The sequence below is a fragment of the Micromonospora sp. SH-82 genome, assembly GCF_051132485.1.
Taxonomy (GTDB): domain Bacteria; phylum Actinomycetota; class Actinomycetes; order Mycobacteriales; family Micromonosporaceae; genus Micromonospora.
This window is the reverse complement of sequence record NZ_CP148049.1, coordinates 4,415,005-4,530,347: the sequence shown is the minus strand read 5'-3', so window position 1 is coordinate 4,530,347 and position 115,343 is coordinate 4,415,005. Positions and strand designations below refer to the sequence as shown.

General features: G+C 72.4%; 104 protein-coding genes and 2 pseudogenes (2 of these 106 only partly in view). 56 read left to right on the top strand and 50 right to left on the bottom strand.

From position 1 onward, the window contains the following. From WHN02_RS20180 to WHN02_RS20155, 6 genes are all read left to right on the top strand, one after another. On the top strand, window positions 1-531 hold the end of the coding sequence (locus WHN02_RS20180) for a GmrSD restriction endonuclease domain-containing protein (RefSeq protein ID WP_434740263.1). The gene continues 2,004 nt to the left of window position 1, outside the view; the window shows 531 of its 2,535 coding nt (coding positions 2,005-2,535); its start codon lies beyond the left edge, outside the window; the stop codon is at window positions 529-531. Window positions 532-573: 42 nt separating this feature from the next. Further along, window positions 574-2,721, top strand: coding sequence for a UvrD-helicase domain-containing protein (locus WHN02_RS20175; protein WP_434740262.1), 2,148 nt, complete (start codon window positions 574-576; stop codon window positions 2,719-2,721). Window positions 2,722-2,742: 21 nt separating this feature from the next. Beyond that, window positions 2,743-3,411, top strand: a complete 669-nt coding sequence (locus WHN02_RS20170; protein ID WP_434740261.1) for a DUF6308 family protein — start codon at window positions 2,743-2,745, stop codon at window positions 3,409-3,411. Window position 3,412: 1 nt separating this feature from the next. Next, on the top strand, window positions 3,413-3,664 hold the full coding sequence (locus WHN02_RS20165) for a hypothetical protein (protein WP_434740260.1): 252 nt from the start codon (window positions 3,413-3,415) through the stop codon (window positions 3,662-3,664). A 271-nt stretch (window positions 3,665-3,935) separates the two neighbouring features. Further along, the gene (locus tag WHN02_RS20160) at window positions 3,936-4,517 is read left to right on the top strand and encodes a hypothetical protein (RefSeq protein WP_434740259.1); all 582 of its coding nucleotides are present in this window, start codon (window positions 3,936-3,938) and stop codon (window positions 4,515-4,517) included. Window positions 4,518-5,042: 525 nt separating this feature from the next. After that, window positions 5,043-5,882 carry a hypothetical protein gene (locus WHN02_RS20155; protein WP_434740258.1) on the top strand — a complete coding sequence of 280 codons (840 nt, stop codon included), beginning with the start codon at window positions 5,043-5,045 and terminating at the stop codon, window positions 5,880-5,882. Window positions 5,883-6,092: 210 nt separating this feature from the next. Here the strand turns inward: WHN02_RS20155 and WHN02_RS20150 are convergent, their stop codons facing one another. From WHN02_RS20150 to WHN02_RS20135, 4 genes are read right to left on the bottom strand one after another with little or no spacing between them, the layout of a single operon-like run. Next, complete coding sequence (locus WHN02_RS20150) at window positions 6,093-6,377, bottom strand: hypothetical protein (protein ID WP_434740257.1); 285 nt, start codon at window positions 6,375-6,377, stop codon at window positions 6,093-6,095. Next, a complete protein-coding gene (locus WHN02_RS20145) occupies window positions 6,377-7,519 on the bottom strand; it encodes a WXG100 family type VII secretion target (RefSeq protein WP_434740256.1) in 1,143 nt (380 codons plus the stop codon). Before WHN02_RS20145 ends, WHN02_RS20150 begins: the two co-directional genes overlap by 1 nt. Continuing rightward, window positions 7,516-7,857, bottom strand: a complete 342-nt coding sequence (locus WHN02_RS20140) for a type VII secretion target (RefSeq protein ID WP_434740255.1) — start codon at window positions 7,855-7,857, stop codon at window positions 7,516-7,518. Before WHN02_RS20140 ends, WHN02_RS20145 begins: the two co-directional genes overlap by 4 nt. Beyond that, window positions 7,844-8,257 (bottom strand): YbaB/EbfC family nucleoid-associated protein, encoded by a 414-nt coding sequence (locus WHN02_RS20135; protein ID WP_434740254.1) that lies wholly within the window; start codon window positions 8,255-8,257, stop codon window positions 7,844-7,846. Before WHN02_RS20135 ends, WHN02_RS20140 begins: the two co-directional genes overlap by 14 nt. Before the next feature lie 151 nt (window positions 8,258-8,408). Here WHN02_RS20135 and WHN02_RS20130 point away from each other — a divergent pair, with 151 nt between their 5' ends. After that, a complete protein-coding gene (locus tag WHN02_RS20130; RefSeq protein ID WP_434740253.1) occupies window positions 8,409-9,812 on the top strand; it encodes a serine/threonine-protein kinase in 1,404 nt (467 codons plus the stop codon). 105 nt (window positions 9,813-9,917) lie between these two features. Here WHN02_RS20130 and WHN02_RS20125 read toward each other — a convergent pair whose 3' ends face one another. The 6 genes from WHN02_RS20125 to WHN02_RS20100 all read right to left on the bottom strand — a co-directional run bounded on the left by WHN02_RS20125 (window position 9,918) and on the right by WHN02_RS20100 (window position 16,203). Beyond that, the gene (locus WHN02_RS20125) at window positions 9,918-10,982 is read right to left on the bottom strand and encodes an NYN domain-containing protein (RefSeq protein WP_434740252.1); all 1,065 of its coding nucleotides are present in this window, start codon (window positions 10,980-10,982) and stop codon (window positions 9,918-9,920) included. 52 nt (window positions 10,983-11,034) lie between these two features. Continuing rightward, a complete protein-coding gene (locus WHN02_RS20120; protein ID WP_434740251.1) occupies window positions 11,035-11,730 on the bottom strand; it encodes a DUF1028 domain-containing protein in 696 nt (231 codons plus the stop codon). Between the two features lie 67 nt (window positions 11,731-11,797). Beyond that, on the bottom strand, window positions 11,798-12,823 hold the full coding sequence (locus WHN02_RS20115; protein WP_434740250.1) for a methyltransferase: 1,026 nt from the start codon (window positions 12,821-12,823) through the stop codon (window positions 11,798-11,800). After that, window positions 12,820-14,058: an aminotransferase class V-fold PLP-dependent enzyme gene (locus WHN02_RS20110; protein ID WP_434740249.1), complete on the bottom strand. Its 1,239-nt coding sequence runs from the start codon at window positions 14,056-14,058 to the stop codon at window positions 12,820-12,822. The genes WHN02_RS20115 and WHN02_RS20110 overlap by 4 nt, the downstream gene beginning before the upstream one ends. Continuing rightward, the gene (locus WHN02_RS20105; protein WP_434740248.1) at window positions 14,055-15,431 is read right to left on the bottom strand and encodes a tryptophan 2,3-dioxygenase family protein; all 1,377 of its coding nucleotides are present in this window, start codon (window positions 15,429-15,431) and stop codon (window positions 14,055-14,057) included. Before WHN02_RS20105 ends, WHN02_RS20110 begins: the two co-directional genes overlap by 4 nt. 58 nt (window positions 15,432-15,489) lie before the next feature. Next, window positions 15,490-16,203 (bottom strand): tryptophan 2,3-dioxygenase family protein, encoded by a 714-nt coding sequence (locus WHN02_RS20100; protein WP_434740247.1) that lies wholly within the window; start codon window positions 16,201-16,203, stop codon window positions 15,490-15,492. A gap of 435 nt (window positions 16,204-16,638) precedes the next feature. Here WHN02_RS20100 and WHN02_RS20095 point away from each other — a divergent pair, with 435 nt between their 5' ends. Together WHN02_RS20095 and WHN02_RS20090 are read left to right on the top strand one after the other, a co-directional pair. After that, complete coding sequence (locus WHN02_RS20095; protein WP_434740246.1) at window positions 16,639-16,896, top strand: hypothetical protein; 258 nt, start codon at window positions 16,639-16,641, stop codon at window positions 16,894-16,896. A 117-nt stretch (window positions 16,897-17,013) separates the two neighbouring features. Beyond that, complete coding sequence (locus WHN02_RS20090; protein WP_434740245.1) at window positions 17,014-17,400, top strand: hypothetical protein; 387 nt, start codon at window positions 17,014-17,016, stop codon at window positions 17,398-17,400. Window positions 17,401-17,515: 115 nt separating this feature from the next. On the opposite strand, the gene WHN02_RS20085 is transcribed toward WHN02_RS20090, so the two are convergent. From WHN02_RS20085 to WHN02_RS20055, 7 genes are all read right to left on the bottom strand, one after another. Next, window positions 17,516-18,283 (bottom strand): GntR family transcriptional regulator, encoded by a 768-nt coding sequence (locus WHN02_RS20085; protein WP_434740244.1) that lies wholly within the window; start codon window positions 18,281-18,283, stop codon window positions 17,516-17,518. Between the two features lie 96 nt (window positions 18,284-18,379). Further along, entirely contained in the window at window positions 18,380-19,087 is a 708-nt protein-coding gene (gene deoC, locus WHN02_RS20080) for a deoxyribose-phosphate aldolase (RefSeq protein ID WP_434740243.1), read from the bottom strand. A gap of 40 nt (window positions 19,088-19,127) precedes the next feature. Continuing rightward, window positions 19,128-19,583, bottom strand: coding sequence for a D-ribose pyranase (gene rbsD, locus WHN02_RS20075; RefSeq protein ID WP_434740242.1), 456 nt, complete (start codon window positions 19,581-19,583; stop codon window positions 19,128-19,130). Then, entirely contained in the window at window positions 19,580-21,127 is a 1,548-nt protein-coding gene (locus WHN02_RS20070) for a sugar ABC transporter ATP-binding protein (RefSeq protein WP_434740241.1), read from the bottom strand. The genes rbsD and WHN02_RS20070 overlap by 4 nt, the downstream gene beginning before the upstream one ends. Before the next feature lie 4 nt (window positions 21,128-21,131). Next, complete coding sequence (locus WHN02_RS20065) at window positions 21,132-22,151, bottom strand: substrate-binding domain-containing protein (RefSeq protein WP_434740240.1); 1,020 nt, start codon at window positions 22,149-22,151, stop codon at window positions 21,132-21,134. Window positions 22,152-22,243: 92 nt separating this feature from the next. Then, window positions 22,244-23,278 (bottom strand): ABC transporter permease, encoded by a 1,035-nt coding sequence (locus WHN02_RS20060; RefSeq protein WP_434740239.1) that lies wholly within the window; start codon window positions 23,276-23,278, stop codon window positions 22,244-22,246. 5 nt (window positions 23,279-23,283) lie between these two features. After that, window positions 23,284-24,195 (bottom strand): ribokinase, encoded by a 912-nt coding sequence (locus tag WHN02_RS20055; protein WP_434740238.1) that lies wholly within the window; start codon window positions 24,193-24,195, stop codon window positions 23,284-23,286. A gap of 287 nt (window positions 24,196-24,482) precedes the next feature. On the opposite strand from WHN02_RS20055, the pseudogene WHN02_RS20050 reads away from it, so the two are divergent. The 4 genes and pseudogenes from WHN02_RS20050 to WHN02_RS20035 all read left to right on the top strand — a co-directional run. Beyond that, window positions 24,483-25,193 (top strand): annotated as a pseudogene (locus WHN02_RS20050) (mechanosensitive ion channel family protein); the annotation flags it as partial. 917 nt (window positions 25,194-26,110) lie between these two features. Further along, window positions 26,111-26,722 (top strand): response regulator transcription factor, encoded by a 612-nt coding sequence (locus WHN02_RS20045; protein ID WP_434740237.1) that lies wholly within the window; start codon window positions 26,111-26,113, stop codon window positions 26,720-26,722. Window positions 26,723-26,852: 130 nt separating this feature from the next. After that, window positions 26,853-27,434: a response regulator transcription factor gene (locus WHN02_RS20040; protein WP_434740236.1), complete on the top strand. Its 582-nt coding sequence runs from the start codon at window positions 26,853-26,855 to the stop codon at window positions 27,432-27,434. Between the two features lie 80 nt (window positions 27,435-27,514). Beyond that, the gene (locus WHN02_RS20035) at window positions 27,515-29,902 is read left to right on the top strand and encodes a glycoside hydrolase family 95 protein (RefSeq protein ID WP_434740235.1); all 2,388 of its coding nucleotides are present in this window, start codon (window positions 27,515-27,517) and stop codon (window positions 29,900-29,902) included. A 231-nt stretch (window positions 29,903-30,133) separates the two neighbouring features. Here WHN02_RS20035 and WHN02_RS20030 read toward each other — a convergent pair. The 8 genes and pseudogenes from WHN02_RS20030 to WHN02_RS19995 form a co-directional block, all read right to left on the bottom strand. Beyond that, a pseudogene (locus WHN02_RS20030) lies at window positions 30,134-30,949 on the bottom strand (ATP-binding cassette domain-containing protein); the annotation flags it as partial. Window positions 30,950-31,665: 716 nt separating this feature from the next. After that, window positions 31,666-33,393: an ABC transporter ATP-binding protein gene (locus WHN02_RS20025; protein WP_434740234.1), complete on the bottom strand. Its 1,728-nt coding sequence runs from the start codon at window positions 33,391-33,393 to the stop codon at window positions 31,666-31,668. 87 nt (window positions 33,394-33,480) lie between these two features. Beyond that, entirely contained in the window at window positions 33,481-33,675 is a 195-nt protein-coding gene (locus WHN02_RS20020) for a SapB/AmfS family lanthipeptide (protein WP_434740233.1), read from the bottom strand. Between the two features lie 16 nt (window positions 33,676-33,691). Then, entirely contained in the window at window positions 33,692-33,811 is a 120-nt protein-coding gene (locus tag WHN02_RS20015; protein WP_396890562.1) for a SapB/AmfS family lanthipeptide, read from the bottom strand. Window positions 33,812-33,817: 6 nt separating this feature from the next. Continuing rightward, window positions 33,818-36,490 carry a class III lanthionine synthetase LanKC gene (gene lanKC / locus WHN02_RS20010; protein ID WP_434740232.1) on the bottom strand — a complete coding sequence of 891 codons (2,673 nt, stop codon included), beginning with the start codon at window positions 36,488-36,490 and terminating at the stop codon, window positions 33,818-33,820. A 237-nt stretch (window positions 36,491-36,727) separates the two neighbouring features. Then, window positions 36,728-37,147 (bottom strand): YchJ family protein, encoded by a 420-nt coding sequence (locus WHN02_RS20005; protein ID WP_434740231.1) that lies wholly within the window; start codon window positions 37,145-37,147, stop codon window positions 36,728-36,730. An 86-nt stretch (window positions 37,148-37,233) separates the two neighbouring features. Further along, window positions 37,234-37,668: a class F sortase gene (locus WHN02_RS20000; RefSeq protein ID WP_434740230.1), complete on the bottom strand. Its 435-nt coding sequence runs from the start codon at window positions 37,666-37,668 to the stop codon at window positions 37,234-37,236. Window positions 37,669-37,788: 120 nt separating this feature from the next. Next, window positions 37,789-38,271 carry a hypothetical protein gene (locus WHN02_RS19995; protein WP_350899964.1) on the bottom strand — a complete coding sequence of 161 codons (483 nt, stop codon included), beginning with the start codon at window positions 38,269-38,271 and terminating at the stop codon, window positions 37,789-37,791. A gap of 272 nt (window positions 38,272-38,543) precedes the next feature. On the opposite strand from WHN02_RS19995, the gene WHN02_RS19990 reads away from it, so the two are divergent. From WHN02_RS19990 to WHN02_RS19980, 3 genes are read left to right on the top strand one after another with little or no spacing between them, the layout of a single operon-like run. Next, the gene (locus WHN02_RS19990; protein WP_434740229.1) at window positions 38,544-39,806 is read left to right on the top strand and encodes a lycopene cyclase family protein; all 1,263 of its coding nucleotides are present in this window, start codon (window positions 38,544-38,546) and stop codon (window positions 39,804-39,806) included. 46 nt (window positions 39,807-39,852) lie between these two features. Further along, window positions 39,853-41,091 carry a cytochrome P450 gene (locus tag WHN02_RS19985; protein WP_350899968.1) on the top strand — a complete coding sequence of 413 codons (1,239 nt, stop codon included), beginning with the start codon at window positions 39,853-39,855 and terminating at the stop codon, window positions 41,089-41,091. Beyond that, a complete protein-coding gene (locus WHN02_RS19980) occupies window positions 41,088-41,315 on the top strand; it encodes a ferredoxin (protein ID WP_350899970.1) in 228 nt (75 codons plus the stop codon). Before WHN02_RS19985 ends, WHN02_RS19980 begins: the two co-directional genes overlap by 4 nt. A gap of 126 nt (window positions 41,316-41,441) precedes the next feature. Here the strand turns inward: WHN02_RS19980 and WHN02_RS19975 are convergent, their stop codons facing one another. The 6 genes from WHN02_RS19975 to WHN02_RS19950 all read right to left on the bottom strand — a co-directional run bounded on the left by WHN02_RS19975 (window position 41,442) and on the right by WHN02_RS19950 (window position 48,751). Then, window positions 41,442-41,678, bottom strand: coding sequence for a hypothetical protein (locus tag WHN02_RS19975; protein ID WP_350899972.1), 237 nt, complete (start codon window positions 41,676-41,678; stop codon window positions 41,442-41,444). A gap of 51 nt (window positions 41,679-41,729) precedes the next feature. Further along, window positions 41,730-42,608, bottom strand: a complete 879-nt coding sequence (locus tag WHN02_RS19970; RefSeq protein WP_434740228.1) for a pentapeptide repeat-containing protein — start codon at window positions 42,606-42,608, stop codon at window positions 41,730-41,732. Window positions 42,609-42,703: 95 nt separating this feature from the next. Next, window positions 42,704-45,085, bottom strand: a complete 2,382-nt coding sequence (locus WHN02_RS19965; RefSeq protein ID WP_434740227.1) for a hypothetical protein — start codon at window positions 45,083-45,085, stop codon at window positions 42,704-42,706. Continuing rightward, on the bottom strand, window positions 45,082-46,848 hold the full coding sequence (locus tag WHN02_RS19960; protein WP_434740226.1) for a hypothetical protein: 1,767 nt from the start codon (window positions 46,846-46,848) through the stop codon (window positions 45,082-45,084). Before WHN02_RS19960 ends, WHN02_RS19965 begins: the two co-directional genes overlap by 4 nt. Next, complete coding sequence (locus WHN02_RS19955) at window positions 46,845-48,125, bottom strand: hypothetical protein (RefSeq protein ID WP_434740225.1); 1,281 nt, start codon at window positions 48,123-48,125, stop codon at window positions 46,845-46,847. The genes WHN02_RS19960 and WHN02_RS19955 overlap by 4 nt, the downstream gene beginning before the upstream one ends. A gap of 5 nt (window positions 48,126-48,130) precedes the next feature. Further along, on the bottom strand, window positions 48,131-48,751 hold the full coding sequence (locus WHN02_RS19950; protein ID WP_434740224.1) for an ATP-binding cassette domain-containing protein: 621 nt from the start codon (window positions 48,749-48,751) through the stop codon (window positions 48,131-48,133). A gap of 169 nt (window positions 48,752-48,920) precedes the next feature. Between WHN02_RS19950 and WHN02_RS19945 the strand changes: the two genes are divergently transcribed. Both WHN02_RS19945 and WHN02_RS19940 read left to right on the top strand, forming a co-directional pair. Beyond that, the gene (locus WHN02_RS19945) at window positions 48,921-50,435 is read left to right on the top strand and encodes a flavin-containing monooxygenase (protein ID WP_434740223.1); all 1,515 of its coding nucleotides are present in this window, start codon (window positions 48,921-48,923) and stop codon (window positions 50,433-50,435) included. A 1-nt stretch (window position 50,436) separates the two neighbouring features. Continuing rightward, window positions 50,437-51,321, top strand: a complete 885-nt coding sequence (locus WHN02_RS19940; protein ID WP_434740222.1) for an SDR family NAD(P)-dependent oxidoreductase — start codon at window positions 50,437-50,439, stop codon at window positions 51,319-51,321. A gap of 10 nt (window positions 51,322-51,331) precedes the next feature. On the opposite strand, the gene WHN02_RS19935 is transcribed toward WHN02_RS19940, so the two are convergent. Beyond that, window positions 51,332-52,777: a cryptochrome/photolyase family protein gene (locus WHN02_RS19935; protein WP_434740221.1), complete on the bottom strand. Its 1,446-nt coding sequence runs from the start codon at window positions 52,775-52,777 to the stop codon at window positions 51,332-51,334. Window positions 52,778-52,933: 156 nt separating this feature from the next. Between WHN02_RS19935 and WHN02_RS19930 the strand changes: the two genes are divergently transcribed. The 12 genes from WHN02_RS19930 (at window position 52,934) to WHN02_RS19875 (ending at window position 65,419) form a co-directional block, all read left to right on the top strand. Further along, the gene (locus WHN02_RS19930) at window positions 52,934-54,238 is read left to right on the top strand and encodes an MFS transporter (protein ID WP_434740220.1); all 1,305 of its coding nucleotides are present in this window, start codon (window positions 52,934-52,936) and stop codon (window positions 54,236-54,238) included. A gap of 75 nt (window positions 54,239-54,313) precedes the next feature. Then, a complete protein-coding gene (locus WHN02_RS19925; protein ID WP_434740219.1) occupies window positions 54,314-55,399 on the top strand; it encodes an S-(hydroxymethyl)mycothiol dehydrogenase in 1,086 nt (361 codons plus the stop codon). Further along, window positions 55,399-56,028 carry an MBL fold metallo-hydrolase gene (locus tag WHN02_RS19920; protein WP_434740218.1) on the top strand — a complete coding sequence of 210 codons (630 nt, stop codon included), beginning with the start codon at window positions 55,399-55,401 and terminating at the stop codon, window positions 56,026-56,028. Before WHN02_RS19925 ends, WHN02_RS19920 begins: the two co-directional genes overlap by 1 nt. A gap of 306 nt (window positions 56,029-56,334) precedes the next feature. Further along, a complete protein-coding gene (locus WHN02_RS19915; RefSeq protein WP_434740217.1) occupies window positions 56,335-57,042 on the top strand; it encodes a hypothetical protein in 708 nt (235 codons plus the stop codon). 426 nt (window positions 57,043-57,468) lie between these two features. Further along, window positions 57,469-58,059 (top strand): hypothetical protein, encoded by a 591-nt coding sequence (locus WHN02_RS19910; protein WP_434744014.1) that lies wholly within the window; start codon window positions 57,469-57,471, stop codon window positions 58,057-58,059. Window positions 58,060-58,141: 82 nt separating this feature from the next. Next, window positions 58,142-59,032, top strand: coding sequence for a hypothetical protein (locus WHN02_RS19905; protein WP_434740216.1), 891 nt, complete (start codon window positions 58,142-58,144; stop codon window positions 59,030-59,032). 16 nt (window positions 59,033-59,048) lie between these two features. Then, window positions 59,049-60,029, top strand: a complete 981-nt coding sequence (locus WHN02_RS19900; RefSeq protein ID WP_434740215.1) for a pirin family protein — start codon at window positions 59,049-59,051, stop codon at window positions 60,027-60,029. Between the two features lie 422 nt (window positions 60,030-60,451). Continuing rightward, window positions 60,452-60,862, top strand: a complete 411-nt coding sequence (locus tag WHN02_RS19895) for a DUF2267 domain-containing protein (RefSeq protein ID WP_434740214.1) — start codon at window positions 60,452-60,454, stop codon at window positions 60,860-60,862. Between the two features lie 113 nt (window positions 60,863-60,975). Further along, window positions 60,976-62,172 carry a DUF418 domain-containing protein gene (locus tag WHN02_RS19890; protein WP_434740213.1) on the top strand — a complete coding sequence of 399 codons (1,197 nt, stop codon included), beginning with the start codon at window positions 60,976-60,978 and terminating at the stop codon, window positions 62,170-62,172. A gap of 251 nt (window positions 62,173-62,423) precedes the next feature. Continuing rightward, complete coding sequence (locus tag WHN02_RS19885) at window positions 62,424-63,452, top strand: TerC family protein (protein WP_434740212.1); 1,029 nt, start codon at window positions 62,424-62,426, stop codon at window positions 63,450-63,452. Window positions 63,453-63,639: 187 nt separating this feature from the next. Further along, the gene (locus WHN02_RS19880) at window positions 63,640-64,941 is read left to right on the top strand and encodes an NAD(P)/FAD-dependent oxidoreductase (RefSeq protein WP_434740211.1); all 1,302 of its coding nucleotides are present in this window, start codon (window positions 63,640-63,642) and stop codon (window positions 64,939-64,941) included. A gap of 178 nt (window positions 64,942-65,119) precedes the next feature. After that, window positions 65,120-65,419, top strand: coding sequence for a hypothetical protein (locus tag WHN02_RS19875; protein WP_434740210.1), 300 nt, complete (start codon window positions 65,120-65,122; stop codon window positions 65,417-65,419). Between the two features lie 4 nt (window positions 65,420-65,423). Here the strand turns inward: WHN02_RS19875 and WHN02_RS19870 are convergent, their stop codons facing one another. Together WHN02_RS19870 and WHN02_RS19865 are read right to left on the bottom strand one after the other, a co-directional pair. After that, window positions 65,424-65,774, bottom strand: a complete 351-nt coding sequence (locus tag WHN02_RS19870) for an STAS domain-containing protein (protein ID WP_434740209.1) — start codon at window positions 65,772-65,774, stop codon at window positions 65,424-65,426. A gap of 49 nt (window positions 65,775-65,823) precedes the next feature. Further along, window positions 65,824-66,186 carry an STAS domain-containing protein gene (locus tag WHN02_RS19865; protein ID WP_434740208.1) on the bottom strand — a complete coding sequence of 121 codons (363 nt, stop codon included), beginning with the start codon at window positions 66,184-66,186 and terminating at the stop codon, window positions 65,824-65,826. Window positions 66,187-66,420: 234 nt separating this feature from the next. Here WHN02_RS19865 and WHN02_RS19860 point away from each other — a divergent pair, with 234 nt between their 5' ends. The 5 genes from WHN02_RS19860 to WHN02_RS19840 all read left to right on the top strand — a co-directional run bounded on the left by WHN02_RS19860 (window position 66,421) and on the right by WHN02_RS19840 (window position 70,884). Further along, window positions 66,421-68,187, top strand: a complete 1,767-nt coding sequence (locus WHN02_RS19860; RefSeq protein WP_434740207.1) for a PP2C family protein-serine/threonine phosphatase — start codon at window positions 66,421-66,423, stop codon at window positions 68,185-68,187. Next, window positions 68,184-69,233: a cobalamin B12-binding domain-containing protein gene (locus WHN02_RS19855; protein ID WP_434740206.1), complete on the top strand. Its 1,050-nt coding sequence runs from the start codon at window positions 68,184-68,186 to the stop codon at window positions 69,231-69,233. Before WHN02_RS19860 ends, WHN02_RS19855 begins: the two co-directional genes overlap by 4 nt. Window positions 69,234-69,308: 75 nt before the next feature. After that, window positions 69,309-69,710 carry an STAS domain-containing protein gene (locus WHN02_RS19850; protein WP_434740205.1) on the top strand — a complete coding sequence of 134 codons (402 nt, stop codon included), beginning with the start codon at window positions 69,309-69,311 and terminating at the stop codon, window positions 69,708-69,710. Window positions 69,711-69,777: 67 nt separating this feature from the next. Further along, the gene (locus WHN02_RS19845; protein WP_434740204.1) at window positions 69,778-70,224 is read left to right on the top strand and encodes a response regulator; all 447 of its coding nucleotides are present in this window, start codon (window positions 69,778-69,780) and stop codon (window positions 70,222-70,224) included. A gap of 159 nt (window positions 70,225-70,383) precedes the next feature. Next, a complete protein-coding gene (locus tag WHN02_RS19840) occupies window positions 70,384-70,884 on the top strand; it encodes an ATPase (protein ID WP_434740203.1) in 501 nt (166 codons plus the stop codon). Window positions 70,885-70,945: 61 nt separating this feature from the next. On the opposite strand, the gene WHN02_RS19835 is transcribed toward WHN02_RS19840, so the two are convergent. The 3 genes from WHN02_RS19835 to WHN02_RS19825 all read right to left on the bottom strand — a co-directional run bounded on the left by WHN02_RS19835 (window position 70,946) and on the right by WHN02_RS19825 (window position 73,595). Further along, complete coding sequence (locus WHN02_RS19835) at window positions 70,946-71,815, bottom strand: hypothetical protein (RefSeq protein WP_434740202.1); 870 nt, start codon at window positions 71,813-71,815, stop codon at window positions 70,946-70,948. A gap of 326 nt (window positions 71,816-72,141) precedes the next feature. Beyond that, window positions 72,142-72,567: an OsmC family protein gene (locus WHN02_RS19830; protein ID WP_434740201.1), complete on the bottom strand. Its 426-nt coding sequence runs from the start codon at window positions 72,565-72,567 to the stop codon at window positions 72,142-72,144. Between the two features lie 92 nt (window positions 72,568-72,659). Then, a complete protein-coding gene (locus tag WHN02_RS19825; RefSeq protein WP_434740200.1) occupies window positions 72,660-73,595 on the bottom strand; it encodes a serine/threonine-protein kinase in 936 nt (311 codons plus the stop codon). Window positions 73,596-73,821: 226 nt separating this feature from the next. Between WHN02_RS19825 and WHN02_RS19820 the strand changes: the two genes are divergently transcribed. The 5 genes from WHN02_RS19820 to WHN02_RS19800 all read left to right on the top strand — a co-directional run bounded on the left by WHN02_RS19820 (window position 73,822) and on the right by WHN02_RS19800 (window position 80,299). After that, on the top strand, window positions 73,822-74,568 hold the full coding sequence (locus WHN02_RS19820; protein ID WP_434740199.1) for a response regulator transcription factor: 747 nt from the start codon (window positions 73,822-73,824) through the stop codon (window positions 74,566-74,568). Continuing rightward, window positions 74,546-76,048 carry a HAMP domain-containing sensor histidine kinase gene (locus tag WHN02_RS19815; RefSeq protein WP_434740198.1) on the top strand — a complete coding sequence of 501 codons (1,503 nt, stop codon included), beginning with the start codon at window positions 74,546-74,548 and terminating at the stop codon, window positions 76,046-76,048. Before WHN02_RS19820 ends, WHN02_RS19815 begins: the two co-directional genes overlap by 23 nt. A gap of 44 nt (window positions 76,049-76,092) precedes the next feature. Next, window positions 76,093-78,183 carry an ArnT family glycosyltransferase gene (locus tag WHN02_RS19810; RefSeq protein ID WP_434740197.1) on the top strand — a complete coding sequence of 697 codons (2,091 nt, stop codon included), beginning with the start codon at window positions 76,093-76,095 and terminating at the stop codon, window positions 78,181-78,183. A gap of 1 nt (window position 78,184) precedes the next feature. Next, window positions 78,185-79,414, top strand: a complete 1,230-nt coding sequence (locus WHN02_RS19805; protein ID WP_434740196.1) for a glycosyltransferase — start codon at window positions 78,185-78,187, stop codon at window positions 79,412-79,414. A gap of 162 nt (window positions 79,415-79,576) precedes the next feature. Further along, window positions 79,577-80,299, top strand: coding sequence for a helix-turn-helix domain-containing protein (locus tag WHN02_RS19800; protein WP_434740195.1), 723 nt, complete (start codon window positions 79,577-79,579; stop codon window positions 80,297-80,299). Between the two features lie 46 nt (window positions 80,300-80,345). Here WHN02_RS19800 and WHN02_RS19795 read toward each other — a convergent pair whose 3' ends face one another. After that, complete coding sequence (locus WHN02_RS19795; protein WP_434740194.1) at window positions 80,346-80,744, bottom strand: VOC family protein; 399 nt, start codon at window positions 80,742-80,744, stop codon at window positions 80,346-80,348. Between the two features lie 127 nt (window positions 80,745-80,871). On the opposite strand from WHN02_RS19795, the gene WHN02_RS19790 reads away from it, so the two are divergent. The 4 genes from WHN02_RS19790 (at window position 80,872) to WHN02_RS19775 (ending at window position 86,216) form a co-directional block, all read left to right on the top strand. Next, a complete protein-coding gene (locus WHN02_RS19790) occupies window positions 80,872-81,093 on the top strand; it encodes a hypothetical protein (RefSeq protein WP_434744127.1) in 222 nt (73 codons plus the stop codon). Between the two features lie 15 nt (window positions 81,094-81,108). Further along, on the top strand, window positions 81,109-82,527 hold the full coding sequence (locus WHN02_RS19785; RefSeq protein WP_434740193.1) for a class I SAM-dependent methyltransferase: 1,419 nt from the start codon (window positions 81,109-81,111) through the stop codon (window positions 82,525-82,527). Beyond that, complete coding sequence (locus WHN02_RS19780; RefSeq protein WP_434740192.1) at window positions 82,524-84,602, top strand: sulfatase-like hydrolase/transferase; 2,079 nt, start codon at window positions 82,524-82,526, stop codon at window positions 84,600-84,602. Before WHN02_RS19785 ends, WHN02_RS19780 begins: the two co-directional genes overlap by 4 nt. A 330-nt stretch (window positions 84,603-84,932) precedes the next feature. Further along, entirely contained in the window at window positions 84,933-86,216 is a 1,284-nt protein-coding gene (locus WHN02_RS19775) for a citrate synthase (protein WP_434740191.1), read from the top strand. Between the two features lie 103 nt (window positions 86,217-86,319). Here WHN02_RS19775 and WHN02_RS19770 read toward each other — a convergent pair whose 3' ends face one another. The 4 genes from WHN02_RS19770 to WHN02_RS19755 all read right to left on the bottom strand — a co-directional run bounded on the left by WHN02_RS19770 (window position 86,320) and on the right by WHN02_RS19755 (window position 91,676). Beyond that, window positions 86,320-86,994 (bottom strand): fasciclin domain-containing protein, encoded by a 675-nt coding sequence (locus WHN02_RS19770; protein ID WP_434744013.1) that lies wholly within the window; start codon window positions 86,992-86,994, stop codon window positions 86,320-86,322. Window positions 86,995-87,094: 100 nt separating this feature from the next. Further along, the gene (locus tag WHN02_RS19765) at window positions 87,095-89,188 is read right to left on the bottom strand and encodes a M14 family zinc carboxypeptidase (RefSeq protein WP_434740190.1); all 2,094 of its coding nucleotides are present in this window, start codon (window positions 89,186-89,188) and stop codon (window positions 87,095-87,097) included. A 141-nt stretch (window positions 89,189-89,329) separates the two neighbouring features. Next, window positions 89,330-89,989, bottom strand: a complete 660-nt coding sequence (locus WHN02_RS19760; RefSeq protein ID WP_434740189.1) for a response regulator transcription factor — start codon at window positions 89,987-89,989, stop codon at window positions 89,330-89,332. Window positions 89,990-90,269: 280 nt separating this feature from the next. Further along, complete coding sequence (locus tag WHN02_RS19755; RefSeq protein ID WP_434740188.1) at window positions 90,270-91,676, bottom strand: glycosyltransferase family 4 protein; 1,407 nt, start codon at window positions 91,674-91,676, stop codon at window positions 90,270-90,272. A 320-nt stretch (window positions 91,677-91,996) separates the two neighbouring features. Here WHN02_RS19755 and glgX point away from each other — a divergent pair, with 320 nt between their 5' ends. The 4 genes from glgX to WHN02_RS19735 all read left to right on the top strand — a co-directional run bounded on the left by glgX (window position 91,997) and on the right by WHN02_RS19735 (window position 99,013). Then, window positions 91,997-94,117 (top strand): glycogen debranching protein GlgX, encoded by a 2,121-nt coding sequence (gene glgX / locus WHN02_RS19750; RefSeq protein WP_434740187.1) that lies wholly within the window; start codon window positions 91,997-91,999, stop codon window positions 94,115-94,117. After that, entirely contained in the window at window positions 94,114-96,432 is a 2,319-nt protein-coding gene (gene treY / locus WHN02_RS19745; protein WP_434740186.1) for a malto-oligosyltrehalose synthase, read from the top strand. Before glgX ends, treY begins: the two co-directional genes overlap by 4 nt. Then, window positions 96,429-98,162, top strand: coding sequence for a malto-oligosyltrehalose trehalohydrolase (gene treZ, locus WHN02_RS19740; protein WP_434740185.1), 1,734 nt, complete (start codon window positions 96,429-96,431; stop codon window positions 98,160-98,162). The genes treY and treZ overlap by 4 nt, the downstream gene beginning before the upstream one ends. 107 nt (window positions 98,163-98,269) lie before the next feature. Continuing rightward, a complete protein-coding gene (locus WHN02_RS19735) occupies window positions 98,270-99,013 on the top strand; it encodes a class I SAM-dependent methyltransferase (RefSeq protein WP_434740184.1) in 744 nt (247 codons plus the stop codon). Window positions 99,014-99,099: 86 nt separating this feature from the next. On the opposite strand, the gene WHN02_RS19730 is transcribed toward WHN02_RS19735, so the two are convergent. From WHN02_RS19730 to WHN02_RS19715, 4 genes are all read right to left on the bottom strand, one after another. Further along, window positions 99,100-99,291: a DUF397 domain-containing protein gene (locus tag WHN02_RS19730; protein WP_434740183.1), complete on the bottom strand. Its 192-nt coding sequence runs from the start codon at window positions 99,289-99,291 to the stop codon at window positions 99,100-99,102. Next, on the bottom strand, window positions 99,282-99,509 hold the full coding sequence (locus WHN02_RS19725; RefSeq protein WP_434740182.1) for a hypothetical protein: 228 nt from the start codon (window positions 99,507-99,509) through the stop codon (window positions 99,282-99,284). The genes WHN02_RS19730 and WHN02_RS19725 overlap by 10 nt, the downstream gene beginning before the upstream one ends. 529 nt (window positions 99,510-100,038) lie before the next feature. Continuing rightward, a complete protein-coding gene (locus WHN02_RS19720; RefSeq protein WP_434740181.1) occupies window positions 100,039-100,461 on the bottom strand; it encodes an SUKH-4 family immunity protein in 423 nt (140 codons plus the stop codon). A gap of 66 nt (window positions 100,462-100,527) precedes the next feature. Continuing rightward, on the bottom strand, window positions 100,528-102,006 hold the full coding sequence (locus tag WHN02_RS19715; RefSeq protein WP_434740180.1) for a glutamate--cysteine ligase: 1,479 nt from the start codon (window positions 102,004-102,006) through the stop codon (window positions 100,528-100,530). 188 nt (window positions 102,007-102,194) lie between these two features. On the opposite strand from WHN02_RS19715, the gene WHN02_RS19710 reads away from it, so the two are divergent. Next, the gene (locus tag WHN02_RS19710) at window positions 102,195-102,530 is read left to right on the top strand and encodes a DUF3817 domain-containing protein (protein WP_434744012.1); all 336 of its coding nucleotides are present in this window, start codon (window positions 102,195-102,197) and stop codon (window positions 102,528-102,530) included. Window positions 102,531-102,554: 24 nt separating this feature from the next. On the opposite strand, the gene WHN02_RS19705 is transcribed toward WHN02_RS19710, so the two are convergent. After that, window positions 102,555-103,103 carry a hypothetical protein gene (locus WHN02_RS19705; protein ID WP_434740179.1) on the bottom strand — a complete coding sequence of 183 codons (549 nt, stop codon included), beginning with the start codon at window positions 103,101-103,103 and terminating at the stop codon, window positions 102,555-102,557. 159 nt (window positions 103,104-103,262) lie between these two features. Between WHN02_RS19705 and WHN02_RS19700 the strand changes: the two genes are divergently transcribed. The 3 genes from WHN02_RS19700 to WHN02_RS19690 all read left to right on the top strand — a co-directional run bounded on the left by WHN02_RS19700 (window position 103,263) and on the right by WHN02_RS19690 (window position 107,155). After that, window positions 103,263-104,375, top strand: coding sequence for a Vms1/Ankzf1 family peptidyl-tRNA hydrolase (locus tag WHN02_RS19700; RefSeq protein ID WP_434740178.1), 1,113 nt, complete (start codon window positions 103,263-103,265; stop codon window positions 104,373-104,375). Window positions 104,376-104,591: 216 nt separating this feature from the next. After that, the gene (locus WHN02_RS19695; protein ID WP_434744011.1) at window positions 104,592-105,977 is read left to right on the top strand and encodes a hypothetical protein; all 1,386 of its coding nucleotides are present in this window, start codon (window positions 104,592-104,594) and stop codon (window positions 105,975-105,977) included. Window positions 105,978-106,276: 299 nt separating this feature from the next. Then, complete coding sequence (locus tag WHN02_RS19690) at window positions 106,277-107,155, top strand: SigB/SigF/SigG family RNA polymerase sigma factor (protein ID WP_350897920.1); 879 nt, start codon at window positions 106,277-106,279, stop codon at window positions 107,153-107,155. A 111-nt stretch (window positions 107,156-107,266) separates the two neighbouring features. Here WHN02_RS19690 and ctaD read toward each other — a convergent pair whose 3' ends face one another. From ctaD to WHN02_RS19675, 3 genes are all read right to left on the bottom strand, one after another. Continuing rightward, a complete protein-coding gene (gene ctaD, locus WHN02_RS19685; RefSeq protein WP_434740177.1) occupies window positions 107,267-109,270 on the bottom strand; it encodes an aa3-type cytochrome oxidase subunit I in 2,004 nt (667 codons plus the stop codon). A gap of 95 nt (window positions 109,271-109,365) precedes the next feature. Next, a complete protein-coding gene (locus WHN02_RS19680) occupies window positions 109,366-110,094 on the bottom strand; it encodes an ATP-binding protein (protein ID WP_434740176.1) in 729 nt (242 codons plus the stop codon). 129 nt (window positions 110,095-110,223) lie between these two features. Next, window positions 110,224-110,697 carry a DUF4383 domain-containing protein gene (locus WHN02_RS19675; RefSeq protein WP_434740175.1) on the bottom strand — a complete coding sequence of 158 codons (474 nt, stop codon included), beginning with the start codon at window positions 110,695-110,697 and terminating at the stop codon, window positions 110,224-110,226. Window positions 110,698-110,924: 227 nt separating this feature from the next. Here WHN02_RS19675 and secA2 point away from each other — a divergent pair, with 227 nt between their 5' ends. From secA2 to WHN02_RS19655, 4 genes are all read left to right on the top strand, one after another. After that, window positions 110,925-113,216: an accessory Sec system translocase SecA2 gene (gene secA2, locus WHN02_RS19670; RefSeq protein WP_434740174.1), complete on the top strand. Its 2,292-nt coding sequence runs from the start codon at window positions 110,925-110,927 to the stop codon at window positions 113,214-113,216. A 313-nt stretch (window positions 113,217-113,529) separates the two neighbouring features. Continuing rightward, on the top strand, window positions 113,530-114,270 hold the full coding sequence (locus WHN02_RS19665) for an ANTAR domain-containing protein (RefSeq protein WP_434740173.1): 741 nt from the start codon (window positions 113,530-113,532) through the stop codon (window positions 114,268-114,270). Between the two features lie 83 nt (window positions 114,271-114,353). Then, a complete protein-coding gene (locus WHN02_RS19660) occupies window positions 114,354-114,851 on the top strand; it encodes a DUF2231 domain-containing protein (protein WP_350897914.1) in 498 nt (165 codons plus the stop codon). 157 nt (window positions 114,852-115,008) lie between these two features. Beyond that, on the top strand, window positions 115,009-115,343 hold the 5' portion of the coding sequence (locus tag WHN02_RS19655; RefSeq protein WP_434740172.1) for a cysteine dioxygenase. It continues 127 nt past the right edge of the window; only the first 335 of its 462 coding nucleotides appear in the window; its start codon is at window positions 115,009-115,011; its stop codon lies off the right edge, out of view.

The window sequence follows — 115,343 nt, the reverse complement described above, 5'->3', positions numbered from 1 at the left end:
GAGCTGGCGCAGCTCGCCGGGGTGACCCCGGCCGAGGTTCCCGAGCCGCGATCGCGCGCCCGAGGCGACGTCGACCACGCCGCGCGGTTCATGGAACAGCTCACCGCGTCCCAGGGATCGGCGGTCGCCACCGCCACCGCCGTCGTGCTCGACGCCTGGACCTCGATGGGCGGGCGACTCGGCCACGGCGACGGCGCGGAGACCTCCTGCTTCCTGTTCGCCCGTGGCAGGGAACACGAACTCGGCAACATCTGGCCGTTGGCGATCTACCCACGGGGCAGGGTCGAGGTGGTCTTCCAACACCTCAGCATCCGTACGCCCTTCGACGACGTGGCCCTGCGGGAGGAGCTGCGGCAACGGCTGAACCAGCTGCCCGGGGTGCAGATCGACGCCGTCAAGCTCACCCTCCGGCCGAGTTTCCCGTTGACGGTCCTCGCCGACACCGACGCCCGGGAAGCCCTGCTCGACCACCTGAAGTGGTTCTACGACCGGGCGCAGCTCGACGGACCCGACGACGCCGACCCGGCCTGACAGCTCCGCCCGCCCCGACGAACAGCCCCGGAGGTCCCGCTCGTGCCGCAGCTCGCCTTCGCCAACAGCTTCTGGCAGAGCTACGACGTCCTGGAAAAACCCGTCCGGGCGGGCGTACGCAAGGCGATGGCGAGGTTCCAGCAGCTCACCATCGCCGAGCTGCACGCCGACAAGGGGCTGCACCTGGAGTCGGTGCACAACGCGCGGGACCCCCGGATGCGGACCATCCGGATCAACGACTTCTGGCGTGGTGTCGTGCTCGCCCCCGACGACGGCAGCGACACGTTCCTGCTGATCAACGTGGTGCCGCACGACGACGCGTACACGTGGGCGGCGAAGCGGCTCTACACGGTGAACACCGCCACCCGGGCCTTGGAGGTCCGCAACGTCGTCGCCATCGAGCAGCTCACCCCGACGTTGGAGAAGGCCGCCACGACGGCCCCGACGCTGCTGTTCGCCAGGCACTCCGACACGGTGCTGCGCCACCTCGGCATCGACGACCAGGTCCTGCGGGCCGTCCGGACCGTCATCGACAAGCCGCAGCTGGAAGCCTTCGGCACGCTCCTGCCCGAAGACCAGTTCGAGGTGTTGCAGTACCTCGCCGAGGGCCTCTCACCGGACGAGGTCTACCGCGACGTGGTGGCCGAACGGCGGCCCGCCGACGCCCCGGAACAGCCGAGCGAGAGCCTCGCCGTGGCGATCGGCAACACCGCGAGCCGGATCACCCTGGTCACCCGGCCCGACGAGCTGGCCGACATCCTGGACAAACCCTTCGCCGCCTGGCGGGTGTTCCTGCACCCCACCCAACGGCGGGTCGCCTACCGGGTGTCGTACCGGGGACCGGCGCAGGTCACCGGTGGCCCGGGCACCGGCAAGACGGTGGTGGCGCTGCACCGGGTCAAGCACCTCCTGACCCGCTCCGCCGACGCCCGGGTGCTGCTCACCACGTACACGAACGCTCTGGCCGGGACGCTGCGGGAGCACCTCGGACTGCTGCTCGGCGACGAGGCGAAACTCGCCCGGGTCGAGGTGACGACGGTCAACGCCTACGCCAACCGGGTGCTCCGGGCCTCGGCCGGGCGGGTCCCCACCCCGATCGGCGACGCCGACGAGCGGCAGGTCTGGCGACGGGTGTGCCGACGGCTGACCCTGCCCTGGCCCGAGCAGTTCCTCGCCCAGGAGTTCCGGCACGTCATCCTCGCCCAGGACGTCCGCACCCGGGAGGCGTACCGGACGGCGGTCCGTCGGGGTCGCGGCACCGCCCTCGGGATCCGGCAGCGGGACCGGGTCTGGGACGCGGTGGAGATGTTCACCGCCGACCTCACCGCCGCCGGCACCCTGACCCACCTGCAACTCTGTACGCGGGCCGCGGACCTGCTCGCCGAGGGCGGCTCCGCCGACCACCGGTTCGACCACGTCGTGGTGGACGAGGCGCAGGACCTGCACCCGGCCCAGTGGCGGGTCCTGCGGGCCGCAGTCGTCCCCGGGCCGGACGACCTGTTCATCACCGGCGACCCCCACCAGCGCATCTACGACTCCCGGGTGTCACTCACCTCGCTCGGCATCTCCGTCGCCGGACGCAGCAGCCGGTTGCGCATCAACTACCGCAGCACCGAGGAGATCCTCACCTGGTCCACGAAGGTCCTCGTCGACTCGACAGTCGAGGACCTCGCCGGTGACGGGGAGGACTCCCTCACCGGATACCGGTCGCTGCTGCGGGGCAGACGCCCCCGGACCCAGGGGTACGCCACCGGCCAGGCAGAGATCGCGGCCCTCGTCGAGCGGGTACGCCAGTGGCGCGGGCAGGGTGTCGCGGCCAGCGAGATCGCCGTCTGCGCCCGGTTCAACACCGTCCTGTCCGACGTGTACGGCGGTCTCACCGCCGCAGGGATCCCCGCCGTACGGGTCCGTGACCAGCCCGGTGCCGACGTCGACGGCGTACGGCTGGCCACCATGCACGCGATGAAGGGCCTGGAGTTCCGGTGTGTGGCAGTGGTCGGGGCCACCGCACGGGCGGTCCCGTTCGCAAAGGAGATCACCCCACCCGAGGTCGACCAGGCCCAACACGACAGCGACCTGCTCCGGGAACGGTGCCTGCTCTTCGTCGCCAGCACCCGGGCCCGCGAGGTGCTCGACGTGTCGTGGAGCGGGCAACCCAGCCCGTTCCTGCCCGCCGTCCCATCCCGTTGACGACTGAGGAGACCCGTGCACATGCCCCTGTCGCTGGCTCAGATCCTGGCCGTACTGGACGACCCTCGGTCGACACGTGACCTGAAGCGCTACTTCCTGGCCACCGGCGCGGACGCCTTCACCGGCGGTCAGTTCGAGATGCTCGGCGGAGGGGGCGACCGCCCGGAGACCGCAAACGTCGTCACGGCGGAGGACCTGGTCGCGGTAGGGCTGCTCAGCGTCCGGATCCACCCCCGGACGGTTCTCGACCTCCTCCAGGGTCGGCTCGGCGAGCAGGTCTCGGCGGAGCTGTCCGGCATCCCGGTCGACGTCGACCTCGGTACGGAGGCAGCGACTCGCCTGATCACCGACGGCGGTCACGCGGTCGAGGCGTGGAGGTTGTTGCGCCACACCGACGACACCGGGTGGGTGACGGCGGGGAAGCTGCTGGCCCGTAAGCGTCCGAGGCTGGTGCCGGTGTACGACCGGGTGGTCCGCTGCGCGTACGGGACGGGTGCCGGATTCTGGGAGTGGCTGCACGGCAAGCTGCAGGAGGACGGCGGCACTCTCGCCGAACGGCTCGACGCGTTGCACGCCGAGGTTGGTCTGCCTCCGGCCGTGCAGCGACTCCGGGTGCTCGACGTGGTGTTCTGGATGCGCCACCGTCGGGTGCACCTCGCCGCACGCTGCCCCGGCCTGGAACTGCCCTGACATGGCCGTCGACAACGGAGGCGAGCGGACGATCGTCGTCACCCTGCGCGGTGTCGGTCCCGATCAGTACGCGGACATCGCCAATGCGATCTGGATGCAGTTGACGGCCGTCGGCTGCGACTTCGGCGTGGCGCCTGACGCCGAGCAGGCTGCCGTCGAGATCGACGAGCGGTGGGACGAATACAGCAACGTGTCGTGGCGGTCGGGTGGGCGGCGAGGCACCCCACAGTACGAGACAGCGCGGAAGCCCTGACCGGGCGACCCGGATCGAACCGCCGACAAAGTCGAGGGACTGTAGGCCAGGGCGGGTAGGACTCCGGCTGTTGCCGGATCGGGCCGGCCATGCTGGAATGGCACACATCGCCGCAGTGTGGGGGCAACCACGCTGAGAAACGGCAACCTCGGGAGCATCGCAGTGCCGGCAGCGCGCCGCTTGGACAGGCGCGCACGTGCCGCCTCGTCGGGTCACCTTCACGACGACGGGTGCCAACGCACCAGGACCGGCGACGAGGTGAATAGCGATCATGTTTTCTCGGGAACGTTTCGCGGGGTGGTACCGGCACCGCTTCGCGGGGGTGGCGGCCATCCTGCTGGCATCGGCCGGTGTGGTCGTACTGGTCAATGTGGCAGGGCCGGAGACGGAGCAGGTTGATCTGCGAGGGCAGATCATCACCCGGATGCGTACGACGCTGGAACAGGCGGACCCGGAACAGCACCACCACGCCGGCCACGATCCCCGGCAGGTGGCCACGGGGGAGGAGACGAAGCCGGCGGTGGTCTGCGGGGTCCACGTCTACGGCTACGAGCCGGCCGAGGTCACCGCGCTCGCCGACGTGGAGACGGTCTACGCCTTCCACCTCTGCGGTATCGCGGAGCAGAAGCGTCCCTGGGACGTGGCGGTCAAGTTGGTCGGTCCGCTGATCATTGACATGTCGACCGAGCCGTCGGGTATTCAGGTGGTCGAGGCGACCGAGGACGTCCGGTTCGTCGACCGTCTGTGGGAGATGTTCCCGGCCAGGTACGCGGAGCTGGCGCAAGCGGAGGCGTTGGGTGAGTCGGAGATGGCCGACCTGCGCCGCCGGTACGACGCCGCAGCCGGGCTCTGATGACCCGGGGCTGACGTGCAACCTGCCGACTGTTCGCCGGGGACGAGGTACGGCGCTCGGGTGCGGCAGCGCGACCGGGTCTGGCACGCCGTGGAGATGTTCACCGCCGAACTCACCGCCTCCGGAACCCTTACCCACCTGCACCTCGCCGCCCGTTGCCCCGGCCTGACACTGCCCTGAACCGGCCACCGCAGATCGATCACTCTTCTCGTGCTTGCCCAGGACCAGTCCCGAGTCACCGGGAGGATCCCGGAGGTAGAGCTCGCCCCGCGACCACAGCTGATCGCGGTGGGGCTCGACCCGCTGGCGACGTCATTGGTGATCAAGACTCCTGGTCGTCAGGATCAGCCCTGAGTGTGGACCGCAGGTCGTGGCCGGTGGCGGCCGGGCCTGCTCGTCCCCCGGTAGAGCCGGGAGTGCTGCTCGGAGGCCTCCGATAGTTGCAGACTTCGATTTAAGCTGAACCGGTTCGGTCCGACAGGCGTAGGGAGGTGTTAACAAGACCGTCAAACAGAGGACTCGATCATGAAATATTCCACTCTCGAAGCCTGGGATCTACTGAGGAAGCACCTGCACCCACAGGACGTCGAGCGCCTGTCGCAGCGTGAGCAGCACGTACGTGGTGCGGTCGCCGACAACCGGGACGTGCAGCGTGCGCTCGAAGCGATCGAGGACAACCTGCAGTACCGCGGATCCCTGGGGATGCAGTTCGCGAACCTGCCAGAGTCGAACCCCCGTCAGCAGGCGGACCGTCAGCCACCGTCTTCCCCGCGCACCCTGGACCCCTACGGAATGGAGGCTGCCGTCCGAGCTCAGGCCAGGGTCTCCGATCGTGTTCTCGAGGATCTCTACCGAGAGGTGAACAAGGCTGTAGCCAAGGCCGAGAGTGCCTCCGCGCCGCCTGGCCACGCCGCTCCGGCCCCGCACCAGGCGGCCAACCTGCCCGCATTCGTCCCCCTGGGTGGTCCCCCGGGGTCCGGTCAGTACCCCCTGCCTCAGCAGCCGATGCCCTATCAGCCGCAGAACCCCCAAGCCCTGATGGCGCAGCTGGCGGGATTCCGGATCGGCCAGGACCCGAACACGGCCGGCCCCCAGCAGCCCGGCTACGCGCCGACGCCTCAGTGGCAGGGGCACGGCTATGCCAGCAGCAGCACCACCCCGGTGCCTCAGCAGCCCGGCTACGCGACGACGCCTGAGTGGCTGGGTCAGGGCTACAGCAGCGGTAACACCACCCCGACGCCTGAATGGCGGGGTCAAGAGGGCGGTAGCGGTAGCACCACACCGACACCTCAGCGGCCCGGCCAGCCGACGCGGCCTCAGTGGCAGGGTCCGGGCCACGGCGGCGGCAACACCCCTACGCGCTGAGCCCTCCTCGCCGACCGATCGCGAATCCGTCCCAGGTTCCACGGATAGAAGCGACCGGGTGACGAGGGGCCGGACGACCGTCCTCAGGCAGGGCTGGACCTCGTGCTGGTGATCCGAACGCCCGGGTCACCAGCACGGTCCAGACCGCGAACAGCGCTTCCCGCCGTACGAGCTGCTGCGCGCGAGGGGGTGCCGGAACACCAAGGAACGTTAAAGGGCCAGACGATAGTCGGGAATCACCGGCTCGCGGTCTTCGGCTGGCACCGCGAGAGATCGAGTGGTGGCACCGGGTGGAAGCAGGGTTCGGGAAATGTGAATTCCTTCCAGGCAGGTGTCGCACCAGAAGGAAGCAAAGCCGAATCGCTCCCCTGGTGGCGCGGTGAAGACCAGTCGCAGCGTCGGGTTGCCGCAGTTCGGGCAGGGTGGCTCCGAGGAAGCTGGCAGGGAACGATAGACCTTCTCGTAGGCTTCCACCCAATCATCAAAGCTCGCCATCAACGGTTCCTCTCCGGTCTTACGGTCTGGTTCTGCCACCACTGTTCCTCGTGCGCGTAGGCGCGGTCTTCGAAGGCCTCGGCCTCCCTTGCAGTCCTCGGATACGGTTGACCGCTTCGGAGTTCCGCTGCATGGAACCGTTCATGCTCCAACGTACGGGCGAGGTCTTCCTCGCTGCGAAAGGCATCGCGGCACAGGATGACGGATTGGTCAGGTTTTGTCATGCCGCACACCCCCGACAATTTGTTGTTAATGGCGATCCGGATGGCGGACATGTCAATGCCGTACTTGGTGGCCACGACGTTCACCGAACCAAGGTTCATCGGCATTCGCGGTCCAGACCCTCTTCCACGTACCCGATTCAGCCCTTCCGCATCCGCCGAGGGCGCCTTGAGTCGGTTCAGGGCTTCCTTGAGTTTGTTGATGAGGTCGGTGAGGCGGCGGGTGGTGGGGATGAGTTGGCGGAGGCTGTTGATGAGGGCGCGCAGGAGTCTGGTGATGCGGGCCGCCCAGGTGGCGACGGTGGTGGTGACCTGTTGGACGACGAGGGGGGTGGCGAGTCCGGCGGTGGCGACGAGTTCGGCGGCGTAGACGACGAGGCGGGAGACGCAGGTGGCGATGGCGTCGCGGACGAGGAGGCGGACGGCGGCGACGAGGCCGGCGGTGGTTTCGGTGAGGGTCGCCATGGTGTCGGCGGCTGCGGCGAGGGTGGTGATGGTCTGGTGCTGGTGTGAGGTTCGGGTGCGGTAGGTGGTGGCGGCGTGGCCGGTCCAGTCGGTGAGGTCGGCGCGGACGTCGCGGGTGAGGTCGGCTGCGGTGTCGCGCAGGTGGGTGGCGGTGTTGCGCCAGGTCTGGGCGTGGGCGGTGATCTGGGCGGGGTCGCCGGCGAGCCAGTCGAGGGCTTCGCTGAGGGGTTTGACGTGTTCGATGAGCCAGGCGATGCCGTATTGGAGGAGCGCGCCGGCGGGGTCGGTGACGAAGGCGAGGGCGTCGAGGCCGGCGCTGACGACGCCGAGGGTGCCGTCGATCCAGTTTCCGTTGCGGATGCCGGTGTGGATGAGTTCGATGTCCTCGGCGATCCAGAGTCCGGCCCAGGGGGTCGGTCCGGTGGCGGTGGCGGGAGCGACGAGCGGGTTGGTCACCGCCGGTGTCGGATCCGGTCGAGCTGGGCGGCGGCGCGGGCGTCGGCGGCGCGGTAGTGGTCCGCGCCGGTCCGCACCCGCCCGGCGGTGTCGCGCAGCGCTGCGGCCGCGCTGTCGATGCCTTCGACGAGGGTACGTTGCAGCCCGTCGAGCAGCACCGGCACCATCGCGCAGAGCTGCCCGTACGCGTCGGCGCCGAGGCGGACGTGCTGGCCTGCGGCGCGGGCGGTGTCGAGGCGGGCGGCGGTGCGGTCGAGGTGCCCGGCGTGGACGGTCAGGTCCTCGGGGCGGACGTGGATGCCCGCCGAGGACGCCCCACCGCCGTCAGAGTGGGCCACCGGTGCCGGTCCGGTCAGGGCCGCCCTGGTCGGAGGCGAGCCGCCGGCGGTAGGACTCGACGACGGCCTGCCCGGCCGGGTCGTCGCCGAGGGTGTCCCGGGCCGCCTCGGTGACCCGGCCGACCAGGTCGGCGTAGGCGGCGCGGGTGGCCTGCAGGATCTGCCGTGCGGTGTGGGTGGCGGGGTGCCGCCGGACGGTGTCGTCGAGCCGCAGGTCGATCAGGTGCCCGGACGCGTCGACGGTGGCGGTGACCAGTCGGTCGGGGCTGTGAGCGGTGCCGGTGAGCTGCTGCACCCTCGTGGCCAGGGCCGCTGCCCGCTGTGCCTGTCCGGCGAAGGTGGTCTCCCAGTCGTCGAGTCGACGTGCCGCCGCGTCCAGGGCGTCTTCGTCCGCCCACATCCGGCCACCTCCACCATGGACCGAGCCCCGGGCGTCACCGTAGCGTACGGATCGATCGCAGTGTGTACCGGAACACGGCATGGCACCCACTACAGTGGACCACGATTTGGTTAACCTTCGTAACCGATCGGCGCAGGTGACTGGAGCGGTAGTGGCGCGAAGAACACTGGTCAACGGCCGCTATGAACTCCTGGAACGGCCCACCGAGCAGGGGGCCATGGGGGAGGTCTGGTTCGGGGTCGACACCCGACTGGAGCGGCAGGTGGTGGTGAAGTTCATCAGGTTCTTCGCCGGTGACCCGAAGGCCGAGGACGACTACACCCGCAGGTTCGTCAGGGAGTCGCGGATCACCGCCCGGCTGGAACACCCCGGGGTCCCGGCGGTGTACGACGTGGGGACCCACAAGGGGCGGCCGTTCCTGGTGATGCAGCGGATCCAGGGGGTCAGCCTGCGTACCCTCCTGCTCGAACAGGGACGTCTCCCGGTCGGGTGGGTGGCGGTGGTGGCCGCGCAGGTCTGTGCGGTCCTGTCCGAGGCGCACCGGGTGTCACTGGTGCACCGGGACCTGAAGCCGGGCAACCTGATGTTGGAGCCGGAGGGCACCGTGAAGGTGCTCGACTTCGGGCTCGCCGTCGCTCCTGCGTCGTCGGACTTCTCCCGGGTCACGATGACCGGGCACCTGCTCGGCACTCCCGAGTACATGGCGCCGGAGCGGATCGAGGCCAACGTCAGCGGCCCGGAGAGCGACATCTACGCGCTGGGGTGCACCGTCTACGAGCTGCTTACCGGGAAGCGGCCGTTCGCCGGGGCGACGCCGTTCGACGTGATGAACAAGCAGGTACGCGACGAGCCGCCGCTGCTGCGTACGGTCCGGCCGGAGGTCCCGGTGGGGCTGGAGGCGCTGGTCCTGGAGATGCTGCGCAAACGGCCGGAGGAACGGTTGTCCGACGCCGACGTGGTCCACCAGCTGCTGTTGCCGTTCGTGGACGATCTCCAGCCGATCCCCGGCGTGGTCGAGTTGTCCACCACGACGAGTGCGGTGCGCCTCTACGCCCGGGTGGTGAGCCGGATCCTCGCCGCCGCGCCGCGCGCCGTCACGGCCGGCAACCTCCGGGACGGGCACGTGTTGACGTTGCGGTCGGAGCAGGCCGACGCGTTCTTCGCCGACGGTGACTACCGGCAGGCGGCAGCGGTCTACCGGTTGTTGGCCGACGACGTCGCGGCCCGGCACGGTCCGCTCTCGGAGCGGGCGCTGAATTACCGGTCGAGGGTGGTGACCTGTCACGCGCTGCTGGGCCTCACCGACCAGATGAGCGAGGAGCTGGCGGCGCTGATCGACGACCACACCAAGGTCTTCGGGGCGGCCGACCACCGGACGGTGCAGCTACGCCGTCAGCTCGGGTTGCGGCGGATGGGTCGGGTCGGTCCGGACGGGGTCACTGTGGGCCGGACGGACTTCCCGGTCGACCTGCCCCGTCGGCAGGCCACCGAGGCGACCGACCTCACCGCCTTCGCCAACCTGCGCAAGCCGTTCCGCCTCAACCGGCCGTCGTGACCGCTGCCCCGAGTCCGGCGGTCGTAGCGGCGGCCCGGAGACCGGCGGTCGTAGCCGCCGCCTGGAGACCGGCGGTCGTAGCCGCCGCCCGGAGCCCGACCGGCGTCACCGGGCCGGGTGCAGCAGGTAGTCGTCGGCATCGGGGCTCCACGCCAGGTCGACCACCCCGGCCGTGGCGGCGGCCTTGCAGAACTGGAGGAACCCCCGGTATCCGAGTCGCTGTTCGCTGAAGTCGGGGCGGGCCCGACGGAGGTGGTTCTTCAGGCCCGACAGTGCGACCGGGTTGCCCCCGGCGGCCAGTTCGGCGACGACGGTACGGAGCAGCCCGAAGGCCGCCTCCCGGTCGTCGTGCTCGGGCAGGGAGACCTCGGGGTCGCCCTTGGCCGGGCCTTCGCCCAGGTCGACGATGTTGTTGGCGGCGAGGTGGCGCAGGAGTTCACCGAAGGTGCGGAAGCCGTAGTCGGACTCGCTGAAGGTGGGGTCCTTGCGCAGCAGGGTGACCTTGAGTCGGGAGGCGGTGACCACCCCGCCGCCCTGCAGACCCGCCACCGTCTGTGCGACGACACCGGCGAGGGCGTCGACGTCGCGTACCGACTCGGTGTCGGTGGGGGTGGCGACCAGGTCCTGTTCGGGCTGGGCGGTGGTCTCCGGCTGCCGGGTCGGGCGGCTGCGCCGGGTCCGGGGCGACGGGATGTCGACGCCTTCGAGTCGGTCGTAGTAGAGGAACTCGTCGCAGGCCGGGGGCAGCAGGGCCGAGGTGGACTTCTCCACCCCGACCCCGATCACCCGCTTGTTGAGTTCGCGGAGCTTGTGCACCAGCGGGGTGAAGTCGCTGTCGCCGGTGCAGATGACGAAGGTGGAGATGTAGTCGCGTTCGAAGGCCAACTCCACCGCGTCGACGGCCATCTTGATGTCGGCGGCGTTCTTGCGGGAGGCCCCCATCCGCTGGGGGATCTCCAACAACTCGACGTGGGACCGGGTGAGCATCCGGCGGTCCTCGTCGAAGTACGACCAGTCGGCGTAGGCGCGTCGGACCACCACCCGTCCCCGTTCGGCGAGGGCGTCGGCGATCGGGCGGAAGTCGAAGGGCCTGCCGCCGTGGTGGTCGCGTGCGCCGAGGGCGAGGTTCTCGTAGTCCAGGAACAGGGCGATCCGGTCTTCTTGATCCACGAGGTCAGGGTACGCCCGTCACCGTCGTCCGCCGGGCGTGTCGCCGTCGGGGTCAGGCACCGGCGGTGCCGCCGTCGAGGACCTGCCGGGCCGAGGGGCCCATCGGGTCGTCGCGGGTGGGCAGCCCTCGGACGATCGGCAGCATCTGCTCCTGGAACACCCCGTAGAGGCGGCGCAGTTCGGCGGCCGGGTCGGCGTGGTCGTCGACCCGCAGGTCCCACAGCGGGTACGGCTCCTCCCCGGTGACGGTGATCGTCGCCGACCCGGCCCCGTCGCGGTCGCCGCCGTTGTGCTCACCGGCCTCGATCGCCGACAGCAGCCGTTCGACGAGGTCGAGATCCGGATTGTCCTGGTACGCCGTGACGATGGCGTCGAGGGTCTCCGGCCCGGCCAACCGGTTGCCCTGGGCGGCGAAGCCCTCTCCGACGTGCTGTCCCGACCAGGGGAGGGTCTGTGCGCCGGTGAAGGCGTACGCGTGTCCGTGCGCGTCGACGATGCCCGCCTGGCGTACCTCCCGACCGGGGTCGCGGGCCAGGAGGGTGTCGAGGACCTCCCGGGGGGAGTGACCGTCGGCGAGCATCGGCAGGCCGTCGTAGGCGAGGTACGGGTTGTGGGTGGCCTGGGTGGCCACCGCCCCGGCCCCGGTGCGGACGTGGGACAGCAGCTTCCCCACCCCGGCGGTGGCGGTGAGGGCGGCCACCCCGAGGTGGCCGGTGCGGGGGCACCGGGCGACGATCGAGAAGGTCATGCCCGGTGCATACCCACCCCAAGCGAATCCCATTCCGTGCGAATCCCCAGGTCACCCCCGCTCCCGGTCACCCCGTCGGCTTGTACGCGCAGATCAGCTCCCACCCGGCGGGCAGCACCTCCACCCGCTCGAAGCCGACCCGGGTGAGCAGGTCGGTGTAGAACCCGACCTCGCGGAGACGGCTGACGCAGCTGTCCACCCCGATCAGGAAGTAGCTCCAGAAGAACTGTGCGGCCAGCCGGTCCGGGGTGCGGAACTCCTCGCAGATCAGCAGCAGCCCACCCGGTTCGAGGGCCGCGTACGCCTGCTCGACCAGCCGACGGGCCACGTCGTCGGGCCAGTCGTGCAGGACCCGGACGAAGGACATCGCGTCGTAGCCGCCCGGGAGGGGCTCGGCGAAGAAGTCACCGCCGACGAACCCGAGTCGTCGCTGATGTCCCCGGCGCTGACCGGTCGCGGCGACCAGGGGAGCCACCGACGGCAGGTTGTAGACGTCGGCGTGCAGGTCGGGGGCGTCGTCCAGGACGTGGGCGGCGAGGGTGCCGTCCCCGCCGCCGACGTCGAGGAGTCGTCGGCGGTCGGCCCAGAGCCGCCCGGCGTGCCGGTGCACCGCCTCGACCACCGGTCCGACCCCGACGGCCATGCTCCGTTCGAACTCGGCGGTCTGCTCGTCGGTCCTCGGCGGCCAGGCGAAGTCGTCGTCGCTCATCCCGACCTCGCCGCGCAGGCTCTCGGCCAGCCGACCGTGCAGCACCCGCCACGGGTAGCGGTCCCGGTCCCGTTCGATGGAGTCCGGCCCGAACACGGCCAGGACGGCGTCGCGCAGACCCGGGACCGCCTGGTAGGTGGTGTCGCCGAGGTCGTCACCGGACCCGTCGCGTTCGACGCAGCCCAGGCTCTCCAGGCAGTCGAGGAACTTGTACAGCCGCAACGGCCGGACCCGCAGCCGTACGGCGAGGTCGTCGAGGCGGGCCGGTCCCGGCTCCAGCGCGTCGAGCAGCCCCGTGTCCAGGGCGGTCTGCACCACGTCGACGGCCTTGGGACCGTTGACCAGCAGGTGCATCAGACCTCGGGGGGACAGGTCGAGGGTCATCGACGTACCTCCGCGACCAGGGCGTCCATGAACGTGTCGATCTCGTCGAGGGTGTTGTAGACGTGCGGGCCGATCCGTAGCCAGCCGCGCCAGCTGCACACCAGGTTCCGTTCGGCCAACCGCTTCTTGACCGCCTCCCCGTCCGGTACGTCGAGGCAGACCACCCCGCCGCGACGGTGTGCCGGGGTGGGGCTGACCACTGTGAGGCCCGCCTCCCCGGCCCGGGTGAGGATCCGGTCGGTGCAGGCCAGCGAGTGCCGCCGGATCGCCTCGGCCCCCACCCCGGCGAGCAGGTCCAGGCCCACCTGGGAGATCAGTGACGTCAGCGGGTACGGGGTGCCCCCGGCGAAGCGTTGCGCGCCGGCCGCCCACCCGGTGGACTCCCGGAAGGTCAATGCCACGTCACCGGCCTGCCAGCCGGTGGCCGTCGGTGTCAGCCGGGGGGTCAGGTCGGGGCGGACGTAGAGGAAGGCGGTGGCCGCGCCGCACAGCCACTTGTGCGCCCCGCCGAGGACGACGTCGACGCCGAGGGCCGTCACGTCCAGCGGCACCACCCCGACGGTCTGGAAGGCGTCCACCACCACCAGAGCGCCCATCTCGTGGGCGCGTCGGACCAGCCGGGCCAGGTCGATGGTGGCCCCGGAGGAGAAGCTGGCGTGCGGGACACAGACCAGCAGCGTGCGTTCGTCGATGCGGGAGGCGAGGAGGTCCTCGTCGACGTGGGGACCACCGGAGGACACCACGTCGAGCCGGGCCCCGTGTCGACCCATCGCCTTCCAGAGGAACGGAACGGTGGGGAACTCCAGGTCGGTGGTGACGACCCGGTCGCGCGGGGGGCGGTAGTCGAAACAGGACGCCACCCGGGCCAGCAGGGTGCTCAGGTTCGCGTCGGTGACCACGCTGCCCGGCGAGGCGCCGATGAAGGCGGCGACGGTGTCCGCGTACCGGTCCAGCCCGACGTGCCAGTCCTGCCACACGTCGTCGCGCCAGGTGCTCAGGGTCTCCCAGTAGTCGGCCAGGACGCCCTGGACCGCTCTGGGCGCCGCGCCGGTGGAGTTGTTGTTGAGATAGACGCCGGTGTCGAGCACCGGGAACTCGGCCCGCAGGGCGGTGAGGGCGACCGGGTCGAGGCAGGCCGGCTCGTCACGGCGGCTCGTCGGCACTGTGGTGGTCGGTGCGGTGGTGGTCGGGTCGGTGGTGGTCCGTGCGGTGGTCGTCGGGTCGGGTGGTCTCATACCGGGCATCCTCCGTTCGCCTCGATGGTCGGGGCCGGGCAGCCGGACCCCACGGCGGTGAAGACCGCGATGGAGCGGACACCCGCCAGGTACGGCGTCCCCTCGGTGTAGCCGGTGCCCCGGCGCTCACCGAGCATCCGGGTGGCCAGCCGGTGGTGGGTACGCCGCCACTGGAGCACCGCCGCGGCGAACGTCCGCATCCGTGACTCGACGAGTTCCCGGGCCGCCCCGGACAGCAGCCCCTCACGGACAGCGGCCCGGTACGCCCCGTCGATGGAGGACTGGCCGCCGAGCACCCGGTCGCGGACCTGTGGCACCGACCGGTAGGCGGCCGAGTCCAACCGGGACCGCTCCGGGGTGCGACACAACGACTCCATGAGCTTGTACGAGTGGGACTGGATGGCGCTGGCCCCCTCGGTGTACTCCCGGAACGTCCGGAACGCCTCCGGCTGCATCGTCGCCAGCAGGGAGAACAGCGGTCCGGCGTCGGTGAGCACGTCGCGGGCGTACGCCAGGCGCTCGGCGGCGTCGCGGGCCAGCCCGGTACAGAGGGCAGCCATCACGGCGCGCAGTTCGGTGGCGAGCCCGGCGAAGATGCACTCGTACGCTTGGAGCACCCGGATGAACAGGTACTCGTCGTGCGACACGTACACCGGGAGCAGGCTCAGCCGCAGGGCCAACCCGGCGGTGGGACCACCCCCGGCGACCAGGGCGGGCAGGGTCCTGGCGGCGGTCGTCGGGTCCTGTCCGGCGACGGCGGCGGCCAGCCCGAGGCGGGCCAGGGCCGGGGCGGCGGCCCGGATCCCGAGCCGGCACCGTTTGGTGACCACCGCCGGTCCGGGGCGCTGTTCGGGCAGCAGGTCGGTGCCGTCCCGGGCGGCCAGTTCGAAGGCGAGGACGTCGGCGACGAGGCGGACCAGGAGCAGGTCACGGTCCCGGCGGGCGCTGCCCGGGTCGCCGCCCGGTGCGGCGTCGTCGGAGTGACCGTCGGTGTCGCCGGGCCTGCCGTCGGTGTGCCCGGGTTGACCGACGGTGTCTCCGGTCAGCCGGCCGACGGTGTCCCCGGGGTGGTCGTGGGTGTCGCCGCCGGTCAGCCGGAGCACCGGCAATGCCAGGTAGCTGCGGTAGTCGTACCGGCCGTCCCACTTGTCCAGTGCCACGTCGAGGAAATCGCGGAGCAGCCGGGCCGACGCCGGTTCGACAGTCGTCCTCGCCGGTAGGTGTCGACGGATCCGGTCCAGGTCGACGAGCAGGTCGTCGGGGACGAAGTGTTTACCGACCGAATGGAACCGGTGCAACACGGGGGAGTAGGGGAAATCTGCGGCGGTGGCCGATTCGGAGAGCCACCGGGTCAGTTCGCGCACGAAGCGCACCTCGGCATTTCGTCTCGTCGAACACGACGGAGGGGAGATCGGGTGACTGAGGGAAGAGTCAGTTGCCGGTGACCGAGGCGAGGGGGTCGGCCGGTGCGGCGGTCGCCTCTGCGGCCCGCCCCAGTTCGGGGAAGAACCGGTGCGCGACGAGCTTGGCCAGCATGGTCGCGGGGCTGCCCGGGGTGCCGGCGGGAGCGTGCCCGCCGACCCGCAGCGCGACCCGGAAGTGCTCCACCCGCCAGTGGGCCACGCGCTCGTCGAACTCCCGCATCGCCTCGGCGAGCCGGTGCAACCCGTCGACCGGATCCAGTCGCGACAGTCGGGTCGGGTCGAGGTCGCGCTCGGCGAGCAGGTCGGCGAAGGCCACGCCGAGCTGTCGGCCGGTCGTCTGGACCTGGCGCCAGCCGGGTGACTCGGCACCCGAGCCGTTGCCCAGCGCCGGTTGCATCGCCTGGAAGTCCACCGGGGAGAGGTGGCCGAACATCTCCAGCTGGTCGGTGACCAGCCGGATCCCCAGGGTGGCTCGGGTCAGGAGCGACTCGGCCTCCTCCGGTCGCCCGGCCCGGACCCGGGCGACGGCCTCGGTCAGTTCGGACGCGGCGAGCTTGAGCCACAACTCGGTGGACTGGTGCACCACCTGGAAGAGAAGTTCGTCGCGGTGGATCATCTCCGCCGGCCGTCGTTGCAGGCCGAGGAGTTCGTCGGTTCGCATGTAGCGCGCGTAGTCGGTGGCACCCTCACCCGGCAGCACGGCCGCGTGGTCCCGTTTCACGTGACATTCCTTTCCGTCAGCGCCGGGACGTGGGGATCCGACGTCCGGACATGGCGCGTGGCGGCGGACAGTATCCAACGAGAATCGGCAATGTGTCACGCCCTCCTCACCGTCGGTCTCCGAGTGGAGGAAAGGTGTTTTCCGGCATTACCGCCCGCCGGAAAGGGGTGCGATTAACACGCTGGTCGGTGACCGTCAATCGCCGTTCGTGACTGATTGATCACAGGATAGATCTTGGAGAGTGATCAGAGGGTAACCGAATGTGATCACACCGGTTCGCGATGCGGTTGTAATCGCTCGACCTGAATCGGCGGTCGGAGTTCGGCCGACTGCGCGGCGGGCTTTTCGGTGACTGTGATCCGGGTCTCTGAACGGAAGTGGTCCGGCGGGCGTTGTCAAGGGGCGTGGAAGTGCCGACAGGGTGCCCTGTCGGCCATGGGCCCCCTGGAGGATGTAGTGGACCTTTTGACCCAACCCGTGGATGACGTCGCGGCGCTCCGCGCCTATCTGTCACCTGAGGTCGTCCAGGCTTACGTCGATCCCCTGACGCCGGAGAGCCGGCAGGCGTTGATGCAGGATCCGGACGTGCGGAGGGAGCTCAATGATGTGGAGGAAAGCTCATCCACCTATAGGTCGCACTACAATCTTCAGCAGGCGGCGCTCACCAGCGGCGATGGCGGTTATGCATATTAACAGCCGGCGCAGGTAGACCGTAGGAATCGCCTGTTGGCGCCGGCGTACGTCAACCCGGGACACACCGTCTTCTCGTACAGCATTACGCACGCCGGGCCGCGCGGGGAGGGCTCTACGGTGATCGGTACGGCCCACTACCTGACACTTGAGGGGGAGCAGGCGATGAGGCGGCGCGAACGGGTGCTCAACAAGGCGGGCATTCCTCGCGGGGACCGTGAAGAAGTTGAATTCAGAAACGCGAGGCGCATTCAGTGGGGCACCACCGCCGCGCGGGTTGCAGCCAAAGGCGAGGAGTATTCGCAAGCGGTCGGGCGGCTGACCGGCGCGGTGACGGTGAAGGGTGCGGAGCTGGGGGCGCAGGACGATGCCCGGGCGCTCGCGGCAGGATCCGCCTCCTACCCGAGTCCGGAGCAGAGCCGTGGTCCTGGCCCTGGATCGGGGCCGTCGATGCCGTACCAGGGATGGGGCAACACCAGCGCGACGGGACACGCCCTGGGGCGGTGACCGGAGAACCCGACCTGTCGGCACCGGGCTCGGAGCGTGTTCGTCGGACGGCTCCGGGCCGGGGTGCCGGCGGCGGTGGTCGCCGCGGCCGGGCACCGGCCCGGGGCGACGGGGGTCAGCGCCGGGACAGCAGGGAGGTGACCCGCATCCGCTCGCTGTGGATCCACACGTCTGAGTACTCGATCGCCCGGCCGTCGTCGAGATAGGTGATCTGCTCCAGGTAGAGCAACGGGAAGTTCTCCGGCACACCCAACGCCTGCGCCACGCGCCCGGTGGCGGCGGTGGCGGTGAACGTACGCCGACCTGAGCTGATCTTGAGCCCGTGTTCGTTCTCCAGGAGTCCGAACAGGGACCGGTCGGCCAGGTCGGCCTGCTCCAGACCGGGGGCCAGGTCGGTCCGTACGTAGTTGACCAGCCAGACCACCGGACCGGAGCTGGTGGACCGGAGCCGCTCCAACCGGAGCACCGACTGCCCGGGGCGCAGGTCCAACAGGGTGGCCAGCGCGGGGGGCGCCGGCACCACCTCCTTCGACACCACCTCGGTGCTGACCGACACCCCCTGTCGGGCGAAGTCCTCCGACAGGGTGGTGAGCTTCTGCGCGATGGACGGCTCCAACGCGGTGGACGTGACGAAGGTGCCGCGCCCTCGGACCTGCACGAGCAGGCCCTCCTGGATCAGGGTGGACAGCGCCCGCCGTAGGGTGCCCCGGGAGATGCCCAGGTCGAGGGCGAGTTCGGGCTCGCTGCGCAGCCGGTAGTGCGGGGGCCACTCACCCGACAGGATCCGCGCCCGGATCTGCTCCGAGACCTGGGCGTGCAGCGGGGCGGGCGCGTCGCGGTCCAGGCGCTCGTTCGCCCCGGCCGGGCTCAACTGGTCGGACATGTCACCTTCTCCGCAGACGCCCGTCGCCCCTCGACGACCGTAGCCGATCACCGCCTGGTCGGTCGGCCCGGGTCGTCGAGGGGGCGGCGGAGGGGGTCAGTAGCTCGTGGTGTCCGCGTCGGCGGCGTCGGTCACCAGGGCGATACCCGCGCTGGTGCCGAGCAGGACCGCTCCGGCCCGCAGCAGCGACACCGCCTGGTCGAAGGACTTGATCCCACCGGACGCCTTGACCTGCACACCCTCGGGTGCCCGGGCCACCAGGTAGGCGATGCTCTCCGGGTTGGCCACCTCCACCGACCCGCTGCTGGCGTTCTTCAGGATCGCCGCACCCGCCTCGATGGACAGCCGCACCGCCGTCTCCCGCTCGGCGGGGGTGAGCAGCGGCAGCTCCAACATCACCTTGATCGGGACGCCGGAGGCCTCGACCACACCGGCGATGTCGTCCCGGAAGGCGTCGTACCGGCCGCTCTTGAGCCAGCCGATCTGCACGCCGATGTCGATCTGGGTGGCGCCGGCCCGGACCAGGCTCTCCGCCTCGGCGGCCTTGCCGGCGCTGGTGGTCACCCCGACGGTGGGGAAGTCCAGCGCCGAGGCGACCTCGACACCGGTGCCGCGCAGCACCGCGGCCACCTCGGGAACCCAGGAGCCGGGGACCATGGCGGCGTTGAAGCCGTACTTCACGGCCTCCTCGGCGTGCGCGACGATCTGGTCCCGGGTCACCCCCACGTCGATGAGGGTGTGTTGGATGTGGGGAGCCAACGTCGCGGGGGTGACCTCGACGTCGGTCAGGATGGCAGGACTCACGATTCTCTCCGAACTCTGGTACGTCGTGCGTGGGTGGCGACTACATCCGGTCCCGGTAGTAGTCCGGGACCACGACCCCGGGCTCGTCGAACCAGCGCGGCACGTCCACGCCGCAGATCAGGCCGACGTTGCCCCACGGGTTGAAGGCCCCGGTCCGTACGATCACCTTCGCCTCGTGGGCGAGGTCGCCGAGCATCTCGGCGTGCTTGCGGGTGGTCAGCGGTACGCCATCGAAGCGCTGCCCCAACCAGTCCGCCAGCGGCTTGTTGTGGGTGGTGACGTCCTCGGCCACCACGACGCCCTCGACGATGATCTCGCCGGCGACGAGGTCGAGCACGGTGGTCAGCTTCGGCAGGTCCTCGGCGATCGCCAGGTCGATCCGGTGCGCGGCGCGCGGGATCGGGAATCCGGCGTCCACCACCAACAGCAGGTCGGTGTGGCCGAGGGTGGCCAGCGCACCGGACAGTTCGGCGTTGAGCACGCCTGCGCGTTTCATGCCTTCTCCTTCATGGTGTGTGCCCCGGTGGCCAGGGCCATGACCTTCTCCTCGGTGGCCTCGGCCGCCGGGATGACACCGACCAGACGGCCGGCCGCCATGACGGCGATCCGGTCGCTGACGGTCAGCAGTTCGGGCAGGTCCGACGAGGAGACGAGGATCGCCACCTGGTCGTCGGCGAGGGAGCGGAACAGGCGGTAGATCTCCGCCTTGGCGCCGACGTCGACGCCCCGGGTGGGTTCGTCCAACAGCATCAGCCGGGGCTCGATCGACAACCACCGGGCCAGCAACGCCTTCTGCTGGTTGCCGCCGGAGAGCTGGGTGATGCCCTGCGCCGTGGTCGAGGTCTTCACCCGCAACTGCCGGGCCCGGGCGTCGGCGTCGTGGCGCAGTGCCCGCCGCCGCAGCAGCCCGAAGCGCTGCCGGCGACCCAGGGTCAGGATGTTGACGTTGTCGGCGACGCTCATCGTCGGCAGGATCCCCTGCTGTCGGCGTTCGCCGGGCAGGTACGCGACCCGGGCGGCGATGGCGTCGCGCGGTTCCCGGGCGGTGAACGCGGCACCGTCGAGTTCGACGGTGCCGGCACTGATCGGGTCGGCCCCGAACAGGCCGCGCAGCAGCTCGACACGGCCGCTGTCGGGCAGCCCGGCGACCCCGACCACCTCACCGGGCGCGACGGTCAGGTCGACGTCGGTGAAACCGGTGCCGCTGACCCCGGTCAGCCGGACCCGGGGGACGGCGGTCGCGACCGGCGGCGGGGTGTCGTGCCGGGCGTGCTCGGCGGCGAGTTCCCGACCCACCATCGCCCCGACCACCTCGTCCGGGGTGACCTGCCCGGTGGGCCAGTACCCGACGTGTCGGCCGTCGCGGAGCACGTGGATGTGCTGGGAGAGGGCGAACACCTCGGGCATCCGGTGCGAGACGTAGAGCATCGTCACGCCGTCGGCCTGCAACGACCGGATCACCCCGAACAGCTGCTCGGACTCGGCGGGGGACAGGATCGAGGTCGGTTCGTCGAGGATGACGAGGCTTGCCTCGCGGGCCAACGACCTGGCGATCACGACGAGCTGCTGGGTGGCGGCGTCCAGGTGTCGGACGGCGCGCCGGGGGTCGACCCGTACGCCGAGGCGGTCCAGCAGCTGCTCGGCCCGTTCGTTGATCCGGCCCCGGTGCGGGAACGGCCGGGATCCGGGCTCGACGCCGAGCATGATGTTCTCGGCGACCGTACGGTCCTGGGCCAGGGCCAGCTCCTGGGGGACAAGGGCGACCCGGTGCCGGCTGAGCAGGGTGGCCGGGTCGAACCGGCGTACCTGCTCCCCGTCGACCTGCACGGTGCCGGTGGTGGGTGAGTCCAGCCCGGCCAGGATCTTCATGAGGGTCGACTTGCCGGCGCCGTTCTCGCCCATCACGGCGGTGAGGGCGCCGGCGGGGACGCTCAGGGTCACGTCCTGCAGGGCGCGGACGGCTCCGAAGTGCTTCGACAGACCCGTCACCTCGACGGCGGCGGCCGTCGTCGGGGTGGCGATCGTGGCCGGGCTGCTCATCGGCTCAGCCCTCCACCGGCACGTCGGCGACGTTGTCCCGGGTGACCACCAGCGCGCCGGTGTCCACGTCGGAGATCTCCGTGCCGTCCTTGAGGAACTGGGACAGCAGCTTGACGGCCTGGTAGCCCTGCTCGGCCGGTCCCTGGCTGATGCTCAGGTCGACCACCCCGTCCTTGAGGTACTCGACGGTCTGCGGCTGGACGTCGAAGCCGACCGCGTGGATCTTGCCCTTGTTGCCGGACTGCTGGAGCCAGCGGGCCCCGGCGGTGAAGCTGCAGCAGTCGAGGGAGACCAGGGCGATGGCGTCCCGCTGGGCGGCCATCGTCGACTCGACGGTGTTGTAGGCGGCGCTGGGCTCGTTGCCGGTGTTCACCGGACCGACGACCTGCAGCCCGGCGTCCTTGACGCCCTCCTGGAACCCGGAGAACCTGTCGTTGGACCACCCGGCACCGGAGTCGACCGAGACCACCACGACCTTGCCGGTCTTGCCGTCCAGGACCTTGATCAGCTCCTCGGCCAGCGAGGTCCCGGAGGCGACCAGGTCCTGCCCGACGAAGCCCATCTGCCTGGACTCGGGGTTGTTGGTGTTGAACGAGATGATCGGGATGCCGGCGTCGTAGGCCTGGGCGATCACCGGCTTGAGGGCGTCGTTGCTGGCCGACGAGACGGCCAGGCCGTGGATCTGCTTCTGGTTGATCAGGGTCTGCAGCTCGGCGACCTGGTCGGCGGCGTTGCCGCCGGTCGGCCCGATCATCTGGGCCTGCACCCCGAACTCCTGGGCGCCGCGCTCCATGCCCTGCCGGATCGGCAGGGCGAAGGCCAGTGACGGGTCGTGGTAGCTGAGCCGGATCTTGAGCGGCTCGCCCTTGTCGATGGCCTCGGAGATGTAGTCGGCGAGCTGGAATCCGCCGTCGCCGCCGGTGGACTCGTTGGCCGGGCTGATCGCGCCGCAGGCCGAGGTGGCCAGCAGCGCCGCGCTGAGGGTGGCGGCGACCGCGATGCGGCGCCGGAGGGAGAGCTTCATGCGAGGGGCTCCTTGCGGGTACGGGGGAACGGGGTGGTGTGGGTGCCGGGGGCCGGGCGGGCACCGGGGTCGCCGGTGTGTGCCTCGGGTGGTCAGCGGCGGCCGGATCGTTTGCGCAGCCAGGTGTCGGCGGCCACGGCGAGGATGATCACCGCTCCGGTCGCCACCGTCTGCCAGAAGGAGGAGATGCCGCGCAGGTTGAGGATGTTCTGCAGGACACCGATGAAGGCGACGCCGATGACGGTGCCGAGCATGGTCCCGGAGCCGCCGAACAGGGCCGCGCCGCCGATGATCACGGCCGAGATGGCGGTGAGCTCCATGCCGGTGCCGGTGACCCCCTGGACGTAGGAGAGGAAGGACAGACCGAGGACACCGGCCAGCCCGGCCAGGGTGCCGGAGAGGACGAACGCGGTGACCTTGACCCGGCCGGTCTTGATGCCGCACAGCCGGGCCGCCTCGGCGCTGCCGCCGACGGCGTAGGTGTTGAAGCCGTACCGGGACCGCGACAGCACGATCGTGCCGAGGACGGCGACCAGGGCGAAGATGACCAGCTGCATGGGGAGCAGGCCGAACAGCCGGCCCTGACCGAGCAGGTTGAACTCGGCCACGTTCGGGTCGGTGGAGGACAGCGAGATCGGGGCGCCGCCGCTGAGGAGCAGGGTGATGCCCCGGAAGACGCTGAGCGTACCGAGGGTGACGATGAACGACGGGATGCCGAAGCCGACCGTCATCAGGCCGTTGACCAGACCGGCGGCGGCACCGGCGGCGACCCCGCCCGCCGCCGCCAGGGGCCAGGCCACGTCGGAGGTCATCAGCAGTCCGGCGACCACCGCGCCGAGGCCGTAGATGGAGCCCACCGACAGGTCGATCTCGGCGTTGATGATCACGAAGGTGACCCCGACGGCCATGATGCCGATCTGGGCGATCTGCTGGCCGACGGTGAGGAAGTTGTCGGTGCCCAGGAAGCCGGGGGCGACGGCGGTGCCCAACAGGAAGAGGACGACCAGCGCCAGGAAGGTGCTCGCCTCCCGGGCGTGCAGGAACCTCTGCAGGGGGTTGGGGGAACGGGGGGTGGTGGTGGCCGCCTTCCCCGCCGGGGGTGCGGCCTGAGCGGTTATCTGAGCCATCTCTCTCACTTCCTCAACAGGGCCGCGACGTCGTCCGGGCCGGGCAGGGCGGGGATCACCTCGGCGACGCCGACGGCGTGGGCGCCCGCTGCGGCGGCGTACCGGACGGCTGCGGTGAGTTCGTCGCCCCGGGCCAGGGCGACGGCGAGGGCGCCGGTGAAGGCGTCACCCGCGCCGGTGGTGTCGACCACCCGGGGTACGGCGATCGGCGCGACCCGCTCCCGTGCCCCGTCGACGTCGACGAGTGCGCCGTCGGAGCCGAGGGTCAGCACGACGGTCCCGCCGTAGCGGGCCCGCAGCAGGTCCACCAGCTGTGCCCCGGTGGCGGTGTCGCCGGGCCCGAGTCCGGTGAGCACCCGGGCCTCGCTGGCGTTGGGGGTCAGCACGTCGATCCACTGCCACGCCTCGTCCGGCAGCGGCACCGCCGGTGCCGGGTTGAGCAGGGTCCGTACGCCGCGCTCGTGGGCCACCCGCAGGGCGGCCAGGGCGACCGGCAGCGGGATCTCCAGGCACACCACACAGAGGTCGGCCTCGGCGATCCGGTCGGCGAACCCCTCGACGTCGGCCGGGGTCAGCTCGTCCAGGGCGCCGGGGGCGATGACGATCCGGTTCTCCCCGTCGCTCTCGACCAGGATCACCCCGACCATGGTGGCCGCGTCGGTGGTCCGTACCCCGGTGGCGTCGACCCCCTCGGCGGCCCAGAGCTCGCGGGCGGCGGTGCCGAACTGGTCCGCGCCCACCGCGGTCAGGAAGCTGACCTGCGCACCGAGCCGGGCTGCGGCCACCGCCTGGTTCGAGCCCTTGCCGCCGTGTCCGGAGGCGAACTGACCGCCGGAGAGCGTCTCTCCGGCGACGGGCACCCGGGGCACCCGCATGGTGAGCCCGGCGCCGTAGCTGCCGACCACTGCAATCTTCATCCTGGGGCCTCTTGTTCATGGACAACCATGTACAACTCCGCTGACCATAGGGACGCCCCGACCGGAGTGTCAAGAACCTCGGAGGAGGTTTCCGGAAACGTTGCCGTAACGAGAGGGACGCCTGTGAGCTGCCTGAACATCGGTTCGGCGGCTCGGTGGCGGGGCGGGCGACGACCGATGCACAGTGGATCGTCACGGGCTGCGGTGACCCTCATGGTTTGTCCGGTTCGCCGTCGGGGAAGATTGCCCCCTACTGTCTGCTCGACCTGTTCGGAGGGGCCTGCTTTATGTCCGTCGGAGACGCCGTGGGGGATGCGTTCCACGCCGTACTGCTGTTCCTGCCGAAGGCACTGGCCTTCGTGGCGATCCTGGTCGTCGGCTGGTTGCTCGCCAAGGCCGTGCTCAAGCTGGTCGGGAAGGGGCTCGCCCGGGTCGGCTTCGACCGTGCCGTCGAGCGCGGTGGCATCCGCAGCCTGCTCGCCCGGTCCCGGTTCGACGCCAGCGACATCGTCGCCAAACTCGCCTACTACGGGGTGCTGCTGCTCACCCTCTATCTCGCCTTCGGGGTCTGGGGTCCGAACCCGATCTCCGACCTGATCGCCTCCGTCGTCGCCTGGCTGCCCCGGGCGTTCGTCGCCATCGTGATCATCGTGGTCGCGGCGGCCATCGCCAACGCGGTCAAGGACCTCGTCGCCAGCGCGCTGGACGGCCTCTCCTACGGTCGGATGCTCGCCCGGGTCGCCTCCTGGTTCATCCTCGGGCTGGGCGTCATCGCCGCCCTGAACCAGGTCGGCATCGCCACCTCGGTCACCACGCCGGTGCTCGTCGCCGTCCTCGCCACCGTCGGTGGGATCCTCGTCGTCGGCGTCGGCGGCGGGCTGATCAAGCCGATGCAGTACCGGTGGGAGGGCTGGCTCAACCAGGTCGAGCAGGAGTCGCGGGCCATCGTGTCGCACGCCCGCGCCTACCAGGCCCAGCGGGAGGCCGACCAGGAGCAGCGCAAGCAGGCGTCGGAGCCCACCCCGGCCCCGGCCGATGCCACCGGCGACCCGCTCTGGGGCGCCTCGACCTCGGCCTTCCCGGTCGCCGCCGACCAGGACCCCGAGGCGACCACGGTGATCCACCGGGAGGACCCCGAGGCCACCGGTGTGATCCGTACCGCCGACCCCGGGTCGACCACCGTCATGCCGGCGGTGGACCCGGAGGCCACCACCGTCATCCGACGCGACGACGACCCGGAGGCCACCGGCGTGATCACCGCCTCCGGCTCCGCGGCGACCGACGACCCGGAGGCCACCGGCGTCATCCACCGGGACGACCCGGAGGCCACCGGCGTGATCCGCCGCGACGACCCGGAGGCCACCGGGGTGTTGCCCCGGTCCGACGTGGACGCCACCCGGTTCATCCCGAGGCAGGGCGGCGGCGGCGACCCCGCCTCCACCCGACGTGCCGACGACGCGGGGGACCCGCCCGGCGGCTCCTGATCCCCTGCGGGCGGCACGGGAGACCTGACCGACCCGGCGGCGACGGTGTGCGATCCGCGCACCGTCGCCGCCGTTCGTCGTGTGGGGCACCGGTGGTCGACGCCGGAGGCGGCGGGCGCCTTCGGCACGGGCTGCACAGGACGCACGGGGCGCTGCGGGGACGCACGGGAGACACGGGACGCTGCGGGCCGGGATGGTACCGGCTCTCCGGCCGACCCGCCCCTCCCCGGGTCCTCGCCGGTCGGTGGACGAGGGCCGCCGGTGCTGGTGACGGCCGGGCCGAGGTCGCCCTGTCGGGATGTTTACTCTGTGCTACCAGGATGTTACGCGGATACGATGTGCGGGCTTTTTGCCCTGGGTCGATCATCAGCGGCCCGCCGTGTTGCGCCCGGGCCGTGGCCTCCGCCTCGACCGCCCGGATGGGAGGGTCAGTGGCCATCCGCGTCGTCGTCGTGGAGGGGATGGGGCTGCTGCGGGGAGCGCTCAGCGCCGCGTTGTCCCGCCAGCCGGACATCGAGGTGGTCGCCGAGGCGTCCGATGTGGCCGGGCTGGCCGAGGTGGTGGGGCGGGCCTGCCCCGACGTGGTGGTGCTCGGCCTGCCCCCGGAGACCTCGCCGCAGGGGGTGGCGGAGATCGCCGACCTGGGGCGGGCGGCGTCCGGCGCGGCGGTCCTGGCACTGTCCACCCGATGGAATCCCGCCCTGCTCAGGGCCGCCGTCGCCGCCGGGGTGCGAGGCTTCCTGGGCAAGGACGGCCCGATCGACGAGCTGGTCCAGATGGTGCGTTCGTCGGCGGCGGGGGAACGGGTCATCGACCCGCGCGCCGTCGTGGCCGCCCTGCGCCCCGCCGCCTGCCCGCTGACCCGGCGGGAACTCGAGGTGTTGCGGATGGTCGCGGAAGGGATGCCGCTAAAGGAGACAGCCGAACGCCTCTTTCTGGCGCACGGCACCGTCCGCAACCACCTCTCCGCGATCCTGCACAAGACCGGAACCCGCAACCGCGTGGAGGCGATCCGTCGAGCCCAACGGGACGGCTGGCTGTGACCTGCCCGTTCACCGGTACTTCCGCTCACCGAGCGGTCGGCCCCGGGCCGTGCTGCAATGGTGACGACCCTGGTGCGACCCCTCGGACGTCGGTGACGACACCACCGGCGCGTACCCGTGAAAGGCCACCGTGATACGCACCCTTCTCGCGCTGGACGGCACCCTCGTCCGTGGCGCGCTGGCCCTCGTCCTCGACGCGCAGCACGACATCCGGGTGGTGGCCGCACTGGACTCCGGCGACCCCGTCCAACCCGGGCTGCGTGAGCATCGCCCGGACGTGGCCGTCGTCGACGTCGCCCTGCTCGACGCGGACGCCACCCCGGTCGGCGGATGTCCGGTCCTCCTGCTGGTCGAGCCCCGTCGAGCCCGGCAGGCCTGCGACCTGCTGGCCCGGGGGCGCACCGTCGGGATCCTCGGCACCGCGGTGGCCCCACAGGCCATCGTCGACGGGGTACGGCGACTGGCCCGGGGCGAGCCGGTGGTCGACGCCGACCTGGTCGTCGCCGCGCTGGCCGAGCCCGGGCCGCTGAGCCCCCGGGAAGCCGAGATCCTGGCGATGACCGCCGCCGGACACCCGGTCCCCGAGATCGCCGGGTCACTGTTCCTGTCCCCGGGGACTGTCCGCAACCATCTCAGCCGTGCGGTCGGCAAGTGTGGCGCGCGGACCCGGGTGGAGGCGGTGCGGGTGGCCCGCGAGGCGGGGTGGATCTGAACGGGACGTCACGAACCGGACGCGGGGGGCGTACGCTCCACAGCGGACGAAGCGATCCCGCCCCGGCCCCAGGAAGACCCATGAGCGAGCACCGCGTTCCCCGATCCGCTACGGCCGACACGGAGCCGGTCGTCCCTCCGATCCTCTGGTACACCACACCGGCGGCCGACTGGGAGACGGGTTCGCTGCCGATCGGCAACGGTGCGATGGGCGCGTGCGTGTTCGGCGGGCTCGGCACCGAGCGCCTCCAGTTCAACGAGAAGACCCTGTGGACCGGCGGCCCCGGCTCCGCCGACCTCCCCGACGGCCGCTACGACAGCGGCAACTGGCACCGGGACCGCCCGCGGGCGCTCACCCGGGTACGCGAGCGCATCGACAGCGACGGGCAGGCCGATCCGGAGTGGGTGGCCGGTGAACTCGGCAGCCCCCGCACCGGCTTCGGGGCGTACCAGAGCTTCGGTGACCTGCTCGTCGAGGGCCTGGCGGTGGTCGGGGTGGAGGACTACCGCCGGTGGCTCGACCTCGCCGACGCGATCGCCGGGGTCGGCTACACCAGCGCCGGGGTGCGGCACACCCGGGAGTACTTCGCCAGCCACCCCGACCAGGTCGTCGTGGCCCGGTTCGCCGCCGACGTCCCCGGCCGGGTCGACTGCGTCGTCAGGCTCACCACCCCCGACAACCGCACCGGGCGGACGTCGGCCCGCGACGGGCGGATCACCTGCTCGGGACGGCTCACCGACAACGGGCTCCGCTACGAGGCGCAGGTCCAGGTGCTCGCCGACGGCGGGACCCGGACCGACGGCCCCGACGGGACGGTGACGGTCCGGGGTGCCGACACGGTGCTGCTGATCCTGGCCGCCGGCACCGACTACGCGCCGACCTTCCCGGACTACCGGGGCGTCGACCCGCACCCCGGGGTCGGTGCCCGGGTCGACGCGGCGGTCGCCCGAGGCGACGCCGAGCTGCGCGCCCGGCACCTCGCCGACCACGGTGGACTCTTCGACCGGGTACGCCTGCACATCGGACAGGCCGCACCCGAGGTGCCCACCGACGAGCTGCTGCACCGCTACCGCGCCGGGGTCGCCGGCCCGGCCCAGCGGCGCGCCCTGGAGGCCCTGCACTTCCAGTACGGCAGGTACCTGCTGATCGCCTCCTCCCGGGCCGGCTCCCTGCCGGCGAACCTGCAGGGGGTGTGGAACGACTCGACGGCTCCACCGTGGGCGGGGGACTACCACGTCAACGTCAACCTCCAGATGAACTACTGGCCGGCCGAGACCACGAACCTGACCGAGACCGCCACCCCCCTGTTCGACTACGTCGAGGGGCTGGTCGCCCCGGGGGAGCGGACCGCCCGCCGGCTGTACGACGCCCCGGGCTGGGTGGTGCACAACGAGACCACCCCGTACGGCTACACCGGCGTACACGACTGGGCCACCGCGTTCTGGTTCCCCGAGGCCGGGGCCTGGCTGGCCCGGCACCACTGGGAGCACTGGCTGTTCACCGGTGACGAGGACTTCCTGCGGGAGCGGGCCTGGCCGTTGCTGCGGTCGCTGGCCCGGTTCTGGCTCGACGTCCTGGTCACCGATCCCCGCGACGGCACGCTGGTGGTCAACCCCAGCTACTCGCCGGAGCACGGCCCGTTCACCGCCGGTGCGGCGATGTCCCAGCAGATCGTGCGGGACCTGTTCGGCAACGCCCGGCGGGCCGCCCGGCTGGTCGGGGCCGACGACGAGCTCACGGCGGCCCTCGACACGGCCCTGGACCGACTCGACCCCGGCCTGCGGGTGGGGTCCTGGGGGCAGTTGCAGGAGTGGAAGCACGACGCCGACGACCCCGACGACACCCACCGACACGTGTCACACCTGTACGCGCTGCACCCGGCCGACCACCTCGACCCGGACCGGGACCCGGAGCTGGTCGCGGCGGCCCGCAAGGCGCTACGGGCCCGGGGCGACGGGGGAACCGGGTGGAGTCGGGCCTGGAAGATCAATTTCTGGGCCCGGCTTCGTGACGGCGACCACGCCCACCTGATGCTCGCCGAGCTGCTCGCCGGGAGCACCCTGGACAACCTCTGGGACACCCACCCGCCCTTCCAGATCGACGGCAACCTGGGCGCGACCGCCGGGGTGGCGGAGATGCTGGTGCAGAGCCACCACCGGGCGGTCCACGTCCTGCCCGCCCTGCCCGCCTGCTGGCCGCACGGGTCGGTCAGCGGGCTGCGCGCCCGTGGTGACGTGACGGTCGACCTGGTCTGGGCCGACCACCGGCCGACCACCGTCACCCTGCACGCCGGGCGGACCGGCCCGATCGTGGTGCGGGGCGTGCCCACGGCCATGGTGACCGGCCCGGACGGCCCGGTCCGACCCGCCGCCGACGGGGCACTGCTGCGGATCGACGCCGTCGCCGGTGGGCGCTACCTGCTCACTCCGACCGGTCCAGTGGCCGACCAGGTCACCGTAGGTCGGTGACACCGACAGCAGGTCGGTGTGCGCGCCGAGCACCGGTCGGTCGCCGTCGAGCAGCAGCACCCGGCGGGCCCGCAGCGCGGAACTGATCCGGTGGGCCACCACCACCAGGGTCCCGGGGCGGTCGGCGAAGGCGGCCTCCACCACCGCCTCGACGGCTGGGTCCAGGTGGCAGGTCGCCTCGTCCAGGATCACCAGTGGGGCGGGGGCCAGCCAGGCGCGGGCCGCAGCGACGAGTTGCCGCTCCCCGGCGGAGAGCCGGGCCGGGTCGACCGGGCCGGACGGCCCGCCCAGCCGGGCGGTGACCGGGGCCGCCCCGACCGCGTGGAGCGCGGCGCGCACCGCCTCGTCGTCGGCGTCCGGCCGCAGGTAGCGCACGTTCTCGGCGAGGGTGCCGGTGAAGACGTACGCCTCCTGCGGGACCAGGACCCGCCGCCTCGCCAGCACCGGCGGCGGTGTGCCCCGTACCGGAGCACCGGCCACCTCCACCGTCCCGGTCTGCGGATCCACCAGCCCCGACAGCAGGGCCGCCAGCGTGGACTTGCCCACCCCGCTCGGTCCGACCACGGCCAGGTGGTCGCCCTCGGGCAGGGTGAGCGAGAAGTCCACCAGGACCGGCCGGGATCCCACCCCGTGGCGGAAGGACACCCGGTGCAGACGGGCCGCGATCCCGGCCGCCGGCGGCGTGGCCGTGGTGGACACCGACCGGCCCGACCCGGTGGGCGGCGGTGCGACGGGCGGCGGCGGTGCGAGGGCCGTGGGTGGCGCGGGCGGTGCGAGGGCTGCGGGCGGTGGGGGCGGTGTCGACTCCGGGGCGACGCTGGTGCGCAGGATCCGGTCCAGGGTCACCACGTAACGCAGACCCCCGCCGCCCACCCCCTGGACCAGGGCGTGCAGGGCCGGTTGGAGGCCGGTGCCGACGTACACCAGGGCACCGAGCACCTCCCCGGCGGTGAGCCCCCGTTCGACCAGCCACGGCGCGGCCACCAGCAGCACCGCCAGGGGCAGCCACCCACCGACACCGAGGCTGACGCTGCGCAGCGCCGTCATCCGGGCCAGGGTGCGTTCGGCGGCGGCCTGGGCGGCCACCCCCCGACGGACCCCGGCGACCACCCGGTCGCGGGCCCCGCAGGCCAGGACGTCCCGGTGTCCGGCCAGGGCGGTCGCCGCCGACCGGCCCAGCGCCTCCCCGGCGCGTACGTACCGGCCCTGGTGACGGACCATCGCCGGGAGGGTCACCGCGAACACGACGAGGCCGGCGCCGACCGGGACCGCGACCAGGGCCGCCACCACCGGTGCCAACGCCAGCAGGCCCAGCAGGGCCGTACCCCCGGCGAAGAGGAAACCCCGGACCACCATCAGCAACCCGCCGAAGGTGTCCCGCACCACCTCCACCTGGTGGGTCAACCGGGACACCGCCGCGCTGTCCGGCGGCGTGGCGGCCCGGGTCGCCGTGGCCAGGGTCGCCCGCACCACCCGGGTGACCAGCTCGTCGCGGAACGGTTCGACCACCGCGCCGAGGCGACCGTAGACCCGGCCGGTGGCCGCCGCGCCGACCAGGACCGCCACCGCCGCCGCGCCGAGCCACGCCGCCCCGGTGCCCGGCCGACCGGCGAGGAAGCCCTGATCCACTGCGCGGGCCAACAGGTAGCCGGTGAGCAGCGCCGGGAGCGCCTCCAGCGCCGACCAGCCGGCCAGCCCGGCGAGGGCGCGGCGGCGGGCGCGCAACGCCCGCCACGTCTCCCGTCCCACCCCGGCCGGGCCGCTCACCGTCGGTCCCCGTCGCCGCCGAACACCGCCCGGTAGGCCGGGTCGGCCCACAGCCGCCGGTGCGGTCCGAGACCGCGCAACCGCCCGCCGTCCAGCCAGGCCACCACGTCCGCCGACGCCGCGGTGGCGGCCCGGTGGGTGACGATCAGTCGGGTACGCCCGCCCGCCCCGGCGGTCAACGCCTGTGTGACCCGGTGCTCGGTGGCGGTGTCCAGACTCGACGTGGCGTCGTCGAGGACGAGCAGCCGTCCGGCGGAGAACGCCCTGGCCAGGCCCAGCCGCTGCGCCTCACCGCCGGAGAACGGGGCCTCGTCGGTGCGGGTACGGAACCCCTCGGGCAGTCGGGCGACGCAGTCGGCCACGGCGGCGTCCCGGGCCGCCTTCAGCACCGGCGCGCTGGCCGGTGCGGCACCGTCCGGGGCGACTGCCAGCGGGGCGGGCAAGGCCAGTCCGATCGCCTCGTGGACGGTGGCCCCGACCAGCACCGGCCGGTCGAAGGCGTACCCGACGGCGGCACGCAGCGCCTCGTGGCCGAGCCGGGGCAGCGGCACCCCGTCGAGCGACACCTCACCGGTGTCCGGGTCGTGCAGCCGACCCGCCACGGCGGCGAGGGTCGACTTGCCGGCACCCGACGGTCCCACCACGGCGACGGTGGTGCCGGCGGCGACCGTCAGGTCCACCCCGTGCAGGATCGGTCGACCGTCGGCGGCCCGTACCCCCACTCCCGCCAGGCGGAGGGTGCCCCGACCGGGTGGCAGGGCCGCACCGCCGTCTCCGGGAGGCGGCTCGGCGAGGACCTCGGCCACCCGTCCGGCTCCGGCCCGGGCCCGGACCAGCCTGTTCATCCCGGCCAGGACGGTGCCGAGGCCGGCACCGAGGGCGGCGTACCGGACCGCGGCGACCAGTTCGCCGGGGGTGAGCCAGGCGGCTGACAGGGCGTACCCGCCGACCGCGACGACCGTCAGGTTCAGCAGCGGGGCGACGGTGGCGGTCCGGGTCGCGGCGCGGGCCAGCAGCCGCCAGCTGTCCTGGCCGTGTCCGCGCAGCTGCGGCAGGCCGTCGAGGGTCCGGTCGGTCTCCCGGTCGGTGGTCGCGGCGGCGGCGACGGTACGGGCCCCCGCCCCGGCCTCCAACAACCGACCGGCGATCACCCCCAGGGTCCGCTGGTACGCCCCGACGACGGCGCTGGCGTCGGTGACGAAGGCCCGCATCAGCACCGCCATCACGGCGAGCCCGGCCAGCAGGGTCAGTCCCAGCACCGGTTCGATCAGGGTCAACGCGACGACACTGCCCACCGGGGGAAGCAGGGCCACCCCCGCCAGCACCACTGCGGCCCCCGCCCCGCCGGTGTCGGCCGCCTGCCCGACGAGGCGGCCGACCAGGTCGCCGACCCGGTGCCGGCGGACCTGACGGACGTCGAGGTGGAACAGGTGGTGCAGCAGACGGGAGCGGATCCGGGCGGTGGCCCGGGCGGTGGCGTACCCGCCGGTGAGGTCGCCCAGGGTGTCGGTGCCGATCAGGACGACCACCAGCCCACAGACGGCCACCGGCCACCAGCCGACGCCGCCGTCGAGGGCGGCGTCCACGGCGAGCCCGAGCGCGGCCGGTAGCAGCAGTTCGGCGACCGCCCCGGTCAGGGCGACCACCGCCAACCCGACGGTCCAGCCGCCACCGGCGCGGACCGCCCAGCGCAGCCGGTGGTCGGGCCGGGCAGGTCGGTCCATCGCCTCTCCTGCTCTGGCGGGGGCGGGTCGGACGCGGTGGCCCCGGACGATGCGGTGCACCGTCCGGGGCGCCCACGCGCGGTGGGATCAGTTGCAGGTGGTGAGGGAGAGCGAGCTGTCGCCGCAGAGCAGCAGGCTCGCCTGGCTGCCGCCGCCGGTGCGGTCGGCGGGTGCCATCTCCAGACCCTGCAGGTCGAGGAGCGCCATTCTGGTCACCTCCTTTCCGTATCCGGTGGTGCCGACGCCGGGATGCGGGTCGCTGACCGGGGTGCGACCGGTCACCGTGCTCCCGGGCGGGTCAGTCGCAGGTGGTGACGGAGAGCGAGCTGTCGCCGCAGAGCAGCAGGCTCGCGCGGCTGCCACCGCCGGTGCGGTCGGCGGGAGCCATCTCCAGACCCTGCAGGTCGAGGAGCGCCATGTCGTGTCACCTCCTTCCCGTCTGGTCGGTCAGGCTGGTCACCCCGAGGTTGCGGGGCGGGTCCTCGGGCGTCCCAGCGGACGCCTCGGATCTGCGGGGTGGGTCCTCGGGCGTCCCTACGGACGCCTCGGGGCCGGGGGTCAGGAAGGGCAGGCCGACCCGGTGCGGCCCGTGGGCGGCGGTCACCGCCAGCAGGACACCGGCGGTGCCGGTGGCCAGGTCCATCGACAGCCGCAGCAGCTGCTCGCCGGGGAAGGCGGTCCCGTCGGCGTAGGGCAGCGCGTGCCAGGCCAGTCGGCTCACCTGGGCCTCCAGCGCGGCGCTGCGGTCCGGGGTGGGCGTCGTCGCGGCGAGGTAGGCGATGATCCCGGCCCGCCCGGCGAACAGGCCGGTCTGGGCGTAGAACGGGGACCGGGCCGCCCTGCGGATGCCCGTCGCCGCCTCGGCGAACCGTTCGTCTGCTCGGTGCCGGAGGTAGCGTTCGAGCACCAGGCCGATCCCGACACTGCCGTCACCGAGGTACGGCATCGTCCGCCAACCCTCGTCGACCTCCCACGCCCCGTCCGGGCGGACGACGCAGCGCCGCAGGTCCTGGCGGAGCGCTGTGGCGGCGTGGTCGAGCCACGACTCGTCGCCGTCGGTCTCGTGGAGGCGCACCAGCAGCAACGCGGCCCCGCTGCGTCCGCGCAGCAGCCCGGCGTACGGGTGTCCGCCGCCGCTGATCTCGCCGCCCGGGTCCTCGGCGACCTGGTCGACGACCCGGGCGGCGACCTGGAGGGCCTGCTCGCGCAGGGTCGACTCACCGGTGCGGTCGGCAAGGTGCAGCAGGTTCAGTCCGATCCCGGCGAGCCCTCCGGAGAGGCTGTGGTCGAGGTCCCGCCACGGTTCACGTTCACAGATGTCCAGGACGTCGAGGGCGTCGGCACGCCGTCCCAGCCCGTCGAGGGCGTACGCGACCCCGTGCAGCCCGTCGTAGAAGCCGAGCCGGGTGCCGGAGACCGGGGCGGTGGCCCGGCGGACCAGCCAGTCCTCGTGCTCCGGCCACCGACCCGCGCCGCACACGGCCAGGGTGTGCAGGACCCCGGCCGCCCCGTGGGCGAGGTTGAGTCCGCCGCTGCGGAACTGTTCGATGTCTCCGGGGAAGAGCCTGTCGTCGCGGTCCGGGGTGGCGCTGGCGGTGATCGCGGCGATCATCCGACGGCTGGTCACCGGTCGGCGCGCGACGGTGTCGTCAGGTGCGCTCGCCGCGTCGGCGGTCGGGGGACCGGGACGGGGTGCGCCGGTGATCTCCTCGACGGCGCGGGCGAGCCACTCACGCGGCACCGGGAAGGTGTCGGCGACGACCTCCGCGAGCTGCGCCGCCTTGGTCGGGTCGAGGCGGACCAGTTGGGTCAGCGGCAGGAACAACGCCAGCCGCAGGCAGGCCAGGGCGTACCGGTCCACCGCCGGTCCGGTCCGGTCCCGGGGGGCGGCGAACCCCTGGTTGCGCAGCCCGGGCCGACGGTGCCCGTCGACGGGGGCGGCGACCTCGAAGTCGACGAGGGCGATCGTGTCGTCCGGGCGGACCATGACGTTGAACAGGTGCAGGTCCCCGTAGACCAGTCCCCGGGCGTGGATCTCGCCGACGACCGTCTCGACCTGCTCGTGCACCGACAGTGCCCAGCGGGCGTACGCGGCCCGGTCGGCGTCGACGGCGTCCGCGTCGATCAGCGGGTACCGCTCGACGACGACCTTGTTGAGCGACCGGCCCTCGATGAACTCCAGGGCCAGGAAGTGGTGGTCGCCGAAGGTGAACTCGTCGTGCACCCGGGGCACCTGGGGCAGGTCGGCGAGCCGGCGCAGGTTCGCCGCCTCCCGCGCCAGGCGGGCCACCGCGTCGACGCCGTCGGCGTCGAGACCGGCGTGCGGGCGGGCCTCCTTGAGCACCACCGGGGTGTCGGTGCGCAGGTCCCGACCGACGTACAGGCCACCGCCGTTGGAGAAGTGGATGACCCGTTCGATGCGGTAGGGAAGCTCGTCGGTGCGGGCGGCGTTGCGGGCGGCCAGGTGGGGGGCGAGGAAGTCGGGCAGCCGGACCCAGGACGGCACATGGAACACCGGGTCGCGCCGGTCCGGCACCAGTGTGCCGGTGTCGTCGGCGACGGCGGCCACCACCTGGCCCTGGTCGGACCGGCAGTACCGGGCGGCGAAACCGCCGTACCGCACGTAGACCGGCCCGGCGCCGTAGCGCAGGTCGGAGAGGATGTACGGGCCGGTCCGGCCGGTCAGCAGCGCGTCGAGTTCCTTGCAGGCCGGTTCCAGCTCCGCCTCGTCACGCGGGTAGACGGTGACGAACTTGCCGCTGGCACCCCGGGCGGCGTACTTGGAGTTGCGCATCAGCAGGGTGCGGGGGCCGCGGAGGAACTTGAACGCCAGGTCACGGGGGACGCAGTAGTCCCAGACGGTGGCGAGCACCTCGTCGGCGTCGGCCAGCCGGGCGGTGACGTGGATCTTCCACCCCTGCGGGGGGAGGGCGCCGTCGACCGGTGCGTACATCAGCCAGTCGCCGGTGGCCTCCCGTTCCCACCCGGCCGGGACCGGACGGTCGGCGGTGGGGAACCCCGGCTGGGTCGTGCCGCTGCCGAGCGAGTCGTAGAACAGGGGGTCCGCCGCGCAGTAGCTGTCGTACCGCTCGTCCATCTCCGCACCTCCTGTTCGTCGACCGGCCGGTGGCGTACCGACCACACCGAGTCTCGTCGGCGGGATCGATCGGCCACAGTGCGGTTAGTCATGAACAGAAAGTGCATGCCGCATGACAACAAATGACATCTGTCATGGGTGCGGGGCGCGTCCGGGTGGCCGGGCACGTCAGGACGGTCGACCGGGGGTGGCCCGGTCCGTCCACCGTGGTCGACCGGACGGCGGTGGCGGGGTCGGTCAGTCGGGCAGCGCCTGGAGATAGACCCAGCGACCGTCCTCCCGGACGAACGTGCTGCGCTCGTGCAGGGTGTCCGGCTGTCCCGCCCGACGGTGGTGGGCGCGGAACTCGACCGTCCCGGTGCTGTCGAGCAGGCCGCCCCGGGAGGTGCCGACGATCTCCAACCGGAGCCACCGCTGCCCGGGGTCGAGGACCAGTCGCGTCGGCCGGGTCGAGGAGTGCCAGCTGCGGAGCAGATAGTCGACGTCGCCGACGGCGAAGGCACTGAACCGGGAGCGCATCAACTCCTCGGCGGTGGCGGCGTCGGTCACCCCGAGGTGCAGTGGGCGACAACACCGGGCGTACGTCGTGCCGGTGCCGCACGGGCACTGTCGGTCGGTGTCGTCGGCCGCCGCCCGACGGTGTGCACGTCTCGCCACGACACGATCTTCGCAGAGTCCTCCGTCGGCCCTTCGCGCCCCGTGGTCGGGTGGCGCGCCACCGGCCCGCCGGACCATCGTCGGGGTCACCCGACGCGGGTGGCGAAGACGACCACGTTGTCCAGGTAGTCGCGGCGGCCCGTGTCGAAGCGCCCGCCGCAGGTGAGCAGCCGCAGCCGGGCCGTGTCCCCGGGGCCGTAGACCAGGGCGGTGGGGAACTGCTCCTTCGGGTACGTCGCGACCCCGTCCACTGCGAACCGGACCGTCCGTCCGTCGGCCCGTCCGACCTCGACGGTGTCGCCGGGACGCAGTCGACCGAGGTGGAAGAAGACCGCCGGGCCGCTCTCCCGGGAGTCGACGTGCCCCACCAGCACCGCGTTGCCCGTCTCGCCGGGGCTCACCCCCAACCGGTACCACCCGGCCACCCTGGGCTCGTCCAGAGGCGGGACCTCCAGCTGCCCGGACGGGTCGGCGGCGACCGGCACCACCTCGGCGCGTACCCCGATCGCCGGGACGGTCACCCGGACCGGGGCGGACCGGGGCAGCGGGGGCAGGGGCGGCCCGGGACGGTCGTACCCGGTGCCGGCGGGGGCGGGTGCGGCGGGCGGGCACCCGTCTCAGGATGGGATGGAGCTCGTGGGTCAGGCCATGGCGGCCCGCTGGCGTCGACGACGCAGCATCAGCAGTGATCCGCCCGTCGCGGCGGCGACCAGGACACCACCGGCGGCGATCAACTGCGGTGAACCGCCCACGCCGCCGTCACCGGCCGGTGCACCGCCGATCGGGGTGACGGTGAACGTGGCGCTCCCGGCGTCGCTGCCGTCGCCGCAGGTGGCGGCGACCGTGTAGGTGCCCAGGGTGAATCCGGCGGTGAACAGTTCGGCGCTCAACCCGCCACCGGCCGCCGCCGTGGTGGACCGGACGTTCTGGTCCCGGTCCGGTCCGGTCACCCGGAACAGGGCGTCGCCCGTCCTGGGGTTGCAGTCGGTGGTCAGGACCACCGTCCCGCCGACCGGCGTGGTCGCCGGGGACACCGTGGTGGCCGCGAGCGCGGCAGCCGGGAGCAGCAGGGTGCCGAGTCCCACGCCGAGCGCCGCCGACAGGGTCAGTCTCTTCGCCTTCATACGCGTCTTCCCTCACTTTTCGTCCGCTGAGTGCGTGGGACGTCGTTCGGGTGGCCAACTCCGTGACGAGCACCGGTGTGACCAACACTAGGCGGGTTGGGCCCTCCGTCCGGCGAAAATGAGAAATCTTCGTTGCCGTCCGATGTCCACCACGGTCACCCGGCTGGGCGACCCGGGGCCCGTTGCGACCGGGTGCCCGTTGCGGCCCGTTTGCGGCCTGCGCCACCCCCCTGGGCCGCCCCGCGTACCGGCGGATGTGACAGCGTGAGGCGGTGAGCAACACCGAGCCCGTCGACGTCGACCTCGTCCTGGCCGGTGGTGGGGGTGCCGCGTCGCTGGTCCTCGCCGCCCTGGACCGGCACCAGGTCCGCGGCCTGCGCATCGCTGTCGTCGACCCGGTCCACCGGCGCGGGCAGGACCGGACCTGGGCGTTCTGGGGCACCCCTGACGACGCCCTCGACCCGCTGCTCAGCGCCCGGTGGGACCGGGTCGAGGTCGCCACCCCGGACGGGTCCCGGGTCCTCGACCTGGCCCCCCTGCGGTACGCGATGCTGCGTTCCGCCCCGGTCTACGCCCGTGCCGCCGAGGCCGCCGACCGGCTCGGGGTGATCCGGGTCCACGCGCCGGTCACCGCCCTCGACGACGACGGCGACCGGGTGGTCGTACGCGGTCCGGCGGGGCCGGTGGCCCGCGCCCGGTGGGTCCTCGACTCCCGGCCCCGCCCTCCGGTGCGGGCCGGTCGGACCTTCTGGTTGCAGCACTTCCGGGGCTGGTGGGTGCAGAGCGGTACGCCGGTCTTCGACCCCGGTCGGGCGGTCCTGATGGACTTCCGTACCCCGCAGCCCGCCCGGGGGGTGTCCTTCGGCTACGTCCTGCCCGTCAGCAGCAGGTACGCCCTGGTCGAGTACACCGAGTTCTCGCCCTCGCTGCTCACCGGCGACGGATACGACCGGGCGCTGGCCGGGTACCGCGACCGGCTCGGCCTGGACCCGGCGAGGCTGACGGTGCGGGAGGTGGAGAACGGGGTGATCCCGATGACCGACGGGCCGTTCGTCGCCCGGCCCTCGCCCCGGGTCGTCCGGCTCGGTACGGCCGGCGGGGCCACCCGCCCCTCCACCGGGTTCACCTTCTCCGCCATGCACCGCCAGGCCGACCAGGTGGCCCGGGCGCTGGCCGCCGGGCGGCCACCGGTGCCCGCCGACGCGTACCCGGCCCGGCACCGGTGGATGGACGCGGTGGCCCTGCGCGCCCTGGACGCCGGGACGGTGGGCGGGCCGGACTTCTTCGCGCGGCTCTTCGCCCGTAACCCGCCCGAGCGGGTGCTGCGGTTCCTCGACGGGACCACCACCGTCGCCGAGGAGGTGGCGGTGATGAGTTCGACCCGCCTGGCTCCGATGATCGCGGCGACCGTCGCGGACGCCTCCGCCCGCCTGGCGGCCCGGTGGCGACCGGCAGTCCCCGTCCCGCCGATCCCGGCCCCGGTCACCGACGGGGTCGTGCCGCCCGGGGTTGTGCCGACACCCCTCGATGGGTAACGTCACGCATCGATGTGACTACTATCCGTTGTGGGAGGTGTCCCCGGTGACCCCTACCGTCCTGCCCTCCACCGTCGAGGCCGAGCTGCCCGAGTGGCCACCGATCAACCGGGCTCGTGGCCCGTTCGCCCTGCTCGACGACGCCGACCGGGAGCGCCTGGTCGGGCCGGTCACCCGGGTCAGGCTCCCGACCGGGGCGGGCGCGTGGTTGGTGAGCCGACACGCCGACGTCCGGCAACTGCTCCGTCACCCGGCCTTCAGCTCCGACCTCAGCCGACCCGGTTTCCCGCTCCTGCGCCCGCTGCCCCCACAGTCGGAGGCCGACCGCAAGGGTGCCTTCCTCCAGATGGACGGCGCGGAGCACACCCGACTGCGGCGGATGCTGACCGCCGAGTTCATGATCAAGAACGTCCGACGGATCGAGCCGCTGATCGAGCAGACCGTCCAGGACACCCTCGACGACCTGACCGCCGCCGGCCCTCCGACCGACCTGGTGTCGGCCTTCGCCCTGCCGCTGCCGTCCATGGTGATCTGCCACCTGCTCGGGGTTCCCTACGCCGACCACGACTTCTTCCAGTCCCGCAGCCGCACCCTCCTCGACGCCACCATGAGCTCCGACCTGGTCCGCAGCGCCGTCGACGAACTACGGGACTACGTCCGGGCCCTGATCGAGGCGAAACGAGCCCACCCCGGCGACTCCGACGACCTGCTCAGCCGCCTCGTCCGCGAACGGGTCGAGCCCGGGGAACTCGACGTCGACGAACTGGTCGGCATGGCGCTGCTCCTGCTCATCGCCGGCCACGAGACGACTGCCAACATGATCGGGCTGAGTGTCCTGCTGCTGACCCGCCACCCGGACCGGTGGGCCCTCCTGCGCGACGAGCCCGACCGGGCCCCCGGCGTGGTCGAGGAGCTCCTGCGCTACCTGAGCATCGTCCGGACCGGACTGTTCCGGGTCGCCACCGAGGACGTCGAGATCGGTGGCCGGCTCATCCGGGCCGGGGAGGGCGCGGTGGTGCTGGTCTCGGTGGCCAACCGCGACGCCGAGGTCTTCGACGACCCGGAGGGCTTCGACCCCTACCGGCAGGCCCACCAACACGTGGCCTTCGGGTTCGGGGTGCACCAGTGCATCGGGCAGCCGCTGGCCCGCGCCGAGCTGCGGATCGCCCTGGTGGAACTGGCCCGACGCCTGCCCGACCTGCGGGTCCTCGACGACCCGCAGGACCTGGCCGTCCGGGACCGGTCGATCGTGTTCGGCCTCGACGCCCTGACGGTGACCTGGTGACCCACACCGACCGGGCGATGACGGCGACCGGGCTGCGGATCGCCGTGGACCGGGACACCTGCTGCGGGTCGGGCAACTGCGTCCTGACCGCGCCCGAGGTCTTCGACCAGGACGACTCCGACGGTCTGGTGCTGCTCCGCGACGCCGCACCACACCCGCAGAGCGACGAACGCATCCGGCAGGCCGCCGCCCTGTGTCCCTCCGGCGCGATCCGGATCACCTGAACCCGTCGGGCCGCAGCGTCTCCCCCCGGCGCTGCGGCCCGGCGCCCCGGCCTCCCCGGCACGTTCCGGGAAGCCGTCGGATCCGTCTCGCCGACCTGTCGCACCGACTCGAAGAGGACTCCCCGGTCAGGTCTGGTCCTCCAACATCGGATCCTCGGTCCCGGAGACCGCCGCCACGTCGTACCCGGCCCGGCTGGTCTCCCGGGCCGAACGGCGGTCCTCGGCGGGCAGGTCCGCGAAGTCGTCGCCGGTGTCCTCGGTCGTGTGCAGCGACTCACCCGGCGGACGCAGGGAGGCCTCGAACGCGGTGGTGCCGTCGGGCTCGTCGGTCGCCGCCTGATCCGTACGGTGTTCGTTGGTCATGCCGCAGTTCTGCCCGTCCGGACGGCCACCAAACGCGGTTCAGGGCCACCGTCACCGTCGCCGCGCGCCGGGCGGCCCGCCCAGAGGGGTCAGGGGCAGCGCGGACCAGTGCGGCGGTCGGATCCGGCGGGGCGGCAGCACCGTACGCCGGTCACCCCGCGCCGCGTCGAGCTGCGACTGGTGCAGGAACAGCGCCCGGCGCAGGTCCGCGCCCCGCAGGTCGGCACCCCGCAGGTCGGCACCGGTCAGGTCGGCCCGGGTCAGGTCCACCCCGCGCAGGTCGGCGCCGAGCAGCACCGCCCCCCGCAGGTTCGCCCCGCGCAGGTCGGTACGGCGCAGGTCCACCCCGAGCAGGTGGGCACCCCGCCGGTCCAGTCCGCCCCGGCCCCGGGCCCGGTCACCGGCGCGGGAGAGCCACCCGTTGACCTCCGCCCGGTGGGCGGCCACGTCCAGGGCCAGCAACTCCTGCGGGGAACCCTCGCTCCGGCGGGTCGTCTCGGCCAGCGCCCGCCGCAGCTCACCCGCGATCGGCTCGACAGGCCGCAGCGCCAACGCCTCGGTGAGATACCAGAGCAACTCGTGCAACTGACGCATCACCGCGAACACCTCGAACATCGTGTGCGCGGTGTCCGGATCGTCCCGCCAACTGCGCCCGCCGTAGGTGACCTGGGCGACCTGCTGACCGGCACCGAAGCAGTCGAAGACGGTGCACCCGGCGAACCCCCGGTCCCGCAGCCGGTCGTGCGTACCGCAGCGGAAGTCTCCACCCAGGTGGGGGCAGGGCTGCCCGGCCGGTTTGTCGATCGCGAAGTCGGCCGAGGCGGCGAAGGCCGGTGCCACGCAGCACAGCCCGAAGCAGCGGGAACAGTCTGCCCGCAGTTCGGCGCCGTGACCCGGGCCGGTGGGGACGGAAAGCGGCAGTTCGGGCACGCTGCGGTGGCTCCCTCGACTCGCTGCCCCGACGACCTGCCGGGTACGACAAGTGTCCCGCCTCCCACCCACCCGGGGACCACCGCCCCGACCGGTCAGCCGTCGGACAACCGCTGTCGCGCCTGTGCCCGCCCGCCCGCGTCGCCGATCTCCTGGTACACCTGCGCGGCCCGCGACCAGTGTCGGCGGGCCACCGCCGGCTTCCCCAGCGCCGTCGCCACGTCACCGAGGCAGAGCAGGGTGCGACCCGACCCCTGCGACGGACGGCCGTGCCGCAGCAGGCGACTGCGGGTCAGCAGCCGGTAGGACTCCACCAGCCGTCGCCGGTCGACCCCCACCGACCGTGCTGATCCGTCCGGCCCGGTGTCCTCGGTCGCCCTGGCGAACAGGATCGCTCCCGCGTTGAGCAGGGCACCGGCCCGGATCGCCGGGCCGGCGTTCTCCTCGTCCAGCACCGCCCGCCCCGCCTGCGCCGCGTCGAGATGCTCCCCGAGCCGGTGGTACACCAGCATCAGGTTGGTCAACGCCGCCGCGTACCCCCGGGCGTCCCCGAGGGACCGGAAGGTGTTGGCCGCTCGTACCAGGTGGTGGTGGGCGGCCTCCGGTTCACCCCGGGTCAGCCGGGCGGCTCCCAGACCCAGGTCGGTCAACGCGTGCCCCGAGCGGTCCGCCCCCGACCGGTGCCGCCGGGACAGCTCCAGATGCTCCACCGCGTCGTCGACCTGACCCAGGTCGAGCAGGGCGAGCCCCAGATTCATCCGGGCCTGCGCGGTGCCCCGTCGGCCGCGTTCGGCGACCGCCAGGGTGAGCGCGGCGGCGGCACCGTGCGGGTCGTTCTGCCGCCGACGCAACACCCCCAGCTCGTTGTGCGCCCACCCGGCGATCCTCGGCCGGTCACCGGCCGTCGGGGTCGCCAGGACCAGGTCGCAGACCTTCTGCCACTCGGTGAACCGGTCGGCGTGGGCCAGCCACCCGCAGAGCGCCACGGCCAGCCGGAACCACCATCGACGGACCCGCCGGGGCAGCGTGTCGGCAGCCCCCGCCGGGACCCCCACCACCGCCAGGAGCAGATCCTGGTGCAGGTCGAACCAGGCGTACGGATCGTCGTCCGGCAGCAGCGACCGTTCCCGGCCCAGCAGCGCCCCGGTCAGCTGGAGGTTGGCCGCGTGGCGCTCGGCCCGCCGGGCCAGGTGGCGGGTCAGTCGGGCCTGGGCGGCGACCCGCCGTCCCACGGTGTCGGCGCTGCGCAGGTGCAACCGGGCGTACGGCACCAGCAGCGGACGGAGGTCGTACCTGTCACCGGCGGCCCCACCGACGAAGGCCGCGGCGGCCAACTCGTCGAGCAGGGCCGCCACCTGCCGACGCGGTCGACCGGCGAGGGCCCCGATCGCCGGCCGGTCCAGCGGGGCGGGGCTGAGCGACAGCAGCCGGAACAACCGTCGCGCCTGCCACGACAGCGCGTGGTACGCGGTGTCCCGGTCGGTCACCAGGCGTACCGCCGGGGAGACCGGTGTCCGCTGGTGTGGCGGGGCGGCGGCGACGTGCCGCAGGTTGTCCCGGACGTCGGTGTAGCGCCACCCGTGCTGGGCGGTCCGGTAGCCGAGCGCCCGCACGACCCGGGGCTGCCGCCCGCACAGGTCGACGATCTCGGCGACCGCCGGGTCGACACGCGGGTCCGGAAGGTGCCGTCGGGCGGCCGAGACGGCACCCCCGGCGGCGGCGAACAACTCCACGGCGTCCGCCCGGTCCGGTTCCTCGAGCCAGTAGGGGACCAGCCCCTCGCAGGCGGCCAGTCCGGGCGTCCCGGCCAGGAGCAGCCGACAGGTCCGGGCGGCCGGCGGGAGCAGGGCCCGCACCTGCTCCGGCCGGTCGACGTTGTCCAGCACCAACAGGATCCGACGTCCGTCGAGGTGCGAACGCAGCTCGTCGGCGGCGGCCTCCAGGTCGTCGACCCCCTCGCCGGCGGGGGCGGTGGTGCCCAGGATCCGGGCCAGGGCGGTGAGCACCTCGCGAGGCGAGCGCTGCCGACCGCCCCGCCGCAGGTCGAGGTAGTACTGCTGGTCGGGGAACTCGTCGCGGCACAGGTTCGCGGCCTGCACCGCGCAGGCCGACGTGCCGACCGCCCGCCGACCCACCACCGCCACCGCGTGTGTGGTCCGCAGCAGGGTCACGACCGCGTCGACCTGCCCGACCCGCCCGGTGAACCCGGCCGGGTAGGGCAGGGTGGGTGCTCCCGTCGACGGCGCGGTGACGACGTCGGTCGGGTCGGCGGGATCGGTGCGTTCGGTCCGTCGCCGACGCAGTTCGATCACCACGGCGGCGACCGCACCGACCACCGCCACCGCGATGCTCGCCGGACCGAGCAGGGTGTCGGCCAGCTCGGAGAGCAGGTTGCTCGCCACGTTGCCGAGCACCCCACCGACCAGGGTGAGCACCGCGACCGCCGCAGGCCAACGGGGTCGTCGGGACCCGGTCATCGGATCCCCCGGGAGACCAGCCCGGTCACCAGGTGCCGGCGGGCCGCCACCACCAGCAGCACCGGCAGGATCGAGGCGAGCACCGAACCGGCGGCCAGCACCCCGCTGTTGGCGACGAAGTGCCGGGCCTGGCCGTAGAGGAACATCCCCAGCGGGGCGGTCTCCGCCGCGTTGAACAGCAGCCCCACCACCAGGTCGTTCCACACCCCGACGAACTGCAGGACGCCGAGCGCGACGACTGCCGACCGGTTGTGCCGGGCCAGTTCCCGCAGGGTGCCCCACCAGTGTCGGCCGCCGAGCCGGGCGGCGCGTACCTGCTCGGCCGGCAGGTCGGCGAAGGCGTTGCGCAGCACCAGCACCGCGAACGGCACCCCCAGGGCCACGTGCACCAGGGCGAGACCGTGGGTGGTCCCGGAGGAGTACACCGCGCCCAGCACCTCGTTGACCGGACCGGCGATCATCTGGACGGGCACCACCACCGCCGCCGTCAGGAACACCCCGGTCAGCTGCGCCGGCGGGCCGGTCAACCAGGCCAGGGGATAGGCGGCGAGCAGCGCGACGCCGAGCACCGCCACCGTGACGCCGGTGGAGAGCAGCAGGGTGAACAGCAGGCTGCGCCACAGGTCCGGGTCGGTGAGGACGGACGCGTAGGAGTCGAGGCTCGGCGGGGTGCTCCACCAGCCGTGCGCCGCCGCGTCCACCGGTGCGTGCAGGGAGGTCGCGACGAGGACCCCCAACGGGACCAGCCAGACGATCGCGGCACCGGCGGTGACCAGCCGCAACCGGCGTGACGGTGGGTGCGTCGGGTCGACCTCCGGCGGGTCGGCGGGCCGTGGGGGAGGCCACGCCTGTCTGATGAACAACGCCGCCACCGACATGCCGGCGGCCACGGCGGCCAGCCAGATCACCCCCAGGGCGGCACCCGGGCCGGTGGTGGTGCCACCGGAGGTCTGCCAGACCCGGACGGCCAGTACGGCGGCCTCGTCGCGTACCGAGCCGGGCGCCATGGTCAGGATGAGGTCGAAGGACCGGTTGGCCCCGATCGCCACCAGGGCGAAGACCACCGCCACCGTCCGCAGCAGCAGTGGCCGCCACTGGGCGTCCCAGAGCACGTCGCGCCGGTTGCCGCCGAAGGCCCGGACCGCGTCGGCGAGGCTGGGCGGCACCGCCTCCAGGGCGGCCCGGAACATCACCACGGCCAGACCCACCCAGGCCCAGACGAACGCCGCCATGAGGGACACCGTCACCAACCCGGGACCGAGCGGCAGCGGGACCGTGTCCACCGGGCCGGGCCAGACCGCCCCGAGCACCCGGGCGACCAGCCCCCGGGTGGGGGCCGGGTCGAGCAGCAGCCGGAAGGTCACAGCGGTCACGACCAGCGGGAGCGCGATCGGCAGCACCAGGATCAGCCGGACCAGACCCCCCTCCGCCGTCCGTCGGGAGGCGGTGGCGAGCAGGTAGCCGAGGGTGGTCACCACGGCCGGCACCAGCACCGCCCACAGCAGCGTACGGCCCACCGCCGCCCCGGCCCCCGGGGTGGCGAAGGCGTCACGGAAGTGGGTCGTCCCCACCCACCGGCCGTCGGTGGTGACACTGGCGTGCAGGGTACGCAGCACCGGCCAGAGCAACAGCGACCCCAGCAGGAGCACGGCGGGCAGCAGCAGCGCCGAGGTGCCACCGGCCGCCGGATAGGCCCGACCGCGTCGGGGGCGACCCACGTCGTCGAGGACGACGAGCTCGCCGAGGACGGGCGGCCGGCTCACCGTCCGCGCTCCGTGTCCTGCGCCGCCGCCGCCAACAGGGCGGTCGTCCGGTTGACCGCCCCGGCCGGGGGCGCACCGGCGGTGACGTCGGCGAAGAAGTCCTGCATGATCCGCCAGATCCCGACCCCGTCGGTGCCGGTGAACGGGGACGGCAGCCGGTCGGACAGGTCGAACCGGGGACTCGCGGCGGCGTGCAGCTCCCGGGCGAGGTCACCGGTGGGACCGTCGGCGTACTCCCGCAGCGGCACGCTCAGGTCCGGCGACAGGTATCCGCCGGCCTGCCGCCAGGGCGCGAACGAGGCGGTCTCGGTGAGCCACTGCACCAGCGCCACCCCCCGGTCGGACCCGGTGAAGGCGACTGCGGCGTCTCCGCCGACGAGCAGCGGTGGCTCGTCGGCGGCGTTCGCCGCCGGGAATCGGAACGTCGCCGGCTCCTCGCCGTCGCGGCCGAACGCGCGGGCCACCCCCCGGGCGAAGTCGGCACCGAAAACCATCACCGCCTCCCGCTGGTGGACCACCTGGATCACCGACTCCTGGAACTGGGTGAGCAGCGCCCGCCTGCCCCCGCCGGGGAAGGCCCCCGGCGTACCCCACAGGTCGGCCAGACGCAGCAGGGCCGCCTGCACCGGCCGTTCCCGCCAGTCGGCCTCGCCCCGGGCGAGGAGGTCGTACTCCTCGGGGGTGGTGACGTCGGCGAGGACGTTCTCCAGCCAGTCGGTCAGCACCCACCCGTCGGCTGCCCCGACGGCCAGGGGGGCGGGCCCGGCGCCCCGCACGGCCAGGGCACCCAGCCGCCGGGTGAGCCCCACCAGGGCGTCCCAGGTGTCGGGGCGCTCGGGCAACCGGGACGGCAGGTGCCAGAACAGCGACTTGTGGGCTGCCTTGACCCAGACGCCGTACCCGACCCCCCGGTAGGTCAGCAGTTCGGTGAGCCCGGTGGGGGACCGGTAGGTGGCGGTCGGCAGCACCGGTGCCAGCCACCCGCGTCGGGCGTACTCGGTGACCAGTCCGGGGCGGGGCAGGATGGCCACGTCGGGGCTGGTACCGGCCAGACGCCGGGCGTTGAGGAACGCGTCGATGTCCTCCCCGGTGCTGGTCACCCGCACCGGGGCACCCGGGAACCCGCGCAACACCGCCCGGAACTGGGCCAACTCGTCGGCGCTCCACACCACTGCCACCCGGACCGCCCGGTCCTGCCCGGAACAGGCCGCCGCCCCGGACGCCGAGGTGACGGCGACGACCGACCGCAGCAGGCCCCGTCGACTCAGGCGCGGCACCCCGGTCACCCGGCCGCCCCGGGCGGGCTGCTCCCCGTCACCGGCCCGACCTCCGTCGGGTCGGCGATGCCCAGGTCGGTCAACCCCCGACGGTCGGTCGAACACACCAGGACCGCGCTCTCCCACCTCGCCGACGGCTCGGGCCGGGGCAGGAGGTCGGCGAGCCGCCCGAGGCGTACGGAGGTGCCGGGAAGGTCCACCACCAGCACCTCCGGTGTGCCGGCGACAGCGCGGGCCAGGGCCACCCGGAACCGCTGCGCGTCGGAGAGCAGGTGCGGCAACAGGTCCAGGGTCGGAGCCAGGTTCAACTGCTCGACGACGCTGTCCACCCAGTCGTCGGAGATCTTGACGACCCGTTCGCGTTTGCGCAGGCCGTACTCGATGTTGCGACGCACCGAGAGGTGGGGCAGCAGGGCCCCACCGGCGGGGACGTACCCGATCTGGCGGCGGGCGGGCGGCTGGTCGGTGACGTCCCGCCCGGCCACCCGGACCCGACCGGCCACGGCGGGCGCCAGACCGGCCACCACCCGGGCCGTCGTGGTGCTCGACCGCCGGTCCGGGGCGAGCAGGGCGGCGATCCCACCGGCCGGCACCGTCAGGTAGACAGGTGCCGCTCCGACGTGCACGACCAACCCCGACAGCTGTAGCGTCGCCCTCACCCCCGACGTCGGCATCGACGCCGATCAGGGTGGCACAGTTCGGCCACCGGCGCCGTCCCCTGCCCGACAGCACCGGGGTCGGACGACGGCGGCACGGGAGCGGCTACGGTCCGCAGGCAGGCACCCGGGAGGCGAGATGACCGGCGACCACGTGGACGTGCTCATCGTCGGTGCCGGCCTCTCCGGCATCGGGGCCGCCTGCCACCTGCGCCGGTCCTGCCCGGAAAAGACGTACGCGGTGCTGGAGGCGCGGGCCGCCCTCGGCGGCACCTGGGACGTGTTCCGCTACCCGGGCATCCGGTCGGACAGCGACATGTACACCCTCGGCTACTCGTTCCGGCCGTGGACGGACCCCCGGGCCATCGCCGACGGGGAGAGCATCCGCCGATACGTCGGACAGACCGCCCGGGAGTACCGGGTCGACGAGCACGTCCGTCTCCGACACCGGGTGCGGCGCGCCGAGTGGGACGGTGCGACAGCCCGCTGGACGGTGCACGCCCACCGTGACGACACCGCCGAGTCGGTCACGCTGACCTGCTCCTTCCTGTACGTCTGCACCGGCTACTACCGCCACGAGGCCGGGTACACCCCGCCGTTGCCGGGCCTCGACGGGTTCACCGGGCGGGTGGTGCACCCGCAGCACTGGCCCGCCGACCTCGACCACACCGGCCGACGGGTGGTGGTGATCGGCAGCGGGGCGAGCGCGGTGACCCTGGTCCCGGCCCTCGCCGAACGGGCCGCCCACGTCACCATGCTGCAACGGTCCCCGAGCTACGTGGTGGCGCTGCCCTCGCGTGACGCCCTCGCCGACGCCCTGCGCGGCCGACTGCCGCAGCGGGTGGCGTACCAGCTGGTGCGGTGGAAGAACGTGCTGCTGTCCACCGCCGGGTTCCGGTTCAGCCGACGAGCGCCGGCCCTGGCCCGCCGCGTCCTGCGGCGGGCCGCACGACGACACCTGCCCCCCGGGTACGACGTCGACAGACACTTCTCACCCGACTACGACCCGTGGGACCAGCGGATCTGCGTGGCCCCCGACGGTGACCTGTTCACCGCGATCACCGCCGGTCGGGCCTCGGTGGTGACCGACCGGATCGACACCTTCACCGCCGACGGTGTCCGGCTCTCCTCCGGTACGCACCTGCCCGCCGACGTCGTGGTGACCGCCACCGGGCTGGACCTGCTCGTCCTCGGCGGGATGACCCTCACCGTCGACGGCGTCGACGTCGATCCCGCCGACACCGTCGCGTACAAGGGGATGATGCTCTCCGGGGTGCCGAACCTCGCCCTGACCGTCGGGTACACCAACGCGTCCTGGACGCTCAAGGCCGACCTGGTCGCCGGGTACGTCTGCCGACTGCTCCGGCACCTCGACCGCACCGGCCGACGGGTCGTCACACCGCTGCCGCCGCCCGACGACCGGCGGTCGCCCCTGCTCGACCTGCGCTCCGGGTACGTGCTGCGCAGCCTGGACCGGCTGCCCCGGCAGGGCCGGCGGACCCCCTGGCGGCTGCACCAGAACTACCTGCGCGACCTGCTGCTGATGCGGTACGGCCGGCTCGACGACGCCGGTGTGCGGTTCTCCCACGGCACCGACGGCCCACCCGGACCCGCCGACGCCCGACACCGGACCCCGCCGACCGAGGAGTGCTGACGTGCGTACCTTCGACTTCACCGGGGCGACCGCAGTGGTCACCGGCGCCGCCAGCGGCATCGGGGCGGCGCTGGCCGCCGCCCTGGCCCGCCGGGGCAGCGACCTGGTCCTGCTGGACCGGGACGCCGACGGGCTCACCGCAGTGGTCGACACCCTGCGCGGTCGGCACGGCGACCGCGACGTCACCGGGTACGTCGTCGACCTCGCCGACCGGGCCGACACCGCCCGGGTCGCCGGGCTGGTCCGGGACCGCCACCCCCGGATCCGGCTGCTGGTCAACAACGCCGGGGTGGCCCTCGGCGGGCGGTTCGACCAGATCACCCTCGACGAGTTCGGCTGGGTCATGGAGGTCAACTTCCGGGCGGTGGTGCAGATGACCCACGAACTGCTCCCGACGCTGCGGGCCGAGCCCGGCGCCCACCTGGTCAACGTCTCCAGCGCCTTCGGGCTGATCGCCCCGGCCGGGCAGACCGCCTACGCGGCGAGCAAGTTCGCCGTCCGGGGCTTCACCGAGGCGCTGCGTCACGAACTGGTCGGTCAGGGCGTCGGCGTCACCTCGGTGCACCCGGGCGGCATCCGGACCGCGATCGCCCGTAACGCGCGGGTGGGCGGCAACGTGCCCGCCGACGACGTCGCCGGTGAGCTGCGCCGGTTCGAGCGGCTGCTCACCATCGACCCGGCCCGCGCCGCCGAGGTGATCCTCACCGGGGTACGTCGCCGTCGACCCCGGGTCCTGATCGGCTGGTCGGCGCGCGTACCCGACCTGCTGGTCCGCCTCCTGCCCGGTTCGTACGGTCGGCTGATCACCACCGGACAGGACCTTGTCGTCAGGGCCCTGACCCGGCAGGCCGTCCGTCGGGACGGGGCGTCCACCGGCCGCCGGTGACGGCCTCCGGTCACGGCGGGTCGTCGCCCCGCTTCTCCTCCTGGGCCAGCACCGACTCCCGGCGGTGCGGGTCGTCGCGGCCGGCCAGTTCGGCGGCCAGCCGGGGGTCGGAGACCAGCCGTTCCCGGTTGCGGTGCAGGAAACTCTCGAACCCCCCGGTGTACGGGCAGGCCGTGTCCCCGACGGCACGCTCCGGTACGTACCGGCAGCCCCCGCAGTAGTCGCTGATCTCGTCGACGTAGGTCCCGTCGACGGCGTACGGTCGGGTCTCGATCCGCCCCAGGTCGGCGTAGTGGCTCAGGCCGAGGACCGTGGCGTTCATCGCCCACCCGGTGCCGTCGACGAAGGAACACCGGAACCACTCGGCCAACTCGGTCGGGGACCAGCCCCGCTGCAGGGCGTAGTTGTTGAGCACCAGCAACCGCTGCGAGTGGTGCGCCCAGGCCCGGTCCCGGACCCCGGCCAGGACGTCGGCCAGGCACCGGGCCTCGACCGCGTCGGCGTCGAGGTCGGCGAACCACCCGGGCAGCGGCTCGGTGGCGGGCAACCAGTCGTCGGCCCGCCACCGGGGCTCCACGTACCAGTACAGCTGCCAGAGGAACTCACGCCAGCCGAGCAACTGCCTGACGAACGCCTCCGCCGCCGAGCGGGGAACCGATCCCGCCCGCCACTCCTGCTCGGCCCGGCGTACGGCCGGCTCCGGGTCGAGCAGGCCCAGGTTGAACGAGGAGGAGAGCACGCTGTGGGCCAGCACCGGGTCGTCGGCGCTCATCACCGCGCCGAACCTGCCGTACTCGGCCAGCCGGTACCGGAGGAAGTGCTCCAGCCGGGCCTGCGCCTCGGCGTGGGTGGCGGGGTGACGCCGGGGGGCGTCCCGGCCGACGAACCGGACCCCCTCGTCCGCCCACCGGTCGAGGTCCCGGCGGACACCGGCGTCGATCTCGTCCTCCTCGATCGGTGGGGGAGGGGGTGCCTCCGGTCGGTCCCGGCGCGGCACCGACCGGACCGGTCGGTTGCCGGCCGGTTCGGTCAGCACCCCGTGCCGTCGGCGGGCGTCGCGGTAGAAGTCGGTCATCCGGAGCCGGACCCGCCGACCCCGGTCGGCCCACGCCGCGAACTCGGCCTGCCCGGTGACGAAGCCCCGGGGCGGCAGGACCGTCACCCCGGCCGACCTGGCGAACGCCAACGCCGCCCGGGTGGTGGGGTGGCACACCTCGACCGCCGTGCCGAGGCGGGTCAGCGCCGCACGGAAGGTGTCGGCCCGCAGCAGCACCGCCCGGTCGCCCAGCTCGGCCGCCCGGTGCCGCAGGGCCGACAGGATCAGGTGCGCCTTCTGCCGGTGCACGGGCCGGCGGCGGAACAGGTCCCGGGCCTCGACGAGGAGCACCGGTTGGTCGGGGTCGTCGAGGAAGTGCGGCCCGAGCTGGTCGGCGAGCAACCACCGGTGTGAAGACATGCGTCGATTCTGCCCATCGGGCAGCGGTTCTGCCGACTGGCGGCGGCGTGTCCGGCGATGTGATCCGAGGAAAGCTCCCGGTCGCCGTCGTGAAGCACGCCACCCGGGGCGCGGGTGCCTGACCCACCGTGGACGGTCCGGACGATGATGGGGGTCATGCCTCTCAGCGCCGTGCGGCGTCGCACCTCGGCCACCGTCGTCAGCCGCCGGGCCGTCCTGGTCTGGGCGGTGGCCCTCGCCGCGTACGCCACGGCGGTGTTCAACCGCAGCTCACTCGGGGTGGCCGGGGTCGAAGCCACGGACCGTTTCGGCATCAACGCCGCAGCCCTGGCGACCTTCTCGGTGGCCCAACTCGCCGTGCTCGCGGCGATGCAGATCCCGGTCGGAGTGCTGCTCGACAGGTACGGCTCCCGCCGCCTGCTCCTCGTCGGCGCCGCCCTGATGGCCACCGGGCAGATCTGCTTCGCCCTCGCCACCGACGTGGGAATGGCGGTGGCTGGTCGGATGCTCGTCGGTCTCGGCGACGCGATGACCTTCATCAGCGTGCTGCGGGTCGTCGCCGTCTGGTTCCCCGGGCGGCGCAACCCGCTGCTGGTGCAGTTGACAGCTACCTTCGGCCAGTTCGGTGCGGTCGCCGGTGCGGTGCCGCTGGTGGCGATGCTGCACTGGTTGGGGTGGAGCGGGACCTTCCTGACCGCCGCCGGGTTGACAGCCACCGTGTCGCTGATGGTGGCCGCCGCCCTGCGGGACAACCCGCGCACCGTCGTCACCGCACCGCCGCCCGCCCTGGCCGTGGTCCGTCGGAACCTGGCCGCCGCCTGGGCCCACCCCGGCACCCGGTTGGGCCTGTGGACGCACTTCGTCACCTCCTTCTCCGGTGGGATCTTCGCCCTGCTGTGGGGTTTCCCGTTCCTGGTGCAGGGGCAGGGACTGGCCCCGACCGCAGCCGCCACCCTGATCACCGTGATGATCGTCGCCGGGTTGCTGGTGGGGCCGGGGATCGCCCAACTCTGTGCCCGTCACCCCTTCCACCGCTCCTCGCTGGTGCTGGTCCTGGTCGGTGCGACTGCCACTGCCTGGACGGTGGTCCTCGCCTGGCCCGGCCCCGCGCCCCGGTGGCTGTTGGTGCTGCTGGTCCTGGTGCTCGCGGTCAGCGGCCCGGGATCGATGATCGCGTTCGACTTCGCCCGGACGTTCAACCCGGTGCACCGGATCGGTAGCGCCTCCGGCATCGTCAACGTCGGCGGCTTCGTCGCCTCGATCATGATCGTCCTGGCGATCGGCGTCGTCCTCGACCTGACCGGCGGGGGCGGGCCGCCGACGCTCGACTCGTTCCGCTGGGCCTTCTCGGTGCAGTACGTCCTCTGGGCGGTCGGGGTGGTCCAGGTGGTGCGCAACCGCAACGCGGCCCGGCGGCAGGTCGCCGCCGACGGTGCCGCCCCCTCCGGGGCGGGCGGCTGACCCGTGAGCGGAGCCGACCCGGCCGATCGGCGGTAGGTTCGCGGGAGGGACACCCGCTACCAGCAGGGAGGCAACGTGAGCCAGCAGGTCAGGGCAGTCGTGTCGCGGAGCAAGGGCGCTCCGGTCGAGGTCACCACCATCGTGGTTCCCGACCCGGGGCCGGGCGAGGCGGTGGTGAGGGTGCAGTCCTGCGGGGTCTGCCACACCGACCTGCACTACCGCGAGGGCGGCATCAACGACGACTACCCCTTCCTGCTCGGGCACGAGGCCGCCGGGGTCGTCGAGCAGGTCGGGGAGGGCGTGACCGAGGTCGCGCCGGGTGACTTCGTGGTGCTCAACTGGCGGGCGGTCTGCGGGGTCTGCCGGGCCTGCCGACGAGGACGCCCCTGGTACTGCTTCGCCACCCACAACGCCACGCAGAAGATGACCCTCACCGACGGGACCGAACTCACCCCGGCGCTGGGCATCGGCGCGTTCGCCGAGAAGACCCTCGTACACGCCGGGCAGTGCACCAAGGTCGACCCGGCCGCCCGGCCGGCGGCGGTGGGCCTGCTCGGGTGCGGGGTGATGGCCGGTATCGGCGCTGCGGTGAACACCGGTCAGGTCACCCGGGGTGACTCGGTGGCGGTGATCGGCTGCGGCGGTGTGGGGGACGCGGCGATCGCCGGGGCGGCCCTCGCCGGGGCGACCACCATCGTCGCGGTGGACACCGACTCCCGCAAACTGGACTGGGCTCGCCGGTTCGGTGCCACCCACACCGTCGACGCCTCGCAGGACGACCCGGTCGCCGCGATCCAGGCGGTCACCGACGGGTTCGGGGCGGACGTGGTGATCGACGCGGTGGGGCGGCCGGAGACCTGGAAGCAGGCCTTCTACGCCCGGGACCTGGCCGGGACCGTCGTGCTGGTCGGCGTACCGACGCCGGAGATGACTGTCGAGGTGCCCCTGCTGGACGTCTTCGGTCGGGGTGGTGCGCTGAAGTCCAGCTGGTACGGCGACTGTCTGCCCGGTCGGGACTTCCCGATGTTGACCGAGTTGTACAAGCAGGGGCGACTCGACCTCGACGCCTTCGTCACCGAGGAGATCACCCTGGACCAGGTGGAGGAGTCCTTCGCCAAGATGCACCACGGCGAGGTCCTCCGCTCGGTGGTGATCTTCTGATGGCCGCCCGTGTCGACCACGCCGTCACCTCCGGCACGTTCTCCCTGGACGGGCAGACCTTCGACGTCGACAACAACGTCTGGGTGGTCGGCGACGACCACGAGTGCGTCGTCCTGGACGCCCCGCACGACGTCGACGCCATCCTGAAGGTGGTGGCCGGTCGTCGGGTCCGGGCGGTGTTGGCCACCCACGGCCACGACGACCACGTACGCTTCGCCCCCCGCCTGGCCCGCGCCGTCGACGCGCCGGTCCTGCTGCACCCCGACGACCGGGTGCTCTGGGACATGGTCCACCCCGACGTGCCACCGGCCGGGCAGCTGCACGACGGTGACACCGTGGAGGTGGCCGGGACCACCCTGCACGTCCTGCACACCCCCGGTCACAGCCCCGGGGCGTGCAGCTTCCACGCCCCGGACCTGGGCGTCGTCTTCACCGGCGACACCCTGTTCGCCGGGGGACCGGGAGCCACCGGGCGGTCGTACAGCGACTTCGGCACCATCGTCGAGTCGATCCGGACCAGGCTGTTGACACTGCCGCCGGAGACCGTGGTGCACACCGGGCACGGGGAGAGCACCACCGTCGGGGCCGAGGCCCCGCACCTGCAGGAGTGGATCGCCCGGGGGCACTGACCCAGACGACGCGGGGCACCGAGCCGCAGACAGCGCACGACCGGGGCGCCCGGGGCGGTCGACTGACCGTCACCGGGCACCCCGGTCGTTTCTGCGTGCCTGTCGGCCGGTTCGTCCGATCCGGGTCGACGTCGGGGTGTGACCCGGACCACGCCGCCGGGCCATCTCCGGCATATCCGGAATGACCGACAAGGTGGAGGGGGTTGTCCTTCCCGTACGGCCGTCTGTCAAACCCGCTGACGGCAGCAAGTCCCCCGGTACGCGCCCACCCCCGGGCGCGTCGCAACGATCGAAAGGGCAACCATCGTGAAGTCGGACTTCACCCGATGGCTCCCCGCCATCGCCACGACCCCGTACCGCAAGGCCGCGCTGTCCGTCGTCGGTGTCGCCGCCATCGGTGGCCTCGCCGTCGGCCCCACCGCCGTCGCCGCGCCGCTCGCCGCCACCCCGCACGAGGGGGCGGTGGCCGCCATCGACCTGGCCACCGGCAAGTCCCGCACCGCCGGTACGCCCGAGTCGGGGCTGACCACCGGTGCGTGGCAGACCGGCACGGTCCGCAGCGAATCCGCCAAGCCGACCCGCGACGACCTGATCCCACACGGGGTGGAGGGCGCACAGTCGCGGGTCCCCCTCGACGACGCACAGATCGACAACGCCCGGACCATCATCGAGACGGCCAAGCGCACCGGCGTGGGGGAGCGGGGTGCCGTGATCGGCATCGCCACCTCCCTGCAGGAGTCGAAGCTGTACAACCTCGGCCACCTGGGCGCGTACAACGACCACGACTCGCAGGGTCTGTTCCAGCAGCGCCCGTCGTCCGGTTGGGGCACGCCTGACCAGATCACCGACCCCGAGTACTCGTCGACGGCGTTCTTCGACGCCCTCAAGAACGTCGGCGGCTGGGAGGACCTGCCGCTGACCACTGCGGCGCAGACCGTACAGGTGTCGGCGTTCCCGTACGCCTACGCCCAATGGGAGGAGCAGGCGGCCGACGTGGTCCACCAGCTCTGGTGACCCGCTGACCGACATCGACTGTGGGGACCGACCGGCGCAGCCGGTCGGTCCCCACAGTCGTCTGCGTGCACCCCCGACCCGGATCACCGGCGTCGTCCCGTACGGATGTCCCATCGACGCCCGTGATGTCCGGTTCTGCGGTGTGGTCGGGGGCACTCGGGGGGTGGAATGGTGGCGGGGGTGGAGTCGTTACACCCTCCGTACGACCGAGTGGCACCGGCCGGTGGTGAGCAGCCTGCGGGTCGGGCCGGTGGACCCGGGAATGACTGTGGGTCGGCGGTCGTTGGACATGGACCCGGCGAGGTGAGCGTGGCTCCCCGCCCGGGTTTCCTCTTTTGATCTTTTCCCCTTTTTTCGTTGGGCGCCTGACGGTGTCCGCATCTGCCCTGTGGGTGGGTGTCGTTCCCCCGGATGGAGCTGTCGATGATGAACTCGGTGCTGCGCAAGAGTGTTCTGGGTGTTGCTGGTCTGGCGTTCGCGGGTGGTCTGGCGGCGGGTCCGTTGAATCATCAGGAGCCGGTTGCGGTCGGTGGTGTGGATGCGGTGGCGGTGGCGCAGGCCCGGTCGGTGGATGAGGGTCGGTTGTTGCCGCATGGTGAGCCGTCGGGTCAGTCGCGGATCGATCTGGGTGGTGAGCAGGTGGAGAACACGCGGGCGATCATCGCGGCGACGAAGAAGGCCGGGATGGACGAGCGTGCGGCGGTGGTGGCGATCGCCACGGCGTTGCAGGAGTCGAAGTTGGAGAATCTGGGTCATCTGGGTGACCGTAACGATCATGATTCGCAGGGTCTGTTCCAGCAGCGTCCGTCGAGTGGTTGGGGGACGGTGGAGCAGATCACGGATCCGGAGTATTCGACGACGGCGTTCCTGAGGGGTCTGGCGCAGGTCGACGGTTGGGAGGAGATGTCGTTGACGCGGGCTGCGCAGACGGTGCAGGTGTCGGCGTTCCCGGATCATTACGCGCAGTGGGAGAAGCTGGCTGCTGACCTGGTGGCCGAGCACTGGAACAACAGCTGACCCGAATCGTGTTCTGTCGCCGGATTGATCCGAACCCGTCCTGGGCACGTATGTCCAGCGGGGACGGTGAAAGGGGAGACTGGTGGCCGACCACGAGATGTACCGGCGTCCGGTGCCGGGCCGGGTCATCGAGGTGACCGGTCCCCCGGAGCCCCCGCCCCCCACCACCGACCGGCCCCGCTGGTCGCGGGGCATGCGGATGCTGGCCGTCGCCGTCGTGGCGCTCCTCGTGGTGGGGGTCGCCGCCGTGGCCGCGATGCTGCCCACCACCGACCACACCACCGAGAACCTCTCCGGCGTGAACCGTCCGGCGCCCGACGGACCCGCCGACCCGGCCGGCGAACCCGATCCGGCGGTGCCGCCCGCCGGTGAGGCCACCGCACCCCTCGACGGCCGTCGACAGGCCGTCTTCGAACTCGTCGACGGAGTCACCACCCTCACCCTGCGCACCGACGACCTCGGCGACCGGCTGTACCGGATCAGCAGCCCGCCCGAGGCCGGGGTGGTCCCCGCACCCAAGGTCTTCGGCGACCAGGTCCACCTGCACGTCGGGCGCAGCGGTCGGGAGGGACCCGGCGTGGTCGACGTGGTCCTCCACTCCGGGGTCACCTGGCAGCTGAAGATCACCGGTGGGGTCGACGAGCAGGTCCTCGACCTGAGCCGGGGCCGGTCCGCCGGAATCGAGCTGGTCGGTGGGGCCAGCCGGACCGAGCTGCGGCTGCCCGACGTCGCCGGTACCCTCACCGTCCGGATGTCCGGCGGCGTGGGCGACCTGCTGATCCGGTCGACCGGTGACCTGCCGGCACGGGTACGGGCCGCATCAGGTGCCGCCGCCGTCCGGGTGTACGAGCAGCGTCGGACCGGTGTCGCCGCCGGTACCGTCGTCGGCTCCCCGGACTGGGACCGCGTCGACGACCGACTCTGGGTCGACCTGGTGGCGGGGGCCAACTCGGTGACCGTCACCGGGAGCTGACAGTACAGTCAGGGTGGTGGAGCGTACCGAATCGATGCCGGCGCTGACCCGACCCGCCGGCGCCGCCCCGACCGACCCCGAGAGTGTCCTGCTGCCCGGCCACGACGTGCCGCTCGGGCGGTGGACCACGGTCCGTCGCCTGCTGCCCCAGCGGCAGCGCCGCATGGTGGGCGCGTGGTGCTTCGTGGACCACTTCGGCCCCGACGACGTCGCACAGCGACCCGGCATGGAGGTGCCGCCGCACCCGCACACCGGGTTGCAGACGGTCACCTGGCTGGTGGACGGGGAGATCGTGCACCGCGACAGCCTGGGCAACGTCCAGTCGATCCGTCCCGGTCAGCTCAACGTGATGACCTCCGGGCACGGCATCGCCCACTCCGAACGCTCCCCCCGGGAGCGTCCGCCGGTCATGCACGGCGTCCAGCTCTGGGTGGCGCTGCCCGACCCCGCGCGGGCCGGGGCGGCGGACTTCGCCCACCACGCCGAACTGCCCACCTGGCGCAGCGGGGACCTGCACGCCACCGTGCTCGTCGGTGACCTCGACGGGGTGCGTTCCCCGGCGGTGGTGCACACCCCGCTGGTCGGCGCGGAGCTGACCTTCGGCGGCACGGCCCCGGCGACCGTCGCCCTGCGCCGGGACTTCGAGTACGGACTGCTGGCCCTGGCGGGTTCGGCGCAGGTCGACGGGACCACTGTCGCCCCCGGGTCGCTGCTCTACCTCGGGACGGGCCGGGACCGGCTCACTGTGCGCGCCGCCCCCGACTGCCGGTTGCTGCTGCTGGGCGGGGAACCCTTCGACGAACCGCTGGTGATGTGGTGGAACTTCGTCGGCCGTTCGCACGAGGAGGTGGTCGCCGCCCGGGAGGAGTGGATGGCCGGGGCCTCCCGGTTCGGCACGGTGGCCGACGACCCGGCCGCCCCCCTGCCCGCCCCGACTCTGCCCACCACCAGGCTGAAGGTGCGGGACCGCCACGGGGGCGTCCGTCCGGTCGACTGACGCCGGCCTTCATGATCAAAGAGGTGGGATGGCCCACACTTTCCCCGGAATCGGCCGTTCAGACGATGGCGCATCGTATGCTGGTCCTGGCTGAGATGCCCGCCCGGTTCGGGCGAACATCCCTCGCGGCGGTCACGACCCGGTTCGGGCGTGGACCCCTGGGGGACAGAGTTGCTGTAGCGCCCCGGTTCGCGGTTCGTGAACCGGGGCGCTGTCAGTTTCGGGGCCCGTCGCTCGACACCTCGGTTCCGGTCACGACGGGGCGCGGCCACCCACCCGGAAGCAGTCCACACGCCCCCGACCACAGTCGACGCCGACGGCGTGCGGCACCCGCGAGGGGGTTTGTCCCCCCGGTACGCGGGAACCCGGGCCGCCCCCGCCGCAGCAGCGGGTGTCCGACGGCCCACCGAAGGAGCGACCGGATGAACTACGACACCTTCGTCGACCAGGTGACCCGGCGTACCCGGGTCTCCTCCGAGCAGGCAGTGGAGCTGACCCGGGCGACGCTGGAGACCCTCACCGAGCGGCTCACCGGTGGGGAGGTGCTGGACCTGGCCACCCAGTTGCCGAGGCCGTTGCAGGTGATGCTGCGGCCGACGCCGGACACCGAGGCGGCCGACCGGTTCGGGGCGGCCGAGTTCGTGGCCCGGGTCAGCTACCGCACCGGTGTCGACGAGGGCGCCGCCCGGATCGCCGTACAGGCGGTCTTCACCACCCTGCGGGAGGCGATCCCCGGCGGCGAGTTCGACGAGATCGTCACCCGGTTGCCCCGCGACTACCGCGACCTGGTCGAGCCGGCCCTGGCCCCCGGGATCGCCCTGCGCCGCGCCTGACCCGCCCGAGGTCCCTCGAAGGAGGTATCCCGATCTCACCTGCCGGCACGAGGCCCGGCGGCGCGACGGCTGGGACGCTGACCTGGTCAGTCGGACCACGAGACGGGACACCGATGGCCACCACCGCCACCTCCACGCCCACCACCACCCCCGCCGCCGGTCGGGTCGTCCTGCTCGACGTGCTGCGTGGGGTGGCGATCCTGGGGACCCTCGCCACCAACGTCTGGATCTTCGCCACCCCCGGCGGCGAGGCCCGGTTCCTCCTCGACGCCACGAGCGTCTCGGCGGCCGTCGGCCTCTCCGGTGACCGACCGGCCGCCGCCGCGATCGTCGAGGGCGTGTTCCGGTTCCTGGCCAACGGGAAGTTCCTCGCCCTGCTCACCATCCTGTTCGGCGTCGGTCTGGCCATCCAGCACCGCAGCGCCACCACCCGGGGACGGCCCTGGCCCGGCCGGTACGGGTGGCGGGCACTGCTGCTGTTCGTCGAGGGAACCCTGCACTTCCTGCTGGTGTTCGCCTTCGACGTGCTGATGGGGTACGCGGTCACCGCGATGCTGGTGGCCTGGCTGCTGGCCCGCTCCGTCAGGGTCCAGCGGGCGGCCATGTACCTGGCCGGCGGGGTGCACCTGGCCCTGATGGGGTTGCTCACCCTCGCCCTGGTGCTCGCCCCGCAGACCGTCTCCGGCGACGGCGGGGCCGGCACCGAACCGCAGTTCACCGAGGCGGGCTGGCCCGCCCAGGTGGCCTTCCGGCTGGACAACCTGCTGGCGTTGCGGGCCGAGCCGATCCTCACCTTCGGGCTGCTCGTCTTCCTCTTCCTGTTCGGCGTGCGGCTGTGGCGGGCGGGGGTGTTCGACGCCGACGACCGGGGTCGGGTCCGACGTCGGCGGCTGCTCTGGATCGGACTGGGCGTCGGGCTGCCGCTGAACGCGGCGACGACCCTCGCCGGACCGCAGTGGTTCCTGTTCGACAGGTACGTCTCCGCCCCGCTGCTGGCCCTGGGCTACCTCGGCCTGGTCGGGTTGTGGGTGGACGGCGCCCGCCGACCCGGGGTGGTCCGCGACGGGCTGGGCGCGGTCGGCCGTACCGCCCTGTCCTGTTACGTCCTGCAGAACGTGCTCTGCGCGGCGCTCTGCTACGGCTGGGGACTGGGGCTGGCCCACGCGTGGCGACAGGCCGCCCCGTGGTGGGTGCTGGGGCTCTGGGCCGCGCTCAGCGTGGTGCTGGTGGTGGTCGCCCGGTGGTGGACGACCCGGTGGCGGCGAGGACCCCTGGAGGCGGCGGCGGGACGGTTGGTACGCCGGAGCTGACCGGTCACTGCCGGTGTCGCCCGGTTGACCCCATGTCGACCCAGGTGGGGCCGGAGGCGAACTCGTCGGAATTGTTGGCGGGGTCGAGTTGGTACACGCACCCGGCCTGTCCTAACCTGGTCCAGGACGAGGGGAGTACTTCCCACGAACCATGCCGGTCAGTACGGTGCGCTGGTGCGCACCCCGGGTGGTTGCCCATGACAAATGGGTGAAGGAGACCTCGAACATGGAATGGTGTTCGAGGAGGTCTCATGTCCGAAATGTCGTATGCGGCTGCGTCCACCGGCGGCGGTCTGACGTCGATCGGTACCCCCACCATGTGGGCGGTGACCATTGCGGGCGTGATCGCCCTGCTGGCGCTCGACTTCCTGGTCACCCGGAAGCCGCACGAGGTGTCGATGCGGGAGGCGCTCGGCTGGTCGGCGTTCTACGTCGCGCTTCCGCTGGCCTTCGCCGTCTGGATCTGGTGGGACTTCGGCTCCCAGCAGGGCCTGGAGTACCTCACCGGGTACCTGGTGGAGAAGTCCCTGTCGGTGGACAACCTCTTCGTCTTCATGCTCCTGCTGGCCGCCTTCGCCGTCCCCGGCGCCCTCGCCCAGCGGGTCCTGCTCTTCGGCATCACCGGCGCCCTGGTCCTGCGGGCGATCTTCATCGCGCTCGGTGCCGCCGCGTTGCAGACCCTGGACTTCGCCTTCCTGATCTTCTCGATCATCCTGATCCTCACCGCGATCAAGCTCCTGCGTGACGCCCTCTCCGGGCACGAGCAGGAAGTCGACATCTCGAAGATGCGGTCGGTCCGGCTGCTGCGCCGGATCATGCCGGTCACCAACGAGTACCACGGCACCAAGATGGTGATCCGCCTCGACGGCAAGCGCACCCTGACCCCGCTGGCCCTGGTCGTGGTCGCCGTCTTCGCCACCGACATCGTCTTCGCCGTCGACTCGGTGCCCGCCGTGTACGGCATCACCGAGGACCCCTACCTGGTCTTCGCCACCAACGCCTTCGCCCTGCTCGGTCTGCGGGCGCTCTACTTCGTCCTGCACGCGGCCCTCAGCCGCCTGGTCCACCTCAGCTACGGCCTCGCCGTGATCCTCGCCTTCATCGGCGTCAAGCTGGGTCTGCACTGGGCCCACGGGATCTGGGCCGGCGTACCGGAGATCCCCACCCTGGTCTCGCTCGGCGTGATCGTCGGGGTCCTGACCATCGTGACCATCACCAGTCTCCGGGCCACCCGCAACGTCGAGCCCGGCCCGACCGAGGTGGTCAAGGAACGACTCTGAGGCAGACCCCACCGGTCCTCCCGGCCGGACGGTGACGGCGGCCCGCGCCGAGCACCGACGGCACGGGAGGCGACCCGGGGGGCGTCGCATCACCGGACCGTACGATGGCCGGCCCCGGACGTCCGGGGCCGGCCATCGCGCGTGACCCCCACGTTTGCCGGGTCGATCGGCGGGAACGGCTTCAGGCATGACGAAACCTCGTGTGGTGATCGTGGGTGCCGGTTTCGCCGGATACCACGCGGCGAAGAACCTCAGCCGGCTGGCCCGTGACCGGGCCGAGATCGTCCTGCTCAACTCCACCGACTACTTCCTCTACCTGCCGCTGCTGCCCGAGGTCGCCGCCGGGGTCATCGAACCGACCCGGATCTCCGTGCCGCTCGCCGGGACCCTCGACGGGGTCCGGGTCGTCATCGGCGAGGCCGACCGGGTCGACCTGCAGAACCGGTGGGTCGGCTTCACCCAGCCCGAGGGCGACCGGGGACGGTTGGCGTACGACCGACTGGTCCTCGCCGTCGGCAGCGTGAACAAGCTGCTGCCCATCCCCGGTGTCACCGAGTACGCGCACGGCTTCCGTGGGCTGCCCGAGGCGCTCTTCCTCCACGACCACATCGTCCGGCAGATCGAGCTGGCCGAGCAGGCACAGGACCCGGCCGAGCAGCAGGCCCGGGCGACCTTCGTGGTGGTCGGCGCCGGATACACCGGCACCGAGGTCGCCGCCCAGGGCCAGCTGTTCACCGACGAACTGGTGGCCCAGCGGCCCCGGCTCTCCGTCCGGCCCCGGTGGATGCTGCTGGACGTCGCCCCCCGGGTGCTGCCCGAGTTGGACCAGCGGATGTCGGTGACCGCCGACCGGGTGCTGCGCCGCCGTGGCGTCGACGTACGGATGGGCACCTCGGTGGCCGAGGCCACCGCCGACGGGGTGCGGCTCACCGACGGGGAGTACGTCCCCACGTGCAGCCTCGTCTGGTGCGTCGGGGTACGCCCGGACCCCTTCGTCGCCGACCTCGGGCTGCGCACCGAGAAGGGCCGACTGGTGGTGGACGAGTTCCTCACCGTCCCCGGCTTCCCCGAGGTGTACGCCTGCGGGGACGCCGCAGCGGTCCCCGACCTGGCCCGCCCCGGTGAGGTGTGCGCGATGACCGCCCAGCACGCCCAGCGGCAGGGCAAGCTCGTCGCCCACAACATCGCCGCCTCCTACGGGCAGGGGCGTCGCCGCCCGTACAAGCACCACGACCTGGGTTGGGTGGTCGACCTGGGTGGCAGGGACGCGGCGGCGAACCCGTTGAAGCTCTCCCTGTCCGGTCTGCCGGCCAAGGCGGTCACCCGCGGTTACCACCTGTTGGCCATGCCGGCGAACCGGGCCCGGGTCGGTGCCGACTGGGTGCTCGACGCCGCCCTTCCCCGCCCGGCGGTGCAGCTCGGGTTGGTGCCGGCCAACGCCGTACCCCTGGAGAGCAGTTCACCGGAGGTGGCGATGCACCGGCCCTGACCCGCCCGGCCACCTCGTTCCTGCTCCGGCTCGTCGGTCTCTCCCGGCCCGCCGTCCCGTCGGTACCCGTACCGGGACGCCGGGCTCATCCGCCCGGGGTGAGGGGCGCTCACCCGGACCGGCTCCACCATCACAGCGGCGAGGCAACTTCCGAGGAGCGCGGAAGGGGGAGGTCGTCATGAGGCAGATCGTCGAGATCGTGCCGTCCCGTCCCGGGTGGTACGCGCGGTGGCGCACCGCAGGGGGCACCCGCTGCTACCCGATCAGCCTGTGGGCACTGGTCGAGGAGGCGGACGGCAGCGGGCGGGAGGTGATCGGGGTGGACTGCGCCGGGCAGTGGCCGGGTGCTGACGACCTGGACGCGGAGGTGGAGTTCGTCCGCTACCTGTTCCACGCGGTGGACACCGGGACGCCGGAGGACGCGGAGCCCCCGTCGACCCTGGCCGGGTTCCGGCGGCGACCCGCCACCACCACCTGACCGGTCAGCCGGCGGCCTGGCTCCCGTCGACGGTGGCGGTCCCCGGGTCGACCGCGAGGAGTTCCGCCAGGCCGGTGCGGTCGAGGAGCTGCTGAAGCTGCCGACTCACCCCGGTCAACCGGATCGGCCCGGTGCCGCTGCGGTGGATCACGACGAAGGCGCTGAGCCCGGAGGAGTCACACAGGGTGACCCCGTTGAGGTCGACTTCGAACTGCTCGTATCCGTCCCGGCGCAGCTGCGCGGCGGCGGCGATGAGCTCCGGTGCGGTGTCGAAGTCGAGTTCGCCGGTCAACCGCAGCCGGACGTGACCGGCCTGCGGCCGGGTCACCTCGATGGACAACAGTCGAGACGGCATGGCTCCAGTCTTCCAGCCACCTGCTGACCGGGCACCCCGAGGGGGGCGCCTAGGCGATGGCGGCGGGGGGTTGCGTCCGGTCGGCGTCACCTGTCGGACGGCCGAGCAACGGGCGGGCGAGCAGACCGGTGACCCCGGTCATGTCGAGGATGGTGTCCAGGAAGCGTGGGGTCGACTGCAGGACGATGGCGGTCCCGGCGGGCTGTCCCTCCCGCCACGCGTGCACGATCACGGAGAGCCCGGTGCTGTCGATGAAGAGCAGATCGGCGAAGTCGAGGACGATGGTGGACGGGTGGGTGGCGAGCATCCGCTCGACCTCGACCCGTAACGGCCTGGCGGTGGCGTAGGCGAGGTCGCCCCCGATGCGGATGACAGGCGCATCCGGATCGGTGTGGTCGACGGAGAGACTCAACGGAGTCGTCTCCGGCTTCCTCCCATGAGGTACCAACGCTCGTGCCTTTCCGCGGGGGCTCGCTTGCCACCGATCGTAACAATCCCGCCCGCAGGCCGCAGGGTACGGCTGGGGCGGCGGTCCGTGCGAGGTGGCGGTACCGGCATACCGGCGTAGGGTGGGACGGAGAGATTGGATCATACGCACCGCACCGGGCGGTGCGCGCGACACCGATGAAGGAGTGGGGCCTAGCTGGTGGATGCTGCCGACGTCAGGGACTGGGACCCCGGCGACGGACGGATCTCCGCACCGAGCGCCGGACGGCGTGCGGCGCGGACCGTCGACGCCGCGTCCCGGTCGGCACTGGCGCCGTTGGCCCCGGACCGGGACCACCACGCCCCGCCCGACTGGTCGGAGGTCGTCGAACACTTCCGTGAGGGGTTCGTCGTCTGCGACGCCGCCGGTCTGGTCACCCACCTCAGTCCGGTCGCGCGACGACTGCTGCCCGAGATCACCCTCGGTGCCCTGCCGGCCATGGTCGGCCTCCCGGCCCTCGGTGACGACGCCCCCGGTGGCGAGTTCTCGCACCACGACCGACGACTGCGGGTACGCCGGGTGGCGCTCTCCGCCGGCCGGTCCTGCTGGTACGTCGAGGACGTCACCGAGAGTGTCACCCGAGCCGACGCGCTGCTCGCCGAGCGGGCCCGCTCCGGATTCCTCGCCGTGGTGGGGGAGAAGCTCGGCAACCCGCTGCACCCGGACCGCGCTGCGGCGGCGGTGGTCCGCCTCGCCGTACCGACACTGGGTGAGGCTGCGGTGCTGGTGCTCGCCCCCCGCTCCGGTCGGTCCCGCTGGTGGCGGGCCTCCCGTGCCGAGGACGAGACGCCGACGGTCGACAGCGGCGTCCTGACCAGCACCGATCTTCCTCCGGCGATCCAGGAGGGGCTGTCGGGGGTCGAGCCGCACGCCGTGGACTGGCTCGTCGAGCAGGCGGTCGCGGCGGGGTGGCTGCCCGGCCTCCCGGCCGACCAGGCCTGCGCCCGGGTGGTGCCGTTGCCGGGTCGGGAGGAGCCCGTCGGGGTGCTCCTGGTCGCCCGACGCTCCACCCGCTGGTACGACGAGGACGACGTCGAGCTGATCCGGGCCTTCGCCGCCCGGGCGGGGGCCGCGCTGACGACAGCGGTCCTCTACCGCGACCAGGCCGAGGTCGCCGACACGTTGCAGGCCAGTCTGGTCCCGGTGGAGCCGGTCGAGTGCGCCGGGGTGCAGTGGGGCACCGCGTACCGGCCCGCCCAGGCGGGGCTGCGCATCGGCGGGGACTTCTACGGCTCGCACCGGCTCACCGACGGCGGGTCGGTCTTCTTCCTCGGTGACGTCTCGGGCAAGGGCGTGGAGGCGGCCGTCTTCACCGGTCAGCTCCGCCAGTGCCTCCAGGCCCTGCACCGGGTGGAGTCGCAGCCCGGCCGGTTGCTGCGGCTGCTCAACGGTGCCCTGCTGGAGACGACCCAGGCGCACGGCCAGGGCCGCTTCGCCACGATGGTCGTCGGGGTGGTCCGCCCCCAGCGCGACGGCGGGCTGACCCTCACCCTGGCCGGTGGCGGCCACCTGCCGCCCCTGGTGTTGCGGGACTCCGGCGAGGTGGAGGTCGTCCCCCTCAACGGGATGCTGATCGGGGTGGTCCCGGACCCGCGCGTCGGAGAGGTGACGGTACGGCTGGAGCCGGGCGAGACCTGCCTGCTCTACAGCGACGGGGTGACCGAGGCCCGGGGCGGGCGACGCGGTGACGAGCAGTTCGGCGCGGACCGGCTGCTCACCGCGGTCACCGGTTGCCACCGGATGCCGGCCGCGGCCCTGGCCGAGCGGATCGAGCAGGTGACCTGCGACTGGTTGGCCCACGGTGACCACGACGACATCGCCGTCCTGGCGTTGCGGGCGGTCGGGCGCACACCGCGTCCGACGCGGCACCTGCACGCGGTCCCGACGGCTCGGGGCGGCCCCGGGTCGGGGGAGTCGGCCGGGTGACCGCCTCGTCGACCGGGACCAGCCCCTCGGCTGCCTTCCCCGGCTACCTGGACGCTCTGGCGGAGGCCGACGAGTACGGCGCCGTCGACGTCGCCCTGGCCCTGCTGGCCGACGGGGTGTCCGCCGAGCGGGTGCTGTTGGAGTTGGTGGCACCGGCGCAGGCCGAGGTGGGGGAGCGGTGGGCGCGTAACGAGTGGAGCGTCGCCCAGGAGCACGCCGCCACCCACGTCAGCGAGCGGGTGGTCGCCGCCGTGGCGGCGCACGCCGACTCCCGCCCCACCGGGGAGCGGATCGTGGTGGCCTGCATGGACGGAGAGTGGCACTCGCTGCCGTCCCGGCTGGTCGCCGAGGTGCTGCGGCTGCGCGGCTGGCAGGTCACCTTCCTCGGGGCCAGTGTCCCCGCCGCGCACCTGGTCTCCTATCTGCACCGGCACGACGCGCACGCGGTCGCCCTGGGGTGCGCCCTGCCGATGCGGCTGCCGTATGCGCACCGCATGATCGAGGCGTGTCGGCGCTCCGACGTACCCGTGCTGGTGGGTGGCCGGGGGTTCGGCTCGGACGGCCGGTGGGCGCGCACCCTGGGGGTGGCCTGGGCGGGTGACGCGCCGTCGGCCGCCGCCCTGGTCGCCGACGAGTCGGCGCTGCGGCGGGTGCCGGCGGCCCGACTGTCGCACCTCGCCGACGACGAGTACGTGAGTTTGACCAAGCGGCGCGGTGAGCTGATCGACGGTGCGTTGGCCGACCTGTACGAGCGGGCGCCGCAGACCCGGGACTACGGTCCGACGGAGTTGGACTCCACCGTCAGCGACCTCGGCTACCTCCTGGACTTCCTGGCCGCTGCGGTGTACGTCGACGACGGGTCGCTGTTCGACGAGTTCGTGGACTGGATGACGTCGATCCTGAGCAGCCGGGGGGTGCCGTCGTCAGCGGTGGGGCTGAGCCTCGGCTACTTCGGGCGGCAGCTGCGGGACTTCCCTCGGGCGGCGGGATTCCTGGCGGCGGCGCGGGACCGGGTGGCCGGATCGGTGAGCGTCGCCGGGCGTTGAGGGGCCGGCCGGGCTGCTCTGCGTATACTTGCTCCACTGCAAGGATCAGCTTGTGGCGGAGCGAAAGGGACCACGTTGACGTTCACCGTCACGTACGACCCCTGGCTCACCGACGGTGTGCGCCTGAGACTCACCGGTGAGCTCGATCTGAGCACTGTTCCACAACTCGACGCCGTGCTCGACGACGTCGCCGCCCGGGGGCGGCGACGTCTGGTGGTCGACCTCACCGACCTGGTCTTCTGTGACTCCACGGGTATCGCGGCCTTCGTACGGGGTGACAACCGGGCCGCCGCCGACGGTGGTTGGCTGCGGGTGACCGGGGCGACCGGGCGGGTCGAGCGGGTCCTGCAGGTGACGGGTCTCTGGGACCTGCTGCGCTACGAGCCGGAGCCGCCGGGGGGCGGTTCGTCGACGGCACCGGCCGGTCCGACGGCGGCGCCGGAACCGGTGGACCCGCCGTCGCGCTCCGTGCCGTGATGGGTTAGATTTCCCCGCCAGCAGGTGACCGTGGGGTCCCGTTTCCACCAAGTTGAGGCAGGTAGTCATGGGTGTAGGCCATCCGAGCCCGGTGCGGATCCTGGTGGTGGACGACGACCCCGGTGACGTCCTCATGATCGAGGAAGCGCTCGCCGACTCCGACGTCGACAAGATCATCAACGTGGTCAGTGACGGTCAGGAGGCGATGGAGTTCCTCCGTCGGGAGGGACGGCACACGACCGCGACCCGCCCCGACGTCATCCTGCTCGACCTGAACATGCCCCGGATGGACGGGCGGCAGGTGCTCGGCGAGGTCAAACAGGACGAGGACCTGCGGACCATCCCGATCGTCGTGCTCACCACCTCCAACGCCGACACCGACATCGTGGGCAGCTACACGCTGCAGGCGAACGCGTACGTGACGAAGCCGATCGACCTGGACGACTTCAACGACGTGGTACGCCGCATCGACGAGTTCTTCGGCCGCGTCGTGGTGCTCCCCAAGCGCGCCTGACGGCCGGTTCCGCCCCGGTTCTCCCGTCCGGTCACCGTCGACAGGTCTTCCTGCCCTCGCGGATGCTGAACATTTCTCCCGAACCGCCTCGCCGGTCCCCGGCACCGACCAGGATCGTCAGGTGGGGGAAGAGATGTCAGCTGCCTGGGGGGCGACAGCATGGGATTCTCCGTCGTTGTGAACGGCTACGACCAGTGGCAGGTGGACTCCTGCCTGCGTGAACTCGGGGTCGGCCTGACCCGGTTGGCGGCGCGGGTGGACGGTTCCGCCGCGCCGGGCCGCCTCTGGGAGGAGGTCCGTCAGGAGGCGGACCGGCTACGCGGCCTGACCGACTCGGCTCTGCCCGGGGCCGTACCGGAGTCCACCGCCGACGCCCGGGGGCAGGTGACCGAACTGCTCGCGCAGGCCAGGGGTGAGCTCGACGCCGCCCGGGAGGAGGCCCGCCGGGTCCGGGAGGAGGCCTACGCGCAGGCGCTCGCGGCCCGCCGCGAGTGCGAGGCGGCCCTCCAGACCCGTCGGCGACGCCAGGACCGGGTCGACGAACTCCTCGGTGACCTGACCGTCGAGCCGGTGCCGGTCGACACCCCGACCGCCGCCGGCGGGGTGCCGAGCAGCCGGACCGCCGGCGGCGGCACCGACTCACCGGACCGGCGGCGCTGACCTCAGGCCCGGACGGTTCGCCGGACCGACGGCGCCGACCTGCCGACCGGCGGCGCCGACCTCAGAGCAGGGCGGAGACCACTGTCGTGGCCCGCTGCTCGTGCTGGGCGTACTTGTCGGGGAAGGCCGAGATCTGCACGGCCTGGGCGGCGGCGGTGACGCTCATCTGCTCCCAGGCCGGGATCTTGCGCAGCGCCTCGTAGAACAGCTGGGCGGAGTGCGCCGGACGCATCAGGTCCCGGACGGTGCCCCAGCCGCTGCTCGGGCGCTGCTGGAACAGCCCGACCGAGTCGTGGTCGGAGCCGCTGCCCTGGTCGGAGTACTGGTGCGACTCGGGGATGACGTCGCTGGCCAGGTTGTACAGGTTGCTCTCCTGCATGGCGGTGGCGAGCGCGACCACCATGGCCCGGCGGGGCATCTTCATGTCGGCCCCGACGTCGACGATCACCTTGGCGTTGTCCATCTGGGTCTGGGTGAGCCCGGCGACCGGTCGGGGCCGGGGCGGACGCGTCGACTTCTTCGGGGTCGGCTTGGCGGTGGCGCTCTTCGACGTCTTCGGCGTCGGCGAGGCGGACGGGCTCGGCGATGCGGTGGCGCTGGTGTCGGGGGAGGGGCTGGTCAGGCGGTCCAGAGCCCGGGAGGCCCGCTGGTCGGCTTCGGTGTCGCGTTCGAGGAGGGCCTCGCGGACCGGCTCGGTCGGACGGTCGGTGCCGGCGTTGATGCCGGCGAAGGCGGCCACGCCGAGGCAGCAGCAGACGCCGGTGGCGATGGCGACGCGGGCCGGGGCCGAGGCGAGCAGCCCGGGGCGGCGGCGGGTGCCGCTGCGCCGACGATGACGGCCGGTGGTCCTTTCGGGGGAGGGGGCGTCGACCGGATGGTCGGTGGGCGACGCCTCGGTCGGCTTCTGCTCGAAGGGATCATCGGAATGCACCCGACGAGGCTAGAAAAGTGAGCCACCGATGGCATCGCCCTGATTGGTGGGATGGCCCACACTTTGGGCCGATCTTGGCCCCAGGCGATCCGGTCAGGTGGCAAACATGGGCGTAGAGCGTCTATCGGGCATGTCGTAAAAGTCAGTCCTGTCGGTGGTGGGCTGGCATTTCGCCGGCTGCCCCCCGACCCGCCACCATCCCGGTCGGGCTCCGCCATCCGGCTGGCCGATGCCGCCGTACGGTCGAGGCAACCTCCACCGTACGGCCGGGTCGGCGAGGGTGTGGTGCACCGACCGGCGGGGTCGGCGGGGCTGTCCGCCGTGGGTCAGCGGTTCGGGCTGTCCGCCCGGGTGACGGTGAGCCGGTGCCGACCGGCGTCGTCGCTGGAGAACGGCCACAGCCGGTCGGCGTGCTCCACCAACTCGGTCAACTGCGCCGGGGTCAACCCGGTGGAGGAGATAGAGGCGTGCACGTCGGCCCGGTACCTACCGTCGTCGTCGCGGCCCAGCCGCGCCTCGGCGCGTACCTGAACGGTGTGCGCCTCGTCGGTGATCTCCCCGGCCGCCTCCACGGCGGCGTGGTGCAGGCAGGAGGCGAAGGCCGCGGCGAGCAGCTGCTCCGGGGTCAGACCGGTGCAGTGCGGCGCCAGCGGAGACGCCAGCGCCGTGGACAGCTCCCCGTCGTCGGTGCGTACGTGCCCACCCGCGGCGGTCGCCGTCGCGGCGTGCAACCAGGAACTAGGATCCGGCATCGCGTTCCTCCCGTCACTCACCGCAGCGGCTACCCGCCCGCCCCCGGGCGAAACGCCGTGCCGCACGACGGTCACCGGGGGGCCCGCCCGGGTCAGGCGGGACGCGGTGGCTCGGTGAGCACGGCGGCCTGGGTCACCTCGGCAGCCGCCCGCTCGGTCCACGGCGAGATCCGCTGCACCGGCGGCCGGGCCTGCAACATCGGCACGTACACCCGGGCGTCGACCGCCTCGGCCAGCAGCAGCGCGGCCATCAGGCTGGTCGGCCGGTCGGTCGGCTCCTCGGCCAGGCAGAGCCGGCACAGGTCGGCCACCTCCGCCGGCAGGCCCGGGATGTCCGGCAGCGGCTCCGGCGGATGGCTGCGCCGCTCGCCGACCAGCTGCGTGGCGGTGTCGGCGACGTACGGCAGCCCTCCGGTGAGGCAGTAGTACAGGAGCACCCCGACGGCGTACATGTCGGCGGCGGGGGTCACCGGTCGGCGGTCGAACTGCTCCGGCGCGAGGTACGCCGGAGTGCCCACCACCACGCCGTCCGGGGTGGTGTCCGGGGTCCCCACCGACGTGGCGATGCCGAAGTCGAGCACCTTCACCCCGGCGGGGGTGAGCATGACGTTCGCCGGTTTGACGTCCCGGTGCACGATGCCGTGGGCGTGCGCGGCGGCCAGGGCGGCGCAGACCTCCGCGCCGACCCGGACCGCGATCCGCCAGTCCAGCGGCCCGGCCCGCAGGTGCGCGGCGAGCGTCTCGCCCTCGGCCAACTCCATCACGATGTACGGGGTCGGCCGACCGGCCGACGCGGCGGCGGTCCCGAAGTCGTGCACGCTGGCCACGTTCGGGTGCACCAGCCGGGCCGCCGACCTCGCCTCGGCCCGGATCTGCGTCACCGTCACGTCCTCGTCCTCGGCGCCGGGTGACATCAGCTTCACCGCCACCGGCCGCTCCAGCACCGTGTCGTGGGCTCGCCACACCTCCGACATGCCACCGATGCCGATGCGCTGTTCGAGCCGGTACCGGCCGTCCAGCGTCCTCATCGACGTACTCCTTCGCCTCTCGTCACCGCGTCGGGGGTCGGACGCGGTACCAGGGGTGCCGGTACCCGAGCCTTCAGCTGGGCAAACCGCCGCAGGTCGGCACACCGAGGTCGGCCCGCCCGTCGCCACACCCGACGGTACGGCGTAACGCCCGCCCGTAGGCGCGCACAGCTGGTACACAGGAACGGCAGAGGGACCCCACAGCGAGCCCACCCACGATGGGGGCATGGTCATGAACTGGCAGGTCGAGCAGGGCCGGATCGAGTTGAGCCGCCCCGACGGGACCCCGGTGCGGGTGCTCGTCGTCGACGACGAGCCCACCCTGACCGACCTCCTCTCGATGGCCCTGCGGTACGAGGGTTGGCAGGTCCGTACGGCAGGCAACGGGATGTCGGCCCTGACCACCTCCCGCCAGTTCGAGCCGGACGTGGTGGTCCTCGACGTGATGCTGCCCGACCTCGACGGTTTCCAGGTGCTGCGGCGGCTGCGCGAGCAGACCCCGACCGTGCCGGTGCTCTTCCTGACCGCCCGCGAAGCGGTGGAGGAGCGGATCGCCGGGCTCACCGTCGGCGGCGACGACTACGTCACCAAGCCGTTCAGCCTGGAGGAGGTGATCGCCCGGCTCCGGGCGCTGCTGCGCCGCTCGGGACTGGCGGTGGCCACCCGACCCGACGCCGTGCTGGTCGTGGGTGACCTGGCCCTCGACGAGGACAGCCACGAGGTGCGCCGGGACGGGCAGCTGGTCACCCTGACCGCCACCGAGTTCGAGCTGCTGCGGTACCTGATGCGCAACCCGCGCCGGGTGCTGAGCAAGGCGCAGATCCTCGACCGGGTGTGGAACTACGACTTCGGCGGCCAGGCGAACGTCGTCGAGCTGTACATCTCGTACCTGCGTAAGAAGATCGACGCGGGCCGCAAGCCCATGATCCACACCCTGCGGGGTGCCGGATATGTCCTCAAGCCCGCCGACTGAACCGGTACGCGGACCGTCGTCTCCCGGTCGGCGGGTGCGACGGTGGTCGGCCGGGTGGTCCCTGCGGACCCGGCTGGTGGCCACCGTGGTCATGCTCCTGGCCGTGGTCAGCATCGGGATCGGCGGCGTCGGCACGGTGGCGCTGCGGCACGTCCTGGTCGCCGACGTCGACGACCAGCTCCGCCCGGAGGGGCGGTGGCCGGAGGGCCGGGAGTCGCCGCAACCGAACTGGCGGTGGGACCGGCTGGCCATCCCGCCCGGATTCCCACCCGGGACGATCGTCGCCCGGGTGCAGGACGGCCGGGTGCAGGCCGCCCAGACCCTCACCACCGGCCGGGCCGAGGAGCCGGTCCCGGTGACGGAGCTGGCCGCCCTGGCCGACCTGCCCACCGACGGGAGTCCCCGGACCCGGTCCCTCGGCGACCTCGGCGACTACCGGGTGGTGGCCCGGCAGATGACCGACGGTCAGGTCCGCGTCTTCGGGCTGCCCCTGGCCGGGGTGCAGGAGACCCTCTGGTGGATGGTCGTCGCCCAGGCCGGGCTGGTCACCGCCGGGCTGCTGGTCGCCGGGACCGCCGGTGCGCTCATCGTCCGGGCCACCCTGCGTCCCCTGCGCCGGGTGGCGGCGACCGCCGGACGGGTCACCGAACTGCCCCTGGACCGGGGCGAGGTCGTGCTGTCGGTGCGGGTACCGCCGGGCGACACCGATCCCCGGACCGAGGTGGGGCAGGTCGGGGCGGCGCTCAACCGGATGCTCGGGCACGTCGCCGCCGCGCTCGCCGCCCGGCAGGCCAGCGAGACCAGGGTCCGCCAGTTCGTCGCCGACGCCAGCCACGAGCTGCGGACCCCCCTCGCGGCGATCCGGGGGTACGCCGAGGTGACCCGACGGGGCCGGGCCGAGGTGCCACCCGACGTGGCGCACGCCCTGCGCCGGGTCGAGTCGGAGACCGCCCGGATGACCAGCCTCGTCGACGACCTCCTGCTGCTGGCCAGGCTCGACTCCGGCCGACCGCTGGCCGTCGCCCCGGTCGACCTCAGTGCCCTGGTCGTCGACGCGGTGAGCGACGCCCACGTCGCAGGTCCCGACCACCGGTGGCAGCTCGACCTGCCCGACGAGGCGGTGGTCGCCCCCGGTGACGCCGCCCGGCTCCACCAGGTGTTCGCCAACCTGCTGGCCAACGCCCGGGTGCACACTGCGGCCGGTACGACGGTCACCACCCGGCTGGGCCGTGAACCGGACGGGGTGTGGGTCAGCGTCACCGACGACGGCCCCGGCATCCCCGACCCGTTGCAGCCCGAGGTCTTCGAACGGTTCGCCCGGGGCGACAGCTCCCGGTCGCGCGCCCACGGCAGCACCGGCCTGGGCCTGGCGATCGTCGCGGCCGTGGTGGAGGCCCACCACGGCACCGTCGCGGTGACCAGCCGACCCGGGCACACCGAGTTCTGGGTACGCCTTCCCGGGTCCACAGCCGACGCATAGCCCGCCCACCGGCTCCGGCAAGCTGGAACCCGAAGGCTCGTCGCATGAACCAGACCGAGACCCCCACGGTCGCGTCCGGGCCGTCGCCCGTCGCGGCGGCGCGAGACACCGACCCCCCGTCGGTCCGACCCCGATGGGAGCGCCCGGCGCTGATCGCCCTCCTGGTCGGCACCGCCGTGCTCTACCTCTGGGAGTTGAGCGCCTCCGGGTGGGCCAACTCCTACTACTCGGCGGCGGCACAGGCCGGCTCGCAGAGCTGGAAGGCGTTCTTCTACGGCTCGTCGGACGCGGCGAATTCGATCACCGTCGACAAGACCCCGGCGGCACTGTGGTTGACGGCCCTGTCGGTACGGGTGTTCGGGCTCGACAGTTGGGCCGTCCTCGTTCCGCAGGCGTTGCTCGGCGTCGCCTCGGTGGCCGTCCTGTACCTCACCGTCCGCCGTTGGTACGGCACCGGAGCGGGACTGACGGCCGGGGTGGTCCTGGCGCTGACCCCGGTGGCCACCCTGATGTTCCGGTTCAACAACCCCGACGCACTCCTGGTGTTCCTGATGGTGGCCGCCGCGTACGCCACGGTGCGGGCGGTGGAGACGGCCTCCACCCGGTGGCTCGTGCTGGCCGGAGTCCTGATCGGATTCGGCTTCCTGACCAAGATGTTGCAGGCGCTGCTGGTGGTGCCGGCCCTCGCCGGGGTGTACCTGTTCGCCGCCCCGACCGGGCTGTGGCACCGGGTCCGGCAACTCCTCGCCGCGGCCGTGGCGATGATCGTCGCCGCCGGGTGGTGGGTGGCCACCGTGGAGCTGGTGCCCGCGAGTGCCCGCCCCTACGTCGGCGGGTCGCAGCGCAACAGCATCCTCGAACTGACCCTCGGCTACAACGGTCTCGGCCGGCTCACCGGAGACGAGGAGGGGCGCGTCGGCGGTGGCGGGCCGTTCGGCGGGCGTACCGGCTGGCTGCGCATGTTCGACAGCCAGGTCGGCGGCCAGATCTCCTGGCTGCTCCCGGCCGCTCTGATCCTCCTGGTCGCCGGTCTGGTGGTGACGGGTCGGTCCGGCCGGACCGACCGCCGCCGGGCCGGACTCCTGTTGTGGGGTGGCTGGCTGGTGGTCACGGGGGCGGTGTTCAGCACCATGTCGGGGATCTTCCACGAGTACTACACGGTCGCCCTGGCCCCGGCCGTCGCCGCCCTGGTGGGCAGCGGGGCGGCGCTGCTGTGGCGTCGTCGGGGCGGCCCCGGGTGGCGGTCCTCGGCGGCCGTGCCGACGCTCGCCTGCACCCTCGCCGTGACCACCTGGTGGTGCTGGGTGCTGCTCGGCCGCTCCGCCGACTGGTACCCCTGGCTGCGGACCACAGTGGTGGCGGCCGGGGTGGCCGGTGTCGCGCTGCTGGTGATGGTGGACCGGCTGGCGAGTCGGCTCGCTCCGGCGGCCGTCGCCCTCGGGCTGGGGGTGGCGCTGGCCGGACCTGCCGCCTACTCCCTGCAGACCGCCGCCGACCCGCACACCGGCGCGATCCCCACCGCCGGACCGTCCACACGGGGCGGATTCGGACCCGGTGGTGGCCCCGAGGGCGGCTTCCCCGGCATCGGTGAGCGGCCCCCCGGCGCTTCCGGCGCCCGCAGCGGCGACTGGCCGACCGACGGCGACGGCGACGACGGCCAGGCCGCAGGTGTCGGGCGCCCCCGAGGCGACAGGGCACCTCAGGGCGACGGATCACCTCCGGGCGGTGGGCCGGGCCAGGGCGACGGGCCGTCCCGAGGTGGCGCCGGTGGGCTGCTCGATGCCCGGGAGCCCAGCGAGGAGCTGCGTACCCTGCTGACCGCCGATGCCGACTCCTACACCTGGATCGCCGCCACCGTCGGATCGAACAACGCCTCCGGCTACCAGCTGGCGACCGGCCGTCCGGTGATGGCCGTCGGCGGGTTCAACGGCAGTGACCCGTCGCCCACCCTGGCCCTGTTTCAGCAGTATGTGGCCGAGGGGCGGATCCACTACTTCCTCGGCGGGGGCGGCTTCACCGCGACCGGAGGCAGCGACGCCTCCGGTGAGATCGCCGAGTGGGTCGCGGCGAGCTTCACCGCCGAGACCGTCGACGGCGTCACCCTGTACGACCTGACCAGCACGAGGGAGGGCTGACATGATCGGCGCCGAAGAGCCGCGGGCGATTCCGGTTGCCCGGACGGACACTCCGACCCCCGTCCTCGACGTGGTGGTCCCGGTCCACAACGAGGAGGCCGACCTCGGCCCCTGCGTACGGCGGCTGCACGCCTACCTGACCGGACACCTGCCGTACCCGTTCCGGATCACCGTGGCCGACAACGCCAGTGTGGACGGCACCCTGGCGGTGGCGCACCGCCTCGCCGCCGACCTGCCCGAGGTCTGCGTCCTGCACCTGGCGGCGAAGGGACGGGGCCGGGCGCTCCAGGCGGCCTGGTCGGCCTCACCGGCACCGGTGCTGGCCTACATGGACGTCGACCTCTCCACCGACCTGGCCGCCCTCCTGCCGTTGGTGGCACCCCTCATCTCCGGCCACTCCGACCTGGCCATCGGGACCCGGTTGGCCGCGACGTCCCGGGTGGTGCGGGGAGCCAAGCGGGAGATCATCTCCCGGGGCTACAACCTGCTGCTGCGGGGCACCCTGGCCGCCCGGTTCTCCGACGCGCAGTGCGGTTTCAAGGCGATCCGGGCCGATGTCGCAGGGGAACTGCTGCCGTTGGTCCGGGACACCGGATGGTTCTTCGACACCGAGTTGCTGGTGCTGGCGCAGCGGACCGGGCTGCGGATCCACGAGGTGCCGGTGGACTGGGTCGACGATCCGGACAGCCGGGTGGACATCGTCGCGACCGCCCTGGCGGACCTGCGGGGTATCGCCCGGTTGGGGCGGGCACTGCTCACCGGGGCGCTGCCCCTGGCCGGGCTGCGCGACCGGCTCGGCAGGTCACCGTTGGGTCGGCCCCGGGATCGGGTGCCCGTCGGGCTGGCCGGTCAGCTCGCCCGGTTCGCCGGTGTCGGGGTGGCCAGCACCCTCGCCTACCTGCTGCTCTACCTGAGCGGTCGGATGGTTCTCGGGCCACAGGGGGCGAACCTGGTGGCGTTGCTGGTCACTGCGGTGGCGAACACGGCGGCGAACCGGCGGTTGACCTTCGGCATCACCGGTCGTCGCCACACCCTCCGCCACCACCTGCACGGGTTGCTCGCCTTCGCCCTGGGGTTGGGCCTGACCAGCGGTTCCCTGGCCGTCCTGCACACCGTGTCGACCGACGGACCCCGCCTGGTGGAACTGGCGGTCCTCGTCACCGCGAACCTGGCCGCCACGGTGCTGCGTTTCGTCGTGCTCCGGTTGGTCATGCACCACGAACGGGTCTGAGCCGGGCCGACGCCGCGTCGCACCGGTCTCCGCCTGCCGGAGCGGTCCGGGCCTGTCAGGGCGGTCCGGGGCTGCCGCACCGCCTCGCGGTGGTGGCCCGGACCGCGCCTGGCAGACTCCGAAGGTGTGTACCGGGAGCGTCGCTGTGGGATCGCCGGGGCCGTGCTGTGGACCAGGGCGTCGCCGGCCGACGCCGAGACCGTCAGGGTCCTTCCCGACGGTTGTCTCGACCTGATCTGGTCCAGCCGGTCCGGCCTCCTGGTGGCCGGTCCGGACCGGCGCGCCCACCTCGGGCCCGACGAGCCGGGGCAGTGGTGGGTGGGCCTGCGTCTGCCGCCCGGCGTCGGACCGGCGGTCCTCGGGGTCCCCGCCGACGAACTGCGCGACCGGCGGGTGCCGTTGGCCGACCTGTGGGGGGCGGGACCCGCCGACCGGGTGGCCCTGTCAGCTGTCGACGTCGCACCCCGGTCCGGCGGCGGGGATCCGGGCCGGTGGCCGGGGTCGGTCCGTCCCCCGGTGGACCTCGACCGGGTGGCCCGGGCGCTGGAGGCGGTCGCCGTGGACCGGCTCGACCGGCCCGACGGGCCGGATCCGGTCGGGCTGCGGGTGGCCGCGCTCCTGGCGGCGGGAACGAGCGTGGCCGCGACCGCCGCCGGGGTCGGCCTCGACGCGCGGGCGCTGCACCGGCGGTGTCACCGCCTGTTCGGTTACGGCCCGAAGACCCTGGCCCGGATCCTGCGGATGCGGCGGGCGCTGGCGATGGCCCGCACCGGTACGCCCCTGGCGGAGGTGGCGGTCAGCGCCGGGTACGCCGACCAGGCGCACCTCAGTCGGGACGTCCGGGAGCTGGCGGGGGTGCCGCCCCGGGTGCTGCTGGACCGGTGACCCCACCCGGGGAGGTGACCCCGTGCCCACCACCGCCGGAGGTCTCTCAGGCGATGGTGGGCAGGGGTGCGAAGAGGTCGACAGTGGTGCCGTCCGGGTCGTGGAGGACCGCGTACCGCTGCCCCCACGGGGCGTCCCACGGCTCCCGGTGGCCGGTGAACCCGGCACCGGTCATCTCGGCGTACCCGCCGTCCACCTCGGCCGGGGTGTCGTAGCGGAACGCCAGGGCGGCCCCGCCCCCGCGCACCGGGGACCAGTTGGGGTCGACCGACCGGGCGACCTCCACGGTGTCCCAGGCCAGGCGGAGCCCGTGGGGGAGGGTGACCTCCACGTGGGGTTCGTCCTCGGCTCCGGGCGGGATCTCCAGGCCGAGGCGGCGGTAGAAGTCGAGGGTGCGGGCCATGTCGGTGGCCACGATGCCGATCATGTCGAGTCGCGGTGTCATGTCGACGACGCTAGGCGAGTTCCGGTCGTCGGTCTTGAACAAAACGGACAACCCGGTCGAGGGAGTCCACCGGTGTCGCCCCGAGCGAGCAAACCGTCGCGTAACGTACTAAAGAGATGAAAGGTCGTTGACGGGGCAGATCGTGCACGTCGGCGCAGGGGCGGCGTCGGATCGGCGCGACGGCAGGAGGGAGCGGACGGTGATCGACCTGGCCTACCTGGATGCGGGTTCCGGCAGCCTGATCGTGCAGGCGGTGGTCGGCGGGGCGGCCGGGGTGGTGGTCGCCGGCAAGCTCTACTGGCGGCGACTCGTCGACCGGTTCCGTCGGCAGCGCACCGACCGGAACTGACCCGGGGCGGGGACGATGGCGATCTCCGACATGTCGGTCCGGACCGAGCCCGGGTCCTTCCGCGACCCCGGCAACCAGATCTTCTACCACGGCGGCGACGTCCTGCGCGGCCTGGACCCGACGGCGGCGCAGCAGTGGCTGGCCCTGTCGGCCACCGAGTTCTTCCCGGCCCTGCTGGCCGAGGGGAAGGTCTGCGCCACCGAGCCGGTCGACCCGGTCCGGGTGCCGACCGGCAGCCGGTGGGCCACCGTCCTGCGGCACGAGCGGATCCCCTTCGTCTCCCACCCGTACGAGTGGTCGTTCGGGATGCTGCGCGACGCGGCCCTGCTGCACCTGGAGATCCTGCGCTCGGCCCTGTCGGCGGGGTTCACCACCAAGGACGGGTCGGCGTACAACCTTCAGTGGCGTGGGGCGCGCCCGGTCTTCATCGACGTGGGCTCGTTCGAGCCGGTCCGCGACGGCGAACCGTGGGCCGGCTACCGGCAGTTCTGTCAGACCCTGCTCTATCCGCTGCTCGTCACCGCCCATCTCGGCCTGGACTTCCGGCCCTGGCTGCGGGCCCAGGTCGACGGCATCGAGGCCGACCAGATGCGCCGCCTGTTCACCGGGACCCGCCGTCTCCTGCGCGGGGTCCCGGCCCACGTCCACCTGCACGGTGCGATGCAGGCCCGCAACGCCGAGGCCAGCACCACCGACGTCCGCGCCCAACTGCGGGCCGCCGGGTACTCCCGGGACCTGGCGCTGGCGACGGTACGCGGGATGGAACGCCTCGTACGCCGCCTCGACCACCGTCCGTCGGCCGGACACTGGGCCGACTACCAGCGCACCTGCGGGTACTCCGATGCCGACCGGGAGGCCAAGGAGGGGTTCGTCGACACCGCGCTGGCCACCGCCGGGTATCCGGGCCTCGTGCTCGACCTGGGCGCCAACGACGGCAGGTACTCCCGGATCGCCGCCCGCCACGCCGAGTACGTGGTCGCCGTCGAGCAGGACCCGGACGTGGTCGACGCCCTCTACCGGACGCTGCGCGCCGAGGGGGAACGACGGATCCTGCCGTTGGTGACCGATCTGGCCGACCCCTCGCCGGGGGGCGGGTGGCGGGGCGTCGAGCGGGCCGGTCTCGCCGACCGGGCCACCGCCGACGTCGTCCTCGCCCTCGCCGTCGTGCACCACCTCGCGCTCGGGCGCAACGTGCCCCTGCCGGAGGTCCTCGACTGGCTGGTCGGCTGTGTCGTCCCCGGTGGGCGCCTGGTGGTGGAGTTCGTCCACCCGGAGGACCCGATGGCCCGTCGGCTGCTGGCCAACAAGCCCGACGGGATCTTCCCCGACTACCGGCGCACGACCTTCGAGGCGCTCCTGACCGGCCGGGGGCGCATCGAGCGGCAACGGGAGCTGCCCTCGGGCACCCGGACCCTGTACCAGGTGGCGGTGTGACAGGTCCGGTCCGCCCGACCGCCCCGGACCCGTCCGGCCCCGACCCGGTCGAGCCCTCCACGCCCGAACCCCGCCCCGGCGAGGGCCGACGGGCCGGACGGCGGGCCGAGGTCCGCCGCCTGCTGGAGGTCACCGCCCTGGTCGGCCTGGTGGTCACCCAACCGCTGCTGGACGTCCTGGGCCGCAGCCCCGACTTCTTCCTGTTCCACGGGGCCACCCCCGCTCAGGTGGCGGCACTGGTGGCGTTGGTCGCCCTGGTCCCCACCGTGGCGCTCGGCCTGGTCGGGGCGGTCAGTCGGGTGGCCGGGCGGGCCGTCCGGGCCGGTACCCACACGCTGCTGGTCGGCCTGCTGGTGGCAGCCCTCGCGGTCCAGGTGGGGCGGCACGTCACCCCGGTACGCGGGGTGCCGCTGCTGGTGGCGGCGGTGCTGGTCGGCGCGGCGGCGGCGTACGCCCACCGGCGGTTCACGGTCCTGGGGCGGGTCCTGCGGGTGGCCGCGCTCGGGCCGGTGGTCTTCGTCGCGCTCTTCGTGCTGGTCTCGCCGACCTCGGCGGTGGTGCTGCCGACCGGCCCGGTCGGGGCGGCCGGACAGGCCCACGGCTCCGGCCCCCGGCCCCCGGTGGTTCTGCTGATCCTCGACGAGCTTCCGCTGGTGAGCCTGCTCGGTGCCGACGGGCGGATCGACGCCGCCCGCTATCCGCACTTCGCCGAGCTGGCCGCCGGGTCGACGTGGTATCCCGCCGCCTCCGGGGTCAGCGGGTGGACCCCGTACGCCCTGCCGGCGATGCTCACCGGCCGCTACCCGGCGGTGCCGGCGGCCCCGCACTACTCCCGGTACCCGGACAACCTGTTCACCGCCCTCGGCGGGTGGTACGACGTCCGGGCGCAGGAGAGCATCACCCGCCTCTGCCCGCCCAGCCGCTGCGACCAGCCGGTCCGCCCGGAGCAGGGGCTGGGGGTGCTGACCCGGCGCAGCGCCGAACTCCTGGGGCAGATCGTCGCCCCGCAGGACAGCCGGATCGACCCGGAGGCGTCGTACCGGGAACCGAGCAGTGCGGAGGTGGCGGTGGACGCCGCCGAGGCGGCTCCGGCCGATCCGAAGTTCCGTTGGGACCGGCTCAACGAGAGCCAACCGGCCCGGTTCACCGCCTTCCTCGACGACCTGCGTCCCAGCGACAGGCCGACGCTGCACTTCCTGCACCTGCTGATGCCGCACGCGCCGTGGACGTACCTGCCCTCCGGCGCCCGGTACGACGCGCCGGACGAGCTGCCCAACGAGGGCGCCGGCTGGGTGGACCTGGCCCGGCAGCGGCACCTGGCGCAGCTCGGGTACACCGATCGGCTGATCGGGGAGACGCTGCGGACCCTGCGCGAGCGGGGCCTGTACGACGAGTCCCTGCTGGTGGTCACCGCCGACCACGGGGTGAGCTTCACCCAGGGGGTGCAGGGCCGGGGGCTGGACGCCCTGCGGGCACAACCGGGGCAGGTGGCCGGGGTGCCCCTGTTCGTCAAGACACCGGGACAGCGGACGGGGCGCGTCGACGGACGCAACTGGGAGCACGTCGACCTGTTGCCGACCATCGCCGACGAGGTCGGGATCCGGCTTCCCGGGCCGGTGGACGGGCGTTCCGCCCGGCAGACCCCCCGGGACCGGACCGACAAGCGCTTCTACGACAGTCCCGGGAAGGCGGTGACCATCCCCGGCGGCGTGCCGGCCGTACCACGGGTGTCGCCGCCGCACCCGCTGGTCGGCACCACCGTCGGTGAGGTGCCGGAGTCCGGGCAGGCCCGGGTGGTCGGCCTCGACGCGTTCGGCGACGTCGATCCGGACGAGGGTCGGCTGCCCGCGCTGGTGTGGGGCACGGTGCCGGACGGGGTCCCCGACGGCACCCTGCTGGCGGTGGCCGTCAACGGCCGGATCGCGGCTGTCGTCCCGGTGGTGCCCGAGGATCCGGATGGTCGGCGTTTCGCCGCCTTCATGCCCGATGACCGGTTGTTCGTCGCCGGGGTCAACCGGCTGGACGTCTACCGGGTGGACGCCGACGGCGCGCTGCGTCGGTTGGCCCTGTCCTGAGGGTCCGAACGGTGCCGGGATAGCCCGACGCAATCATGCGACATGTCACCGTTCATCCGTTTTCAACGGCATCTGTCGCGTGGCCTGACGACCACCGTCCGCAGCCGTCCCGCCGCCGGATCATCCGAAGGTTTTCCGTCCGAGGGCCGGGTATTCCAAGGTTTCCACTGTTGTCGGGGCTTCGCAGGACAGAGGTTTTCCGATCATACCGGTCGGGAAGGGGGTGACGCATGCCTCACCCCCGATCCGCGGCGAGCGGTATCTCTGCCTCCGTGTTTACGGTAAAAGCGAAGGCAATTCAAAAGATCTGCCGGCGAAGCGAGGAACCACATGACGGAAGTCAAGCTCGATCACCCGGGTGGGCAGCTCTCGATGCCTGTGCAGAACGCGGTCGAGGGCCCCCCGGGCGTCGGGGTGAGCAAACTCCTGAAGGAGACCGGGCTCGTCACCTACGACCCGGGCTTCGTCAACACCGCCTCCTGCTCCTCCGCCATCACCTACATCGACGGTGATGCGGGGATCCTGCGATACCGGGGCTACCCGATCGAGCAGCTGGCCAAGCAGTCCTCCTTCCTGGAGGTCTCGTACCTGCTCATCTACGGTGAGCTGCCCACCGAGACCCAGCTGACCGAGTTCACCGAGCGGATCCGCCGGCACTCGCTGCTGCACGAGGAGATGCGTCGGTTCTTCGACGGCTTCCCCCGCGAGGCCCACCCGATGGCGGTGCTCTCCTCGGCGGTCAGCGCGCTGTCGACCTTCTACCAGGACAGCCTGGACCCGTTCGACAAGGAACACGTGGAGATGTCCACGGTCCGGCTGATGGCCAAGGTGCCGACCATCGCGTCGTACGCCTACAAGAAGTCGATCGGCCAGCCCCTGCTGTACCCGGACAACTCCCTCGGGTACGTGGACAACTTCCTGCGGATGACCTTCGGCGTACCGGCGGAGCCCTACGAGGTCGACCCGGTCATGGCCAAGGTGCTGGACATGCTGTTCATCCTGCACGCCGACCACGAGCAGAACTGCTCCACGTCGACCGTGCGGCTGGTCGGCTCCAGCAACGCCAACCTCTTCGCCTCGGTCTCGGCCGGGGTCAACGCGCTGTTCGGGCCGCTGCACGGCGGGGCGAACCAGGCGGTCCTGGAGATGCTGGAGAAGATCCAGGCCTCCGGTGGCGACGTCAAGTCCTTCGTCCGCAAGGTCAAGGACAAGGAGGACGGCGTCAAGCTGATGGGCTTCGGCCACCGGGTCTACAAGAACTACGACCCGCGCGCCGCCATCGTCAAGGACGCCGCCCAGGACGTCCTCGGCCGGATGGAGGGGGCCGACCCGCTGCTGGACATCGCCGTGCAGCTGGAGGAGATCGCCCTCGCCGACGACTTCTTCGTCTCCCGGCGGCTCTACCCGAACGTGGACTTCTACACCGGCCTGATCTACAAGGCCATGGGCTTCCCCACGAAGATGTTCACGGTGCTGTTCGCCCTCGGTCGACTGCCGGGCTGGATCGCCCAGTGGCGCGAGATGATCGGCGACCCGGAGACCAAGATCGGCCGTCCCCGGCAGCTCTACACCGGCTCCGCCGAGCGGTCCTACACCCCCTTCGGGGAGCGCTGACCGCGACACCACGTCCGACGGCACCGGCCGCGTACCCGATCGGGTACGCGGCCGGTGCCGTTCGGCGCCCGCGCCGGGGAGGGTGCCCGCCCGGCCGGACCGGTCAGTGGTGGTGTTCCTCCTCGTGAGCGGTGTCGGGAAGGTCCCCCAGCACCTTGTCGATCACGTGGATCCGGGCACCCGTCGCCCGGTAGTCGGCGCAGATCGTGTCGGCCCGGTCGGCCACCCGCGCCCCCGTCTCGGCCGCGGTGACCGTCACCGGGGTACCGGCGAGCGTGGTCACGTTCCCGGCGGCCACCAGTTCGGCGACCGAGTACGCCCCGGTCACCACGTGCTCCCGCAGCAGCCCCCGGAGGGTCTCGGTCTCCTTGAGCAGCAGCTGGTCGACGTTCTCGGTGGAGAACTTGGCCCGGAAGGCGTCGTCGGTCGGTGCCAGGACGGTGATCGCCCCGGCGGCCGACAGCTCCTCGGCCATCCCGGTGGCGCGTACCGCCGCCTCGAAGGTGGTGAGCACCGGAATCCAGGTGAGGGCCACACCGGGTGACTGGTCGGCCAGGGAGTCCGGGTTGCCCGGCTCGGTCCCCGAGGGCAGCACGTCGCACAGGGGACCGGTGACCGCGACCGGGGTGCTGTCGGCGGCCCGGTCCGCCGGGCCGGAGTCGGCCTCCGGAGAGCCGGTGCACCCGGCCACCGCGATCAGCAGGGACAGGGCGAGGCCGACCACCGCCCGGGCGGGCCGCCGGTGAGCGGCCCCGGACGCGGGACCGGGGATGAGCATGTCGGACACGGGTTCTCCACTCGATTGCCGGGAAAGGGGGACCGGCAGGCCGGCGCGAGGCCGACCTGCCGGTACCCGTCGTCAGGTCGAGGTCAGCAGGTCACAGCGCCGCGCACTGGCTGCGCTTCGGCCCCGTGACGGAGTTGGCGACCTCCATGTTGGTCGGCGCCGGCGAGTTGCCGGAGCAGCTCAGCGGACCGTTGACGCTGTTGCCGGCCACCAGCGGGGCCACACCCGCGCTGTTGACCACGTCGACCGGGCCGGACAGCTTGTTGCCCACCACGACCACCGGACCCTGGGTGCCGGTGGCGCGGACCGGGCCGTTGACGGTGCTGTCGGTCAGGACGAACCCGGCGGCACCGGTGGCGTCCACCGGCCCGTTGATCGAGCTGCCGTTGACGATCAGGGTGGCGCCGGGCTGGACCCGGACCGGACCCCGGACGGTGGCCCCGTCCAGGCAGGCGACGCCGGAGACGACGAGCTGGCCGTTGCGGGTGCCGGTCAGGGTGGGGGCGATCCGCTCACCGGCGACCAGGCCCTCGACTGCCTGCTCGTCGAGGAGCAGCGGGACCAGGCCCCGCTCGGGCTGGGCGAGGGGGACGAGGTAGCCGTCGGCAACCTTGATCACCTTCCACCCGTGGGCGGCGAGCCGCTGGGCCACGGTGGTGCGCTGACCCGCCGGGCCGTCGGTGCGCTCACCGTTGTACTGCGCCTCGGTCAGCCGGTACGCGCACGGTGCCTGCTCCAGGATCCGGTTCGGCGTGGGGGCGTCCACGGGCGGCGGGTTCTCGCCCGGGTGCGGGGCGGGGTGGGCCTTGACCTCGTGGGAGCCCCGGAACACGATCCGGCCCTCGTTGGCGGACTGGAACTTGATCGCCTCCGACCGGGCGGTGGTGATCTTGGTGACGTTGGCGCTGTGGTAGGCCAGGAACTGGTTGAACGTCCACAGCGACGAGTAGGTCTTGCGCCGACGGTTGTTGGCGGTGTTGCTCTCGTCCGGCCGGGTCGGGCCACCGGCGCTGCGCAGCTCCAGCAGGGAGTTGACCACGTTCTTCAGGCCGAGGGTGTTGCGCAGGATGGTCTCCTCACCCAACCCCACGTTCGCCCCGGTACAGCTGTAGGGGCAGGCCCACCAGCCGTCCTTGGCGCCCTCGGTGTACATGTGGCCCTCGATCATGTTCTGCGACTCGTCGAAGATCCCCTGCGCCACGTTGCGGTGTCGCGGCGGCAGCATCGGCAGGTCACCGGTGTTGGAGTTGCCGTACTCGTGGCCGTCGTAACCGGCGATCGGCCGGTAGTCACGGATCATCTCCACGAAGGCGCGGGTCTCCGGCTGACGGATCAGCGAGTAGTCCCGGTTCAGGTCCTGACCTGTCGAGTTGCCCCGGCTACCGGTCGCCCGACCGTCGCCGTTGAGCGTCGGGACGATCAGCATGGTGGTCTTCGACAACCGGTCGAGGGTGGTGCTGTCGTCGGTGAACGCCAACTGCCGGGCCAGGATCAGGCAGCCCTCGCGGTCACCCGGCTCGTTGCCGTGCACGTTGCAGTTGACCAGCAGGGGGTTGGTCGCGGCCACCGCCTCTGGGGTCGCCGGCGGGGTGGGGTAGCCGATGACGAACATGTTGATCGGCCGGTTCTGCAGGGTGCGGCCGATCTCTACCACCCGGACCCGGTCGCTGCCCTCGTCGATCGCGGCGGTGTACGCGTACTCGTTGACGTCGCTGGTGTACTGCGCGCCGAGGGTGTTCTCCCACTGGGTCCGCAGGTTCTGGCCGGGGACGGCGGGGTCGCCCCAGTGGGCGCGGGCGGTGCCGGTGACCGGGGCCGAGTACGGCTGGACCTCGGTGCCGAACCGGGCCCGGACCCGCCACTGGAAGCTGTTGCCCGGGGCGAATCCGGCGTCGGCGAAGGTCGGCTCGGAGTTGTTGACCTGGCGGTTCGGGCGCCAGATGCCGACGACCACGGCGTTGCCGGTGGCGGTCCCGTCCTCGGCCACCGGGGTCCGCTCGATCTGGTAGTCGGTCGCCCCGTCGACGTGGGTCCAGGAGAGCGTGGCGAAGCCGTCACCCTGGACCACCGAGACGCCCTGGACCTGGTTCGGTTCCGCCTGCTGCAGGAGCGTGGGCAGCTGCCCGTGCGCCTGCGACGGCACCGCCGTCGCCGCGAGCACGCCTGCGAGCAGGGCGGAGAACACACCGGCCGTTGTCCGTCTGTATCTCAAAGGGGATCTCCAAACAGGAGGAATGGCTGGGGGTACGCACAGCACATCCCCGGCCGACCCGTCACGGGCCCGTCACCTGGGATTCTTGAGGATCATCTGAGGTTGACGGCCTGTTCACCCGGCGCGCAGCCGGTAACCGACGCCCCGGACGGTCTCGACCAGCCCGGCGTCGTCGAGCTTGCCGCGCAGGGCCGCGACGTGGACGTCGAGGTTGTGCCGGGTGGCCCAGGTCGTCTGCCAGACGTCGAGCTGCAGCCGGTCCCGGGGCACCACCGAACCCGCCTGCCGGGCCAGCGCCACCAGCAGGTCGAACTCCTTACGGGCCAGGCTGACCTCCCGCTCGGCCACCCAGACCCGGCGGGCGTCGAGGTCGATGCGGAGGGTGCCGACCTCAAGCGACGCGCTCGTGGTCCGGGTGCTGCGGGTGGTCCGGCGCATCACCGCCTCGATGCGGGCCTGCAACTCCACCATCGAGAACGGTTTGACGACGTAGTCGTCGGCTCCGGCGCGGAGCCCGGCGACCCGGTCGTACTCCTCGGCCCGGGCGCTGACGGCGATGATGGCGACGTCCTCGTCGACCTGGCGGATCCGTCGGCACACCTCCAACCCGTCCCGGTCGGGCAGGTTGAGGTCGAGCAGGACGAGGTCGACGGGGTCGGCCCGGACCGCCTCGGCGGCGGTCATCGCCGCGACGACCTGGTGTCCCCGGCGTCGCAGGGCCTTGGAGAGGGCAGCGGCCACGCGCAGGTCGTCCTCCACCAGCAGCACCCGCACCCGCAACCCCCTCGGACCTCGTCCCGGTCGCCGTCCATGCGAGTCTGTCGGATCAGAACAGGCCTGACCAGTGCGGATACAAGATCGTAACCGCATGGGGGGCCGTGCCGACAGCATGCGGCGACGTTCGGTCAGCCTTCGGCGTACCGGTCGGTGCGTCGATCGGGTCGTCCCGGCCGACGGTCGGTGACCCCGACCGATCGCCTGATCAGCCGCTCAGTGGCCGGCCCGGTCGGGGCGTACCCCTGTCCGTGGGGCGACGGGGCGGGACCGACGGCGCTCAGCGCAGGCCCGCGGCGGCCAGGAGGTTGCCCGCACCCACCGGGGGCAGCGCCCGACCCCGGGTCATCTGCCGGGTCGCCCGCTCGGCGGTGAAGGCGGCGTCCTGACTGATCGCGGTGGCGTAGGCGGTAGCGGTCCGGTGCGCGATCGCGGTCCAGCCGTACTGCTCGTGCACCATGTTCCTGGCCCGCCGGGCCAGGCGGCGAGCCCGCTCGGTGTCCGACAGCAGCGCGTCCACCGCCTCGGTGAGCCCGTGCGGGTCCTGCGGTGCGAACGTCATCCCGGTGACCCCGGGCTCGACGATCTCGGCCAGTCCGCCGGTGGCGGCCACCGCCAGGGGCGCCCCCGCCGCGGCCCCCTCCAGGGCCACCATCCCGAAGGGCTCGTAGATGCTCGGCACCGCGAAGCAGTCCGAGGCGGCCATCATCGCGGGCAGGTCGGTGCCGCCCAGGAAACCGGGCATGGTCACCGTCCCACCGAGACCGAGTCGGTGCACCTCGGCCTCCAACTCCGCCCGGTACGGTCCGTCCCCGGCGATGACCACCCGCAGCCCCGGGTGCCGTTCGCGCAGCCGGGGCAGGCCGGCGATGAGGTGCTGCACGCCCTTCTCGTAGACCAGCCGACCCGCGAAGGTGACCAGGGGACCGTCCCCGGCGAACCGGGACCGGGCGGCGGCGACCGCCGAGGTGGGCACCCGCCACCTGTGGGTCTCGACCCCGTTGGGCACCACGTCGACCCGTCCGGTCGGCACCCCGAACAACGCCCCGACCTCGTCGCGCATGTACCCGGAGCAGACGATGACCCGGCCGGACTCGCTGGCCAGCCACTGCTCCACACCGTGGATCGTCCGGTTCATCTCCTCCGGCAGCCAGCCCTGGTGCCGCCCGGCCTCGGTGGCGTGGATCGTGCTCACCAGCGGGATGTCCAGGTGGTCACGCAGCGTCATGGCGGTGTGGGCGACGAGCCAGTCGTGGGCGTGGATCACGTCGTAGGCGCCGGTCTCGGTGGCGCGTAGGGCGGCGCGGGTGAGGGTGTGGTTGAAGGCCATGGTCCAGGCGAGGAGGCTGCTGGTGGCCAGGGGGAAGGTGACCGGGTCCTCGGCGGCGCGCAGGATCCGGACGCCGTCGGCGTACTCCTCCAGGGGTGCGCCGTCGGTGTGGCGGGTGACGACGGTGACGTCGTGTCCGGCGGCGGCGAGGGCGACGGAGAGGGCGTGGACGTGGCGGCCGAGTCCGCCGACGAGCACCGGGGGGTACTCCCAGGACAGCATCAGGATGCGGCTCCTGCGCCCGGCCCCGCCCGGTTCCTCAGGCTGCTGCGGAACCTGGTGACGGGAGGTCGGGTGGGGCCGGCAGGCCTGTTCGAGGGCGTGTGCGAGGTGCTCGCCGACCCGCAAGGTCGTCACATCAAACTCCGTCCATGCACGGGAGGTATGCCCCGGCGACGATGCCGACGGGCAGGAGATAGAGCGGGGAGAGTGGCGCGGAGGCCGATGGTGGGGAACGCGTACGCGCCCCCGCGACACAGCAAAGGGCATCCGGGGCGATACCGCATCTCGTGAGGGTCGAAGGTGACGGACGACACTCCAAGTTCCCTCCAACACCATCCGGGGTTGTTTCGGTAGTCGGCCGATCGGGTGGATTGGCGGGAAGCGTGGCAGGGCAATAGCGGCGTGCGCCCCGCCGGCTGAGGCGGGACGCTTCGAGACGTGCCTGAAGGAGCAACATGCTGGTCTGGCCGGGCGAGCGCTACCCGCTGGGAGCGACCTACGACGGGATGGGCACCAACTTCGCGATCTTCTCGGAGGTGGCCGAGTCGGTCGAGCTGTGTCTGTTCGACGAGTGGGACACCGGGGCGGAGCGGCGGGTCACCCTCCGCGAGGTCGACGCCTACGTCTGGCACGCGTACATCCCCGGGATCGAGCCGGGGCAGCGGTACGGGTACCGGGTGCACGGACGGTACGACCCGGCCGCCGGGGTCCGGTGCAATCCGCACAAGCTGCTGCTCGACCCGTACGCCAAGGCGGTCGACGGCGAGGTCACCTGGGATCCGGCGGTCTACGACTACGAGCTGGGTGACCCGGACACCATGTCCACCACCGACTCGGCGCCGTTCGTGCCGAAGTCGGTGGTGGTGAACCCGTACTTCGACTGGGGCAACGACAGGGCCCCCCGGATCCCGTACCACCGGTCGGTGATCTACGAGGCCCATGTCAAGGGGCTGACCATGCGCCACCCGGACGTCCCGGAGGAGCTGCGCGGCACCTACGCCGGTCTCGCCACCCCCGCGATGATCGAGTACTTCCAGAAGATGGGCATCACCGCCGTCGAGCTGATGCCGGTGCACGAGTTCGTGCACGACCACCGCCTCCACGACCTGGGGCTGCGCAACTACTGGGGTTACAACACCATCGGCTTCTTCGCCCCGCACCACGGCTACTCGGCGATGGGTCGCCTGGGACAGCAGGTGCAGGAGTTCCGGGGGATGGTCAAGGCCCTGCACGCCGCGGGCATCGAGGTGATCCTCGACGTGGTCTACAACCACACCGCCGAGGGCAACCACCTGGGTCCGACGCTGAGCTTCAAGGGCATCGACACCGCCAGCTACTACCGGCTCTCGGAGGAGGACCGGCGGTACTTCGTCGACTACACCGGCACCGGCAACAGCCTCAACGTCCGCAGCCCGCACTCCCTCCAGCTGATCATGGACTCCCTGCGGTACTGGGTCACCGAGATGCACGTCGACGGTTTCCGGTTCGACCTGGCCGCCACCCTGGCCCGGGAGTTCTACGAGGTCGACCGCCTCTCCACCTTCTTCGAGGTGGTCCAGCAGGACCCGGTGGTGAGCCGGGTCAAGCTGATCGCCGAGCCGTGGGACGTCGGCCCCGGCGGATACCAGGTCGGCAACTTCCCGCCGGTGTGGACCGAGTGGAACGGCAAGTACCGCGACACGGTCCGCGACTTCTGGCGCGGCGAACCGGGGACCCTGCCCGAGTTCGCCTCCCGGATCTCCGGCTCGGCCGACCTGTACCAGGACGACGGGCGCAAGCCCTTCCACAGCATCAACTTCGTCACCTGCCACGACGGGTTCACCCTCAACGACCTGGTGTCGTACAACGACAAGCACAACGAGGCCAACGGGGAGGACAACCGGGACGGGGAGAGCCACAACCGGTCCTGGAACTGCGGGGTGGAGGGGCCGACCGACGACCCCGGGGTGCTCGCCCTGCGGGCCCGCCAGCGACGCAACTTCCTGGCCACCCTGATCCTCTCGCAGGGCGTGCCGATGATCGGACACGGCGACGAACTGGGCCGTACCCAGCACGGCAACAACAACGCCTACTGCCAGGACAGCGAGCTGGCCTGGGTGGACTGGGACGGCGTCGACGCCGACCTGCTGGCCTTCGTCCAGCGGCTCACCGCCTTCCGGGCCGCCCACCCGGTGTTCCGTCGGCGGCGGTTCTTCAGCGGGCAGACCGTCAACCCCCGGGGCGCCGGGGAACCCCTACCCGACCTGGCCTGGTACACCCCCGACGGCCGGGAGATGACAGGGGAGGACTGGGGCAACGACTTCGGCCGCTCGGTGATGCTGTTCGTCAACGGCGACGGCATCCCCGAGCGCGGCCAGTACGGCCAGCGCCACACCGACACCTCGGTGATCCTCTGCTTCAACGCCCACGACGCCCCGCTGGACTTCACCCTCCCCGGGGCGGAGTTCGGCCAGCGGTGGGAACCGGTCATCGACACCTCCGACCCGGATCCGGAGAAGACGACGGCGATCGAGGCGGGCGGTGTCCTCACCGTGGCGGACCGCTGCCTGGTGGTCCTGGAGAGGACGGCCCGGTGAGCGTCGCCGACCGGCCGAGGGTCGGCACCACCTACCGGGTGCAGATCCGTCCCGACTTCGACCTGGACGCCACCGCCGACCTCGTCGACTACCTCGCCGACCTGGGTGTCACCCACCTCTACAGCGCACCCCTGCTGACCGCCGCCCCCGGGTCCGAGCACGGCTACGACGTGGTCGACCACCGGTCCGCAGACCCCCGACTGGGCGGTGAACCGGCCCGACTGCGGTTGGTCCGGGCGTTGCGGGCCGCCGGGCTCGGCCTGGTGGTGGACATCGTGCCCAACCACGCGGGGGTCGCCCAGCCGGCCGCCAACCCGCCGTGGTGGGACGTGCTGCTCCGGGGCCGCGACTCGGCGTACGCCGGATGGTTCGACATCGACTGGGAGCGGGGCGCGGGTCGGCTGCGCCTGCCGGTGCTCGCCGACGACCCGGACGCCCTCGACGACCTCACCGTCGTCGACGGCGAGCTGCGCTACCACGAGCACCGGTTCCCGATCGCCGACGGCACCGGGGAGGGCACCCCCCGCCAGGTGCACGACCGGCAACACTACGAGCTGATCTCCTGGCGGCGCGGGGACGCCGAGGTGACCCACAGACGGTTCTTCGCGGTCACGGACCTGGCCGGACTGCGGGTCGAGGACCCGGCCGTCTTCGACGCCACCCACGCCGAGGTGCTGCGCTGGGTGGCCGCCGGTGAGGTCGACGGGATCCGGGTCGACCACCCCGACGGGCTGCGCGACCCGGCCGGCTACCTGGCCCGGCTGCGGGCCGCCGCGCCCGACGCCTGGCTCGTGGTGGAGAAGATCCTGGAGTACGGCGAGGAACTGCCGGACTGGCCGGTCGACGGCACCACCGGGTACGACGCCCTTCCCGAGGTCTGCGGCATCTTCGTCGACACCGGCGCGGAGGGGCACTTCACCGCCCTGGACGCCCGACTCACCGGTGAGCACACGTCCTGGCAGAGCCTGACCCACCGGACCAAGTGGGAGGCGGCCACCCGGCTGCTCGCCGCCGAGCTGACCCGTCTCGCCGCCCTGGTGCCGGAGGTGGACGCCGAGGCGGCCCGGGCCGCCCTGGCGGAGCTGGCGGCCTGCTTCCCGGTCTACCGGGGCTACCCGCCCGAGGGCGCCCGGCACCTGGCCTCGGCCCGGTCCGAGGCCGGACGCCGCCGCCCCGAGCTGGCCGGTGCGCTGGACGCCGTCACCCGCCGACTCCGGGACCCCGACGACGAGCTGGCGATGCGCTTCCCCCAGCTCACCGGGGCGGTGATGGCAAAGGGTGTCGAGGACACCGCCTACTACCGGTGGAGCCGGTTCGTCGCGCTCAACGAGGTGGGCGGCAGTCCGGCCCACTTCGGGACGACACCGGGGCACTTCCACCGGTTCGCCGCCGCCCGGCAGGCCCGGTGGCCGGCCGCGATGACCACCCTGTCCACCCACGACACCAAACGCGGTGAGGACGTCCGGGCCCGACTGGCGGTCCTCGCCGAGCTGCCCGGACGCTGGGCCGACCAGGTGGGGGCGTGGACGGACCGGGCGCCGCTGCCCGACCCGGCCTTCGCCCACCTGCTCTGGCAGACCGCTGTGGGCGCCTGGCCGATCGAGCGGGACCGGCTGCACGCCTACGCGGAGAAGGCCGCCCGGGAGGCGTCGGTGGCCACGAGCTGGGCCGAACCCGACACCGGTTTCGAGGAGGCGATGCACGCCCTCGTCGACCTGATGTACGACGATCCGGCGTTGCACGCCGAGGTGACGGCGTTCGCCGCCGAGATCACCCCGGCCGGCTGGTCCAACGCGTTGGGGCAGAAGCTGGTGCAGCTGGCGATGCCCGGTGTACCGGACACCTACCAGGGCACCGAGCTGTGGGAGAACTCGCTCGTCGACCCGGACAACCGTCGGCCCGTCGACTTCGCCGTACGCCGGGAACTGCTGGCCCGGCTGGACGCGGGCTGGGTGCCGGCGGTCGACGCCGACGGGGCGGCCAAGCTGCTGGTGGTCTCCCGGACGTTGCGGCTGCGCCGGGACCACCCGGAGCTGTTCACCGACCACCGGCCGGTGCCGGTCAGGGGGTCGGCAGCCGCCCACGCGGTGGCCTTCGACACCGGGGGCGCTGTCGCGGTGGCCACCCGGCTGCCGTTGGGCCTGGCCCGCGCGGGCGGGTGGGGGGACACGTTCCTGACATGTCCCGTTCACAAGATGACGGACCTGTTCACCGGACGGGTCTACAGTGACCCGCAGGTACGGCTGTCCGACCTTCTCGCCACCTTTCCCGTCGCACTGCTGGTTCCCGGCAGGTCCGAGGAGGCCACGGCATGACCGAGTTCAGCGTCTGGGCACCGCAGACCGACCGGGTCCGACTACGGCTGCCCGACACCGGTGACCGGGAGATGACCCGGGACCCGGACGGCTGGTGGCGTGCGGAGGTCCCCGAGGCCGGTCCGGGCACCGACTACGCCTTCCTCCTCGGCGACTCCGACCGGGCCCTGCCCGACCCCCGGTCCCGGTGGCAGCCCACCGGTGTGCACGGACCCAGCCGGGTCTACGACCACACCGCCTACGAGTGGTCCGACCAGGAATGGACCGGTCGGCAGCTGCCCGGCAGCATCCTCTACGAGCTGCACGTGGGGACCTTCACCCCGGAGGGGACCTTCGACGCGGCGGTCACCCGCCTCGACCACCTCGTCGACCTGGGGGTCGACCTGATCGAACTGTTGCCCGTCAACGCCTTCAACGGCGAGTACAACTGGGGGTACGACGGCGTCTGCTGGTACGCCCCGCACGAGGCTTACGGCGGCCCGGACGGGTTGAAGCGGCTGGTGGACGCCGCCCACGCCCGGGGGATCGGGGTGATCCTCGACGTCGTCTACAACCACTTCGGGCCGTCCGGGGCGTACGCGCCGATGTTCGGGCCGTACCTCACCGAGCGGAGCAACACCTGGGGCCGGACCGTCAACCTCGACGGCCCGCACTCCGACGAGGTCCGCCGGTACATCGTCGACTCGGTCCTGACCTGGCTGCGCGACTACCACGTCGACGGGCTGCGGCTGGACGCCGTGCACGCCATGCCGGACACCCGGGCGGTGCCCCTGATGGAGGAGCTGGCCGTCGAGGTGGAGTCCCTCGCCACCCACCTGGGTCGCCCCCTGTCGCTGATCGCCGAGTCCGACCTCAACGACCCCCGGCTGATCACGCCCCGGGAGGCCGGGGGGTTCGGGCTGCACGCCCAGTGGAACGACGACGCCCACCACGCCCTGCACACCCTGCTCACCGGGGAGCGGCAGGGCTACTACGCCGACTTCGGTTCCCTGGACACCCTCGCCGACGTGCTCACCGGCGGGTTCCACCACGCCGGTGGCCGGTCCGGTTTCCGTCACCGCAACCACGGCCGTCCGATCGACAGGCATCGGACGCCGGGGCACCGGCTGGTGGCGTACCTGCAGAACCACGACCAGATCGGCAACCGGGCCACCGGCGACCGGATCTCGGCCACCCTCAGCCCGGCGATGCTGAGGGTGGGCGCCACCCTGCTGTTCACCGCGCCGTTCACCCCGATGCTGTTCATGGGGGAGGAGTGGGCGGCGACCACCCCGTGGCAGTTCTTCACCAGCCACCCGGAGCCGGAGCTGGCCACCGCCGTGGCCACCGGGCGACGCCGGGAGTTCGCCGAGCACGGCTGGCCGGAGGGGGACGTGCCGGACCCGCAGGACCGGGAGACCTTCCTGCGGTCCCGGTTGGACTGGGCGGAGCTGGACAAGCCCGAACACCGGGAGATGTACGACTTCCACCGGCGGCTGATCGCGTTGCGCAAGTCCCGGTCCGACCTGTCGGACCCGTGGCTGCACGCTGTCGACGTCCAGCAGGGGGACAGGTTCCTGCTGGTACGGCGGGGGCGGTGCCGGGTGGTGGCGAACCTCGCCGACGAGCCGCAGCGGGTCAACCTGCCCGACGTCGTACGCCGGGTCCTGCTCGCCACCGGCCCCGGGGTGAGTGTGATGCGCGACGGCCTGCAACTCCCCGCCGAGACGGCCGCCGTCGTCGCGGTCTGACCCGTCGACGCACCGCCCGCGACGGCGGGTGGACGCGTCGGCACGGGGGACCGGCGCCCGAGAAGAATCCGTTCGACACGAGGAGCCCGATGCACGACGTTCGTGACATGAGGCAGGACGAGATCTGGAACGCCGACACCGCCCGCGACTACGACACCCCCGGAACGGGCATGTTCGCCCCCGAGGTCCTCGGTCCGACCGTCGACCGCCTCGCCGCGCTCGCCGACGGCGGGGCGGCGCTGGAGTTCGCGATCGGCACCGGTCGGGTGGCACTGCCACTGGCCGAGGCCGGGGTGCCGGTGACCGGGATCGAACTCTCCGAGCCGATGATCGCGCGACTGCGCGAGAAGGCCGACGAGTCGAGGATCCCGGTGGTGGTCGGGGACATGGCGACCGCCACCGCCCCGGGCGAGTTCTCCCTTGTCTACCTGGTCTACAACACGATCTCCAACCTGTTGACCCAGGCCGAGCAGGTGGCCTGCTTCCGCAACGCGGCCCGGCACCTCGCCCCCGGCGGCCGGTTCGTGATCGAGCTGTGGGTGCCCGAGCTGCGGAAACTCCCACCCGGCCAGCAGGCCACGGTCTGGTCGAGCGAGACCGGCTACATCGGACTGGACACCTACGACCCGCTACGGCAGATCGTCGTGTCGCACCACTTCCGATTCGACGACAGCCGACAGGCGTCGCTGTTCCGCAGCCCCCACCGCTACATCTGGCCCACCGAGCTGGACCTGATGGGACAGCTGGCCGGATTCGAGCTGGAGAGTCGGCACGCCGACTGGACCGGCGGCGAGTTCACCGCCGAATGCCGCAGCCACGTCTCGGTCTACCGCCTCGCACCCACGGAGTAGACCTGACGCCTGTCTGGGAGGTCGTCCCTTCCCGACCGACACGGAGAAGCGCCCCCGGCTGCGAGACCGGGGGCGCTTCTCGTCAGTCAGCGACGCGCCGCCGCCATGCCGACGAACGCCCGCCAGGCGGCCGGGTCGAAGGTCAGGGTTCCACCGGCGCGGTCCTTGGTGTCGCGGACGAGCACGACGTCCGCGAGGTTGTCGGCGATCTCGATGCAATCGCCGCCGTTGTTGCCGCTCTTGCTGCTCTTACACCACTGCGCGCCGGTCATGTCCATGAGTCTGCCGCTTCCGTGATCAGGGCCAGGGACTGCGCTCGGGTCAGCGCGTCTCCGCTGATCCGCGCGCGCCTGCGATCGAGGGCAGCAACTTCCTTCGGCTGGTCGATGATGGAACAACGGACGGCTGTCACGGCCGCATGCGAACGCCAGCTGAGCGAACCAACCAACCGGGACAGGGCGATACCAAGCCGGCTACCAGGGATCAACAGCGACATGAACTCGATGGTTCACGGTTTCAGAGGAAATGGATTCCCATTGCCCTGCCCTGAGAGGTTGCAACATCTCGTCGAAGCCTACTGAAAACATCAGTCCCACGAAGACAGGTCGGCAACGGACTGGGAGCCTCTCCACGCCGCACTCACCGAACGGTTCAAACGTCCCCCACCCGGACACCAACCCGTTTGAGTCCGGGCAGCATCGGTCGGCCGCCGCCTGAGGTCCCCTTGCCTGGCTGGCTGGATCTGCTGGCGGGGGTGGCCCCGGGGAGGGCTGGGGAGGCCGGAAGGGCCGGGGTGGCTACCACCCGGGGGCCAACCCCACCCACATCCCCCGACACGGGAGAACTCCTTGATCCTTTGCGGTTGACCTACACGACACGCCGGGGGAGATGTAGGTGAACCGCAAACGATCAAGGAACCGATGGTGTGGCGGCAGGTCGCCCGCGACTACCCACCGGCGTGGGTGAGTGGCCTGCCGTCCGGTCCCCCGCCGTCGCGACGCCCCGGGGGCGGGCCACGGTGCGGGTCAGATCATTCCGTAGCCGAGTTCTTCGGCGGCGATCGCCCAGAGGGTGTTCTCGTCCGCGACCGCCGGTGGGTCGATCTCCCGGAACCGGTCGGTGAGCTGCTCGCCGAGCGCCTCCAACTCCTCGTCGGCCTCCTCGTCGATCGCCCCGGCGGTCACCTGCGCGGCGCGGTACGCCTCGGCGCAGGCGACGAACGCGGCCAGGCTGGAGTTGACCAGCTCGGCTCCCTCGTCGTCGACCAGGTGCACGGACCCGGTCTCGGCGTCGACGACCAGCTGGGACAGACCCTCGTCGACGGCCAGGACGGTGCCGGTCTCCTCGACCCGGGGTGCGGACAACCAGGTGCCCGGGTAGGGGAGGGTGTCACCGGTCTCGCGGAGCAGGGTCAGCGCGGAGTCGATCGCTGCGGTGTCGGTCGCCACGCGAGGCACTCTAGTCCGGTGTCCACACCGGTCCGTCACCCGGGAGGCGGCCGGGCCGGGCGGGTCTCAGGGGATCGGCCACTCGTGCACCGGTCGGTTGGTGTGCATCAGGTCGACGTAGTGGCGGACCACCTCGCGCAGGGCCGCCGGGCGGTCCAGGTGGTCGGCGGACTCCAACCGGTGCAGGGTCTCCACCTGCCAGGTGGCCCCGTTGCGACCGGTCAGGCAGCGCTGCTCGACGACGCCGAGCAACCTGTCGCGTTCGGCCGGGTCGAGGCCCCACCGGTCCAGCCCGTGGTGGGCCATCGGCAGCAGGCGGCGCAGCGTCAGCTCGGTCACCGGGAGGTAGCCCAGTCCGGGCCAGAAGACCGGGGCGTCGATGCCGTACCTGGCGCAGGACAGGAAGTTCTCCTCGGCGGCGCTGAACGACATCTGCGACCACAGCGGACGGTCCGACTCGGCCAGGGCGCGGACCAGACCGAAGTAGAACGCGCCGTTGGCGACGGTGTCCAGGACGGTGGGGCCGGCGGGCAGGACCCGGTTCTCCACCCGCAGGTGCGGGCGGCCGCGCCACACGTCGTAGACCGGGCGGTTCCACCGGTAGACGGTCCCGTTGTGCAGCCGTAGCTCGGCCAGGTTCGGCACGTCCCCACCGGCGAGGGTCGCCACCGGGTCCTGCGGGTCGCAGACCGGCAGGAGGGCCGGGAAGTAGCGGACGTTCTCGTCGAACAGGTCGAAGACGCTGGAGATCCAGCGTTCCCCGAACCACACGCGGGGGCGTACCCCCTGGGCTTTGATCTCCTCGGCCCGGGTGTCGGTGGCCTGCTGGAACAGGGGTATCCGGGTCTCCCGCCACAGTTCCCTGCCGAACAGCAGCGGGGAGTTCGCCCCGAGCGCCACCTGGATACCGGCGACGACCTGCGCGGCGTTCCAGTAGTCGGCGAACTGGGCGGGGCTGACCTGGAGGTGGAACTGGGTGCTGGTGCAGGCCGCCTCGGGGGTGATGGTGTCGGCGGTGACCGCGAGGCGCTCGACCCCGGCGATCGAGATGGGCAGGTCCTCGCCCCGCGCGGCGAAGATCTGCTCGTTGAGTTGCCGGTAGCGGGGGTTGGCCGACAGGGTCCCGGCGGTCAGGTGCTCCGGGCGGAGGGTGGGCAGGATCCCGATCATCACCAGGTGGGTGTCGAGGCCCCGGGCCTTCACGTCGGCGGAGTTGAGGCTGGCCCGGACGTCGGCCTCGACGTCGGCGGTGGCGGTCCCGACGAGCCGCCGGGGCGGAACGTTGATCTCCACGTTGAACTGGCCGAGTTCGGTCTGGAAGCTCGGGTCCGCGATGGCGGCGAGCACCTCGGCGTTGCGCATCGCCGGCAGGGAGCCGGTGTCGACCAGGTTCAGCTCGATCTCCAGCCCGGTCATCGGACGGTCGGTGTCGAACCGGGACTCCCGGAGCATCTCACCGAGGACGTCGAGACACCGCCGCACCTTGTCCCGGTAGCGGGCCCGGTCCGCGCGACTGAACGTCTGGACCCCGACATCCTCGCCCATCGTCACCATCCTGTCGCCGATGGTTCACCCGTGTCGCCGGGGTGGCGGTCGGGGTGGACCGAACGTCTGCTCTCCCTTACCCACGGTGCGGTGATTCTGCTCCTCTCACGGCGGGCCGGTGCGTCGGTCGCCCCGTCGACCTGTCTAGCATTGCCTCCGCAGGAGGTGGGCGTGTGACGAAGCGCGAGATGGTGACCCGGTTGTTCGTGGTGGCGGCGATCGCCGAGGCGGGTTCCTGGCTGGGACTGCTGATCGGGATGGCGGTCAAGTACGGCCCGCCCGGCAACGAACTCGGGGTGCAGATCTTCGGGCCGATCCACGGGGCGCTCTTCGTGGCGTACGGGATCATGGTCCTGGCGGTGGCGCGGCTGCACCGGTGGAGCCTGGTGGCCACCGGGGTCGCCCTGGTCTGCGCGATTCCGCCGTTCGCCACCATCGTCTTCGAGCGGTGGGCTGCCCGTCGGGGGATGCTCGACGCCTCCGCCGCCGACGCCGCCGACCGGGCTCCCGCCCCGGTCGGCTGAGCACGGGTCACCCCTGTCACCGGCTCAGAAGAGCACGATCAGGGCGGCGATCGCCAGGATCAGCAGGAGGCCCAGGATCGCCTGGAGCAGCAGGGGCGGGCCGAGGTGGGACCAGAGGGTGGCGTGCCGTGGCCGCAGCAGCTGCCCGGTGGTCAGGTTGACGATCTGCTCGACCCGGGGCGGCAGGTCCGGATCCTGCGGTCGGAGGGTGATCTGCACCCAGTCCGCCGGGTGCAGTGCGCTCTGGGCCAGGTGTCCGTGCAGCTCCACCTCGAAGAGGCGGTCGTCCCGGTCGCGGAGGCGTAGCGGGGTGACCAGGTATTCCGGACCCTTGCGCAGTTCTTTCCAGCTGCGCCGGCTGCCCCCTCCGGTGGCGCTGGAGAGCATCGACCGGATGGCCAGGACCAGCAGACCCATCACACCGGCGGCGGTCACCACGGCGACCAGGACGGGCTGACCGATCTTGAGTTCCCGGGTGTAACCGTCCATCAGGCGGACCACCCGACCGGTGAAGATCCGCCCCGTCGGGCGGGGGACCCGCCGGTAACCGAGGTCGCTGTCCATGTGCACCACCGAGAGTCGTTCGCCACCCAGAGTCCGGTTCCCGGTACCGATCGTATCGGTGTTCGTGCGTGAACGACAGGACCGAACGCGAGTCGTCTTCGCGGCGTCGGGGGTGACTTCCCCATCGGTACGGGTAAGCGCAGGGCCCGAGCTGGAAAGGGGTCGAGCATGGAGCTGTCCTTCCTGCGCCCGCTGTACGACCGTCCCGGACCGTGGTGCTCGGTCTACCTGGACGCCTCCCGGGACACCGAGGATTCCCGCCCGGCGCTGGACCTGCGCTGGCGAGCCCTGCGAGGCGAACTGATCGCCCAGGGGGCGGACGAGGCCACCGTCGACGCCGTCGACCAGGTGGTGCGGGGCCACACCCCGATGGCCGGTGACTACGGCATCGCCGTGTTCGCCACCCGGGGTCGGGTGGTGCTCTCCGAGTACCTCTCCGCGCCGCCACTGCGGGACATCGCCGCCGTCGCGGACCTCCCGCACACCATGCCCCTGGTCGCCCAGCGCGGCGAGCAGATCTCCTGGGTACGGATCCTGGCCGACCGTACCGGCGCCGACGCCGTCGCGGCCGACGCCGGGGAGATGCCCCGTCGCGCCCGGGTCCGGGGTGGGACGACGTACCCGCTGCGGCGGTCCCAGCCGGGCGGCTGGTCCCAGTCGCGGTACCAGCGCGCCGCCGACGAGGCCCGGCACCAGAACGCCGGGGACACCGCCGCCGTCGCGGCCGACCTGGCCGAACGGGTCGACGCGGAGGTCCTGGTGCTCGCCGGGGACATCCGGGCCACCGGGGCCATCGCCGCCCAGCTGCCCCGTCGGTGGCAGGACATGGTGGTCCGCACCGACGCCGGGTCCCGGGCCCCGGGGGCCGACCCGGCTGCGATGGACGACGTGACGGTGCAGGTCATCGCCGAGGCGGCGCAGGCCCGGGTCGACGCCACCCTGGACCGGTTCGGCACCCAGGAGGACGTCGGAGCGGGGCTGGACGCCGTGGTGTCCGCCCTGCAACGCAACCAGGTCGACACGATGGTGATCGTCGACGACCCGTCGGCCACCGGTCGGCTCTGGATCGGCCCGGAGCCCACCGACATCGCCACCGACCCGGGGAGTCTGACCGGCGGCGGTGAGGTGCGCCAGGTCCGTGCCGACGCCGCCCTGGTGCGGGCGTTGGCAGGTACCGACGCGACGGTGACGGTCCTCGCCCCGCAGGAGGCACCCGACCTGGCCGACGGCGTCGGCGCGGTGTTGCGCTACGTCGACGAGGGCACGCCGGGTCGGACCTAGTCTCATCGGGCCGCCGACAGGCACCGACGGGTGGGCGCACCGACCGGGTGCACCCGCCCGTCGCGTCGTGTCGAACCCCGGTCCCTGATCGGCTCGCCGTCCCGATTGATCCGACCCGTGGCCTATGCCCTGTTTGAACCGCATGGGGGTGGGAAGCCGGGGCCCGTGGTGAGCGAACGAGGCAAGGTGGAGCCGGTACGCCAGGGGCCGGCGAGGTTGTCGGGCGGTGGCCTGACCTGCGAGCGCGTCGTCTCGACGGGCAGCCTGGCCCGGCTGCTGGTGGCGGCGACGGCCCGCGCGCTGCGCAACACCGACTGCGCGGACCTGGGACAACCGGCCACCCTCGCCCGGATCTCCGCCGCACCCGAGGCGGTACGGCGTACCGCTGTGGCCCGGGCCGCCGGACGGTCGGCGCTCAAGCCCGCACACCTCGCCGAGGTCGACACCGACCAGGTGGCCCGATGGCTCACCGACCAGTACCCCCGCCGCCGCTACCCCGGCGTCCTCCTCGGCTCCCCGCACGGGGCGGCGATGCACCTGGCCGTCGCCCTCGGGGTGCCCTGGCTGCCCACCGCCTTCGAGGTGAACGTGCAGTGGCCCGGGGGAGAGGTGGACCGCCCCCACCACGCCCTGTCCCACGGCAGCGCGCTCAGCGCCCGGCTGCTCGGGGGCAACGCCGACGTCCACGTCCGGCAGGTGCACTGCCCGGCCAGCCGGGGGACCGCCGCCGGGCAGACGGTGTCGCTGACGGTCCGGTGGCGGCACCTGCCCGGGGCGTACCGCAGGTTCCTCACCGACCACCTCGAACCGAAGGCGGCGGTGGTGCTGCTCGCCGACGGCCGGACCTGGCCGGTCGTGGACGTCGGCCCGGAGCACACCTTCCAGATCGGCTGCCCGCCCAGCGGGCTGGACCCCGTCGACTTCCACCCCGACAGTCACGCCCTGCGGCAGGTGCTGCGCGCCGCCGGAGGCGACGACTGCCGCTGGGACCCGCCCGAGGTGACCTGCGCGCAGGCGACCGCCGAACACGGCGTGGAGTCCGGTTTCGAGGGCAGCGCCCGGCAGTGGGCCGCCCGTCGGGACCATCCCCTGCACCAGGTGTTCGTCCCACGACCCGAGGCGCTCAGCGCGACGGTCGCCGACCTCTACCGACGGTGGCTGCGGGAGGCGGGCAAGAGCGGCAACCGGCTGGTCGTGGAGTGCGGACGGCTCGTCGACCCGTGGCAGGTCCTGCGCGCCGGACTGGTGCCGTACTGGTGCGAGAACGCCACCCGCCGGTCGGTCACCGGCGTGGAGTGGTGGCTGGCCGGCAGCGAACCGTTCAGCTCGGTCGACGTGCTCCCCGAACCGCCGGGCGTCCGCTCCCCGGCGCTGGCCGGGCTGCCCCAGTGGTTGGCCGTCGCCGGGTTCGGCCGACGCCGCCGGGCCATGGACCGCACCTGCGTACGCGGCTACCCGGTGACGGCGGTGCCCACCCGCCGGGCCACCGAGGTGCTGCGGGCCCAGCCGTACGACCTGCCGACCCCGCCGCCCCTGACCGTCGACGTGGCGCTGGCCGCCCTGCGCGACGACGGGGCCCGACAGGGCCTGACCGTCTGCTGAAACCGACGTCGCCGGACCCGGACGAGGGGTCCGGCGGACCGTCCGGACCCAACCTGTCGAATCATCCTCGCGATCTCACGTCTCGTGATTGAGTACCTACGGAGCGGGAACACCGCAGGCCGCGACGGCCCGGAGGTGCCCACGGGGGTGCCGGGCGTCGTCCCGGCCGGTGCCGTCAGCGGCACCGTGTTCCGGCTACGGATTCCAGCCACGTGACCCACTCTCCGGCCCGGTGCGTGGCTTCACCATGCGCGACAGCGGTTCCCATCCGGGCGGGGACCTTCCTGAGGGAGGCGCGGATGTTCGGACAGACCGGCACGACCACACCACCGCCGACCACCGATCGCGGCCTGGAGGATCTGGACGCCGCCGCCATGGCGTACGCGGCCCGGATCGAAGGTGTGCCACCGGAGCGGCGGCAGGAGGCCCGCGACGATCTGGTCCGCTTCGCGTTGCCCTTCGCCGGTCGGCTGGCCCGACGGTACCGGGGGCGCGGCGAACCCCTGGAGGACCTGGAACAGGTGGCCCGGTTGGGGCTGGTCAACGCCGTCGACAGGTACGACCCGGAACGGGGGTCGTTCACCGCGTACGCGGCCATCACCATCGTCGGTGAGATCAAGCGGCACTTCCGGGACCGGACCTGGGGGGTGCACGTGCCCCGCCGACTGCGGGACCTGATCCTCGAGGTCGGTCAGGCCACCGCCGCGCTGACCAGTGAACTGTCCCGGGCACCCAGCGTGGCCGAGCTGTCGGAGCGGCTGGAGACCCCCGAGGAGGAGATCCTCGCCGCCCTGGAGTCCGCCGCCGGATACAGTCCGGCCTCGCTCAACGCCCCCGTCGGCGGGGAGAGCTCGGCCGAGTTCGGTGACCTGGTCGGGGAGTCGGACAACGCCCTGGAGTCGGTCGACGACCGGGTCACCGTCAGCGGCCTGCTGCACCGGCTGCCCTGGCGGGAGCGACGGATCCTGGCGATGCGGTTCTACGGCAACCAGACCCAGGCCGAGATCGCCGCCCGGTTCGGCATCTCGCAGATGCACGTGTCCCGGCTGCTGTCGCGGGCGCTGACCTGGTTGCGTCAGGCGATGCTCGCCGACACCCCGCCGCCGTGGCAGACCGGTGCCGCCGAGACCGAGCCGGCCCGCCCGGCGACGGTGAAGTCACCGGTCCCCGAGCGGTAGGAGGTCGGTTGCCTCCGCCTTCAGGGCTCGCCCGGCGGCGGAGGCGGGTTGTCGTTCCCGGTGCGACCCCCGGGCAGGCCCGCACGCGGGTCGGCCCGGGGGTCGCGTCAGTCAGTGTTCGGTGCCGTCGCCCCGGCTGTGCGGGTGCCGCCAGCGCTCGTCGGGCTGCGGGTCCCGTTCGGCACCGAGCGCCCCCGTCTCCGGCTCGTCGGTCTGCTCGAAGCTGGGGCGGCGCACCTCCTCCGGCTCGGGCACCTCCACCGGTCGGGCACCGGACTGCGGGGCGGGCTGGTACGCCTCGGCCTCCCGGGCGCCGTGCGCCCCCTCGGCGGCCGGGGACTCGGCCGGGTGGTGTTCGCGGCGGAACTCCTCGCTGAGCCGCTGGGGCGGGCGGGTGGTCCGTTGTGGCAGGTCCCGGCCGAGGTCGGCGACGAGTGGGCCGTACTTGGCGTCGAAGGCGGGCCGCTCGGAGCGGATCCGGGGCATCCGGTCGAAGTTGCGCAGCGGGGGCGGGCACGTGGTGGCCCACTCCAGCGAGTTGCCGAACCCCCACGGGTCGTCGACGGTGACCAGCGCCCCGTACCGCCAGGACCGCCACACGTTGTACATGAAGAACAGGGTGGAGAGGCCGAGGACGAACGACCCGACCGTGGAGATCACGTTCAGGGTGGTGAAGCCGTCGGTGTCCAGGTAGTCGGCGTACCGGCGGGGCATCCCCTCGGCACCGAGCCAGTGTTGGACCAGGAAGGTGGCGTGGAACCCGACGAACATGGTCCAGAAGTGGACCTTGCCGAGACGTTCGTCGAGCAGCCGCCCGGTCATCTTCGGGAACCAGAAGTAGATCCCGCCGAACGCGGCGAAGACGATGGTGCCGAACAGGACGTAGTGGAAGTGCGCCACCACGAAGTACGAGTCGGTGACGTGGAAGTCCGCCGGCGGGCTGGCCAGCAGCACCCCGGTCAACCCGCCGAGCAGGAAGGTGACCAGGAACCCGATGGCGAACAGCATCGGCGTCTCGAAGGTGATCTGCCCCTTCCACATGGTGCCGAGCCAGTTGAAGAACTTCACCCCCGTCGGTACGGCGATGAGGTAGCTGAGGAAGCTGAAGAACGGCAGCAGCACCTGCCCGGTGCCGAACATGTGGTGCGCCCAGACGCTCATCGACAGCACGGTGATGGCGATGGTGGCCAACACCAGGCCGGTGTAGCCGAAGATCGGCTTACGGGCGAAGACCGGGATGATCTCGGTGACGATGCCGAAGAACGGCAGGGCGACGATGTAGACCTCGGGGTGGCCGAAGAACCAGAACAGGTGCTGCCAGAGCATCGGACCACCGGTGTCCGGGCTGAAGACCGCGGCACCGAGGATCCGGTCGGCGGCCAACGCCAGCAGCGCGGCGGCCAGCAGCGGGAAGACCAGGATCACCAGGACGCTGGTGAGCAGCAGGTTCCAGGTGAAGATCGGCATCCGGAACATGGTCATGCCGGGGGCCCGCAGGGTCAGGGTGGTGGTGATCAGGTTGACGGCACCGAGGATGGTGCCCAGCCCGGAGACGACCAGGCCGACGATCCACAGGTTGCCGCCGACGCCGGGACTGTGCTCGGCGAGGCTCAGCGGGGTGTACGCGAACCACCCGAAGTCGGCGGCCCCGCCGGGGGTGACGAACCCGGCGGTGGCGATGGTCCCCCCGAACAGGTAGAGCCAGTACGCGAGCGCGTTGAGGCGGGGGAACGCCACGTCCGGGGCGCCGATCTGCAACGGGACCAGATAGTTGCCGAAGGCGAAGACCAGCGGGGTGGCGAAGAGCAGCAGCATGATCGTGCCGTGCATGGTGAAGGCCTGGTTGTACTGCTCGGGGGAGAGTAGCTGCAACCCGGGCTGGCCCAACTCCGCCCGGACCAGCAGGGCCAGGATGCCGCCGATCAGGAAGAACACGAACGAGGTGCCCAGGTAGAGCAGGCCGATCTGCTTGGCGTCGGTGGTGGCCAGGAGTTTGACCAGGTGGCTGCCGGGCAGGGGCCGGTGGACCGGGCCGGGGAAGCCACCGAAGCGGGCCGGCGCCAGGATCGCGGGCCCCCGGTCGTGCCCGATTTCCTTCGTTGCCCGCTTGGGCATCGCACTCACCCCGTCGGTCAGACATATGGGACGGGCGTGGCTACCCGCCCCTCCGACCATGAAACCAGGAGAGAGGTGGAAATTCGGGTATATCCTCAGGTGGCGGGCAGTATCGCCCAGACGACCTTGCCGTCCCGGGCCGGGGCGCTGCCCCACCGCTGGGTCAGCTCGCGCACCAGCAACAGGCCCCGACCCCCCTCGGCCCGCAGGTCCAACCCGCCGGGACGGGCCGTACGACGGGAGCCGTCAGCGACGGCGACGTGCAGGTACGGCCGGCGCAGGGTCAGGGTGACCTGCATCGGGGTGCCGGCGTGCCGGACCACGTTGCCGACCAGCTCACTGAGGACCAGGGAGGCCGGACCTGCCGACTCCGGCAGGTTCCACCGGGCGCAGGCGTCGCTCACCAGTTCCCGGGCCCGTCGGCAGGCGCTGGTCACCGGCTCCAACCGCACCCGGAGCCGGGGGACGGCGGTGGTGTCGGCGATCCGGGCGACCTCCGCCCCGTCCGGACGTACCGGGACCACCTGACAGGCGGTGGAGGCGGCCAGCCAGTCCGCCGTCGACGGCGGCGGGGAGCAGAGCACCGTGGGCACCACCGGCCAGTCGGCCGCCTGGCGGCAGATCGCCGTGAACACCGACAACGCCGACCGGTCGGTGACCCGGGTCTCGGCGAGGTCGACGACGAGGGCGTCGGGCTGCGCGGCGACGCAACGCTGCAGCACCGCGTGCACCGACCACATGGTCACCATGTCGAGATCGCCGCACAACCGGACGACGGTGACCGGTGACTGGTCGTCGACCGTGGCGCTGATCCGGCTCGGCATCGGCCCGCCCCTCCATCTCGTGTGGCCTGCGATCTACCCCTGCCTCCGGGGTGCGAAACCGCACCCGGGCGCGACGGCGGACACGCCGCCCGTGGACCGGGTCGGCGGGGGAACGGCCTCGGCCCGCCCTCAGCCCTGGCGTCCGCTCCGGGCCCGGTGCCGTGGGGCGGCCCCCCGCACCAGCAGACCGAGCAGCACCATCCCGACCCCCAGCCCCAGGTGCAGCCAGTTGTCGGCGGTGTTGACCGGGATGAAGTTCGCCGTGCTGCCGTGGTCGACGACCAGCCCGAACACCCACAGGACCAGGTAGATCGCGCCCCCGCCGACCAGGAAGGTCCGCGCTCCCGACGTGGTACGGGCCAGCAGCAGCCCGGCCACCCCGAAGAGCAGGTGGACGAGGTTGTGCAGCACCGAGACCTGGAAGACGCCGAGGAGCCGGGCGTCGGACTCGTGCCCGGCGAACCGGAGCGCACCGACGTCGGTGGTCACCCCGGGCACGAAGCCGAGCAGCCCGACCAGCAGGAAGACCACCCCGACCGCCTGGGCGACCCGCCGCAGCGGCGGCTGACCCCGGCCCGGCTCCCGCGCCGTCGACCCCGTCATCGTGCCCTCCTCGGCCCCGCCCGGTGCGTCGTCGCCGGGGCGCGTTCCCCTCGACCGCGTCGAGAAACCCTTCCACCCGTCCCGGGTCTGCGGTGTCGCCCGTTCGGGAGACGTTGCGTCGGCGGGCGGGGCGTGACTTTGCGCGTCCGTCGCGTACCGTTGCGGCTCATGGGTGTGTCGCGCCGAACCCACCACCCGGCGCGCGGTCTCGGGAGGCTCGGCGGTCCATGGGTGTGTCGCAACGGTTGAAGGCCAAGTTCCAGCGGTTCCTCCAGCGCCCGGGGACGACGGTCGACCTGGCGCCGCTGGAGAAGCTGCTGCCGGAGATCGAGTCGCGCGAGAAGAAGCTGACCAACCTCGACGACGCCGGGCTCACCGCGGCCGCCGGTCGTGCCGACGGGTACGTCGAGATCTGCGCCGTCGGTCGGGAGGCGGCCCGGCGGGCACTGGACCAGCGTCCGTACGACGTGCAGCTGCTCGGGGCGATGGCCCTGCTGTCGGGGAAGGTCGCCGAGATGGCCACCGGTGAGGGCAAGACGCTCACCGCCGCGATCGCCGCCAGCGGGCACGTCCGGCTCGGCAACGGGCCCGTCCACGTGCTCACCGTCAACGACTACCTGGCCCGCCGCGACGCCCAGTGGATGGAGCCGGTGTACGAGCTGCTCGGCCTCACCGTCGGCTGGGTCAACGAGGCGAGCACCCCGCAGGAGCGGCGCGACGCGTACGACCGGGACGTCACGTACGTGTCGGTCAGCGAGGCCGGGTTCGACTTCCTCCGCGACCAGCTCGTCACCGACATCGACGACCGGGTCCAGCCGCCGCTGCGGACCGCGATCGTGGACGAGGCCGACTCGATCCTGATCGACGAGGCCCGGGTGCCGATGGTCCTGGCCGGTGCGGTCCCCGGTGAGCAGGACCCGGTGCACGCCGCCGCCGCGCTGGTGCGCGGGCTGCGCAACCAGGTGCACTACACGGTCGCCGAGGACGGCCGCAGTGCCGCGCTGACCAGCGCCGGCCTCGCCGCCGTGGAGGCCAGGCTCGGCGACATCGACCTGTACGCCGAGGAGAACGTCGCCCAGCTCTCGGCGGTCAACGTGGCGCTGCACGCGCACGCCCTGCTGCACCGCGACGTGGACTACATCGTGCGCGACGGCTCGGTGGAGCTGATCGACGAGATGCGGGGCCGGGTGGCGCAGCGCCGCCGGTGGCCGGACGGCCTCCAGGCCGCTGTGGAGGCCAAGGAGGGGCTCGACGCGAGCGCCGAGGGGGAGGTGCTGGGCACCATCGCGGTCCAGGCCTTCGTCGGGCTGTACCCGAAGCTGTGCGGGATGACCGCGACCGCGGTGCTCGTCGGCGACCAGCTCCGGGAGTTCTTCTCCCTGGAGGTGGCGGTGATCCCGCCGAACACCCCCTGCATCCGCGAGGACGAGGCGAACCGGATCTTCGCCACCCGGGCGGAGAAGGAGGAGGCGCTCGTCGACGAGATCAGGCGTCACCATGAGCGTGGCCGTCCGGTCCTGGTCGGCACCCTCGACGTCAAGGAGTCGGAGGGGTTGGCCGCCGCCCTGGAGTCGGCCGGGGTGCCCAGCGTGGTCCTCAACGCCAAGAACGACGACGACGAGGCGGCCATCATCGCCGAGGCCGGCGCGTACGGCGCGGTGACGGTCTCCACCCAGATGGCCGGTCGGGGCGTGGACATCCGGCTCGGCGGCAGCGACCAGGCCGACCGGGACCGGGTGGCCGAGCTGGGCGGCCTGTACCTGATCGGCAGTGGGCGGCACGACAGCCGTCGGGTCGACGACCAGCTGCGGGGACGGGCCGGTCGACAGGGCGACCCGGGCGGCTCGGTCTTCTTCGTCAGCCTGGAGGACGACCTGGTCGTCCGGCACGCCGGGGACACCGTCCCGGCCTCGCCCCGGATGAACGCCGACGGTCTGGTCACCGACTCGATGGTCGACTACGCCGTGGAGCACGCCCAGCGGGTCGCCGAGGGGGTCAACCACGAGATCCACCGCAACACCTGGCGGTACAGCGTGGTGATCGAGCAGCAGCGCAAGGCCCTCGCCGAGCGGCGGGAGCGGCTGCTCACCAGCGACGTGGCGGCGCTGATGCTGCTGGACCGGATGCCCGACAAGGCCGGCGAGATGGACGAGGACCTGCTGGCCCGGGTGGCCCGCTCGATCGCCCTCTACCACCTCGACCGGCTCTGGGCCGAGCACCTTGCTGAGCTCAACGAGGTCCGGGAGGGGGTGCACCTGCGGGCCCTGGGGCGCCTCGATCCGCTCGACGAGTTCCACCGGGCGGCGGTGCCGGCCTTCAACGACCTGGTCCCCGAGATCGAGCGGCGCACCATCGACACCTTCACCGAGACCGAGTTCGACGAGGACTGGGAGCCGGACGCGGCCAAGCTGGTCCGTCCGAGCGCCACCTGGACGTACCTCGTGCACGACAACCCGTTCGGCTCGGAGCTGGACCGGCTCATCGCCTCGGTCGGTCGTCGCCTCAGCGCCTCCCGCTGAGCCCCGGTCGGGCGCGGACTCCCCCGACGTCCGTGCCCGACCGGCAGCCCAGACCCCCGGTCGGGCGCGGCCCTTACGGCGTCGCTGCCCGCCGAGGAACGGTCGCCCGGCAGCGGGCCGAGGCTGCCCCGGCCCGGCCGCGTCGTGACTGATCCGACCCGTTGGGGCCGCTTTTGCAGCCGTTTCGACCCATGTCTGCGAGGGTAGTAGTGCTGGTCCGGTGAGTCGGAAAAGTGATTGCGGATAGAGAGTTGATCATGAGTGGAGTCTGGGGAGACGGCGCGATGACGGCGAGGCTGAGGACCCGGCGCCGGTGAACCTGAACACGCGGGAGCCGGTCGAGGAGAACCTTGGAGTGCTGGAGACGGCGGCGTTGCTGCGTGAGCTGACCGCCGGGTTGATCTCCGTCACCGACTTCGACGAGGCGTTGACGCGCCTGGTCCGCATCGCCCGCGACGCGATCCCCGGGGTGACCTGGTGCGGCTTCACCACCCTGCGGGCCGGGCAGCCGGTCGGGGTCGCCGCGTCCGACGACCGACTGGCCGAACTCGACGATCTGCGGTACGGCCCGGACACCCCGGCGATGACCGGCATCCGGCGGCGGGAGATGGTCCTCTCCGCCGACCTGGCGGCCGAGCAGCGCTGGCCGCAGTGGACCGAGCGGGCCCGGGAACTCGGGGTGCTCGGTGTGGTCGCCGCTCCGGTCGACATCGACGACCACGTGATCGGCGCGGTCAACCTGTACGCCGACACCTCCCAGGCCCTGACCGCGCGGCGTCAGCTGACCGCGATGCTGCTGGCCGAGCACGCCGGCCTGCTGCTGTCGGCGGTCCGGGACCGGGCCCGGCATGCCGCCCTGGCCGACGAGGTCGCCGCGGCGAAGCTCGCCGACGGGGTGATCGGGCAGGCCGTCGGGATCATCATGACCCAGCGGGGGTGCCCCGCGCCCGAGGCCCTGGAGGTGCTGCGCGGCGCGGCCTCCTCGTTGGACATCCCCCTGCGACAGGTCGCCGAGCGACTGGTGGCCACGGTCTCCCGCCCCCGGGACACCTGACCCCGGCGGTCGTCACTGTTTCGCAGTGCGCCGCTCGGGTAGCACCGGAGGTCGGGACCGGACGCGACCCTGGGGAGGGACCGATGGAGAGCCGACTGCGGGTGCACGGCCAACCGATCCAACCGATGCTGGTGACGTTGCCGTTCGGCCTCTTCGTCAGCGCCACCGTCTTCGATCTGGCTACGATGGTGGGTGGGCCGGCGTTCCTCGGCGAGGTCGGCTACTGGACGTGCGTGGCGGCGTTGGTCGCCGCCGCATTGGCCACCGTCGCCGGCATGGTCGACCTGTGGGACACCCCCGGCGACCGGACCCGGCGTACGGCGATCGTGTTCAACCTGGTCAACGCCGCGATGGCGGGGTTGTTCCTGCTGGTCTGCCTGGTCCGTGCGGCCGGACCGGACCGGACCGTGTCCGGGGTGCTGTTCGCCGTCGAACTGGTCGCGCTCGCCGTCGGTGCGGTGGGGGTGTGGCTCGGTTCCCGGCTGGTCCGACGGTTCGAGTCGGTCCGGTCCGACGCCGGGTTCTTCGAGCCGGTGGGCGGTGCCGACCCCACTGTGGAGTTCAACCCTCATCGGCTCTGACGCCGACCGCGTCACGGTCGACCTGCGCGGCGGCGGGGGTGGGGCGTACCAGGGACACGGGATCGGCCGTCCCAGCATGTGGTATTCCCTACTAACCCTATAGGTTTAACCCTTTAAGCTCGTGGGGCAAGCCCGGAACAGCCCCGCGAGGACTGACATGATCACCATCCGCCGCCGCGAACCCGACCTGCTCACCATCGCCCGCCGGTACGCCGACGCGCCGCACACCTGGTCGACCCCGGTCTGTTTCGACCCCCTGCAGCGGTGGTACGCCCGGCTCGCCGTCGCCGACGACCACGAGGTGTGGGCGCTGAGTTGGCTCCCCGGACAGGGCACCGACCTGCACGACCACGGTGGTTCCTCCGGCGCCTTCCTGGTCGCCTCGGGGGTGCTGACCGAGGAGACCGTCAGCGGGGGAGCCCTGCGTCCGCACCGGCTCACCGCCGGCACCGGTCGGCGCTTCGGCCCCCGGCACGTCCACGTGGTGACCAA

Coding starts and splice junctions, on each gene's coding strand:
- WHN02_RS20170 (WP_434740261.1), top strand. CDS start 2,743: ATGCCCCTGTCGCTGGCTCAGATCCTGGCCGTACTGGACGACCCTCGG.
- WHN02_RS20165 (WP_434740260.1), top strand. CDS start 3,413: ATGGCCGTCGACAACGGAGGCGAGCGGACGATCGTCGTCACCCTGCGC.
- WHN02_RS20160 (WP_434740259.1), top strand. CDS start 3,936: ATGTTTTCTCGGGAACGTTTCGCGGGGTGGTACCGGCACCGCTTCGCG.
- WHN02_RS20155 (WP_434740258.1), top strand. CDS start 5,043: ATGAAATATTCCACTCTCGAAGCCTGGGATCTACTGAGGAAGCACCTG.
- WHN02_RS20150 (WP_434740257.1), bottom strand. CDS start 6,377: ATGGCGAGCTTTGATGATTGGGTGGAAGCCTACGAGAAGGTCTATCGT.
- WHN02_RS20135 (WP_434740254.1), bottom strand. CDS start 8,257: ATGTGGGCGGACGAAGACGCCCTGGACGCGGCGGCACGTCGACTCGAC.
- WHN02_RS20120 (WP_434740251.1), bottom strand. CDS start 11,730: ATGACCTTCTCGATCGTCGCCCGGTGCCCCCGCACCGGCCACCTCGGG.
- WHN02_RS20115 (WP_434740250.1), bottom strand. CDS start 12,823: ATGACCCTCGACCTGTCCCCCCGAGGTCTGATGCACCTGCTGGTCAAC.
- WHN02_RS20110 (WP_434740249.1), bottom strand. CDS start 14,058: ATGAGACCACCCGACCCGACGACCACCGCACGGACCACCACCGACCCG.
- WHN02_RS20095 (WP_434740246.1), top strand. CDS start 16,639: ATGGGCCCCCTGGAGGATGTAGTGGACCTTTTGACCCAACCCGTGGAT.
- WHN02_RS20085 (WP_434740244.1), bottom strand. CDS start 18,283: ATGTCCGACCAGTTGAGCCCGGCCGGGGCGAACGAGCGCCTGGACCGC.
- rbsD (WP_434740242.1), bottom strand. CDS start 19,583: ATGAAACGCGCAGGCGTGCTCAACGCCGAACTGTCCGGTGCGCTGGCC.
- WHN02_RS20070 (WP_434740241.1), bottom strand. CDS start 21,127: ATGAGCAGCCCGGCCACGATCGCCACCCCGACGACGGCCGCCGCCGTC.
- WHN02_RS20065 (WP_434740240.1), bottom strand. CDS start 22,151: ATGAAGCTCTCCCTCCGGCGCCGCATCGCGGTCGCCGCCACCCTCAGC.
- WHN02_RS20060 (WP_434740239.1), bottom strand. CDS start 23,278: ATGGCTCAGATAACCGCTCAGGCCGCACCCCCGGCGGGGAAGGCGGCC.
- WHN02_RS20055 (WP_434740238.1), bottom strand. CDS start 24,195: ATGAAGATTGCAGTGGTCGGCAGCTACGGCGCCGGGCTCACCATGCGG.
- WHN02_RS20035 (WP_434740235.1), top strand. CDS start 27,515: ATGAGCGAGCACCGCGTTCCCCGATCCGCTACGGCCGACACGGAGCCG.
- WHN02_RS20025 (WP_434740234.1), bottom strand. CDS start 33,393: ATGGACCGACCTGCCCGGCCCGACCACCGGCTGCGCTGGGCGGTCCGC.
- WHN02_RS20015 (WP_396890562.1), bottom strand. CDS start 33,811: ATGGCGCTCCTCGACCTGCAGGGTCTGGAGATGGCTCCCGCCGACCGC.
- lanKC (WP_434740232.1), bottom strand. CDS start 36,490: ATGGACGAGCGGTACGACAGCTACTGCGCGGCGGACCCCCTGTTCTAC.
- WHN02_RS19995 (WP_350899964.1), bottom strand. CDS start 38,271: ATGAAGGCGAAGAGACTGACCCTGTCGGCGGCGCTCGGCGTGGGACTC.
- WHN02_RS19975 (WP_350899972.1), bottom strand. CDS start 41,678: ATGACCAACGAACACCGTACGGATCAGGCGGCGACCGACGAGCCCGAC.
- WHN02_RS19965 (WP_434740227.1), bottom strand. CDS start 45,085: ATGACCGGGTCCCGACGACCCCGTTGGCCTGCGGCGGTCGCGGTGCTC.
- WHN02_RS19945 (WP_434740223.1), top strand. CDS start 48,921: ATGACCGGCGACCACGTGGACGTGCTCATCGTCGGTGCCGGCCTCTCC.
- WHN02_RS19935 (WP_434740221.1), bottom strand. CDS start 52,777: ATGTCTTCACACCGGTGGTTGCTCGCCGACCAGCTCGGGCCGCACTTC.
- WHN02_RS19930 (WP_434740220.1), top strand. CDS start 52,934: ATGCCTCTCAGCGCCGTGCGGCGTCGCACCTCGGCCACCGTCGTCAGC.
- WHN02_RS19920 (WP_434740218.1), top strand. CDS start 55,399: ATGGCCGCCCGTGTCGACCACGCCGTCACCTCCGGCACGTTCTCCCTG.
- WHN02_RS19910 (WP_434744014.1), top strand. CDS start 57,469: ATGAACTCGGTGCTGCGCAAGAGTGTTCTGGGTGTTGCTGGTCTGGCG.
- WHN02_RS19895 (WP_434740214.1), top strand. CDS start 60,452: ATGAACTACGACACCTTCGTCGACCAGGTGACCCGGCGTACCCGGGTC.
- WHN02_RS19890 (WP_434740213.1), top strand. CDS start 60,976: ATGGCCACCACCGCCACCTCCACGCCCACCACCACCCCCGCCGCCGGT.
- WHN02_RS19885 (WP_434740212.1), top strand. CDS start 62,424: ATGTCCGAAATGTCGTATGCGGCTGCGTCCACCGGCGGCGGTCTGACG.
- WHN02_RS19880 (WP_434740211.1), top strand. CDS start 63,640: ATGACGAAACCTCGTGTGGTGATCGTGGGTGCCGGTTTCGCCGGATAC.
- WHN02_RS19875 (WP_434740210.1), top strand. CDS start 65,120: ATGAGGCAGATCGTCGAGATCGTGCCGTCCCGTCCCGGGTGGTACGCG.
- WHN02_RS19870 (WP_434740209.1), bottom strand. CDS start 65,774: ATGCCGTCTCGACTGTTGTCCATCGAGGTGACCCGGCCGCAGGCCGGT.
- WHN02_RS19845 (WP_434740204.1), top strand. CDS start 69,778: ATGGGTGTAGGCCATCCGAGCCCGGTGCGGATCCTGGTGGTGGACGAC.
- WHN02_RS19840 (WP_434740203.1), top strand. CDS start 70,384: ATGGGATTCTCCGTCGTTGTGAACGGCTACGACCAGTGGCAGGTGGAC.
- WHN02_RS19830 (WP_434740201.1), bottom strand. CDS start 72,567: ATGCCGGATCCTAGTTCCTGGTTGCACGCCGCGACGGCGACCGCCGCG.
- WHN02_RS19825 (WP_434740200.1), bottom strand. CDS start 73,595: ATGAGGACGCTGGACGGCCGGTACCGGCTCGAACAGCGCATCGGCATC.
- WHN02_RS19820 (WP_434740199.1), top strand. CDS start 73,822: ATGGTCATGAACTGGCAGGTCGAGCAGGGCCGGATCGAGTTGAGCCGC.
- WHN02_RS19815 (WP_434740198.1), top strand. CDS start 74,546: ATGTCCTCAAGCCCGCCGACTGAACCGGTACGCGGACCGTCGTCTCCC.
- WHN02_RS19810 (WP_434740197.1), top strand. CDS start 76,093: ATGAACCAGACCGAGACCCCCACGGTCGCGTCCGGGCCGTCGCCCGTC.
- WHN02_RS19805 (WP_434740196.1), top strand. CDS start 78,185: ATGATCGGCGCCGAAGAGCCGCGGGCGATTCCGGTTGCCCGGACGGAC.
- WHN02_RS19795 (WP_434740194.1), bottom strand. CDS start 80,744: ATGACACCGCGACTCGACATGATCGGCATCGTGGCCACCGACATGGCC.
- WHN02_RS19785 (WP_434740193.1), top strand. CDS start 81,109: ATGGCGATCTCCGACATGTCGGTCCGGACCGAGCCCGGGTCCTTCCGC.
- WHN02_RS19775 (WP_434740191.1), top strand. CDS start 84,933: ATGACGGAAGTCAAGCTCGATCACCCGGGTGGGCAGCTCTCGATGCCT.
- WHN02_RS19770 (WP_434744013.1), bottom strand. CDS start 86,994: ATGCTCATCCCCGGTCCCGCGTCCGGGGCCGCTCACCGGCGGCCCGCC.
- glgX (WP_434740187.1), top strand. CDS start 91,997: ATGCTGGTCTGGCCGGGCGAGCGCTACCCGCTGGGAGCGACCTACGAC.
- treZ (WP_434740185.1), top strand. CDS start 96,429: ATGACCGAGTTCAGCGTCTGGGCACCGCAGACCGACCGGGTCCGACTA.
- WHN02_RS19735 (WP_434740184.1), top strand. CDS start 98,270: ATGAGGCAGGACGAGATCTGGAACGCCGACACCGCCCGCGACTACGAC.
- WHN02_RS19730 (WP_434740183.1), bottom strand. CDS start 99,291: ATGGACATGACCGGCGCGCAGTGGTGTAAGAGCAGCAAGAGCGGCAAC.
- WHN02_RS19725 (WP_434740182.1), bottom strand. CDS start 99,509: ATGTCGCTGTTGATCCCTGGTAGCCGGCTTGGTATCGCCCTGTCCCGG.
- WHN02_RS19715 (WP_434740180.1), bottom strand. CDS start 102,006: ATGGGCGAGGATGTCGGGGTCCAGACGTTCAGTCGCGCGGACCGGGCC.
- WHN02_RS19710 (WP_434744012.1), top strand. CDS start 102,195: ATGGTGACCCGGTTGTTCGTGGTGGCGGCGATCGCCGAGGCGGGTTCC.
- WHN02_RS19700 (WP_434740178.1), top strand. CDS start 103,263: ATGGAGCTGTCCTTCCTGCGCCCGCTGTACGACCGTCCCGGACCGTGG.
- WHN02_RS19690 (WP_350897920.1), top strand. CDS start 106,277: ATGTTCGGACAGACCGGCACGACCACACCACCGCCGACCACCGATCGC.
- ctaD (WP_434740177.1), bottom strand. CDS start 109,270: ATGCCCAAGCGGGCAACGAAGGAAATCGGGCACGACCGGGGGCCCGCG.
- WHN02_RS19680 (WP_434740176.1), bottom strand. CDS start 110,094: ATGCCGAGCCGGATCAGCGCCACGGTCGACGACCAGTCACCGGTCACC.
- WHN02_RS19675 (WP_434740175.1), bottom strand. CDS start 110,697: ATGACGGGGTCGACGGCGCGGGAGCCGGGCCGGGGTCAGCCGCCGCTG.
- secA2 (WP_434740174.1), top strand. CDS start 110,925: ATGGGTGTGTCGCAACGGTTGAAGGCCAAGTTCCAGCGGTTCCTCCAG.
- WHN02_RS19660 (WP_350897914.1), top strand. CDS start 114,354: ATGGAGAGCCGACTGCGGGTGCACGGCCAACCGATCCAACCGATGCTG.